The 93,618-nt window shown below is 69.8% G+C and carries 87 protein-coding genes, 6 tRNA genes and 1 other RNA gene; 52 read left to right on the forward strand and 42 right to left on the reverse strand.

Annotated elements, in window-relative coordinates:
- Positions 1–21: 21 nt before the first annotated feature.
- The 3 genes from E1161_RS14225 to E1161_RS14235 all read right to left on the reverse strand — a co-directional run bounded on the left by E1161_RS14225 (position 22) and on the right by E1161_RS14235 (position 2,006).
- Positions 22–669, reverse strand: coding sequence for a dihydrofolate reductase family protein (locus E1161_RS14225; RefSeq protein ID WP_132623520.1), 648 nt, complete (start codon positions 667–669; stop codon positions 22–24).
- Between the two features lie 145 nt (positions 670–814).
- Positions 815–1,420, reverse strand: coding sequence for a hypothetical protein (locus E1161_RS14230; RefSeq protein WP_132623522.1), 606 nt, complete (start codon positions 1,418–1,420; stop codon positions 815–817).
- 151 nt (positions 1,421–1,571) lie between these two features.
- Positions 1,572–2,006, reverse strand: a complete 435-nt coding sequence (locus E1161_RS14235) for a hypothetical protein (RefSeq protein ID WP_132623524.1) — start codon at positions 2,004–2,006, stop codon at positions 1,572–1,574.
- Between the two features lie 120 nt (positions 2,007–2,126).
- Here E1161_RS14235 and E1161_RS14240 point away from each other — a divergent pair, with 120 nt between their 5' ends.
- Complete coding sequence (locus E1161_RS14240; protein WP_132623526.1) at positions 2,127–2,807, forward strand: TetR/AcrR family transcriptional regulator; 681 nt, start codon at positions 2,127–2,129, stop codon at positions 2,805–2,807.
- 44 nt (positions 2,808–2,851) lie between these two features.
- Here E1161_RS14240 and E1161_RS14245 read toward each other — a convergent pair whose 3' ends face one another.
- The 3 genes from E1161_RS14245 to E1161_RS14255 all read right to left on the reverse strand — a co-directional run bounded on the left by E1161_RS14245 (position 2,852) and on the right by E1161_RS14255 (position 4,279).
- A complete protein-coding gene (locus E1161_RS14245) occupies positions 2,852–3,040 on the reverse strand; it encodes a hypothetical protein (protein WP_132623528.1) in 189 nt (62 codons plus the stop codon).
- 81 nt (positions 3,041–3,121) lie between these two features.
- Positions 3,122–3,340 (reverse strand): helix-turn-helix domain-containing protein, encoded by a 219-nt coding sequence (locus E1161_RS14250; protein ID WP_132623530.1) that lies wholly within the window; start codon positions 3,338–3,340, stop codon positions 3,122–3,124.
- Between the two features lie 51 nt (positions 3,341–3,391).
- Positions 3,392–4,279 carry an LLM class F420-dependent oxidoreductase gene (locus E1161_RS14255; RefSeq protein WP_132623532.1) on the reverse strand — a complete coding sequence of 296 codons (888 nt, stop codon included), beginning with the start codon at positions 4,277–4,279 and terminating at the stop codon, positions 3,392–3,394.
- Positions 4,280–4,384: 105 nt separating this feature from the next.
- On the opposite strand from E1161_RS14255, the gene E1161_RS14260 reads away from it, so the two are divergent.
- A complete protein-coding gene (locus E1161_RS14260; protein WP_132623534.1) occupies positions 4,385–5,158 on the forward strand; it encodes a sporulation protein in 774 nt (257 codons plus the stop codon).
- A gap of 236 nt (positions 5,159–5,394) precedes the next feature.
- Here the strand turns inward: E1161_RS14260 and E1161_RS14265 are convergent, their stop codons facing one another.
- From E1161_RS14265 to E1161_RS14280, 3 genes are all read right to left on the reverse strand, one after another.
- Complete coding sequence (locus tag E1161_RS14265) at positions 5,395–6,651, reverse strand: MFS transporter (protein ID WP_235875021.1); 1,257 nt, start codon at positions 6,649–6,651, stop codon at positions 5,395–5,397.
- A 354-nt stretch (positions 6,652–7,005) separates the two neighbouring features.
- A tRNA-Ser gene (locus E1161_RS14275) sits at positions 7,006–7,090 on the reverse strand.
- A gap of 50 nt (positions 7,091–7,140) precedes the next feature.
- Complete coding sequence (locus E1161_RS14280; RefSeq protein WP_132623684.1) at positions 7,141–7,569, reverse strand: MarR family winged helix-turn-helix transcriptional regulator; 429 nt, start codon at positions 7,567–7,569, stop codon at positions 7,141–7,143.
- Positions 7,570–7,737: 168 nt separating this feature from the next.
- Between E1161_RS14280 and E1161_RS14285 the strand changes: the two genes are divergently transcribed.
- The 4 genes from E1161_RS14285 to E1161_RS14300 all read left to right on the forward strand — a co-directional run bounded on the left by E1161_RS14285 (position 7,738) and on the right by E1161_RS14300 (position 11,066).
- Complete coding sequence (locus E1161_RS14285) at positions 7,738–8,709, forward strand: ABC transporter ATP-binding protein (RefSeq protein ID WP_132623540.1); 972 nt, start codon at positions 7,738–7,740, stop codon at positions 8,707–8,709.
- Positions 8,706–9,476, forward strand: a complete 771-nt coding sequence (locus tag E1161_RS14290; protein ID WP_132623542.1) for an ABC transporter permease — start codon at positions 8,706–8,708, stop codon at positions 9,474–9,476. The genes E1161_RS14285 and E1161_RS14290 overlap by 4 nt, the downstream gene beginning before the upstream one ends.
- Positions 9,477–9,825: 349 nt before the next feature.
- Positions 9,826–10,635 carry a L,D-transpeptidase family protein gene (locus E1161_RS14295; protein WP_207920248.1) on the forward strand — a complete coding sequence of 270 codons (810 nt, stop codon included), beginning with the start codon at positions 9,826–9,828 and terminating at the stop codon, positions 10,633–10,635.
- A 50-nt stretch (positions 10,636–10,685) separates the two neighbouring features.
- Positions 10,686–11,066 carry a hypothetical protein gene (locus E1161_RS14300; RefSeq protein WP_132623544.1) on the forward strand — a complete coding sequence of 127 codons (381 nt, stop codon included), beginning with the start codon at positions 10,686–10,688 and terminating at the stop codon, positions 11,064–11,066.
- Between the two features lie 231 nt (positions 11,067–11,297).
- On the opposite strand, the gene hisC is transcribed toward E1161_RS14300, so the two are convergent.
- Positions 11,298–12,350, reverse strand: a complete 1,053-nt coding sequence (hisC, locus tag E1161_RS14305; protein ID WP_132623546.1) for a histidinol-phosphate transaminase — start codon at positions 12,348–12,350, stop codon at positions 11,298–11,300.
- A 196-nt stretch (positions 12,351–12,546) separates the two neighbouring features.
- On the opposite strand from hisC, the gene E1161_RS14310 reads away from it, so the two are divergent.
- From E1161_RS14310 to E1161_RS14335, 6 genes are all read left to right on the forward strand, one after another.
- Entirely contained in the window at positions 12,547–13,233 is a 687-nt protein-coding gene (locus tag E1161_RS14310) for a dienelactone hydrolase family protein (RefSeq protein ID WP_132623548.1), read from the forward strand.
- 66 nt (positions 13,234–13,299) lie between these two features.
- On the forward strand, positions 13,300–15,276 hold the full coding sequence (locus tag E1161_RS14315) for an acetoacetate--CoA ligase (protein WP_132623550.1): 1,977 nt from the start codon (positions 13,300–13,302) through the stop codon (positions 15,274–15,276).
- 80 nt (positions 15,277–15,356) lie between these two features.
- Positions 15,357–15,446, forward strand: a tRNA-Ser gene (locus E1161_RS14320).
- A gap of 40 nt (positions 15,447–15,486) precedes the next feature.
- Positions 15,487–15,559, forward strand: a tRNA-Arg gene (locus tag E1161_RS14325).
- A gap of 600 nt (positions 15,560–16,159) precedes the next feature.
- Entirely contained in the window at positions 16,160–16,480 is a 321-nt protein-coding gene (locus E1161_RS14330; protein ID WP_132623552.1) for a chorismate mutase, read from the forward strand.
- A 582-nt stretch (positions 16,481–17,062) separates the two neighbouring features.
- On the forward strand, positions 17,063–17,581 hold the full coding sequence (locus E1161_RS14335) for a DUF3291 domain-containing protein (RefSeq protein ID WP_132623554.1): 519 nt from the start codon (positions 17,063–17,065) through the stop codon (positions 17,579–17,581).
- Positions 17,582–17,689: 108 nt separating this feature from the next.
- On the opposite strand, the gene E1161_RS14340 is transcribed toward E1161_RS14335, so the two are convergent.
- Positions 17,690–18,574: a LysR family transcriptional regulator gene (locus E1161_RS14340; RefSeq protein WP_132623556.1), complete on the reverse strand. Its 885-nt coding sequence runs from the start codon at positions 18,572–18,574 to the stop codon at positions 17,690–17,692.
- 83 nt (positions 18,575–18,657) lie between these two features.
- On the opposite strand from E1161_RS14340, the gene E1161_RS14345 reads away from it, so the two are divergent.
- A complete protein-coding gene (locus E1161_RS14345; protein ID WP_132623558.1) occupies positions 18,658–19,503 on the forward strand; it encodes a PhzF family phenazine biosynthesis isomerase in 846 nt (281 codons plus the stop codon).
- A gap of 77 nt (positions 19,504–19,580) precedes the next feature.
- Here E1161_RS14345 and E1161_RS14350 read toward each other — a convergent pair whose 3' ends face one another.
- Both E1161_RS14350 and E1161_RS14355 read right to left on the reverse strand, forming a co-directional pair.
- Positions 19,581–19,760, reverse strand: coding sequence for a hypothetical protein (locus tag E1161_RS14350; RefSeq protein WP_132623560.1), 180 nt, complete (start codon positions 19,758–19,760; stop codon positions 19,581–19,583).
- Positions 19,761–20,324: 564 nt separating this feature from the next.
- Positions 20,325–21,575 (reverse strand): MFS transporter, encoded by a 1,251-nt coding sequence (locus tag E1161_RS14355; RefSeq protein ID WP_132623562.1) that lies wholly within the window; start codon positions 21,573–21,575, stop codon positions 20,325–20,327.
- A 44-nt stretch (positions 21,576–21,619) separates the two neighbouring features.
- Between E1161_RS14355 and E1161_RS14360 the strand changes: the two genes are divergently transcribed.
- Positions 21,620–22,672, forward strand: coding sequence for a GlxA family transcriptional regulator (locus tag E1161_RS14360; protein ID WP_132623564.1), 1,053 nt, complete (start codon positions 21,620–21,622; stop codon positions 22,670–22,672).
- A gap of 772 nt (positions 22,673–23,444) precedes the next feature.
- Positions 23,445–23,642, forward strand: coding sequence for an antitoxin (locus E1161_RS14365; RefSeq protein ID WP_132623566.1), 198 nt, complete (start codon positions 23,445–23,447; stop codon positions 23,640–23,642).
- 146 nt (positions 23,643–23,788) lie between these two features.
- On the opposite strand, the gene E1161_RS14370 is transcribed toward E1161_RS14365, so the two are convergent.
- Positions 23,789–24,760 (reverse strand): prephenate dehydrogenase, encoded by a 972-nt coding sequence (locus E1161_RS14370; protein WP_132623568.1) that lies wholly within the window; start codon positions 24,758–24,760, stop codon positions 23,789–23,791.
- Between the two features lie 122 nt (positions 24,761–24,882).
- On the opposite strand from E1161_RS14370, the gene E1161_RS14375 reads away from it, so the two are divergent.
- From E1161_RS14375 to E1161_RS14385, 3 genes are all read left to right on the forward strand, one after another.
- Positions 24,883–25,371 carry a tRNA adenosine deaminase-associated protein gene (locus tag E1161_RS14375; RefSeq protein ID WP_132623570.1) on the forward strand — a complete coding sequence of 163 codons (489 nt, stop codon included), beginning with the start codon at positions 24,883–24,885 and terminating at the stop codon, positions 25,369–25,371.
- Entirely contained in the window at positions 25,368–25,862 is a 495-nt protein-coding gene (locus E1161_RS14380) for a nucleoside deaminase (protein WP_132623572.1), read from the forward strand. The genes E1161_RS14375 and E1161_RS14380 overlap by 4 nt, the downstream gene beginning before the upstream one ends.
- Before the next feature lie 161 nt (positions 25,863–26,023).
- A tRNA-Ser gene (locus E1161_RS14385) sits at positions 26,024–26,108 on the forward strand.
- Positions 26,109–26,255: 147 nt separating this feature from the next.
- On the opposite strand, the gene E1161_RS14390 is transcribed toward E1161_RS14385, so the two are convergent.
- Positions 26,256–27,617 (reverse strand): FAD-binding oxidoreductase, encoded by a 1,362-nt coding sequence (locus E1161_RS14390; protein WP_235875022.1) that lies wholly within the window; start codon positions 27,615–27,617, stop codon positions 26,256–26,258.
- Between the two features lie 385 nt (positions 27,618–28,002).
- Here E1161_RS14390 and E1161_RS14395 point away from each other — a divergent pair, with 385 nt between their 5' ends.
- Positions 28,003–29,262 carry a sensor domain-containing diguanylate cyclase gene (locus E1161_RS14395; RefSeq protein WP_132623688.1) on the forward strand — a complete coding sequence of 420 codons (1,260 nt, stop codon included), beginning with the start codon at positions 28,003–28,005 and terminating at the stop codon, positions 29,260–29,262.
- A gap of 92 nt (positions 29,263–29,354) precedes the next feature.
- Here the strand turns inward: E1161_RS14395 and E1161_RS14400 are convergent.
- Positions 29,355–29,440, reverse strand: a tRNA-Ser gene (locus E1161_RS14400).
- A gap of 122 nt (positions 29,441–29,562) precedes the next feature.
- Here E1161_RS14400 and ffs point away from each other — a divergent pair.
- Together ffs and E1161_RS14410 are read left to right on the forward strand one after the other, a co-directional pair.
- An RNA gene (ffs, locus tag E1161_RS14405) (signal recognition particle sRNA small type) lies at positions 29,563–29,657 on the forward strand.
- Between the two features lie 58 nt (positions 29,658–29,715).
- On the forward strand, positions 29,716–31,896 hold the full coding sequence (locus E1161_RS14410; protein WP_132623576.1) for a DNA polymerase III subunit gamma and tau: 2,181 nt from the start codon (positions 29,716–29,718) through the stop codon (positions 31,894–31,896).
- A gap of 8 nt (positions 31,897–31,904) precedes the next feature.
- Here the strand turns inward: E1161_RS14410 and E1161_RS14415 are convergent, their stop codons facing one another.
- Positions 31,905–33,707 (reverse strand): S9 family peptidase, encoded by a 1,803-nt coding sequence (locus E1161_RS14415; RefSeq protein WP_132623578.1) that lies wholly within the window; start codon positions 33,705–33,707, stop codon positions 31,905–31,907.
- A 240-nt stretch (positions 33,708–33,947) separates the two neighbouring features.
- On the opposite strand from E1161_RS14415, the gene E1161_RS14420 reads away from it, so the two are divergent.
- The 8 genes from E1161_RS14420 (at position 33,948) to E1161_RS27170 (ending at position 41,266) form a co-directional block, all read left to right on the forward strand.
- The gene (locus E1161_RS14420; RefSeq protein WP_235875033.1) at positions 33,948–34,268 is read left to right on the forward strand and encodes a YbaB/EbfC family nucleoid-associated protein; all 321 of its coding nucleotides are present in this window, start codon (positions 33,948–33,950) and stop codon (positions 34,266–34,268) included.
- 16 nt (positions 34,269–34,284) lie between these two features.
- Positions 34,285–34,881: a recombination mediator RecR gene (gene recR, locus E1161_RS14425; RefSeq protein WP_132623582.1), complete on the forward strand. Its 597-nt coding sequence runs from the start codon at positions 34,285–34,287 to the stop codon at positions 34,879–34,881.
- 326 nt (positions 34,882–35,207) lie between these two features.
- Positions 35,208–36,902: an ABC transporter substrate-binding protein gene (locus E1161_RS14430; protein WP_132623584.1), complete on the forward strand. Its 1,695-nt coding sequence runs from the start codon at positions 35,208–35,210 to the stop codon at positions 36,900–36,902.
- Between the two features lie 83 nt (positions 36,903–36,985).
- Positions 36,986–37,996, forward strand: a complete 1,011-nt coding sequence (locus tag E1161_RS14435; protein WP_132623586.1) for an ABC transporter permease — start codon at positions 36,986–36,988, stop codon at positions 37,994–37,996.
- Between the two features lie 6 nt (positions 37,997–38,002).
- A complete protein-coding gene (locus tag E1161_RS14440) occupies positions 38,003–38,935 on the forward strand; it encodes an ABC transporter permease (RefSeq protein ID WP_132623588.1) in 933 nt (310 codons plus the stop codon).
- Between the two features lie 12 nt (positions 38,936–38,947).
- On the forward strand, positions 38,948–39,946 hold the full coding sequence (locus tag E1161_RS14445) for an ABC transporter ATP-binding protein (RefSeq protein WP_132623590.1): 999 nt from the start codon (positions 38,948–38,950) through the stop codon (positions 39,944–39,946).
- Positions 39,947–39,963: 17 nt separating this feature from the next.
- Positions 39,964–41,010 carry an ABC transporter ATP-binding protein gene (locus tag E1161_RS14450; RefSeq protein WP_165939798.1) on the forward strand — a complete coding sequence of 349 codons (1,047 nt, stop codon included), beginning with the start codon at positions 39,964–39,966 and terminating at the stop codon, positions 41,008–41,010.
- Between the two features lie 79 nt (positions 41,011–41,089).
- Positions 41,090–41,266, forward strand: a complete 177-nt coding sequence (locus E1161_RS27170; protein ID WP_165939794.1) for a hypothetical protein — start codon at positions 41,090–41,092, stop codon at positions 41,264–41,266.
- A gap of 30 nt (positions 41,267–41,296) precedes the next feature.
- Here E1161_RS27170 and E1161_RS14455 read toward each other — a convergent pair whose 3' ends face one another.
- On the reverse strand, positions 41,297–42,196 hold the full coding sequence (locus tag E1161_RS14455; RefSeq protein WP_132623594.1) for an EamA family transporter: 900 nt from the start codon (positions 42,194–42,196) through the stop codon (positions 41,297–41,299).
- Positions 42,197–42,268: 72 nt separating this feature from the next.
- Between E1161_RS14455 and E1161_RS14460 the strand changes: the two genes are divergently transcribed.
- Complete coding sequence (locus E1161_RS14460; protein ID WP_132623596.1) at positions 42,269–43,180, forward strand: LysR family transcriptional regulator; 912 nt, start codon at positions 42,269–42,271, stop codon at positions 43,178–43,180.
- Here the strand turns inward: E1161_RS14460 and E1161_RS14465 are convergent.
- Both E1161_RS14465 and E1161_RS14470 read right to left on the reverse strand, forming a co-directional pair.
- On the reverse strand, positions 43,169–44,785 hold the full coding sequence (locus tag E1161_RS14465) for an alpha-amylase family protein (protein WP_132623598.1): 1,617 nt from the start codon (positions 44,783–44,785) through the stop codon (positions 43,169–43,171). The two genes, E1161_RS14460 and E1161_RS14465, sit on opposite strands and share 12 nt — an antisense overlap.
- Entirely contained in the window at positions 44,782–44,994 is a 213-nt protein-coding gene (locus tag E1161_RS14470; RefSeq protein WP_235875034.1) for a hypothetical protein, read from the reverse strand. The genes E1161_RS14465 and E1161_RS14470 overlap by 4 nt, the downstream gene beginning before the upstream one ends.
- A gap of 421 nt (positions 44,995–45,415) precedes the next feature.
- On the opposite strand from E1161_RS14470, the gene E1161_RS14475 reads away from it, so the two are divergent.
- On the forward strand, positions 45,416–46,048 hold the full coding sequence (locus E1161_RS14475; RefSeq protein ID WP_132623602.1) for a DedA family protein: 633 nt from the start codon (positions 45,416–45,418) through the stop codon (positions 46,046–46,048).
- 200 nt (positions 46,049–46,248) lie between these two features.
- Here E1161_RS14475 and leuA read toward each other — a convergent pair whose 3' ends face one another.
- Positions 46,249–48,042, reverse strand: a complete 1,794-nt coding sequence (leuA, locus tag E1161_RS14480; protein WP_132623604.1) for a 2-isopropylmalate synthase — start codon at positions 48,040–48,042, stop codon at positions 46,249–46,251.
- Positions 48,043–48,294: 252 nt separating this feature from the next.
- Here leuA and E1161_RS14485 point away from each other — a divergent pair, with 252 nt between their 5' ends.
- Together E1161_RS14485 and E1161_RS14490 are read left to right on the forward strand one after the other, a co-directional pair.
- Positions 48,295–48,645 carry a hypothetical protein gene (locus tag E1161_RS14485; RefSeq protein WP_132623606.1) on the forward strand — a complete coding sequence of 117 codons (351 nt, stop codon included), beginning with the start codon at positions 48,295–48,297 and terminating at the stop codon, positions 48,643–48,645.
- A gap of 114 nt (positions 48,646–48,759) precedes the next feature.
- Positions 48,760–50,598: an FUSC family protein gene (locus E1161_RS14490; protein WP_235875024.1), complete on the forward strand. Its 1,839-nt coding sequence runs from the start codon at positions 48,760–48,762 to the stop codon at positions 50,596–50,598.
- A 12-nt stretch (positions 50,599–50,610) separates the two neighbouring features.
- Here E1161_RS14490 and E1161_RS14495 read toward each other — a convergent pair whose 3' ends face one another.
- The 3 genes from E1161_RS14495 to E1161_RS14505 all read right to left on the reverse strand — a co-directional run bounded on the left by E1161_RS14495 (position 50,611) and on the right by E1161_RS14505 (position 52,875).
- Positions 50,611–51,702: an aminotransferase class V-fold PLP-dependent enzyme gene (locus E1161_RS14495; protein ID WP_235875025.1), complete on the reverse strand. Its 1,092-nt coding sequence runs from the start codon at positions 51,700–51,702 to the stop codon at positions 50,611–50,613.
- A 223-nt stretch (positions 51,703–51,925) separates the two neighbouring features.
- Complete coding sequence (locus E1161_RS14500; protein ID WP_132623610.1) at positions 51,926–52,549, reverse strand: permease prefix domain 1-containing protein; 624 nt, start codon at positions 52,547–52,549, stop codon at positions 51,926–51,928.
- Positions 52,546–52,875, reverse strand: a complete 330-nt coding sequence (locus E1161_RS14505; protein WP_132623612.1) for a PadR family transcriptional regulator — start codon at positions 52,873–52,875, stop codon at positions 52,546–52,548. The genes E1161_RS14500 and E1161_RS14505 overlap by 4 nt, the downstream gene beginning before the upstream one ends.
- Positions 52,876–52,956: 81 nt before the next feature.
- Between E1161_RS14505 and E1161_RS14510 the strand changes: the two genes are divergently transcribed.
- Together E1161_RS14510 and E1161_RS14515 are read left to right on the forward strand one after the other, a co-directional pair.
- Positions 52,957–53,382 (forward strand): DUF2269 family protein, encoded by a 426-nt coding sequence (locus tag E1161_RS14510; RefSeq protein ID WP_132623614.1) that lies wholly within the window; start codon positions 52,957–52,959, stop codon positions 53,380–53,382.
- Between the two features lie 2 nt (positions 53,383–53,384).
- The gene (locus E1161_RS14515) at positions 53,385–53,621 is read left to right on the forward strand and encodes a hypothetical protein (protein ID WP_235875026.1); all 237 of its coding nucleotides are present in this window, start codon (positions 53,385–53,387) and stop codon (positions 53,619–53,621) included.
- 35 nt (positions 53,622–53,656) lie between these two features.
- On the opposite strand, the gene E1161_RS14520 is transcribed toward E1161_RS14515, so the two are convergent.
- Both E1161_RS14520 and E1161_RS14525 read right to left on the reverse strand, forming a co-directional pair.
- On the reverse strand, positions 53,657–54,247 hold the full coding sequence (locus tag E1161_RS14520) for a nitroreductase family protein (protein ID WP_235875035.1): 591 nt from the start codon (positions 54,245–54,247) through the stop codon (positions 53,657–53,659).
- A 109-nt stretch (positions 54,248–54,356) separates the two neighbouring features.
- Positions 54,357–55,511, reverse strand: a complete 1,155-nt coding sequence (locus tag E1161_RS14525) for a glycosyltransferase family 39 protein (RefSeq protein WP_235875027.1) — start codon at positions 55,509–55,511, stop codon at positions 54,357–54,359.
- Positions 55,512–55,872: 361 nt separating this feature from the next.
- Here E1161_RS14525 and E1161_RS14530 point away from each other — a divergent pair, with 361 nt between their 5' ends.
- From E1161_RS14530 to E1161_RS14540, 3 genes are all read left to right on the forward strand, one after another.
- A complete protein-coding gene (locus E1161_RS14530; protein ID WP_132623620.1) occupies positions 55,873–57,138 on the forward strand; it encodes an aspartate kinase in 1,266 nt (421 codons plus the stop codon).
- Positions 57,138–58,205 carry an aspartate-semialdehyde dehydrogenase gene (locus E1161_RS14535; RefSeq protein WP_132623622.1) on the forward strand — a complete coding sequence of 356 codons (1,068 nt, stop codon included), beginning with the start codon at positions 57,138–57,140 and terminating at the stop codon, positions 58,203–58,205. The genes E1161_RS14530 and E1161_RS14535 overlap by 1 nt, the downstream gene beginning before the upstream one ends.
- A 338-nt stretch (positions 58,206–58,543) precedes the next feature.
- Positions 58,544–60,016 carry a gluconokinase gene (locus E1161_RS14540; RefSeq protein WP_132623624.1) on the forward strand — a complete coding sequence of 491 codons (1,473 nt, stop codon included), beginning with the start codon at positions 58,544–58,546 and terminating at the stop codon, positions 60,014–60,016.
- 34 nt (positions 60,017–60,050) lie between these two features.
- Here E1161_RS14540 and E1161_RS14545 read toward each other — a convergent pair whose 3' ends face one another.
- From E1161_RS14545 to E1161_RS14555, 3 genes are all read right to left on the reverse strand, one after another.
- The gene (locus E1161_RS14545; RefSeq protein ID WP_165939796.1) at positions 60,051–62,192 is read right to left on the reverse strand and encodes a dynamin family protein; all 2,142 of its coding nucleotides are present in this window, start codon (positions 62,190–62,192) and stop codon (positions 60,051–60,053) included.
- The gene (locus E1161_RS14550) at positions 62,189–64,000 is read right to left on the reverse strand and encodes a dynamin family protein (protein ID WP_132623626.1); all 1,812 of its coding nucleotides are present in this window, start codon (positions 63,998–64,000) and stop codon (positions 62,189–62,191) included. Before E1161_RS14550 ends, E1161_RS14545 begins: the two co-directional genes overlap by 4 nt.
- 174 nt (positions 64,001–64,174) lie before the next feature.
- The gene (locus E1161_RS14555) at positions 64,175–66,010 is read right to left on the reverse strand and encodes an IniB N-terminal domain-containing protein (RefSeq protein WP_235875028.1); all 1,836 of its coding nucleotides are present in this window, start codon (positions 66,008–66,010) and stop codon (positions 64,175–64,177) included.
- A gap of 299 nt (positions 66,011–66,309) precedes the next feature.
- Between E1161_RS14555 and E1161_RS14560 the strand changes: the two genes are divergently transcribed.
- Together E1161_RS14560 and E1161_RS14565 are read left to right on the forward strand one after the other, a co-directional pair.
- Complete coding sequence (locus E1161_RS14560) at positions 66,310–67,665, forward strand: Hsp70 family protein (protein ID WP_132623628.1); 1,356 nt, start codon at positions 66,310–66,312, stop codon at positions 67,663–67,665.
- Between the two features lie 121 nt (positions 67,666–67,786).
- Entirely contained in the window at positions 67,787–70,246 is a 2,460-nt protein-coding gene (locus E1161_RS14565) for a helix-turn-helix transcriptional regulator (RefSeq protein WP_235875029.1), read from the forward strand.
- Between the two features lie 45 nt (positions 70,247–70,291).
- Here the strand turns inward: E1161_RS14565 and E1161_RS14570 are convergent, their stop codons facing one another.
- The gene (locus E1161_RS14570; RefSeq protein WP_132623630.1) at positions 70,292–71,359 is read right to left on the reverse strand and encodes an alpha/beta hydrolase; all 1,068 of its coding nucleotides are present in this window, start codon (positions 71,357–71,359) and stop codon (positions 70,292–70,294) included.
- 171 nt (positions 71,360–71,530) lie between these two features.
- Between E1161_RS14570 and E1161_RS14575 the strand changes: the two genes are divergently transcribed.
- Both E1161_RS14575 and E1161_RS14580 read left to right on the forward strand, forming a co-directional pair.
- Positions 71,531–72,088: an NADPH-dependent FMN reductase gene (locus tag E1161_RS14575; protein WP_132623632.1), complete on the forward strand. Its 558-nt coding sequence runs from the start codon at positions 71,531–71,533 to the stop codon at positions 72,086–72,088.
- A gap of 81 nt (positions 72,089–72,169) precedes the next feature.
- The gene (locus E1161_RS14580; RefSeq protein WP_132623634.1) at positions 72,170–72,709 is read left to right on the forward strand and encodes a Dps family protein; all 540 of its coding nucleotides are present in this window, start codon (positions 72,170–72,172) and stop codon (positions 72,707–72,709) included.
- Between the two features lie 44 nt (positions 72,710–72,753).
- On the opposite strand, the gene E1161_RS14585 is transcribed toward E1161_RS14580, so the two are convergent.
- The 3 genes from E1161_RS14585 to E1161_RS14595 form a co-directional block, all read right to left on the reverse strand.
- Entirely contained in the window at positions 72,754–73,821 is a 1,068-nt protein-coding gene (locus E1161_RS14585) for an NADH:flavin oxidoreductase/NADH oxidase (RefSeq protein ID WP_132623696.1), read from the reverse strand.
- A 113-nt stretch (positions 73,822–73,934) separates the two neighbouring features.
- A complete protein-coding gene (locus E1161_RS14590; protein WP_132623636.1) occupies positions 73,935–75,770 on the reverse strand; it encodes a prolyl oligopeptidase family serine peptidase in 1,836 nt (611 codons plus the stop codon).
- A gap of 83 nt (positions 75,771–75,853) precedes the next feature.
- Positions 75,854–76,390, reverse strand: a complete 537-nt coding sequence (locus E1161_RS14595; protein ID WP_132623638.1) for a CGNR zinc finger domain-containing protein — start codon at positions 76,388–76,390, stop codon at positions 75,854–75,856.
- Positions 76,391–76,428: 38 nt separating this feature from the next.
- On the opposite strand from E1161_RS14595, the gene E1161_RS14600 reads away from it, so the two are divergent.
- Positions 76,429–77,376 carry an EamA family transporter gene (locus E1161_RS14600; RefSeq protein ID WP_132623640.1) on the forward strand — a complete coding sequence of 316 codons (948 nt, stop codon included), beginning with the start codon at positions 76,429–76,431 and terminating at the stop codon, positions 77,374–77,376.
- Here E1161_RS14600 and E1161_RS14605 read toward each other — a convergent pair whose 3' ends face one another.
- Positions 77,377–77,856, reverse strand: a complete 480-nt coding sequence (locus tag E1161_RS14605; RefSeq protein WP_132623642.1) for a DUF1203 domain-containing protein — start codon at positions 77,854–77,856, stop codon at positions 77,377–77,379.
- 59 nt (positions 77,857–77,915) lie between these two features.
- A complete protein-coding gene (locus tag E1161_RS14610; RefSeq protein WP_132623644.1) occupies positions 77,916–78,374 on the reverse strand; it encodes a TspO/MBR family protein in 459 nt (152 codons plus the stop codon).
- A gap of 317 nt (positions 78,375–78,691) precedes the next feature.
- On the opposite strand from E1161_RS14610, the gene E1161_RS14615 reads away from it, so the two are divergent.
- Positions 78,692–79,297 carry a hypothetical protein gene (locus E1161_RS14615; protein ID WP_132623646.1) on the forward strand — a complete coding sequence of 202 codons (606 nt, stop codon included), beginning with the start codon at positions 78,692–78,694 and terminating at the stop codon, positions 79,295–79,297.
- Between the two features lie 236 nt (positions 79,298–79,533).
- On the opposite strand, the gene E1161_RS14620 is transcribed toward E1161_RS14615, so the two are convergent.
- Both E1161_RS14620 and E1161_RS14625 read right to left on the reverse strand, forming a co-directional pair.
- Positions 79,534–79,607: transfer RNA gene (locus E1161_RS14620), tRNA-Pro, on the reverse strand.
- A gap of 50 nt (positions 79,608–79,657) precedes the next feature.
- Positions 79,658–80,620 carry a metallophosphoesterase gene (locus E1161_RS14625; protein ID WP_132623648.1) on the reverse strand — a complete coding sequence of 321 codons (963 nt, stop codon included), beginning with the start codon at positions 80,618–80,620 and terminating at the stop codon, positions 79,658–79,660.
- A gap of 69 nt (positions 80,621–80,689) precedes the next feature.
- On the opposite strand from E1161_RS14625, the gene E1161_RS14630 reads away from it, so the two are divergent.
- Complete coding sequence (locus tag E1161_RS14630) at positions 80,690–81,160, forward strand: GatB/YqeY domain-containing protein (RefSeq protein ID WP_132623650.1); 471 nt, start codon at positions 80,690–80,692, stop codon at positions 81,158–81,160.
- Between the two features lie 9 nt (positions 81,161–81,169).
- On the opposite strand, the gene E1161_RS14635 is transcribed toward E1161_RS14630, so the two are convergent.
- Together E1161_RS14635 and E1161_RS14640 are read right to left on the reverse strand one after the other, a co-directional pair.
- Positions 81,170–81,955, reverse strand: coding sequence for a siderophore-interacting protein (locus E1161_RS14635; protein WP_132623652.1), 786 nt, complete (start codon positions 81,953–81,955; stop codon positions 81,170–81,172).
- A gap of 33 nt (positions 81,956–81,988) precedes the next feature.
- Positions 81,989–84,412, reverse strand: a complete 2,424-nt coding sequence (locus E1161_RS14640) for a penicillin-binding protein (RefSeq protein WP_165939797.1) — start codon at positions 84,410–84,412, stop codon at positions 81,989–81,991.
- 253 nt (positions 84,413–84,665) lie between these two features.
- Between E1161_RS14640 and E1161_RS14645 the strand changes: the two genes are divergently transcribed.
- Complete coding sequence (locus tag E1161_RS14645) at positions 84,666–84,965, forward strand: WhiB family transcriptional regulator (RefSeq protein WP_132623656.1); 300 nt, start codon at positions 84,666–84,668, stop codon at positions 84,963–84,965.
- A gap of 66 nt (positions 84,966–85,031) precedes the next feature.
- On the opposite strand, the gene E1161_RS14650 is transcribed toward E1161_RS14645, so the two are convergent.
- Together E1161_RS14650 and E1161_RS14655 are read right to left on the reverse strand one after the other, a co-directional pair.
- Positions 85,032–86,171, reverse strand: coding sequence for an ArsA family ATPase (locus E1161_RS14650; protein ID WP_132623658.1), 1,140 nt, complete (start codon positions 86,169–86,171; stop codon positions 85,032–85,034).
- Positions 86,168–87,169 carry an ArsA-related P-loop ATPase gene (locus E1161_RS14655; protein WP_132623660.1) on the reverse strand — a complete coding sequence of 334 codons (1,002 nt, stop codon included), beginning with the start codon at positions 87,167–87,169 and terminating at the stop codon, positions 86,168–86,170. Before E1161_RS14655 ends, E1161_RS14650 begins: the two co-directional genes overlap by 4 nt.
- Before the next feature lie 340 nt (positions 87,170–87,509).
- On the opposite strand from E1161_RS14655, the gene E1161_RS14660 reads away from it, so the two are divergent.
- The 6 genes from E1161_RS14660 to E1161_RS14685 all read left to right on the forward strand — a co-directional run bounded on the left by E1161_RS14660 (position 87,510) and on the right by E1161_RS14685 (position 91,821).
- Complete coding sequence (locus E1161_RS14660) at positions 87,510–87,668, forward strand: DUF4177 domain-containing protein (RefSeq protein WP_132623662.1); 159 nt, start codon at positions 87,510–87,512, stop codon at positions 87,666–87,668.
- A 1-nt stretch (position 87,669) separates the two neighbouring features.
- Complete coding sequence (locus tag E1161_RS14665; protein WP_132623664.1) at positions 87,670–88,128, forward strand: RidA family protein; 459 nt, start codon at positions 87,670–87,672, stop codon at positions 88,126–88,128.
- A gap of 344 nt (positions 88,129–88,472) precedes the next feature.
- The gene (locus E1161_RS14670; protein WP_132623666.1) at positions 88,473–89,087 is read left to right on the forward strand and encodes a hypothetical protein; all 615 of its coding nucleotides are present in this window, start codon (positions 88,473–88,475) and stop codon (positions 89,085–89,087) included.
- Positions 89,088–89,113: 26 nt separating this feature from the next.
- The gene (locus E1161_RS14675) at positions 89,114–90,169 is read left to right on the forward strand and encodes a hypothetical protein (RefSeq protein ID WP_235875030.1); all 1,056 of its coding nucleotides are present in this window, start codon (positions 89,114–89,116) and stop codon (positions 90,167–90,169) included.
- A 48-nt stretch (positions 90,170–90,217) separates the two neighbouring features.
- A complete protein-coding gene (locus E1161_RS14680; protein WP_132623668.1) occupies positions 90,218–91,030 on the forward strand; it encodes an NUDIX hydrolase in 813 nt (270 codons plus the stop codon).
- Complete coding sequence (locus tag E1161_RS14685) at positions 91,030–91,821, forward strand: MBL fold metallo-hydrolase (protein WP_132623670.1); 792 nt, start codon at positions 91,030–91,032, stop codon at positions 91,819–91,821. Before E1161_RS14680 ends, E1161_RS14685 begins: the two co-directional genes overlap by 1 nt.
- Positions 91,822–91,980: 159 nt before the next feature.
- On the opposite strand, the gene E1161_RS14690 is transcribed toward E1161_RS14685, so the two are convergent.
- On the reverse strand, positions 91,981–93,210 hold the full coding sequence (locus tag E1161_RS14690; protein WP_235875031.1) for an MFS transporter: 1,230 nt from the start codon (positions 93,208–93,210) through the stop codon (positions 91,981–91,983).
- Positions 93,211–93,618 lie beyond the last annotated feature (408 nt).

Raw genomic sequence — 93,618 nt, forward strand, 5'->3', positions numbered from 1 at the left:
GCGGTCGTTCCCGCGCCCCGCTCAGCGCTTCCAGAAGAAGTGGTGCTCGACGCCGCTCGGAGCGGTGATGCGCTCCAGGTGGTAGCGGTCGGTGAGCTCGTCGGGGGTCTGCCAGAGCCGGACCCCGTCACCGAGCTCGACCGGGACGACGGCGATGTGCATCTCGTCGATGAGGTCGGCGTCGATGAACTCGCGCAGCGTGGTGATGCCACCGCCGATGCGCACGTCCTCGTCGCCCGCCGCGGCCTTCGCCTTCTCGACGGCCTCCTGCGGGGTCGCGTCGAGGAAGTGGAACGTTGTGTCGGCGAGCGTGAACGAGGGCCGCTCGTGGTGGGTGAGGACGAAGACCGGGGTGTGGAACGGCGGTTCACCACCCCACCAGCCCTGCCACTCGTGGTCCTGCCAGGAGCCGCGCAGCGGGCCGAACTTGTTGCGCCCCATGATCTCAGCGCCGATGTTGCGGGTGAAATCACGCGTGATGTGGTCCTCGAACCCCCGGGTGCCACCCGCGTCCGCGCGGTTCGGCCAGCTGGCGGTGGCACCGGCCCAGGCGAACATCGCCTCCGGGTTCGCGGCCGTGCCGAACGGTCGCTCGAAGCTCTGGTCGTGACCTGCTCCGATCCCGTCCCGGGAGACGCTCATGCAGTGAACGCGGACGCGCTGGGTCATGTGGGGAGTCCTTCCTGCGATTGTTCGACCCGTTGAACCTAGGACGCCCCACCGATGACGTCTTCTCCTATCTTGCGCAACTCCCCTGCGCGCGTCGGTGATGCGACGAGCGGGGCGCGGTCGTCGCCGCGCCCCGCCCGCGGGGTCAGGAGATGGTCACCTCCGCCGGGAGTTGCAGCGTGCCGCTGAGCGTCGCGCTGGTCGCGCCGTCGCAGAGCAGGCCGCTCTCGCTGATCGGGAACGAGGACGTGGAGTTGGCGGTCAGCTGGTGGGTCCCGTTGTCCCAGCCGTTGGCCGGGACGGCGGCGTTGTCGACGGTGATCGTGCACGTTCCGCTGATGGTCACCGTCGCGCTGGCCTGGCTGATGTCCACGCTGCCGGTGCTGGTCGCGGTGGCCAGCCACTGGCCGGACGGGGTGACGGTGGTGGTCGCCGACGGTGCGAGCGTGTTGGTGCAGTCGGTGATGGTCGGTGCGGCCGGAGCGCCGGAGGAATCCACGGTTCCGGCGACGGCCGGGTTGCCGGCGACGGGTGCTTGGACGTTGCCGTTCACCACGTCGCACCTGACCTCGACCCCGGTATTGGCCGTCATGACCAGCTGCGTTCCGCTCACCAGGGTGATGGGTTCGACGGTGTTCTGCGGGTTCCACTGCACGGCCTGGGCGGTGGCGGCCTGGGCCGCCGCGGCGCCGCTGAGGGAGAACGCGGCGATCATCGCCACGGCTGCGGTCCTGCGTCGTCCTGTGCGCATCATGACCTCCTGTCGTGGGGCATGCCTCGCAGCTCCGACGGCACGTCGTTTCGTGTCGCGGATGACGTGGAGTTGGTGGTGGATTCGAGGCTGCGCCTTGAGGAAAATGTATAGAAACACGCACGTTTCTAAACCGCAATGACAGGGTTGATCACGGGTGATCGCTGCAGTTCTGGTTCGTCGGGAGCAACGGGGCGAATTGGGTGAGGCGGTGGGCCAATCGGGTGTGGTCGAGTGCTCCCCTGCGTAATTCCTCGCGAACGAGGTGGCGGAGCGCCCCGATGACGAATTCGATCTTCGTCTTGTTCTCCGGGTGGTTGTGCGCAACGTTCAACTCGACGAGTGACCTGGTCAGATCGTTCGCGGCGGAACGGACATAAGTCGATAGCCAGGGATGTTCGGTTTCATCGCAGTCACCGAAGTACAGTCGAGCGGCGTCCGGGTTGTCCGCCAACCAGGTGATCAGCGCGGTGACGACCGCGCCGTATCGATCAAGGCAGTTCCGATTCTCCAGGCACGCTTGCTTGCAGGCCGCGTGCCACGCCTCCACCGCATTGGCGAACGACTCAGGCGAATTCGAGATCACGTGCTCACCTTCATTCCCCCCGAAATGTTTACGCGGGCACGTTAGCGGGCCGGTACGCTTGATTTGAAGATCTTGCTTCCGGCGAACTGATCCATCGACCACGAGCGAGGTAGCAGGCAGGTGGGCGCCAGGATTTCCCGCGATCAGCGGAAGCTGCCGCCTGGACGGCACGGAATACCGGCGGATCAGGTGGCCGACGACCAGCGCGGGCGCATCCTCGACGCCGTGGTGACCGCCGTCGGTCGGCGCGGCTACGCGGACGCGACGGTCGAGGACTTCGTCAGCGGGGCCAGCGTCTCACGCAAGACCTTCTACCAGCACTTCGCCAACAAGCAGGTCGCGTTCCTCGCCGCGTTCGACGACGTCGCGGATCGCCTGGTCACGGCCGTGCACACCGCCTACTCGGCGCACGAGGACTACGTCTCCAGCGCTCGAGAGGCGCTGGAGAGCACGCTGCGCGAGCTCGCGGCGGATCCGGACGCGGCGGTGCTGGGCATCGTCGAGGTCTTCGCCGCGGGGCCTGAGGCGCTGCGCCGCCGTGGCGAGATCATCCGAAGCCTCACCGAGGTGATCACCGAGCAGACGCGGAACTTCCCGCAAACCGCGCTGGGGGCGAGCTTCACCGCCGAGACCATCGTCGGGGCGGTCCTCGAAGTCCTCTACAACCGCGTGCGGCGCGGTGAGGCCGAGCAGCTGCCCGAACTGCTGCCCGATCTGCTGTTCTGCGTCGTCGCCCCGTTCATCGGTGAGGACCGGGCCGCCGAGGAACGCGCCAAGGCGCAGCGCATCGCGACGAGCTAGCTCCGCTGGACGGAGTGCGCTCGCCGCTACCGGTGGTGGGGCGGTCAGGCGCCGACGACCTCGGCGCCTGACCGCTCCCCTGCCAGCAACGCCACCCTGTAGTGCGCCAGCGACTTGTTGAGGCGGTCGCGGGCGAGCTTCGCCTGTTCGTCGTCGACCCCGATTCCGAGGTGCGCGCACACGACGGCGCCGGTGGGCTTGGGCCGGGCCTTCACGTCTTGCGTCTCATCCACGACCCCCATGCTCGCAGCACGGGGTAGACCACGTTCCCCGAGCCCTCCGTCGAGAAGCTGAACCCTCGATGACGAGCGGGTTCAGGACTGCACCACCACGCCCATCACTTCGAGGAAGTGAAGCGCCAGCGGCTTGGCCGGGACGATCTCGTGCGCCTCGAAGCGCGCCACGTCGGACTCGGGTATTCCGGCCGACGCGGCGAGCTTCTCCTGGTCCCAGCCCAGCTCCTGGCGGGTGAGGAGCACCAGGCGGACCAGGTCCTCGGTGTCGTGGGGGTGTTCTTGCTCGGTTCCACTCACGCGCCGACCCTATCGGCGCAAGATCACTGGTCCGTCACCCTGACGCAAGGCTCACAGATCGAGTGCGGGTGCGATCTCGCGCAGCGCGGGCACCGGGTCCGCGGACGGGTCGTCTCCGAGGACCTGGATGACCACGTGATCGGCCCCCGCGTCCAGGTGGCGCTGCACGTGCTCGGCGATCGCCTTGGCGTCGCCGATCGCCACCAGGTGCTCGGCGAGCTCGTCGGACCCGCCGACGACGAGATCGGACTCGTCGAAGCCCTGCCGCAGCCAGGAGTTCCTGTAGTTCGGCAGCTGCGAGTACATGTGCAGGTGCTCGTGGGCGCGGCGCAGACCGACCTCGCGATCGGTGGTCAGCGCGACGGCCTGCTCGCTGACGACCCACTTGTCGGGGCCGAGCAGTTCGCGCGTGCTCGCGGTCTGCTCCGGGGTGATCAGGTAGGGGTGCGCGCCGTCGCCGGCCGTGCCGGACAGCTCGATCATCTTCGGGCCGAGCGCGGCCAGCAGCCGGGCAGGTCGCGCGGCACCCGGTTCGACCTCGTCCGAGAGCTCGTCCATGCGCTCGAGGTAGGTGCGCATGGTCGCCAGCGGCTTGGCGTAGGTCCCGGCGTTGCCCTCGACGAGGGGAGCGTGGCTGACGCCGAGTCCGAGCACGAACCGCCCGGGGTGCAGGGCGGAGAGGGTGCGGGAGCCGGCTTCGGCGGCCGTGGCGTCGCGGGCGTGGATGTTGGCGATGCCGGTGCCGATGACGAGCCGCTCGGTCGCTCCGAGCAGCGCCCCAGCCTGCGTCAACGACTCCTTGCCGAACGCCTCGCCGTAGAACAGGGAACCGTAGCCGAGCCCTTCCACCTCCTTCGCGCGAGAGCGCACGTCCCGGATGCTCCAGGAATCGCTGGTCCACCACACGCCGACGCGGCTCTGGAAATCGATCTGAGTCATGCTTCGACGCTATACCCGCGCGGTCGTTGTCGTGGCTTGCTGAGAAGTGCCTGAACAATGGGGAATGCGGGCCCGCGCAACGTGTGCGCCGGGAAGACTGGGGGCATGTTCAAGAGGTTGATGGCGGCGGTCGGCGTCGGCGGCGCCGACGTGGAGACCGAGCTGCACACCCCGGGTGTGCAGCCGGGAGGTCAGGTCCACGGCGTCGTGCGGTTGCGCGGCGGCGAGGTCCCGCAGCAGCTGGACGGTGTGTCGGTCGAGTTCGTGACCCGCGTGGAACGCGAGGTCGACGACGACGAGGTCGAATCGGTGCGCGGCTTCGGCCGGCAGCGGGTCGGGGAGGGCGTTGCCCTGCAGCCGGGCCAGGTCGTGGAGCTGCCGTTCCAGGTGACGGCCCCGATGGAATCCCCGATCACGTTCTACGACGGCCGGCACCTGCCGGGCGGTGAGGTCGCGATCCGCACGAGGCTGGAGATCAGCGGCGCGGTCGACGCCACCGACACCGACCCGGTCGGAGTCGGCGCGCTGCCCGCTCAGCACGTCCTGCTGGAGGCGGTGGAGCGCCTCGGCTTCCGCTTGCACCGGGTCGACTGCGAGGCGGGCCACCTGCGCGGAACTCGTCAGACGTTGCCGTTCTACCAGGAGATCGAGTTCTACGGCTCCCCGAACTACCCGCGCCTGAAGCAACTCGAAGTCACCTTCATCGCGGGTCACGACGGCCTCGACATGATCATCGAAGGGGACAAGAAGGCGGGTCTGCTCTCCAGCGGCCGAGACCTCACCAACGTCCTCAACATCGACTACCAGGCGATTCCCCAGGTCGACTGGACGGCCGAACTCCACAACCACCTCGCCCGCATGGGCAGCGGCTGGCTGTGACCTCGAGCGGCCGCGGTCCGGCGGGTCGCGGCCGCCACGAACCGCTCTCGGGCCTCTCGGCTGCGGTCCGGGAGCGGTTCACGTTGCAGGCACGGGCTTTCGTCGTTCCGACGAGAGGGTGACGAGCGTGTCGACCGCTGCCCGAAGGCCGCTGACCGAAGATGTGGTCGCCCCGGGCAGTTCTGGTCCGAACCGTCCATGATCGACGTCGGTCCTAACCCGTCGGCGTGGTGACCTCACGGACGCGCAGGGGAGGCCTGGTCCAACGGGAGATCTCGGACCTGACCGAGGGGTGAGCTCAGCAGCCAAGCCGACGACAGCAGAACCCCCGCGCCGGTGATCCACAAGGTGGGCCGCATTCCCAGCTGCGTGGCGCTCACGCCTCCCAGCAGCGCCCCGAACGGCGCCGTTGCGCGGAACATGAACCGAATCGTGGCGTTCATCCTGCTCATCATGTGGTCCGGGCACAGCGCCTGGCGGGAGCTGACCTCCGCGATGTTCAACGCGACCAGGCTGAACCCGCTGATCAGGCCGCCGACGGCGAACCAAGTGAGGTGCCGGCCGGGTCCGGTCAGCGGTACCAGCAGCATCCCGGCTCCGATGCCGATGATCGCCATCCGCACCAGACGCGCTTGCCCGATCCGCCGCGCGATGGCGCCCGTGGTCAGCGCGGCCGCCACCGCTCCGAGCGGGCCGACGCTGGTGAGCGCCCCGACCTCCCCGGGCGTCAGTCCGATGTCGACGGTCAGGAAGGTGACTGTGATCGCGACGCTCCCGGCCTGGAAGAACACGACGCTGGCCCCGCTGCACGCGATCGCGCGGAGGAGCCTGTGGGTGAAGACGAACCGAAGTCCCTCCTGGATCTCGCTGATCAACCGGCGGTCGGTTCGGCGCTCCCGCCGGGGTTCGGTGCGCTTGATCGAGCGCAGCCACGCGGCTGACCACACGAAGCTCAGGGCGTCGACGACGATCGCGAGGGGAGCGGTCAGCCACTGGACGAGCAGCCCGCCGGCGGCAGGCCCCGAGACCTCGGCGATCGAGATGTTCATCTGGAGCTTGGAGTTCCCCTCGACCAGGTGCGCGCGCTCCACCAGCCGCGGCAGGTAGGTCTGGTGCGCGACGTCGAAGAAGACGGTCAAGACGCCGGTGACGGCCACTGCCGCGTACAGGTGCCCGAGCGTGAGCGCCCCGAAGGCCGCCGCGACCGGCAGCGAACCCAACGCCACCGCCCGTCCCACATCGGCGATCAGCAGCACGGGGCGGTTGCGCCAGCCGTCGCACCACGCGCCCACCGGCAGCCCCAGCACCAGGAAGGCGGCCGTCTCCAGCACCACCAGCACCGACACCTGGAACGCCGAGGCGTTCAGCTCGGTGAGTGCCAGCAGTGGAAGTGCGACGAAGCTGATCCTCGTGCCGATCTGGCTGAGCCCGTCGGCGACCCACAGGTGTCGGAAATCGCGGTCACCCCACAGCGAATTCCGACGAATCCTCACCGAGCCCTCCGCGCGATCACTCCTGGATGCTGCCGGTCCGGGACGCGCAGGGGAACCGCCGTGGAACGAGATCACAAGCCGCGAAGGAGGACTCTCGTGGATCGCGTGCTCCACCATCGCGCGGTGCGTGCCTCACACACGACCTCGATCAGCTGGCTGACGTCGCCGAACGGCTCGTCGTCGATGATGGGCCGGAGCGGCTCACCGCGCGCACGGCTCTTCCGCTGCCAGAGGCGTGCCCGAACCGTCGCGGACGGACTGACGGGGCGCGACTGTTACCAAAACTGCTACCACGACCAAAAGGACCCGGTGGGGGAGATCCCCGCCGGGTCCTGTTTATGCTGGTCAGCTGAGCGGAAGCGGCGGGATTCGAACCCGCGGTCGGTCTCCCGACGCTCGCTTTCAAGGCGAGTGCATTCGGCCGCTCTGCCACGCTTCCACGCCGCAGCGTAGCCAACTCCGGGTGGTGGGCCTACAACCGGTCCGGGGTCATTCGAAGCCGCGGAGGTGGTCGGTGAGGCGGCTGAAGACTGCCGCGAGGGTTTTCTGCTCGTCGGGGTCGAGCAGGTCGATCATGTGGTCACGGACGCCTTGGACGTGGGACGGGGCGGCTTCGCGCAGCTTGGCCAAGCCCTCCGCGGTGAGGACCGCGAGCACGCCTCGCCCGTCCTGCGGGCACTCCTGTCGGCGGACCAGCCCCTCGCTCTCCATCCTGCGGATCTGGTGGGACATGCGGCTCTTGGAATGTGCGACGCCGTTCGCAAGCTCGCTCATCCGCATCTGCATGTCCGGAGCCTCCGACAGCGAGACGAGGATCTCGTAGTCAGCGATCGACAGGCCGTGCGCGACCTGCAGTTCTCGGTTCAGCCGGTGCTCAAGCAACGCGCTGCCCACGATGTAGGCGCGCCAGGCCGTCATCTCCGTGTCGCCCAGCCAGGGGGCAATCTGCTCGGTCGCCTCACTCACCCGGTCAGGTTACCGAGGTCTGCGGTGCCGCGTGTCCAGGTCGGGGAACCTTCGGTCGAAAACGGATTGCCTGACCTCCGGTTCCCGCGACTAGCATCGAGTGCGGAACAGGGGGTCGATGTGTCGGTCGCGGTCGAGGTCAGCGAGCTGGTCAAGCGCTACCCCAAGAGTCGCGCCAACGCGGTCGACGGGCTGTCCTTCCAGGTGCGGGCGGGCGAGGTCTTCGGACTGCTCGGGCCCAACGGTGCGGGCAAGACCACCACCGTCGGCATCCTCACCACGAGGGTGGAGCTGACCAGCGGACGAGCGATGGTCGCCGGGGTGGACGTGGCCGCGAACCCGGTGGCCGCGCGAAGCAAGGTCGCCGTCGTGCCGCAGCGGGTGAACCTGGACCGCTCGCTCAACTCGCGGCAGAACCTGATCTGGCACGCCACCTACCACGGTGTTCCGCGCACCGAACGGCATCGGCTGGCCGACGAGCTGCTGGACCGGATGGGCCTGACCGACAAGGCCAAGGCCCGCGTCGACGACCTCTCCGGCGGTCAGGCGCAGCGGCTGATGATCGCCCGAGCGCTGATCCACGAGCCCGAGGTGCTGTTCCTCGACGAACCTTCCACCGGGCTGGACCCGCAGGCCCGGTTGTTCGTCCACGACCGGATCAACGACCTGCGCGACCAGGGCGTCACGGTGGTGCTCACCACGCACGACATGGACGAGGCCGAGAAGCTCTCCGACCGCGTCGGAGTCGTCGACCACGGCCAGTTGCTGACCCTGGACGCCCCAGGAGCCCTGATCCGCTCGCTGCCCGGCAGCGGAACCCTCGACGCCACGGTGCTGACCGACGGCCACCACCCGGACAAGATCATCGACCTCCTCGCCGAGGTCCGCGGCGTGCACCGGGTCGAGCGGATCAGTACCGACGATGCCGCCGAGCTGCGGCTCCGGCTCTACGTCGGCGCCGAGCCGGCCGCGCTGCTCGGCCCGATCGCGCAGACCCTGCACGAGCAGCGCATTCCGGTCAGCGACCTGTCGCTGGGCTCGGCGACGCTGGAGGACGTCTTCATCGAGCTGACCGGACGGGAGTTGCGATGAGTTCCGCTCGTGCTTTCCTCGCCGTGCTCGGGCGGGACGTCTTCGTCACCGGCCGGGAGTTGCCGAGCTTCCTCGCGCAGGTGCTGGTGCAGCCGGTGGCGCTGCTGTTCATCTTCGGCAAGGTCCTCGGCGAGCTCGGCTACACCCAGCCCGGGTACGCGCAGGTTCTGCTCCCCGGGATGATCGCGCTCAACGCGTTCCTGGTGGCGCTGCAGAACACCTCGTTCCCGCTGGTCCTGGACTTCTCGTACTCGCGGGAGATCGAGGACCGGCTGCTGGCGCCGCTGCCGATCAGCTGGGTGGCGGTGGAGAAGATGCTCTTCGGCGCGCTGCGCGGGTTGTTCGCGGCGGTGCTGATGGTGCCGATGGGCGTGTGGATGCTCGGCCGGATCGACTGGGACCTGGGCGGTCTTCCGTTCGCGCTGCTGTGCATGGTGCTGGGGTCGGCGGCGGGCGCCGCGGTCGGGCTGACGGTGGGTGCGGCGGTGCCGCCGAGGCGCATCAACATCATGTTCGCGGTGATCCTGGCGCCGCTGATGTTCACCGGTGCGACCCAGTTCCCGTGGGCGCAGCTGGAGCACCTGCGCTGGTTCCAGGTGCTGTGCGCGATCAACCCGCTGACCTACGTCAGCGAGGGCATGCGCGGCGCGCTGCTGCCGGAGATCCCGCACATGGCTCCGTGGGTGTGCGTGCTGGCGCTGCTGTTCGCGACGGCGCTCTTCGGCGCGCTCGGGATCAAGTTCTTCCTGCGCCGCGCTCTCGACTAGAGCTGTTGAGGGGTGGGCTCGCTCGGCGGTGCACGCTGAGCACCACACCCGACCATCCGATGCCGCCGCGTTCTCAAACGCTCCTAGCAGCCGCTCGAACGAGTTAAAAGATCTACACCATCAGGTGATCACTGCTCAGTAACGAGCTTCCGGCGACTCGTCGGGAAGCCTGTTTTAGCTGATCAGAGGCCAAGTTCTCCTCGCGGCCAATGCGCGGGCCGATGTGGTGGTGTCGGAACGCCCGGATAACTTCTCGTCGGCATGTGATCTCCGATCAGCTGCCCACCTCCGGGCCCCACAAGGCGTTTCGGCCCGGAGGGCCGCAGCGCCAACGGGCCGGGAGCCGATGATGAGCCTACGTCGCACAGCCGGAGGCACCGCACGCGTGGTGCGGTCGCTGACGGCCGCCGCGCTGGGCTTGGCGTGCCTCGCGCCGACCGGTTGCGCGGCGGCGGTCATCGCGCCGGTCGAACGACCTCCGTACGCGATGGCCAAGGCCGACCTGGGCATGCAGGCCGACGCCACCACGTTCACCGAATTCCCCACCGCCCCGGACGATCCCGCCCCCGGTGGGCTGACGGAGGGGGTTGTGCTGCGGGTGCACGCCGATGTGGCCGTGCACCAGTCGCCCGGCGGGCCGGTGTTCGCGAAGCTGCCCGCCAAGCAGCTGAACAACCCCACGTGGGTGCCGGTGATCGCCGAACACGGCCGGTGGGCCCAGGTCCTGCTGCCCTCCCGGCCCAACGGCGCCACCGGCTGGGTGCTGGAAGACGACCAGGTCGAACGCGCCCGCACGCCCTACGTGGTCGACGTCGAGATCGACGCTCGGCGGCTGACGGTGCGCCGGGCCGGTGCCGTCATCGGCGAGTGGGTGGTCGGCGTCGGGGCGACGGAATCCCCCACGCCGCGCGGCCGGACGTACATCATGGCCGCGATCGAGGAAACCGTCACGAAGTTCAGCCCGATCATCCTGCCGCTGGGCATCCACTCCAACACCTTCAGCACGTACGGAGGCGGGCCGGGCACGGTCGCGCTGCACGGCTGGCCCGACCCTTCGGTCTTCGGCCAGGCCGACAGCGACGGCTGCGTACGCGTCCCCGACGACGCGCTGCGCCTGCTGGCAACACTGCCACTGGGCACGCTCGTCCACCTGCGGTGACTCCGCCATGGGTGAAATTCCACACCAGGAAAAGGTAAAGGAAGCGATCTATGCGCAAGACTGCTTACTTGGCGGGCTCGCTGGCCGTGGGCACCGCGAGCATGGTCCTCGGCGGCGCTCAGGCCTTCGCCGACAGCACCGACAACGACGGCGTCAACGTCGGTAACGACAACAACATGAGCGTGCTGCCGATTCAGCTGTGCGGCAACAACATCGCCATCCTCGGCGCGGTCGTGCCGGTCGCGTCCCCGCAGAACGTGGTGTGCGCGGCGAACGCTCCGATCGTGGAGGACTCGAGCGTGCAGCTGGACGAGGAGCCCACCGAACCGCCCGCCGTGCAGCAGCAGCTCGAGGTCTCGTCCGGCGAGGAGCGGCTGCCCGAGGCCCCGGCGCCCGTCGCGGTGCAAGGCCACCACGCGGTGACCGGCTAAGTCCACCTGGATGGATGGGCTAGCCACCTGAACGGGTGGACCCCTGTCGCTTATGTAGCGGCTGGCCCGGCCCGCCACTACATTCCGGTGCTGCGTAGATCGCTACGCGTAGAGAGTGCGGTCGTTTCGGCTCGAACGACCGCATCCGCAGTGGTGGTGGTCGGCGAAGTACTCCCCCTCTCTTCGCCGGCCACCACCGTTGCTCTTCTCCTGCGGGAGAGCGGGTTTCCGTCAGCCGCCGAAGGTTTTCGCGGCGGCCAGGAACGCGTCGTTCTCGTGCGTCTGGCCGATGGTCACCCGGGCGCCTTCGCCGACGAACGCCCGCACCACGACCCGGTTCTCCAGGCAGTGCTCGTTCATCGCGGTGGTGCGCTCACCGAGCGGCAGCCACACGAAGTTGGCCTGCGTCTCCGGGAGCTCGTAGCCCATCGCGACGAGCTCGCGGTGCACCCGGCCGCGCTCGGCGATCACGTCAGCGCAGCGCCTGCGGAGCTCGTCCTGGGCTTGCAGGGAAGCGATGGCGGCGGTCTGGGCGAGAGCGTTGACGCTGAAGGGGATCGTGACCTTGCGCAGGGCCTCGGCGACCTTCGCTGGAGCGATCGCGTAACCGGCGCGCAGCCCGGCCAAGCCGTAGGCCTTCGAGAAGGTCCGCATCGACACGACGTTGTCGCGAACCCGGGTGATCTCCACGCCGTCCGGCGCTTCCGGGTCGTCGACGAACTCGAAGTACGCCTCGTCGAGCACCACCAGGACGTCGCCGGGCACGCGGTCGAGGAAGGCGTTCAGCTCGGCCTCGCGCACCAGGGTGCCGGTCGGGTTGTTCGGCGTGCACACGAACACCAGCCGCGTCGCCGTGGTGATCGCCGCCAGCATCGCTTCGAGGTCCAGGGCGTGCTCGCCGGTCAGCGGCACCTTCACCTGCCTCGCCCCGACCACCTGCGTGATGATCGGGTACGCCTCGAACGACCGCCACGGGAAGATGACCTCGTCCTCGGCGGTGCAGGTCGCCTGCACCAGCTGCTCGCACAGCGCGACGGAGCCGCAGCCGACCGCGATCTGCTCGGGCGCGACGTCGTAGTGCGCGGCCAGGGCCTCGGTCAGCGCGCTCACCCCCATGTCGGGGTAGCGGTGGACTTCGGTCGCGGCCTGGTTGATCGCGGTCACCGCGCTGGGCAGCGGTCCCTCGGAGACCTCGTTGCTGGCCAGCTTGATCGAACCGGGCACGGTCCGGCCCGCCACGTAGGGCGGCAACTGCTCCAGGTCGGCACGGGTGCGCACGCTCATCGACATCTCCTACCTCGATCCGTCAAACAGGACGTTAGTACGACGTCCCCCGCTCCCACACCACCACTGTCCGCTTCCCGCCCCCGGGGAGCGGACAGTCGATCCCGATCACGATGAGGTGCTCTTCGGCCGAGTGTTGGTCCGTATGGATGACCGTGTTGCTCGATGTTTACCTACCTGTGGTTACCTGCCGGACATGATCCAAACCCGTACCGAGACGATCGCGCTCACCGACGGAACGGGCTTGCGGCTGACCGTCGCCGAGCCCGACAACGTGGTGCGCGGAGGCCTGGTCTTCCTCCACGAGGCGCGCGGGATCACGGAGCGGGTGCGCAAGCTCTGCAGCCTCCTGGCCCAGGAGGGCTGGCTCACGGTGGCCCCGCACCTGTACCACCGCGACGGCACCGACGAGCTCGCAGAGGACCAGAGCGAGCAGGAGCAGGTGCGCAAGCTCTCGGGCGAGTCGATCCTGGCCGACACCGACGCCGCGTTCCTCTGGCTGTCCGACCAGGGCGTTCCCGCAGACCGGCAGGGGATCGTGGGCTTCGACATCGGTGGTTCGGCGGCTCTCGTGGTCGCCTCCAGCCGTTCGCTCGGCGCTGCGGTGAGCGTCGGCGGCAGCGGCATCATCGAACCGCTGTCGGCGGAGCTGCCGCCGCTGGTGGACGTCGCCGGTGAGCTGGCGTGCCCGTGGCTGGGTCTCTACGGCGACGACGTCGAGGCCGGCGAGGTCGACAAGCTCCGCGAGATCACCGACGCCGCCGAGGTCGTCGCCGACGTCGTCCGCTACCCGGGTGCAGGTCACCGCTTCGACCTCGACGCGGACGCCGCCGCTGAGGCGCTGCGCCGCGCACGCAACTGGTTCGACCTGCACCTCCGCTGAAGCGGCGCGCTGCGGGGTGATGTTCGCCCTGGCAGGGAGGGCGTCCCGTGGGTTAGGAAGTAGCCCATGACGACCGCACCGGAACTGCTGTGGGAACCGAGTCCGGAACGAGTGGCCGCCAGCCGGATGGCCGCCTTCCGCGCTTGGCTGCGCGATGAGCGCGGACTCGACGTGTCGGACTACCGCGCCTTGTGGGAGTGGTCGGTGGCCGACCTGACCGGCTTCTGGGCGGCGATCGCGGAGTTCTTCGACGTCATCTTCCACGAGCGCGCCGACGAGGTGCTGGCCGAGGAGGTCATGCCCGGCGGCCGCTGGTTCCCGGGTGCGACGCTGAACTACGCCGAGCACGCGCTCCGCGACGGCGAGGGCAAGGGCGATGAGGACCTCGCGGTGGTCTTCGTGCGCGAGGACGGCCGCAGCGAGGAGATCAGCTACGGCGAGCTGCGCAACCGGGTCGCCGCGGCCCGCTCCGCGCTCGCCGAGCTGGGCGTCGGTGCGGGCGACCGGGTCGCCGCGCTGGCGCCGAACAGCCCGGAGACGCTGGTTGCGTTCCTGGCCTGCGCGAGCCTGGGAGCGACGTGGTCGTCGTGCTCGCCGGACTTCGGCCCCCGCGCCGTGGCCGACCGCTTCGTGCAGATCGAGCCGAAGGTCCTCATCGCAGTCGACGGCTACTGCTACGGCGGTCGCCGCTTCGACGTCCGCGAGACCGTCGACCAGCTGCGCGCGGAGATGCCCGGCTTGGCCGCGACCGTCCTGATCGACTACCTCGGCGAGGAGCACCGGCTGCCGGGCGCGCTGGACTGGTCGGAGCTGCTGGCCGACCACCGGGGCGCGGCGCTGGAGTTCACGCCTGTGCCGTTCGACCACCCGCTGTGGATCTTGTACTCGTCGGGGACGACGGGTTTGCCGAAGGGCATCGTGCACGGGCACGGCGGCATGGTGCTGGAGCACCTCAAGGCCATCGGACTGCACTGCGACCTCGGACCGGGGGACCGGTTCTTCTGGTTCACCACCACCGGCTGGATGATGTGGAACTTCTTGATCGGCGGCCTGCTGACCGGGACCACGCTGGTGCTCTTCGACGGCAGCCCGGGGTATCCGTCGCTGTCGGCGCTGTGGGAGCTGGCGGCCCGCTACCGGGTGAACTTCTTCGGCACGTCGGCCCCGTACATCCAGAGCTGCCTGAAGCGCGAGCTGCGCCCGAAGGACGCGTTCGACCTCTCGGCGCTGCGCGCGGTCGGTTCGACCGGTTCTCCGCTGACCACCGACGGTTTCCGCTGGGTGGCGGACGCGGTGGGCGCGGACGTGCAGATCGCCAGCATGTCCGGTGGCACGGACCTGTGCACGGCGTTCGTCGGCGCTAGCCCGGACGTCCCGGTGTGGCTGGGCGAGATCTCCTGCCCGCTGCTGGGCGCGGCGGCGGCCTCCTACGACGAGTACGGCGAGGAGCTGCACGAGGAGGTCGGCGAGCTGGTGCTGACCAAGCCGATGCCGACGATGCCGGTGTTCTTCTGGAACGACCCGGACGGGAGCCGGCTTCGCGAGTCCTACTTCGACGCGTTCCCGGGCGTGTGGCGGCACGGCGACTGGGTCCGGATGACCGACCGTGGCTCGCTGGTGATCTACGGCCGGAGTGATTCGACCCTCAACCGCGGCGGCATCCGGATGGGCACCGCCGAGTTCTACCGCGTGGCCGAGGGCTTCGAGCAGATCGCCGACTCCCTGGTGATCGACACCTCCGGTGCGGGCGAAACCGACGGCGAACTCCTGTGCTTCCTGGTCATGGCCGAGGGAGCGGAGCTCGAGGACGTCATCGGCGAGCTGAAGGCCGCGCTGCGCACCGAGCTGTCGCCGCGCCACGTGCCGAACCGCTTCATCGTCGTCGACGAGGTGCCGCGCACCTTGAACGGCAAGAAGCTGGAGGTTCCGGTGAAGAAGATCCTCGCCGGCACCCCGCCGGAGCGGGCCGTGAGCCGCGACGCCCTCCAGAACCCGGCGTCGCTGGAGCCGTTCGTGCAGCTCAGCAACACTGCGAGGAAGTGAACGGGGGAGTGGGGGACCCCCCTGTTCGACGGAGCTGAGGGGGTGTGTAAAGTTTTCTCCGGTGGCCGCGAAGGACGCCGGGAGGCTTCGCCTAGTCTGGTCTATGGCGCCGCACTGCTAATGCGGTTGGGGGTTACGCCCCCTCCCGGGTTCAAATCCCGGAGCCTCCGCAAGGGCCCTACCTCAGGGTGGGACCCGACAATTGAACAAGCGCCCGTAGCTCAACGGATAGAGCATCTGACTACGGATCAGAAGGTTTGGGGTTCGAATCCCTACGGGCGCACGTCTGGTCGAGACAGCAGAAACCCCCAGTTACCTGGGGGTTTCTTGCTCTTGCGCCTCGCTCCCAGCGTCGCCGCTGGCGACCGCGGGAGGGCGGTTCGCCGATCTAGACGGTGAGCAGAACGGGTCGATCCGAGAAGGAGCGTTGCTGCCCACGCAGGCAATGCCAGCGTGGTTCCACCAGCGGACCACTAGGTCGTACGCGATAGTCGAATGCGCGTTCCGGATCTTCACCGCGTGGATCACTGCTGCACCGCTCTCTTGCCGTGCTGCCCCCGTCAATCCACGGCCACCGCAGCTTCGCGGATCTGGTCCGCGGCTCTCGTGTGAGGTGCGCAAGTCGCAGAGCAGCGCCGCCAGGGAAGGGACCGACCTACCGCACCAGCCCCGAGCTGCGGGGACGTGCTGCTGAACTGATTGCCTGCTCGTGGTCCGTTCTCCCTGCTTTCGCTTCACCTCCACCAACGACCACCTCGATCGGAACCGCGCGTTCAGTTGCCGGCCTGGAACTAGGCAGGGACGAGGACGAGTCCCACCAGAGATCAACTCGGTGCGCGGATGCGGTTCCGGCCCGAACGATCAACCCGCCACGGAGGAGATCATGACCGACTTCGACGACCTCGAACCCGACAGCCTTGAGCAGGTCAGGGCTGACATCGACGCGATTGATCGCGAGCTCGTCGACCTCCTCGCGGCCCGAGGTCGGTGTGTCCAGCGAGCAGCCGGCTTCAAGCGGAACGGAGCAGAAGTTCGGGGGCCTCAGTCGCGCATCGACCACATCATCACTCGCGCACGCACGGCCGCGATGGAGACCGGCGCAAACCCCGACGTCGTGGAAGCAACCTTCCGCGCCATGATCAGCGCGTTCATCGAAGCCGAGCTGACCATCCACGCCACGCTCGACAGCGACGAGCGCAAGTAGCTCGATCGAGGACGAACCCGAACTGGCGATCATTCGCACGCGTGTTCTAGCCTCGGGGTGTCGGGCTGGAGGATGGGGAAGGTCCAGAAAGCTCGGCGCGGGTCGGTCGCTGCACCTCTCTGGCCGACCCGACCAAACTTCACGTCGGAGCGGGCACCAGGTGGCGAACGAGGGCGGGGATGGGCTGGCAGGGCACACGGCGACGGCCGGACACCCCGAGCCCATCTGGGTCCGCCTGGCGCAGGTGCTCCCGCCACAACGGGGCATCGGTTGCGGCAACACCCCGCTCCGCGTTCGAGCGGGTGGCATCAACGTCGCCGCGACGGTTCCCGGCGTCCTGATTGCTTGGCATCAGGCGTCGGTGACTGGTGGGCGCTCGCGACGTTCGAGCTGACCAACCGATCGGGCAAGCCCGCAGTCGTCGTGACGCAGTTGGTGCCGACCGCAGCCATCTGTCCCCGCTAGCAGCGGTCTTCCGAACGAAGTAGCAGGTCATCGAACCCTCTTCGCAGATCGGTGCAGCGTTGCACCAGAGGTGCTACGAGGCGTGACAAGCATGGTGCTCCTTGTCAGGATTCGGCCATGCCCCACGAACTCGCCCAGGTCAACATCGCTCGTCTCGCAGCCCCACTAGACGATCCCCAGCTCGTAGATTTCGTAGCAGCGCTCGATCCGGTGAACGCTGCCGCCGAGGCCGCACCAGGCTTCGTATGGCGCCTGCAGACCGAGGACGGCGACGCCACAGCGATCCGCGCTTTCCATTGGGACGTGGGCGACAGCTCCGGCGTCATCGTCAACATGTCCGTTTGGCGAGATGTCGATTCCCTCGCAGCCTTCGTCCACGGCGAGCTGCACCGCCGGGTCCTCAAGCGCCGCCGCGAATGGTTCCAGCGCATGAGCGAGGCCTACACGGCCTGCTGGTGGATCCCCGCCGGACACCGCCCGGCCACCGAGGAGGCAGAAGAACGCCTTCTCCACCTGCGCAGCCACGGACCTGCCCCGTACGCCTTCACGCTGCGCACGAGCTACCCATCGCCCGACACTGGTGCAACGCCGCAGGAACCCGTTCGCGGTGCCGACGACTGGCTCTGCCCTGCATGACGCCTCATTCGCTGCCGGGCTGATCGGCGATCTCGTTCCAGACCGTGAAGTCGAATCCCTACGGGCGCACGTCTGTAGAAACACCGCGATCGATTCCTGAACTGGTGCTCACCGGTCGGTGTGGAAGGACTCGGCGATGGTCCGGGTGATCGCCTCGACGGTCGGGGATCGCCACCTCCGCTCGTCGAGCACGAACGCCAGCGGTGCGTCGGGACGTGGCGGGTGGGGAAGGGTTCGCAGGCGGTGGTTCTGGAGCGCGTCGGCGCACGCGACCTCGGGCAGGACCGAGAGGCCGAGGCCGGCTTCGGCGCACGAGCGAGCGGCTTCGATGCTGCCGAAACGCGTGATTCGCGGACGGATCGGGCTGTGCCGTTCGAGTTCTCGCACGAACTCGTCGCTGTAGCCGCACCCCTCTTCGAGCAGGAAGTAGGAGTGCTCGGCCAGTTCCGGCCAGGTCATCTCCTCGCGGGTGCTCGGATGGACCGGGGCGGCGACCAGCTCGATCGGCTCGGTCCCGATGGGCAGCAGGCTGAGCGGCCTCGGAGCCGCCGCGCGGTCGAGGATCAGCCCGAGTTCGAAGCGTCCTTCCAACACCCCCTGGAACGTCTCGCGGGTTCCGGCGGGGATCAGGTGGACCGTGATCCCGGGGTGCTGCTGCCGCAGCGCCGCGACGGCCCTCGGCAGGCGGTAGGCGCAGACCGACTCGGGTGCGCCGATGACGACCTCGCCGGCAGGCTCCGTGGAGGCCGTGTCCTCGATCAGCCTGTGCTCGGCGTCGAGGAGGGTGCGGGCGTGGTCGACGGCGCGCTGACCGGCGTCGGTGAGCCGGGCGCCGTCGGGTAGGCGATCGAGCAGGCGGGCGCCGAGCGCCTTCTCCAGCGCTTTGACCCTGCTGGTCACCGTCGACTGGACCAGGTTCAGCTCCGCCGCGGCGGCCGTGAAGCTCTCGCGACGCCCCACGGCGAGGAACGTGCGCAGCAGATCGGTTTCCACAGCCCAAGGCTATCGGGAAGTTCGATCGATGCGATCGAAATCCATCGTTTGAACGAATGGAAGAGCTGGTGGACAGTGGACGCATGGCTGAAATCCACCGCTACGCCGCGTTCACCTCGACCCCCACCGGCGGCAACCCTGCCGGTGTCGTGCTGGATGCGAGGGGCCTGGACGAGACCCGGATGCAGCAGATCGCCGCCGAAGTCGGCTACTCCGAAACCGCGTTCGCCTTCCCCACCGGGCCGCGGCGCTTCGACCTCCGCTTCTTCAGCCCGCTCGCCGAGGTCGCCTTCTGCGGGCACGCCACCGTCGCCACCGCGGTCGCACTCGCCGAGCGCACCACGACCGGCGACCTCCACTTCAACACCCCGGCGGGGGAGATCGCGATCAGCACGAGCGCCGACTCATCCGGCGCCGTCCGAGCGGGCCTGCGCAGCGTCGCCACGACGAGCCGCGCCGCCACCGAGGTCGAGGTCCGGGAAGCCCTGAAGGCGCTGCGGTGGAACGACGAAGACCTCGACAGCGCCTTACCGCCGCACGTCGCCTTCGGGGGCAACGAGCACCTGGTCCTCGCCGTGCGCACCCGGGGGCGTCTGGCAGACCTGGACTACGACTTCGACGGGCTCAAGTCCTTGATGCTGGAACGGAACTGGACCACGCTCCAGCTGGTGTGGCAGCAGGACGACGAGGTCTTCCACTCCCGCAACCCCTTCCCGGTCGGCGGTGTGGTGGAGGACGCGGCCACCGGTGCCGCTGCCGCAGCCCTCGGCGGCTACCTGCGAAGCCTCGGCCGCGTGACCGAACCCCGCCGCTTGACGGTCATCCAGGGCGAGGACATGGGACGCCCGAGCCGCATCACCGTGGACGTCGGCCCCGCCTCCCCCCGCGTGACCGTGACCGGCGGAGCCGTCGCGATTCCGCTGGACTGAGCCGGGCGCCCGGGCCACCGCGCGGGCGCGAACGGCGCGGAGACCTCCGAGTTCCAGAGGTCTCCGCGTCAGCGCGATCAGTTGTCGCCGTCCTCCTGCTCTTGGCCGCCGTCTTCCTGCTGCTGCTGGTCGCCGTCCTGCTGCTCCTGCTGGTCCTCCTGCTGCGGGGGCTGGGCGAAGTCGCAGCCAGCGGTCGCACCGAGTGCGAAGACAGCGCCGGCGATGGCAGTGACGATTCGAATCTTCGAGTTCCGCATAACTGGACGATACGGGCGACCCCGACGATTCGTCATGCCACGCGCGGAACCGAGGTCTCGGCGGAGCTGACCGTCATGGGCCAGCGGCCGGGTCTGCGGAACCGCGAAGTGGTGGTCGTGGAGCTGCACATGCGTGGAGACGGTCTGCGTGGTCACCGGCGGTAGCAAGGGGTCGAACTCGCGACCGCTTCCGTGCTGGCGGCAAAGGGGCGCACGTGGTGAGAGCCCGGAACCCACGTAGCAGTGGGAGCAGCTGTGCGCCGAGCGCTCGGTGACGTTCGTCCCGGTCGATCTCGCGCCGGGCGGACCCGCCGAGCTGATCGACGTCGCGCTCGGCCGGAAGTCCGCGGTGATGTCGTGGGAGGACCACGTCTGGAGTCATGATCGGCGGCGAGCGGCGGGAGTTCTTCGTGCTGTTGAAGGTCTGGGTCCTGCTACGTGCACGTGGTCGAAGAAGAGCTGCCGGGGACCTACCGGGGACGACCCACGCGGCTCCTGCGACTACGTCGTGCACCAGACGTACGAGCCCGTCCTGCCGCGCGTGGCACCCCGAGGCTCTGGGTCTCAGCGTGCGCAGGTCGCTTGATCGGCGGTGACGGGGGCTTCGGCGGGGCGGGGGATGCTGGTGGCGAGCAGTGCTGCGGTCAGGCACAAGGCGCCGGTGGTTGGCCAGAGGAGGGCGTAGGTGCCGGTGAGTTCTCGGGCGAGGCCGCCGAGGAGAGCCAGGGTTCCGGCGCCGAGCTGGTGGGCGACGCTGATCCAGCCGAAGGCGATCGGGCCGTCGGCGCCGTGGAGCTCCCGGCACAGCGCGATGGTCGGCGGGACCGTGGCCACGTCGAGCAGGCCGAACACCACCACGAACGCGAGCATCCCGGGCTGCACGGACGGCCCGAACAGGCCGGGCAGCAGCATCAGCGAGACGCCGCGGAGGGCGTAGCAGGCGGTCAACAGCAGACGCGGGTTCGTGCGGTCGGTGAGCCAGCCGGAGCCGACCGTGCCCAGCACGTTGACCACACCGATGATCGCCAGCAGCGAGGCCGCGACGCCGGTCGGCATCCCGTGGTCGTGGGCGGCCGGGGTGAAGTGGGTCCACATGATGCCGTTGGTGGACGCACCGCAGACGGCGAAAGTGCCTGCGAGAAACCAGAACGGGCCGCTCCGCAACGGGAGGGCGCGCACCGCGCGGGTCACCGACGCGGGCGCGGACCGCGGTTCCGGCTGCGTCGCGCCGTAGGGGAGCAGACCGATGTCGGCGGGACGGTCCCGCAGCACCGCCCAGGCCAGCGGGGTGACCAGCAGCGCGATGGCGACCAGCGTGCCGGTCGCCGCGTGCCAGTCGAAGTCGACCAGCAGCGAGAACACCGGCAGCAGCGCGAACTGCCCGAACACCGTGGCCGCCGTGAGGATCCCCGCGACCAGCCCGCGCCGGGCGGCGAACCAGCGGTCGGCCACCAGCGCGGCGAAGGTCGTGGCCAGCGCGCCGCAGCCGGTGCCGACGAGCAGGCCCCAGCCCAGCACGAATTGCCAGGGCGCGGCCATCAGCGTCGTGAGGGCCGCGCCGGAGGCGATCAGCAGCAGGGCAGCGGTGACCATCCGGCGCATGCCGAAGCGGTCCATCGCGGCGGCGCCGAAGGGCGCGGTCAGCCCGTACAGCACGAGGTTCACCGAGGCGGCTGCGCTGATCGTGCCGTGCGGCCAGCCGAACTCGTGGTGCAGCGGCGTCACCAGCAGGCCGGCGGTCGTGGCGCAGGCGCCGGCTCCGATGATCACCAGGGCGGTCACCGCGGCGACCCACCAGGCTCGATGAACGAACATGACCCCCACTCTGCGATCCGGTGGGGTTCGCGACGATTGGCCTGATGGCCAACATGTGGAAGGATCGGGCCATGTCCACTCGGGTGGCGGTGCTGGTCCGCGACGGCGTGATGCCGATGGAGCTCGGCCTGGTCCACCAGCTGTTCGGCAGCGCCCGCTCGCCGTCCGGCGAACCGCTGTACGAGGTCGTGACCTGCGCGGTCGTGCCGGGTGTGATCCGCACCGACGCGGACTTCCCGATCCACGTCGAGCGCGGCCCAGAGGCGCTCGACGGCGCGCGCACCGTGGTCCTGCCCGCCAGCCACGAGCCGGACGAGACCGAGACGGAGGGGCGGCTGCCGTCCGAGCTGGCCGCCGCGCTCGCCCGGATCCCGGACGGTGCTCGGATCGCGTCGATCTGCACCGGAGCGTTCGTGCTGGCCGCGGCCGGCTTGCTCGACGGCAGGCGCGCGACCACGCACTGGAAGTCCTGCGATCACTTCCGCCGACTGTTCCCGCAGGTCGAACTGGAGCCGGACGTGCTCTACACCGACGACGGGGACGTGCTGACCTCGGCGGGGGAGGCGTCCGGCATCGACCTGTGCCTGCACCTGATCCGCCGTGATTACGGGGCTGCGGTGGCCAACGAGGTCGCGCGCACCACCGTCGTCCCGCCGCACCGGGAGGGAGGTCAGGCGCAGTACGTCCGCCGCCCGGTTCCGGAAGCGCGGATCTCGACGACCGCGCGAGCGCGCGCGTGGGCGCTTGAGCACCTCGACCGGCCGCTCACGTTGCGAGAACTCGCCGCGCAGGACTCGTTGAGCGTGCGCACCTTCACCCGACGATTCCGCGATGAGGTGGGTTTGTCGCCATTGCGATGGCTGACCAGGCAGCGAGTGGAACGCGCCTGTCAGCTGTTGGAGGAGACGGACCTCTCAATCGATGAGATCGCCGCTGAATCAGGATTCGGAACTGCTGCTTCTCTGCGCCAGCACCTGCAAACCGAGCTCGGAGTGTCCCCCAGTTCGTATCGAGCAACTTTTCGGGGGTGCTCCAGTGCGGGACGCGGTGAGGTCCCGCCGGGTGTGGCCGGCGGGACCTCAGTCTCGGGAGGTTAGCCCGCGATCCCGCATTTCAGGCTGGTCATGGAGTCGTCTTCCGCCTACACGGTCGTGTTCGTGGTCCGATGAGACCTGGCAGGAGGAGCCGCAGATCTCAGTTGCCTCCTCAGCGGCTGCGAGGCCGGCTCCGGCGAAGGCGAGGGGCAGCGAGAGGGCGCCGATGACAATGGTGCGAGACAGCGAACTCTCAGAGTGATCGTTGAACCCTGGAAAGGAAATGATCGAACCCGGATCAGGCAATTCAATTCCTACCCGCTGCCTTCGAGGTCTGCAGATTCTTCGCCGGGACGTCACCGGAAAGTGTTCGCGACGTGAATGGTGGCTTGCTGCAATCGATCTCGACTGGTGAATGGAGCATATCAGTGCCTGTCACGAAGCGTGCCGAAAGCAAGTCCGAATGGGTGATCTGGACCAATTCGATGCGGCGGTCGGCGGGTCGTCGGCACGCACGAGGCGTGGGGGTATCCCTGATGGTGTAGTTCAGGACCAGGCGACCTCGGCCGCCAGCCCGCCGGTGGTGCGCAGCAGCTCGTCGAAGCGGGAACATCGCGAGCTTGCTGCCCGCGCCCGCCCCGTCATGCGCTACCTCTCGCGACTCGTTGACCAGAATTGCGAACTCGGTGATCAGGGCGCCCGCGGGTAGGTGCCCGAGCGGGCGCAAGGCGTCCCCTGAACGAGCCAACGCCGTGCGTCGCAACCAGCGGGAACGGGCGATCGAGCTTAGCTTCGCCGGGGGTACGAACAAGCACGAGGCACGGGAAGGCGCACCATGGGCTTCGGAGACTTCAAGGGCACGCTGGAGGACGTCGGCCAGGAGCACGGCGACAAGGTCGAGCAGGGCGTGGACAGGGCCGGTGACGCGGCCAAGCAGGAGTTCGGCCACGAGCAGCAGGTCGACCAGGCTGTGCAGAAGGGCAAGGTCTTCGTCGCCGGAGATCAGGAAGAGCCTCCGCCTGCCGGTCAGTAGGACAACGCGAAGCTACGGCGCTCCAGCCGAGGCTGGCGGCGGGGCAAGGCGAAAGCCGTCCCGACCAGTGGTCGGAGCGCACCACAGAAGAGGTCGCCCCAACGCACAGGGCGACCTCTTCTTCGTCTGCTCTCGGGCGCCGCTCGTCAGCCGACCGGGACTTGGGTCGTTGCCCGGTCTTCCCCGATGGCGGTCACCCTGCCGCCGAGTTCCCCGAGATCTCGCAGGCGGGACAGGGCTTCCGGGCGGAGCTGGACCGTCGAGGTCGTCGTGGCGTCGCCGGTGGCCAGGTCGTCCAGGCGCTTCCGGGCCTCGTGGCCCGAGTCCAGAGTGGATTTGAGGCCGCCGGTCGAGGCGAGGGAGCCGCGTGCCGCACCCAGCCGACCGAGTGCGTCGTCCACCGCGTCGAGGAGGGCCGCCTTGTTGCCCTCCGTCATCGCCCGGACGAGCTCCGGTGAGCTGCCCGCGACCCGGGTCCCGTCCCGGAACGACCCCGCCGCCAACGACAGCGCGAGCGGACCTCCGTCAGCGCCGACCGTGGCGAGGATCGCCGCGAACAGGTGCGGCAGGTGGGAGATGCGGGCGACCGAGTCGTCATGCGCGGCGGCGCCGGTGGGGACCACGTGGGCGCCGCAGTCCAGCGCCAGCTGAGCGGCCTCGCGCCACGCCTCGATCGTGGTGGCCTCCTCGATGGTCACCGCCCAGGCGGCGCCCTGGAACAGTTCCGCCGACCCGGCTGCGAAGCCAGAGGCCGAAGTGCCCGCCATCGGGTGACCGCCGGCGTAGCGAGCGTTCGGCACGAGCTTGCGGACCTCGAAGTCGACCGGGTCCTTCACGCTGACCACGTCGGTGAGCCAGGCGCCAGGGTGGACCTCGGCGATGCTGCGCAGCACCTCGCGCAGCGCCGTCAGCGGCACCGCGACCACCACCAGCGCGTCCTCCTGCTTGGCCCGGCGCAACGCGGCATCGGTTCCGAGCACCTCGAAACCATCGTCGCGGGCTGCTGCGGCATCCGCCTCCGACGCGGTGGCACCCCACGCGGGGCGCCCGGCGCCGGACGCGGCCCGCAGCACGGATCCACCGATGAGTCCCAGTCCGATCACGCACACGGCACGCATCCGTCCATCCTGCCCGACGAGGCCGCTCCGCACGCACCCGGTTGAGCGCTTTCCGTCCCCTGATGGATACGACAATCGCAATAGTGCTTTCGGGTGGCCTTCGTACGCTTTACGGTGTCTCCATGACGGTGCAGGAGCCGGTCGCAGGCTTCGCCGTCGCCGTGGTCCGAGAAGACGGGCGGTGGCGGTGCAGCGCGATGGACAACTCGGTGCTGACCGGCCTGGACGCTTCGATCACGGCGTTGCGCGAGCTGCGTTCCACCGGCGCGGTGTTCGGAATGTGCAATGTGGACGACGAGTTCTTCGTGCTGATCCGGCCGGTCCCGGGGGGTGTGGACCTGCTGCTGTCCGATGCCGCTGCGGCGCTGGACTACGACATCGCCGGGGACGTGCTCGACCTGCTGCGCGTGGATGCTCCTGATGAGGACGACGAGGAGGTCTGGCCTGAGGGCAACCTCGCGGTGCTGTCCGACCTCGGGCTCCCCGAGGGCGAGCTGCTGGTCATCATCGAGGAGGTCGACCTCTACCCGGACGAGCAGCTGGAGATGATCGCCCAGCGCTGCGGGTTCGGCGACGACTTCTCGAAGCTGTTGGAGACCATGTACCGGTGAACACCACCGAAGCCCGCACCGGCGACGTCGAGCTGGTGCGGGCAGCGTTGCGGGTGGCCGCCGACGCGCCGTCCACGGGCGACGTGCCCATCGGCGCCGTCGTCGCCGATGCCCGAGGCCGGGTGCTGGCCGAGGCCTGCAACCGGCGCGAAGCCCACGGCGACCCCACCGCGCACGCCGAGGTCCTCGCCCTGCGCGCCGCCGCCCACGCCCACGGCGATGGCTGGCGGCTGGAGGGCTGCACCCTCGCGGTCACCGTCGAACCGTGCACCATGTGCGCTGGAGCGCTGGTCCTGTCCCGCGTGGCCAGGGTCGTCTTCGGCGTCTGGGAACCACGCACCGGAGCCGTCGGTTCGCTCTGGGACGTCGTCCGCGACAACCGCCTCAACCACCGCCCGGAGGTCGTCGGCGGCGTCCTCGCCGACGAGTCGGCGGCCCTCCTGGAATCCTTCTTCGCCACCCACCGCTCCCACGAACCTCCCGCCCCCTGACCCCGTGCCTCACCAAGGGCGGTTTTCGGTCCGGGCTGACCGGGCGGAACGGCCGTTGACCACGAACGGTTCGGCCCAGGGCCGTCCGGTGCCGTCGGGCGCGCACCGGGTGGCGGACCCCCTCTGCAGGCTTCGAGGAGGCGGCCGGTAGCCTTATCGGCGGTAGCGTGTCCGAGCGGCCTAAGGAGCGCGCCTCGAAAGCGCGTGTGGTGAGAGCCACCGTGGGTTCGAATCCCACCGCTACCGCTGGCAAAGGGCCGGTCCCCTCGAGGACCGGCCCTTTTTGCGCGTGCTGTGGATCTTGGCGAGTCGGCCCGCTGGACGGACGGAACCGCCGTCGCCACCGGTGATGGATGGTCGCCGCTGACGAGACGCTGCAGCGCTTCACACGGGTCAGGGCGCGATGTTCTGGTTCAGCCGGAAGAGGTTGTGCGGGTCGTAGTGGCGTTTGGTCTCCGCCAGGCGGTCGTAGTTCTCGCGGTAGTTCGCCTCGATCCGTCCCTGGTCGTCGGCGGCCATGAAGTTGACGTAGCCACCCTCTTCGGAGTGCGGAGCGGTCGCGGCGTAGTAGTCGCGCACCCAGCTGATGTTCGCCTCGTTGTCAGCGGGATCCGGCCACATGCCCGCGATGACGGTCGCGAAGTTCGCATCCCGGTAGGCGAAGGCCGTGTCGCCGGGTGCGACGCGGTGGCAGGCGCCGTTGATCGGGTAGATGTGCACCGTCGAGTTCACCACCGGAACCCGCGGTCCGTGCTCGACGTGCGCGGCGATCATCTCGTCGCTGAGCTCGGTGGCGAAGTTGGCCTTCCAGTAGTGCTGCAAGCCTGGTGGGACCAGTGCGTCGAAAGCCGCGTTGAGCGCCGGGTAGGGCATCGGGCCGACGTGTTCGGCGACCACCGGCGCCAGGTCGCGCAGCGCGGCCACAGCCGCCGGTCCTTCCTCGACCGGCCCTGCCCAGCACGTCACCAACGCGATGTGCGGGACGCCGTGCCGCTCCTCGGGGATGAACGGCAGCGGCGGGGCGATCTGGAAGGCCGGGAACGCTCCGAGCTCCTCTGGAGCGTCGGCGATCACGTCGCGGAAACCGCGCAGCACGTCGGTCGCGTGCTCCAGGTCGAAGAAGATCGGGCCGCCGTAGATCTCGCTCACCGGGCTGAGCCGGTACTCGAACGACGTCACCGCGCCGAAGTTGCCGCCTCCGCCGCGAAGCGCCCACAGCAGGTCGGTGTTGTGCTGCTCGTCGGCCACCACCACTTCGCCGGAGGCCAGCACGACATCGGCGGAGATGAGGTTGTCGCAGGACAGGCCTAGCCCCCGGGCCAGGTACCCGATCCCGCCGCCGAGGGTGAGCCCGCCAATCCCGGTGGTGGAGACGATGCCGCCGGTGGTCGCCAGCCCGTAGGCGTGCGTGGCCGCGTTGAAGTCCCCCCAGGTCGCGCCGCCCTCAGCGCGCGCGGTTCGGCGCTCGCCGTCGACCCGCACGCCGCGCATCCCGGACAGGTCGGCGACCACGCCTCCTTCGCAGGTGCCGAAACCGGGAACGCTGTGCCCGCCGCCGCGCACCGCCACGTCGACGGCGTTCTCCCGCGCGAAGGCGACCGCGGCCCGCACGTCTCCGGCGTTGGCGCAGCGCACCACGGCGACCGGGTGCAGGTCGATCATCGCGTTGTGGACCCGCCGCGCCGCCTCGTAGCCGGCATCCGGTGGTGTGATCACCGGACCGCGCACCTGCTCCCGCAGTTGTTCGATCGTCATGCCCACGACAGCCGCCCCCGCTCCATTCCTGTGCGTTGCCCTCGATCGCACCGTGCGACACCCGCGGTTCGCTGCACAGAGACGTTCGGCCCGGGATGGGGAGAAAGGAGAAGAGCCCCGGACCAGCTGCGAGCGAGGGGAGCGACTTTCGGGTCCCCCTCGTTGCGCGCCGGCGACGAGCACCCGTTGCACGTCAACGGTCGACATCCGTCTCGAGCGACTTGGCAAGCAGGCCGGGATTGAAAGCCTGCCGGGTCGGCGGCCGTTGGTACTCGCGGTAGCCCTCCAGCGGGTGGCCCTGAGCCACATCGATGAACTCGACCCGGCCGGTCTCCGTGCGCGCTCGGAAGGTGTGCGTTGCGTTTGGGCAGCTAGCATCGGTGCCATGGGAGTCGGGGCGCGAAGCACACGCGGTACCGCGTTGTGGGATGCGCTGTGGAGTCAGGTCTCCGGCCCTATTGCGCTGCTCGACCTGCAGGGGCGGCACGTGGATGTCAACCCGGCCATGTGCCGTCTGCTCGGCTATGACCGCGAGACGCTGCTCGAACTGCTGCCCGCAGACGTCACCCACATGGATGATTACGTCCTGACGGAAACAGCAGTCCAAAACATAGTGCGGGAGCAGATCGAGAGCTTCTCGGCGGAGAAGCGGCTCCTGCGCTCCGACGGCAGTGTGATCCTGGTGCTCGTCAACAGTTCGCTGATCAGAGCGCAGGACGGCAGCCCGGAGCTGATCGTCTCCCAGTTCCATGACATCACCGCTCGCCATGAATCCGAGCTGCTCTGGCGCCAGACACTGATCAACGCCCCCATCGGCATAGCCCTGACGAGTCTGGACGGACGCTGCACCGAGGCCAACGTCAGGCTGTGCGAGCTGGTCGGTTACCGCCGCGAGCAATTGGTGGGCCAACGGTGCACCGATCTGATCTACAACGGTGACAAGGAACCGGTGGATGCGTTGTACGCCGAATTCCGGGATGGGTGCACCGATTCGGCCAGCCTGGAGATCTGCATGCGGCACCGGGACGGCCACCCGTTCTGGATCTTGGCCCGCCTCGGTCTGATTCGAGGGCTGGATGACCGGCCAGCCTACGTGGTCGGCCAGTACGAGCCGCTCGGCGACGATGCGCAGGTGGAGGAGGGGCGCCTGGCCGAGCTGACCCGCATGGCGTTGCACGATCCGCTGACCGGTGTGGCCAACCGCGCCCTGCTCATCGACCGATACCAGCAGGAGATCGCGAAGTTCCCGGTGCAGGAAGGTGTACTCGCCCTGCTCCTGGTCGACCTGGACGGGTTCAAGGAGATCAACGACCGCTACGGACACGTCGCAGGTGACGAGATCTTGCAGGCCGCCGCACGCGAGCTGCTAGGGGCCGTGCGCACCGCCGACACCGTGGCTCGCGTCGGTGGTGACGAGTTCGTCGTGCTCGCCAGCGTGGCCGACCAGGCCCAGGCCGAGGAGCTGCGCACCCGAGTCGACCGCAGGCTGAACACCGAGCCCACCGCACCCGATCTAGGCATCAGGTCGGGCGCCAGCGTGGGAATGGCCTTCACGCGAAGCCCCTCGACCCCCTACCGAGTCCTGCTGGACAGCGCCGACCAAGACATGTACGCACGCAAGAACCGATCCAGTGAGAGGGCGTGATCTGGGTCAGTTGACGGGTTCCATCGAGACGACGATTGAGACTGGACATGCAAGAGGCCCGGAAGCGAGATCGCTTCCGGGCCTCTGAACTGCGGAGGATACGGGATTCGAACCCGTGAGGGCTATTAACCCAACACGATTTCCAATCGTGCGCCTTAGGCCGCTCGGCCAATCCTCCGTGCGGAAGCCTAACAGGGCGTTTCGGCGGAGCGGATAGGGGGTCTGAGCTGCGGTGACCACTGGTGACCCGAGTCGTGGGCCCCGGTTCTACGAGCGCGGACCGCGTCTGGGTACACTGTCCGTGGACCTCGTGCGGCGTCCATCCTGTGAACTCCCCCAGGGCCGGAAGGCAGCAAGGGTAAGCGGGCTCTGACGGGTGCACGGGGTCCCCTTACTTTTCAGGGAAGCTCACCCTGGTCCGAGTTGTCAGCCCGACCGCGTAGGGTTCCGACCGTGGCGCTCGCCCTCTACCGCAAGTACCGTCCGGCGACCTTCGCTGAGGTCGCCGGGCAGGAACACGTCACCGAGCCGTTGCGGACCGCGCTGTCCGCCGGGCGGATCAACCACGCATACCTGTTCTCCGGCCCGCGCGGCTGCGGCAAGACCTCCAGCGCGCGCATCCTGGCGCGGTCGCTGAACTGCGCCCAGGGCCCGACGGCGGACCCGTGCGGTGAGTGCGACTCCTGCGTGTCGCTCGCGCCCGAGGGTGGCGGCAGCGTCGACGTCGTCGAGCTCGACGCGGCCAGCCACGGTGGTGTCGACGACACCCGCGAGCTGCGGGACCGCGCGTTCTTCGCGCCCGCCCAGTCGCGGTACCGGATCTTCATCATCGACGAGGCCCACATGGTCACCACGCAGGGCTTCAACGCCCTGCTGAAGATCGTCGAGGAGCCGCCGGAACACCTGATCTTCGTCTTCGCCACCACCGAACCGGACAAGGTGCTGACCACCATCCGGTCCCGGACCCACCACTACCCGTTCCGGCTGATGCCGCCGGGTGTGATGCGCGAGCTGGTGGAGCGGATCTGCGCCGACGAGGGCGTCAAGGTCGAACCGGCAGTGTTCCCGCTGGTCATCCGTGCTGGTGGTGGTTCGGCGCGAGACACCTTGAGCGTGCTCGACCAGCTGCTGGCCGGTGCCGGTGACGAGGGCGTCACCTACGAGCGGGCCGTCGCGCTGCTCGGGGTCACCGACGTCGCGCTGATCGACGACATGGTCGACGCGCTCGCGGCCGGCGACGCCGCCTCCGTCTACGGCACGGTCGAGCGGCTGGTGGAGGCCGGGCACGACCCGCGCCGGTTCGGCTCCGACCTGCTGGACCGGCTGCGCGACCTGGTGCTGCTCAGCTCGGTTCCGGACGCGGGCGAGCGGGGTCTGGTGGAGACCACCGGGGACGAGCTCACCCGCATGCAGCAGCAGGCCGAGCAGCTGGGCGTGGCGACGCTGTCGAGGTTCGCCGAGATCGTCCACACCGGACTGTCCGAGATGCGCGGAGCCACGGCGCCGCGCCTGCTGCTGGAACTGCTGTGCGCGCGGATGCTGCTGCCGGCCGTGTCGGACTCGGAAACCGCGCTGCTGCAACGACTCGAACGCGTCGAGCGCCGGATGACCATCGCGCCGGGCGAGGCCCCGGCCGCGGAACCCGCTGCTGCGGCGCCGGTTTCGAACGACGGCGACAAGCCGAAGCGGGTCTTCCAGCGACCGCACGAGCGCGCCGCCGCCGAGACCGCCCAAGAGGCGCCCGCCGCGCCGAAACCGGCGCAAACCCCTGTCGCGCAGGAAAGGCCCGCACCCGCTCCGGCGCCTGAACCGGCACCGCAGCCGCCCGCCGCGCAGGCCGAAGAGCCTGCCGCAGCACCGCTGCCGCAGCGTCCCGCCGAACCGCCGCGCCCGCCGGAGCCGGCCCCGGACCAGCCCGCCGCGTCCGCGCCGAACGGGTTCGACGCCGCAGCCGTGCGCCGGGTGTGGACCGACGTGCTGCAGGGCGTCGCCAAGCGCAACCGTCCGACGCAGGCGCTGCTGCTCAACGCCACCGTGCAGGACCTCAACGACAGCGTGCTGGTGCTGTCGATGCCGACGTCCGGGCTGGTCAAGCAGCTCGCGCAGCAGCGGCGGCTGGACTTCGTCCGGGAGTCGCTGCGCGAGGTCGTCGGCGGCGAGTGGGACATCCAGTGCGTCGAAGCCGGGGCGGCCCCGCCCGCCCGGCCTGCCGCGCCGAAGCAGCCCCCGCAACCACCGCAGCGCCCGTCGCAGCAGCAGGACGCCGCCCGGCAGCAGCCCACGGAGCAGCGCCCGCCGGAGCCGAAGCCGTCCCGAGGCAACGGGCAAGGCCCCAACGGTGCTGCTCAGCAGCGCGAACCCGGTGGTGCGCGCGGTGGTTCGGTCCCGCGCCCACCGGAACCCGATGACATCCCGCCGCCACCGGAGCCCCCGGACGAGGAACCCCCGCCGGACGACATCCCGCCGCCACCGGAGCCGCAGCGCCCCGCGGCGCCGCCGGACGAGGAGGACCCGGAGTCGATGCTCGCCGAGTCCTCACCGATGGAGGCCGGAACGCGCGTCGGTCGCGATGCCGACTCGGCGGCCGTCGAGCTCTTCGAACGAGAGCTGGGCGCCCGCCGCATCGAGGGCTGACGCTGCCGTCAGCCGAGGTGCCGGGCGAGGAAGGCGAGGGCCTTCGGGTAGGCGTCGAGGCGGTTGGAGCGCTTGGCGAGACCGTGGCCCTCGTCGGGGTACACGTGGAACTCGCACGCTACGTCGTTGCCGCGCACCGCTTCCACGATCTGCTCGGCCTCGCTCAGCGGCACGCGCGGATCGTTGGCGCCGTGGAGGACGAACAGCGGTGCGGCGATGGAGGAGGCTCGGGTGAGCGGGGACGCCTCGCGGAGGAAGTCGGCGTCGGTGGCGAGGCTGCCGTACTCGCGTTCCCGGTGGGCCCGACGGTAGGGCGCGGTGTTCTCCAAGAACGTGACCAGCGAGGAGATGCCGACGATGTCCACGCCCGCCGCCCACAGCTCGGGCTGGAAGGCCAGTCCGGCGAGCACCATGTAGCCGCCGTAGGACCCGCCCCACAGCGCCGCGCGGGATGGGTCGACGCCCGCCGCGGGCAACCACTGGTGCAGGTCGGCGAGGTCTTCGACGGATTCGAGCCGGTTGCGGGCGTCGTCGGCTGAGTACCAGGTCTTGCCGTAGCCGGTGGAGCCCCGGACGTTGGGCACCAGCACCGTGTGGCCGCGGGCGACCATCGCCTGCACCAACGGGTGGAACGCGCGCACCGACTCGCTCTCCGGTCCGCCGTGGATGAGCAGCACGGCCGAACCGTCCGGCTCGGCAGGGGAGTAGCGGAAGCACGGGATCTGCTGGCCGTCGCGAGCGGGAACCCGGTGCACGCTCGGCTCGGCGAGGGCTTCTCCGGCCAACTGCGCAGCTGAAACGGTCAGCGGTGCGCAGCTGCGGGCGGTGATGTCGACGAGCAGCACGTCACCGGGTGAGGTGGGGGAGCTGAAGGTGAGCGCCGCGAACCGGGAGTCCGGTGACCAGACCGGCTCGGGCAGCGGGAACCCGCACCAGCCCTCGGTCGGCAGCGCGATGTCCAGCAGGTGCTCACCGGTCTCGGCGTCGTGCAGGGCGGGCCGGTGCGCGCCGTCGACGGCGGTCAGCACGAGCAGGGTGCGCCCGTCCGGCGACAACCGGCCGGTGAGGTCGTGCGAAGGGGAGGTCACCAGCCACCGGTGCTCACCGGTGCGCGGGTCCAGCCGAGCGATGCCGGTGTGCTCGCGCCCGGCATCGCTGGTCACGACCAGCCCTCCGGCCTGCCACCCGGGGTTCAGGTGGCGTGCGGCGACGTCGCGGCCGATGAGCTCGCGCAGCCGGTCGGACCCGGTCCCGGGCATGATCTCGGCCAGCAGCACCTGGTCGGACAGGGGTCTCGCGGCGGGCACGGTGATCGCCGCCCAGCGGGAGCCGGGGTCGATCGAGACCTCGGCGACCATCCCGCCGCCGTCGTAGAGGACGTGCTCCTCGCCGGTGACGGCGCTGCGGATCACCACGTCGAAGTCGACGCCGTTGCGGCGGTTGGTGGCGTAGACGATGCGGCCGGGCAGCACGTCGAGCAGCCGGTGCACGTGCTCGGGGTCGCGGACCAGCGGCTCCAAGTCGGACAGCTGAGCCGGTCGCCGCCGGCGGTCGTCGAGGCGCAGCAGCGACAGCTGGCCGCGTTCGTTGCCGTCGCTGTCGTGCTGCACCACCACGGCGCGCTCGCCGGGCAGGTAGCGGCCGGTGACGGCGCCGGTCAGCGCGGTCAGCTCGGTGCGCTTGTCGTCGGCGAGCTCCACCAGCTGCACCGACCCTGACTCGTCACAGCCCGCGAGCACCCGTCCGTCGTCGGTCACGTCGAACGCGCGCCAGGTGGTCAGTTCCAGCAGCCGTGTGATGTCCAGCGTCACGTGAGCACCTTGTCACGTCGTGTGATGACGACCAAGGATGGGAGCTTGCCCCGTTCGTCGTGCGAGGGGCGTGGCCACGAGGCGTGAAGGCCACCTCGCGGCTGGCCCCGCCACCCGCAACGCTGAGCAAGGTGAGTTCAGAGCTGGGACGGCAGAACCTCTACGCTGGTCTTGTGCCCCGTGCGGGGGTACTCACCCGGGCGATGAGGAGTAACGGTGCAGCCAGGTGGCCAGCCGAACATGCAGCAGATCATGGAACAGGCGCAGAAGATGCAGGAGCAGCTGATGTCTGCGCAGCAGGAGCTCGCCGATGCGGAGGTCACCGGGAGCGCCGGTGGCGAGCTGGTGACCGCGACCGTCACCGGTGCCGGGGAGCTCAAGGGACTGGTGATCGACCCGAAGGCGGCCGATCCGGAGGACACCGAGACGCTGGCGGACCTGGTCGTGGCGGCCGTCCGCGACGCCAACCGGGCCGCGCAGGAGTTGCAGGCGCAGAAGATGGGCCCGCTGACGGGCGGTCTGGGCGGCGGCCTGGGCGAGCTCGGCCTGCCGGGTCTGTGATCCGGGGCGAGTCGACGTGTACGAGGGTCCGGTACAGGATTTGATCGATGAGCTGGGGCGCCTTCCCGGCATCGGTCCGAAGGGCGCGCAGCGCATCGCCTTCCACCTGTTGGCCGCGGAGCCGGCGGACGTGACCCGGCTGCAGGAGGTCCTGCAGCAGGTCAAGGAGGGCGTGGTGTTCTGCGACGTCTGTGGCAACGTCTCCGAGGAGACGACCTGCCGCATCTGCCGGGACGCCCGGCGGGACAAGACGCTGGTCTGCGTGGTGGAGGAGCCCAAGGACGTGCTCGCGGTGGAGCGCACCCGCGAGTTCAAGGGCCGCTACCACGTGCTCGGTGGTGCGCTCGACCCGTTGTCGGGCGTCGGACCGGATCAGCTCCGGGTCCGGGAGCTGCTGGCGCGGATCGGGACCGACGAGATCAGCGAGGTGATCATCGCGACGGACCCGAACACCGAGGGCGAGGCGACCGCGACGTATTTGGTGCGGATGTTGCGCGACTTCCCGGGTCTGAACGTCACGCGGCTCGCTTCCGGACTTCCGATGGGTGGCGACCTCGAGTTCGCCGATGAATTGACGCTCGGCCGGGCTCTGTCCGGTCGTCGTTCGATGTAGTAAGCGAGAACGGTCAAGCGCGAACAAATCAATAGCGGGAACGGCGGCGCCTTTCTTCTCGGGAATCACGGGAGGTCAGGCGCCGTCTTCGTGTTCGCGAGGAAACAAGTCGCCAGGTCCTTGACTAGGACGATTCCTTCCTCTATTCGCCCGCGTTAGCGTAGAACTCGCAGTTCTTGCAAGGCCCTCCTCCTGCTCGGTCGCCCCGATCTCCAAGGGCCGCCTAAGTAGCGCGATCGTAACCTTGATTGTTCCATTCCACTCCTTTCGAGGGTTACTCTCACGGAACTCTGCTGCCTATGGACACAAACGGGTGGGTAAATCCAATGAGTAGAGCTCCATCGGTGCGGCGAAGCGGAACCCGCTCTCTGCGTCGGGTCATCACGGTCGGCATCGCTTTCGCAACCGCTGCGTCCCTGGCGGGCTGCGCGCAATCCGAGCGCGGGGCCGGTGGCGGAGAGGGCGGCACCTTCACCTTCGGTGCGGCCGGTGCTCCGGACCTGTTCGATCCCTTCTACGCCTCCGACGGGGAGACCTTCCGCGTCACCCGGCAGCTGATGGAGGGCCTGGTCAACTTCAAGCCGGGCTCGGTCGAGGTCGAACCGTCCCTGGCCGAGAGCTGGGAGCAGACGCCGGACGGCAAGACCTGGACGTTCAAGCTGCGCAGCGGTGTGAAGTTCCACGACGGCACGGACTTCAACTCCGACGCGGTCTGCAAGAACTTCCAGCGCTGGTACAACCAGACCGGAGCCGGGCAGAACAACGCGCTGTCCTACTACTGGATCGAGAACTTCGGCGGCTTCGCCGACGGCAAGGCGCCCTCGCTGTTCCGGGACTGCGAGAACCCGGACCCGACCACCGCGGTCGTGCACCTGACCCGCGCGACCTCGAAGTTCCCCGACCTGCTGGGACTTCCGTCGTTCAGCATGCAGTCGCCGACGGCGATGGAGCAGTACAAGGCCAACGACGTGAAGGCGCAGGGCGACAGCTTCGTCTACCCCGAGTACGCCAAGGCCCACCCGACCGGCACGGGGCCGTTCGAGTTCGACTCCTACGACCAGTCCAACGGCACGATCAAGCTGGTCCGCAACGACCAGTACTGGGGCGACAAGACCAAGGTCAACGAGCTGATCTTCCGGATCATCCCGGACGAGACCGTCCGCAAGCAGGAGCTGGAGTCGGGCGCGATCGACGGCTACGACTTCCCCAACGCGGCCGACCTGAAGGCGCTGCGCGACGCGGGCCACGACGTCCAGGTCCGCGACCCGTTCAACATCATGTACCTGGGGATCACCCAGAAGAACAACCCGGCGCTGCAGAACCTCAAGGTCCGGCAGGCCCTGGCCCACGCGGTGGACCGGGAAACGCTGGTCAAGGCCAACCTGCCGGAAGGCGCCTCGGTGGCCAGCCAGTTCTACCCGGAGAACGTCGACGGCTACGCCCCCGACGTGCAGCAGTACCCGCACGATCCGGCCAAGGCCAAGCAACTGCTCGCCGAGGCGGGCGCGTCGAACCTGACGGTGAACTTCTACTGGCCGACCGAGGTCACCCGGCCCTACATGCCGGACCCGCAGGGCATCTACAACGCCCTCGCCGAAGACCTGCGCGAAGCCGGCATCACCGTCAACCCGGTGAGCAAGCCGTGGAACGGCGGCTACATCGACGACGTCGACAACGCCAAGGCCGACATCTTCCTGCTCGGCTGGACCGGTGACTACAACACGCCGGACAACTTCATCGGCACGTTCTTCGGCACGCCGACCAACCGCTTCCACACCGCGGGAGCACCGTGGGGTGAGGACCTGGCGGGGCAGCTGCGGGCGGCCGATTCCGAGCCGGACGCAGCCAAGCGCACCTCGATGTACCAGGACATCAACCGCAAGCTGCTGTCCGAGTACCTGCCCGCGATCCCGCTGTCGCACTCGCCGCCGGCGATCGTGACGAGCTCCCGAGTCCAGGGTCTGGTGACCTCACCGCTGACCGCCGAGGAGTTCGCTTCGGTGAGCGTCTCGGAGCAGTGATCCCGAGGTGCTGCGCGCGGGGCCGGTGCGAACCGGTTCCGCGCGCAGCACCCGGTTCGCTGACTTGAACACGGGGGTTTCGCGTGCTCCGCTTCACTGTTCGACGACTGGGACAGCTGGTGCTGGTCGTCTTCGTCCTGTCGATGCTGCTGTTCGGCTGGCTGCGCATGCTGCCGGGCGGACCGGTCTCTGCACTGCTGGGCGACCGCGCCACACCGGCCGCGCGGGAGCAGCTCGAGAAGGCTCTCGGGCTCGACCAGCCGATCTTCGTGCAGTACTTCAAGTTCCTCGGCCGGGCGATCACCGGCGACTTCGGCACCTCGACCGGGGTGCAGCGCGGTGATTCCGCGCTGGAGGTGTTCATCACCCGCTTCCCGGCGACGCTGGAGCTGTCCATCCTGGCGCTGGTCCTGGCCGTGGTGGTCGGCATCCCGCTGGGGTACCTGGCCGCCCGCAAGCGCGGTGGATGGCTGGACAACCTGAGCATCACGTGGTCGCTGGTGGGCGTCGCCGTGCCGGTGTTCTTCCTGGCGTTCCTGCTGAAGTTCGTCTTCGCCATCGAGCTCGGCGCGCTGCCCGCCTCCGGGCGGCAGGACTCGGCGATCAACGCCACCCGGGTCACCGGCTTCTACGTCCTCGACGGGTTGCTGACCCGCGAGTGGGACGCCTCCTGGAACGCGTTGGTGCACCTCATCCTGCCCGCCATCGCGCTGTCGACCATCCCGTTCGCGGTGATCTTCCGGATCACCCGGGCCGCGGTGCTCGACGTGATGGACGAGGACTACGTGCGCACCGCGCGCGCGAAGGGCTTGGGGCAGATGGTGATCCGGCGCAGGCACATCCTGCACAACGCGATGCTGCCGGTGGTCACCACCATCGGTCTGCAGACCGGTGCGCTGCTGGCGGGCGCGGTGCTGACCGAGCGGGTGTTCAACATCGCCGGTATCGGGCAGGCCGTCGCGATCGGCTTCGAACGCAAGGACTTCCCGGTGCTGCAGGTGGTCATCCTGGCATCCGCGATGGTCTACGTGCTGGTCAACCTCGTCGTCGACCTCTCGTACGCGTTGATCGACCCACGACTGCGGACACGGTGAGGGACGATGGTGCTCAACACGCAGCGCAAGGACGGGCTCGACGCGCTGGCGGAATCGGCCTCCGACGCCGGTGTCAGCCTCGCCGCGTCGGCCTGGCGGAGGTTGCGCCGCAACCCGGTCTTCATCGTCGGTGCACTGGTCATCGTGGCGTTCGTGCTGCTGGCACTGCTGGCGCCGCTGCTGGCACCGCACGACCCGGCGCAACGCCTGCTGGAATCGCAGGTCTCCCGCGCGGAGAACACGATTCCGCCGTCGCAGCCCGGATTCCCGCTGGGTGGCGACCAGTACGGCCGTGACCTGCTTTCCCGGCTGCTGCTGGGCTCCCAGCAGACGCTGCTGGTGGCGGTCCTGGCCACCGTGATCGGCCTCGGCGGCGGTCTGGTGCTCGGCTTGCTCGCCGGTGCCTTCGGCGGCTGGGTGGACTCGTTGGTCATGCGCATCGCCGACGTGATGCTGTCGGTGCCGTCGCTGCTGCTGGCGGTGTCGATCGGCGCGCTGTTCGCCGAGCAGACCCAGTTCACCGTGATCCTCGCGGTGGCGATCGTGCAGGTGCCGATCTTCGGACGGCTGCTGCGCGGCACGATGCTGGCGCAACGCAGCAGCGATCACGTGCTGGCGGCGCGGGCCCTCGGCGTCAAGGAGAGCGCGATCGTGTTCCGGCACATGCTGCCCAACGCGTTGGGGCCGGTGATCGTGCAGGCCACGCTGGTGCTGGCGGTGGCGATCATCGACGCGGCGGCGCTGTCCTTCCTGGGTCTGGGCGCGGCCGACGACTCGGTGCCGGAATGGGGCCAGATGCTCGGCGGCGCGCAGGACATCATCGACTCGCATCCGCAGCTGGCGTTCTGGCCCGCCGGTTGCATCATCCTGGTCGCCTTCGGGTTCACGCTGGTCGGCGAGTCGCTGCGCGACGCGTTGGACCCCAAGCGACGCCGGTAAGGGGAGTTGGCAATGGCACTGCTGGAAGTTCGCGACCTCTCCGTTGTCTTCGCCCGCAAGGGCGAGCCGCCGGTGACCGCGGTGGACGGGATCTCCTTCGACGTCGAACCGGGCAAGACCGTCGGCCTGGTCGGCGAGTCCGGCTGCGGCAAGTCGGTGACCTCGCTGGCGATCATGGGCTTGCTGCCGCCGCGCGGAGCGGAGGTGTCGGGCTCGGTGTCCTTCGACGGCACCGACCTGCTGACGCTGCCGAAGAGGGAGCTCGACGCCCGGCGCGGCAAGGACCTGAGCATGGTGTTCCAGGACCCGCTGACCTCGTTGAACCCGGTGGTGCCCATCGGGTTGCAGGTCTCCGAGGTCATCGAGCGGCACCGCGGTCTGCCCCGCAAGCAGGCGATGCCCGGGGCCGAGGAGCTGCTGCGCAAGGTGGGCATCCCGGACCCGAACCGGCGGCTCAAGGAGTACCCGCACCAGCTCTCCGGCGGGATGCGGCAGCGGGCCCTGATCGCGATGGCGCTGGCCTGCAAGCCCCGGTTGCTCATCGCGGACGAGCCGACTACGGCGCTCGACGTGACGATCCAGGCGCAGATCCTCAAGCTGCTCTCGGAGCTGGTCGCCGAAACCGACACCGCGCTGATCATGATCACCCACGATCTCGGCGTGGTGGCGGGGTTGTGCGACGAGGTGAACGTGCTCTACGCGGGTCGCGTGGTCGAACGCGCTGCGCGGCACGAGCTGTTCGCCCGGCCGAAGCACCCCTACACCGCGGGCTTGCTGGCCTCGATCCCGCGACTGGATTCGCCCCGCGGGCAACGCCTGTCGCCGATTTCGGGTTCGGTGGCCGACAACATCCCGTGGGACACCGGTTGCGCGTTCTGCCCGCGCTGCCCGAACGCCAGCGATGTGTGCGAGCGCGAGACCCCCGAGGTCAGCATCGACGCGGGAGCGCGGTTGCTGCGCTGCCACAACCCGGTTCGCGGAACGATCTCGAACAGCGCGGAGGCGTCATGAGCGAAACCAGTGGCGTCATGAGCGAGGACGTGCTCGTCGAGCTGCGCGACGTGAAGGTGCACTTCCCGATCAAGAAGGGCGTGGTGCTGGACCGGACCGTCGGCCACGTCTACGCCGTGGACGGGGTGTCGCTGAGCATCCAGCGCGGTGAGACCTACGGTCTCGTCGGGGAGTCCGGTTGCGGCAAATCGACCCTGGGCCGCGCGGTGTTGCGGTTGGAGAAGCCGACCGGCGGCGAGGTCGTCTTCGACGGCACCGACCTGTCCGGCATGAAGGGCGAGGAGCTGCGCAAGATGCGGCAGCGGATGCAGATGGTCTTCCAGGACCCGCTGTCCTCGCTCGACCCGCGCCAGTCGGTGGAATCGCTGTTGGTGGAGGGCATGCGTGCGCACGGCCTGGCTGACGACAAGGCGTCCACCGACAAGCGGCTGCGCGAACTGCTCGATGCCGTCGGATTGCCGCCGACCGCGCTGCGCAAGTACCCGCACGAGTTCTCCGGCGGTCAGCGCCAGCGCGTTGGCATCGCCCGCGCGCTGTCGGTCGGCCCGGAGCTCGTGGTGGCCGACGAACCGGTGTCGGCGCTGGACGTCTCGGTGCAGGCGCAGGTGCTCAACCTGCTGGAGGACCTGCAGGAGGAGTTCGGCCTGACCTACCTGGTGATCGCGCACGACCTCGCCGTGGTGCGGCACATCGCCGACCGGGTGGGCGTGATGTACCTGGGCGGCATCGTCGAGGAGTCCACATCGGACGATCTTTACGGACAGCCGCTGCACCCCTACTCCAAGGCGCTGCTGTCGGCGGTCCCTGTGCCGGACCCGCAGGTCGAGGACGGTCGCGAGCAGATCCTGCTCACCGGCGACCTGCCCTCACCGGCGAACCCGCCGTCGGGTTGCCGGTTCCACACCCGCTGCCCGTGGCGGCAGGAGGAGCGCTGCGACACCGAACGCCCGGCCCTGCGGGAGATCGGGGCGGGGCACCGGGTCGCCTGCCACTTCGCCGAGGAGATCCGAGACGGTGAGCTCCAGCCCCGCTCGACGCCGGAAGCGGCAGCCCCGACGGCGTGATCCTGGCGGTTTCTCGCGAGCCCGTTCCCTCGCGGCCGACGTCCACATAGGATCTTCGGCTGGGGAAGGGAGGTCGCGCTTGAAGTACAGCAGCGCGCTCCGGTGCTCGGCCTGCGAGCACCGGGCTGTTCTGGACCGAACCGTCGCTGCCCGGCTCGTCGCCGAGACCAACCAGTCGCTGGTGCTCTACGACTGCCCGGTGGGCAACGGCGTGCACGTCAGGAATCCGGATTTCGAGAAGGGCCCGATCGCGTAGAGCGTGGTCGCAGATCGGGCCCTCTGGCCGTCACACCGGTGTCGGCTCCAGCGCTGGCTGACGCCGGGCGATCCGCATGCTGCCCAGCAGCACCCCGCCGACGACCACCGCCCCGGCGGCGAGTTCGAACGGGTGCGGCTGCTCGCCGAGGATCAGCCAGGCCGTGCTGAACCCGACGATCGGTACCAGCAGCGAGAACGGAGCCACCGTGCTCGCCGGGTACCTGGCGAGCAGTGTCGTCCACAGGCCGGACCCGACCACGGTGGCCAGCAGCGACGTGTAGGCCAGACCGGCCAGCGCGGCAGTCCCGGTCGGGGAGTCCAGCACCGTGGTGACCGCTGCCCAACCGGTCGTCGGCCCCTCGAACAGCGCGGACGCCGCGAACATCGGCAGCGGTGGGACGATGGCGATCCACAGCGAGAGGTGCAGCGGTTTCGGCGCTTCGGCCTTGCGGCTGCACAGGTTGCCCAACGCCCAGGAGAACGCGCCGCACAACGTGATCAGCATCGGCAGCAGCGTCGCGGTCTGCGCGCGGTGCCAACCGATGGCGACCATGCCCAGCACCGCCGTGGTGATGCCCAGCACCTGGACCGGGGTGAGCTTCTCGCGCAGCAGCAACGCGCCCAGCAGCACGGTGAACGGCGCAGACCCCTGCTGCACCAGCGAGGCCAGCCCGGTCGGCATGCCGATCTCCATCGCGACGAACAGGAACGCGAACTGCGAGGTCCCGAAGAGGAGGCCGTAGCCGAGCAGCCAGCGCCACTTCACCCGCGGGAACGGCACGAAGAACAGGATCGGCAGCAGCACGGCGAAGCGCAGTCCGGCGAAGAAGAACGGCGGGAAGTGCCCCAACCCCTGGTCCAACGCGATGAAGTTGCCGCCCCAGAGCACTGCGACGACCACCGCCAGCAGGCGATCTCTCGTGGTCATACCGCTCAGCCTGCGTCGACCGTCTGTGAAGCACAAGCGATACTATCTGCAAGTACTATGTAGGATTCCTCTATGGACGTTCGCAGGTTGAGGCTCCTGCGCGAGCTGGCCGATCGGGGCACGGTCACCGCGGTCGCCAACGCCCTGTCCTACACGCCTTCTTCGGTGTCGCAGCAGATCCGGGCCCTGCAGGCCGAGGTCGGGGTGCGGCTGACCGAACCGGCCGGTCGTGGCCTGCGCCTCACCGACGCCGGCTGGGCGCTGGCCACCCGCGCCGACGAGGTGCTGGCCGCGCTGGACCGGGCCGAGGCCGAGCTCGACACCTACCGCTCGTCGCCGCGCGGCGTGGTCCGCGTCGCGATGTTCCCCTCCGGTGCGTTCCTGCTGCTCCCGGGTGTGCTGCGGCGCATCGCCGAGCACCCGCAGGTCCGCCTGGAGGCTCGCGACGTCGACATGGTGCCGTCGGAGGTCCCGCGCCTCACGGCCGACTTCGACCTGGTCGTCACGCACCGGGACGACCAGGCTCCGCCGCACGACGGCGACCGGGTCGCGGTCACCCCGCTGCTGCGCGAGCCGCTGGACGTGGCGATGCCGCTCGGGCACCCGCTGGCCGGCCGCGAACGCGTCGAGCTCACCGAGCTGGTCGGCGAACCCTGGCTGAGCGTCGACATCGGTTTCCCCGTCGACGACGTGCTGCGCTCGCTGGCGGTGCGCACCGGTGTGCGGCCGATCGTCGTCCAGCGCATCAACGACTTCCGGGTCACCGAAGCGCTCGTCGCCGCAGGTCACGGCATCGCGCTGCTGCCCAGGTACACGGTGAACAGCTCACAGCTCGTGATGCGCCCGCTCGCCGGGGTCCGCGCGGGCCGCAACATCGAGGTCGTCTCCCGCAAGGGCGCCACCGAACGCCCGGCCGTGCAGGTCGCCCTCGACGCCCTCACCGCCGAAGCCCGCGCCCGGACGGAGGCCAACTCACCGGGGTGAGTTGGCGGCCGCCCAGCGGCAGATCGCGGCGAGTTCGTCGCCGTGCTCTTCGAGCGTGTCATCCACGACGCCCACGACGGGCAGGTGGCCTTCGCGCACCACGTCCGGCGGCCTCGGGATGTAGCCCTTCTCGTGCACGCCCGTGCTGCCCGGGCCCGGGGTGCCCTCGGCGAGGTGTCCGGTGGTGCGGGCGTAGCGCGACAGGACCCTGGGTTCGCGCAGGTCGCGGTCGGTGCCGAACCACTGCTGGCTCAACGGGAACAACGCGCTGAGCGCGTCCCACCAGCCCTCGGCGGCCAGCACCAGCCCGGGATGCCGCAGGTGCAGCTCCTCGACCAGCAGCCGGTACCCGGCGAACACGTCGTGGCGGGGGTCGTCGAAGTAGTAGCCCACGGTGTCCAGGAACGCCGCGTCCACGCCGAACTCGTCGACCAGCGCGGAGATCGACTCCACCAGGTGCGCGCGGAACCCGGGCTCGGCGGGGTTGAGGAAGACCTGATCGCCCTCGCCGGAGCGGTCGGAGTCCCAGTCGGGGCGGTTGAGCAGCTCCACGTAGCGGTCGGTGTCGTTGCGCATCACCGCCCGTTCCCAGTCCGGGTACTGCGCCACGTTGGCGCCGTGCCCGCCGAACATCGGCATCAACCGGAACCCGAGCTCGTGCGCGGTGCGGACGAGCTCGGCGAACCCCTCGTCGCCGCCGAGATCAGCACCGGGCCGGTAGCGCGGGTAGGCGTAGTAGTAGCGGCCCTCCCAGCCGGGCAGGTAGGCGAGCACGCGATGCGGGTCGATGTGCTGCGCGACGAAGCGGAGGGCCTCGCTCATCTGCGAGAACGTGTTGAACACGTAGCCGGTCCAGTGCTGGCCGTGCAGCGTCACGACGAGCGCGGTGTCGCGCAGCCAGCCGGGCACGTCCGGCCGGGACTCCCACGGCCGCAGGCCGTGCGCGTTCTCGACGAATCGCAGGTGCTCGTCCAGGTCCGGGTCCGGTGACGAGGCGTCCTGGCGCAGCCGGATCTCCGGGACCCGGCACGTCGTCCCGCGCGCCGACGCGGCAGGCACGTGCAGCAGCTCCGCGATCGGCTCGGGCGAGTGGGCGGGTGTGTTGACGTGCAGCACGTGCCTGCGCACCGACGGGTCCCGGACGCTCAGCAGCGAGCAGTCGGACTCCGAGCCGACGGCCACCCACGGCGTCGCCCAGTCCGGGCTCGGGTACTCCAGCTGGAAGCGCTCGTGGTGGCTGTGCGAGCGGCCGGTGTTCGGCGCCCACCAACCCGCGCTCAGCTGCCGCTGCGGCAGACCGCGCAGCAGCAGCTTGACGGCCTTGATCGGCTCGGTGTGCTCCGCGGTGATCGACCAGGTCAGCACGCCGTCCCGGAGCGCGACGTCGACTCCGACGACACCGGCGTCGACGGTTCGCTGCTGCCCGAGCGCGGCGTAGCCGGTGCGCACCTGCACGCGACCGGCGTCGACGAGCGGTTCCGCGGGTCGCAGGCCGTAGCCGTTGGTCGTGGTGAACACCTGCACCGACCAGCTCAGCGGACCGCCTGGCACGGGGAAGCGCGGATCGCGGGGATCGAAGCTCAGGTCGGTGTCGATCAGGCTCATCTCGGCACCGATGCGTAGCCGATCGCCTCCTCCACCAGGTAGGCCAGGCTGTCGGCCTCCTCAGCGGTGAAGATCAAGGTGTCTCCGGGAGGTAGCACGAGTCCGACGCGGTCACCCATGACCAGCACGGTCACGTTCCCGCAGCCGTTCGTCGTGGCGCACTCGATGCGCCACCGCAGCTGCTCCGTCGGATCTTCGGTCGGCCACATAGCCACATCACTGAACCGTGCGAACTCTCGAACATCAAGTTCCATGAACCGTTCGAGTGATGGCCTGGGCGGGGAGCAGAGGAGTAGGTGCGGCTATGCCCCGACGTCACCCCGTGTGAGCCGCTTCGACTAGTTCTCCCCCCAGGGGCGCCGCTTCGACATCCCTGCGACGCGAGTCCATATGCCCGTTCGCGCGCCGGGCAATACCGACTTCAGTCGAGTCCGTTCCCGATCTAGCGTGGGGGTCGTCCTCGGCCGATGGGCTGTGCGGGCTCATGGATCCCCGGGTCCGGTCCGCTCTGCCCTGTTACCGGAGTTGTGCCCGTGACCGGCGATTTCCCGCCACCCGGTGCCCGGTGGCGGTCGAGCGGCAGTCCGTACCCTTGCAGGAGCCGAACTGCGCTGCCCCCGACCAGAACGGATGTCCATGATCGAGTGGCTGAACACGATCCCGGCCGGGGTGATCTACCTGGTGGTTGGGGGGATCATCGGGCTGGAGAGCGTGGGAATCCCACTGCCCGGCGAGATCTTGCTGGTCAGCGCCGGTGTCGCGGCCTCGCACGGGGTGATCAACCCGATCTTGCTCGCCACCTTCGCCTCGATCGGGGCGATCGTCGGCGACTCGATCGGGTACGCCATCGGCAAGCGCTTCGGCCGCAAGCTGCTGACCTGGCTGGGCACCAAGCTGCCGAAGCACTTCGGGCCCAAGCCGCTGGCCCAGGCGGAGAAGCTCTTCGAGCGCTGGGGCGCCTGGACGGTGTTCGGCGGCCGGTTCGTGGCGCTGCTGCGCATCCTCGCCGGGCCGCTCGCGGGCAGCCTCGGCATGCCGTACCGCAAGTTCCTGCTGGCCAACGCGACCGGCGGCATCGCATGGGCGGGCCTGGTGACCGCCATGTCCTACGGGTTCGGCCTGGTCGCGGGCCAGTGGTTCCACCGCTTCTCGTGGATCGGCCTGGTCATCGCCGTCGCCTTCGCCTGGTGGAGCACCCGCATCATCCAGAAGCGCGTGGAACGAGCCGAAGCCGAAGAACCAGAACCAGCCCGATCCACCTGACCGCCCCCTCGGGAAGCACACCCCGCCCAACCCGGCACGGAGGCGACCCGAACACGGTGGTATTCGATCCCACGATCGCGGCGGCGAACCGGGTGATGACCGGAATGCCGCCGTGATCAGGACCCGGAATACCGCCGTGATCGGATACCTGACCACGGCGGTGATCGGGTTGCCTGAGCCCGGGGACTGGCTGGGTTCGGTCAGCGAGAAGCCCGGTTGGCCGCCGAGACGACTGCGCGGAGCATGGCCGTGATGGTGGAGGTGTCCACGCCGACGCCCCAGAAGACGTCGTCGCCGACGGCGCACTCCAGGTAGGCCGCCGCACGCGCGTCGTCGCCCGAGGTGAGCGCGTGCTGGTGGTAGTCCAGGACGCGGATGTCGTAGCCCACGGTGGTCAAGGCGTCGACGAACGCCGACACCGGCCCGTTGCCGCGACCGGTGATCTCGCGCTGCTCGCCGTCCACGACCACCGACGCGGTGATCGTCTCGTCGCCGGACTCCCCAGACGAGCTCTGCCGGACCAGCCTCAGCGGAGCGTCGGCCTCCAGGTACTCGGCGGAGAACGCCGTCCACATGTCGGCCGGGCTGACCTCGCCGCCCTCGCCGTCGGTGTGGGCCTGCACGGCCTTGGAGAACTCGATCTGCAGCTTGCGCGGCAGCTCGAGCTGGTGCTCGGTCTTCATCACGTACGCCACGCCGCCCTTGCCGGACTGCGAGTTGACCCTGATGACGGCCTCGTAGCTGCGGCCCACGTCCTTGGGGTCGATGGGCAGGTACGGGACTTCCCACGGGTGCTCGTCGACGGACCTGCCCGCCTTCTCGGCTTCGACGCCCAGCGCGTCCAGGCCCTTGTTGATGGCGTCCTGGTGGCTGCCGGAGAACGCCGTGTAGACGAGCTCGCCGCCCCACGGGTGTCGCTCGGCGACCGGCAGCTGGTTGCAGTGCTCGACGGTGCGCTTGACGTAGTCGATGTCGGAGAAGTCGATCTGCGGGTCGATGCCCTGGCTGAACAGGTTCATGCCCAGCGCGACGAGGTCGACGTTGCCGGTCCGCTCGCCGTTGCCGAACAGGCAGCCTTCGATGCGGTCGCCGCCGGCCTGGTAGCCCAGCTCGGCGGCGGCGATGCCGGTGCCGCGGTCGTTGTGCGGGTGCAGCGACAGGATCACCGAGTCGCGGCGGGCCAGGTTGCGGTGCATCCACTCGATGGAGTCCGCGTAGACGTTCGGGGTGGCCATCTCGACGGTGGCGGGCAGGTTCAGGATGACCGGCCGCTCCGGGGTGGGTTGCCAGATCTCGGTGACCGCGTCGCACACCTCGACGGCGTAGGACAGCTCGGTGCCGGTGTAGGACTCCGGCGAGTACTGGAACCGGAAGTCGGTGTCCGGGTACTTGCCCGCCAGCTCCAAGGCCAGTTCGGCGCCCATCTTGGCGATCTTCTTGATGCCTTCGCGCTCCTCGCGGAACACCACGCGGCGCTGCAGGATCGACGTCGAGTTGTAGATGTGCACGATGGCCTTCGCCGTGCCCTCCAGGGCCTGGAAGGTGCGCTCGATCAGCTCCGGCCGGCACTGGGTCAGCACCTGGATGCGCACGTCCTCGGGGATGGCGCCGTCCTCGATGATCTCGCGGACGAAGTCGAAGTCGGTTTGGCTGGCCGCCGGGAACCCGACCTCGATCTCCTTGTAGCCCATCTGCACCAGCAGCTCGAACATGCGGCGCTTGCGGGCGGGCGACATCGGGTCGATCAGGGCCTGGTTGCCGTCGCGCAGGTCGACGGCGCACCACAGCGGGGCCCGCGTGATCCGCTTGTCCGGCCAGGTGCGGTCGGGCAGCGAAACGTCCTCGACGAGCTCGTGGAACGGTTTGTACCGGTGGAAGGGCATCGAGCTGCCCTGCTGCGGGTTCCACGACGGCTGACCGGCGGGCGCGGGCTTGGACGGCTTGCGCACACGGCCGATGAACGGGGCCTGCGCGTCGGGGGTGTTGCTGCTCATGAGAGGCGTTCTCCTGGTCGCTTACCGGTTCTCGGACTGCATGGGAGACCGGCGCGTTCGTACCCCGCGACGAGGGGCCGGTCTAGGAGACCCCGTCGCGGCGGCGAAGCAGGAGAACGCGAGCCACGGAGCAAGGCTAACCGCAACAAGGGCCTGCAACGCAAGCGGCCCTTCCAGATCGTGGGACCCAGCTGGCCGGTAGCGGTCGAACGAGCTTGCCAATCCCGCCGCTTCTCGTGCAACACTGTGATCGTGACCGAGGAAGTTCGTACCGGCGCCCGCGGGAGCGGCGTGCGACGCGCTGACCTGCGGCGCGGGTGGGGCCGTTTCGTCGACGTGCTGATCCTGGTGGTGCGCTGGGCGGGGCTTGTGTGCGCCTCGCTGCTGGCGACCCATGTGATCCTCACCATCGGCAGCGCGAATCCGGACAACGGGATCACCCAGTTCGTGGCCTCCGTCGCCGATCCGCTCGCCCTCGGTTTCCAGGACCTGTTCACCCCGGCCGACCCGCAGCTGGCGGTCCTGCTCAACTACGGCATCGCGGCCCTCTTCTGGCTGTTCATCACCTCCATCGCCAGGCGGATCCTCGCCGCGCTGCGCTGACCGCGTTCCTGGCCCAGCGCGGTTGTGACGCACACCGTCGTGTGATCCCGTCTTCGCGGACACCGTCGCGGCAGCTCGGCTTGGCAGGATCGAGGTGACCCCCGGTCGCTCGGCGTGGAGCGCAGGCCCGGCGACCCGAAGGGATTGCGGTTGACCAGCGGCGGGCTCCCTGGACTCGAAGCACCTCAGTGGCTGCGGCGGATGCTGCGCCCGATCGCCATCCCGACGGATTGGACCCGCGTCGTCGCGGCCGCCGTCGGCGTGGGGGTCCCACAGGTGGTCGGTCTGCTCACCGGACGCACCGACGAAGCCGTGCTGGCCTCGGTCGGCGCGCTCTGCGCGAGCTTCTCCGACGTCACCGGCTCCTACCGGTTCCGGCTGCGGCGCCTGGCGATCGCCGTGCTGCTCGGTGCGATCGGCTTCGCCGCGGGCGCTCTCGCCCCCGGTCCGCTGTGGGCGGCGGTCGCCGTGCTGGTGGTGTCGGTCCCGTCGGTGCTGGCCAGCAGGTTGGGGGAGCTGTGGTCCTCCGGCGGCGCGCACATGCTGACCTTCTGCGTGGTGGCGACCGGCCAGCGCTCCCAGGTGCTCGCGCTGCCCGACCAGGTCGCCTGGTTCCTGGCCGGTGAAGTGCTGGTCCTGGCGCTGGCGGCGGCGAGTTGGCCGCTGCGCGCAACGGCCCCGGCCAGGGACGCGGTCGCGGAGATCTTCACCGCGATACTGCGGATGTTCGGTCCCGGCGAGGCGGTCACCGCCCGGCAGCGGCTGACCAAGGCGCTCGACACCGCGCACGACGTGCTCATCGGTGGCGCGTCGATGTCGCGCAGCCGGGTCCGCGACCGGCTGCACCTGATCTACCTGCGCGCGACCCCGGTGGTGGAGGCGGCGGTGTCGGTCTCGCACGCCGGGATCACCCCGCCGCTGCGCACCCGCGAGGCGCTGGCAGGACTGGCCCACTGCGTCCGCACCGGTGAGCTCCCGCCCCGCTTCCAGCCGGGGACGACCGAATCCGCGTTGGTCAGGGCTCTGGACGAGGGGATCGCCGAGCTCGTCGACGCGTTCCGCGACGCCAAGCGCTCCCCAGCCCCGGGCAGGCAGCGCGAGCGGCTGAGCATCGGTGCCACGACCTGGTGGCAGGTGCTGCGGATGCTGCTGTGCCTGGCTCTGGCCGAGGGGTTCGCCCTGCTCGCGGGCCTGGAGCAGGGCTACTGGATCGCGCTGACGGTCGCGCTGGTGCTGCGTCCCAACTCGGGTTCGGTGTTCGCCCGGACCGTGCTGCGCGCGCTCGGCACGATCCTCGGCGTGCTGGTGGCGTGGGCGCTGCTGGCGCTGCTCCCGCCCGGTTGGTGGCTGGTGCCGTTCATCGTCGCCTTGGCCGGGAAGCTGCCGGTCGCGCTGAGCAGGCACTACGGGTTGTTCAGCGCAGTGGTGACGGCGCTGGTGCTGCTGCAGATGAGCCAGCAGGCGCAGTTCTACCCCGCGGCCCGGCTGGTGGACACGTTCGTCGGCTGCGCGATCGTGCTGGTGGTCGGGTTCCTGCTGCGCGGCGTGCGGGGAGGACCGTCGTTGCGGGACGGTGTCGGCGACGCGGTCGAGTCGGTGGCCGACTACCTCTCCCGTTCGCTGGCGGGTGCCGAGCACGGTCGTCCCGCGCTGCGCCGCCGCACCTACCGGCAGCTCGCCGACCTGCGCTCTCGCCTGCAGCAGCTGCTGATGAGCCCGGACCGCCACGCCGAGGCCGAGGCGTGGTGGCCGACGATCGCGGTGCTGGAGCGGGTCGTCGACGCGGCCACCGAGCAGGCCGTCCGAGCAGGCGACACCGATCTCCAGCAGGCGCAGCGCCTGGTCTCCGCGATGCGCACCGTCAACCGCCGCCTGCGCGCTGATCCCGAGGTCCGCCCGGACTCCCTGCACGCCGAACTCGATGCGATCTACCAGCACCTGACCACGAGGTGAAGGGATGCCGAGTCAGGTGATCTCGTGGAGGGTGGCGTGCAGGCGTTCCGCGGCTTGCCAGACGTCGAGGTAGGAGAGCCAGGCCGGGGCGAAGTTGAAGCGGATCAGGTCGGACTCGGCGAACTCCACCAGCACGCTGCGGTCCAACAGCAGATCGGCGATGCGCTGCGCTTGCTCGTGCCGCAGGCAGACCTGCGCGCTTCGCGGGGAGCCGGCGGTGCGCACCTCGATCGCCGCCTCCGGGCAGAACGCGCCGATGCGCTCCAGGAACAGCTCCACCAGGCCCGACGTCTTCGCCGCGAGCGCTCCGACCGGGACACCGTCGAGGTTGGCCAGCACGTCCCGGAGTTCGGCCGCCGCGAGGGTCGCGGCCGGTCCGGCGAAGCCCTCGGCGAGCGGGTGGCGCAGGCCGCCGGTCGGGGAGGACGCCATGTGCCGTTCGGCCACGAAGCCGAAGGACGGCGCGGTCGTGCTCCCGCCCAGGAACTTGTGCCCGCATCCGATCGCGAAGTCCGCGCCCCACCCGTGCAGGTCGACGTCCAGCGCTCCGGCCGAGTGGCTGAGGTCCCACAGCGTCAGCGCCCCGCCACCGTGGATCCGGGCGGTGATCGGTTCAGCGTCGCGCACGGCGCCCGTGCGCAGGTCCACGTGCGAGAGCGCGACCACCGCGATCTGGTCCAGCGGCAGCGAGGCGAGGTCGTCGGCGCCGTCGATCAGCTGCAACCGGCCGCCGATGTGGTCGGCGGCGGACTGGGCGAGGCAGCGGTCGATGCCGAAGCAGTCGCGTCCGACGGCGAGCACCGGCCGTCCGGGGCGGAGCTCGGCAGCCGCGACCAGGGCCTTGAACAGGTTGATCGAGGTCGATTCGGCGACGGTGAGCTCAACGGCGGCAGAGCCGACCAGCGGGGCCAGGGCGTCTGCCGCGAGCCGCGCCTCGCGGCGCCACTCCGCGCCGGAGGTGCGGCCGCTGCGTGGTTCCCAGCGGTGCTGGACGAACCGGCGCAATCGCGCGGGCGAGGTGCGCGGCATCGGACCACCGCTGTGGCCGTCGAGGCGGATGACTCCGGGGACGAGGTCGTAGCGCAGGCGCAGTCCAGCGAGCACGTCGGCGTCATCAAGCGCTTCCGCGGTCGTTCTGATACTCGTCCACACGAGTGAAGTCATACCGCATCGGAGAACCACATGTAACCGAAGTGGTGATCATCTGCCGAAGATTGGAAGGGGTCGTCATGCGACCGGACCATTGTTCTGGTCCGTTCAGCTCCGGTGAGGTGCAGATGGGGATGTTCCCGTTGAACTCGCGCCATCGCGGTGATCCGCCACCGGTTCAGCGCGGTTGCTCCGCGCACTCCCGGCACGTCTTCGCCGAGTTCGCCAGCGCCGAATGCGCGGCCGCGGTGCCCGCGGCGATGATCAGCAGCAGCGGCCAGTTGTCGGCCAGCGGTAGTGCGGTGGCCAGGGCGATCGTGGTCAGCGGCATCGCGATGCTGGCGGTGGTGCCGGTCCAGGCCATGATCAGCGGCAGCCGGTCCGGCACCGACAGGCGCCGGGTGATCAGCAGCGCGGCGCAGCCGACGACCGCGGCGGTGCCGGCGATGGTGGCCAGCAGTTGCGCGGTCTGCGACGGCGGGACGCCCTGATCGCGGCCGATCGTCCACGCCAGGTGCCAACAACCGAGCAGCACCGGCACGGTCGACAGCAGCGCGAACGCGGTGTGCCGGGTCTGGGCGACGGTGAGCTCCTGCTGGCAGCTGGGCGCGACCTCGGCGGGCGTGCCGAACTCGCGCACCGCGTCCCGCACGGCCTGCTCGGGAGGCAACCCGGCTTCGACGCGCGCGGCCGCGGTGTCGGACAGGCCGTCGCGGATCTCCCGCACCATGCGCGCCTTGGCGCGCGCGGGCCCGCGCAGTTCGGCGGCGAGCTCGTCGGCGTAGCTCTCGATCGCGTTCACGCGTTGCTCCCGGGGTTGAGCACGGCGCCGATCGCGGCGGTGAACTGCCGCCAGTCGGCGCGTTCCCCGGCCAGGCTGCGCCTGCCTTCGTCGGTGAGCCGGTAGCAACGCCGACGTCGTTCGCCGATCGATTCCCAGCTGCTGGTCAGCAGGCCGAGTCGTTCGAGGCGCTTGAGGGCGGGGTAGATGGTCCCGGTGCGCAGTTCGAGCGCACCGCCGCTGCGGTTCATGACCGCGGTGATGATCGCGTAACCGTGCAGCGGTCCGGGTTCGAGCACGGCGAGCAGCAGGCCGTCCAGGTGTCCTCGCACCGCGTCCGCCTTCATGCGTCTCATTATATCGGGTGAAGGTAGGCAGGGTATATATTGCCTGCCAACCTATTGCTGAAAGCACACGGAGGTCCTGCGATGACCGCGCTGCTGCTGTCCGTGCACGTCCTGGCGGCGATCGTGCTGATCGGCCCGATCGCCGTCGCCGCCTCGCTGTTCCCGCGCCACGCCCGCACCGATCCGAACTCCGGCGTCCCCCGGCTGCTGCACCGGATCTGCCGCGGCTACGCGCTGGCCGGCATCGCTGTCCCGGTGTTCGGCCTGGCAACCGGCCTGCAGATGGGCGTCCTGGGCGACCCGTGGCTGCTGATCTCGATCGTCCTGACGGTGATCGCGGCGGTGCTGCTGGCGCTGGTGATCCTGCCCGCGCAGGCCGCGATGCTCACCGAACCGGTCGCGGCCGCGGCCAAGCGGCTGACCATGACCACCGGCGTCTTCAACCTGCTGTGGGCGGCCGTGGTCGTGCTCATGATCGTCCGTCCCGGCTCGTCGACGGGAGCCTGACGGTGCGCGCGCTCAAGATCGCCGCAGCGGTGGAAGCCCTGACCCTCGTGCTCCTGCTGGGCAACCTGGTCACGGTCCACGTGCCGGAGCTCAGCTCCTCGCTCGGCCCCGTGCACGGCGCGGCCTACCTGATCACCATCGCAGCAGCCCCCGCCGCGATCCCCACCCGAGCGCGCTGGCTGGTCCTCATCCCGGGAATCGGCGGCCTCCTGGCCCTCTCGCGCTCCTCAGCCGGGTGAGGGCTGCAGATCTGCGCGCGGAATCCGATAGGGGATCAGAAGCGGGGCGTGCCCCACGATTCGGTGAAGACGAGGTCGGTGAGCGGCTTCCGGACTCGGGGGCGGAGTTCTTTCTCAACGAGGCGTTCCGGCATGTCGTCCAGGTTGCCGACGTCGCCGATCGCGATCGCCACCATCGGCTCGAAGTCGTTCGGGACCGAGAACGCCACGCGGGCCGCGTCGCGGTCGAAACCTGCCATCTGGTGCGCGTGCAAGCCCTCCGCCACGGCCTGCAGGACCAGGTTCTGGGCGGCCAGCGCGAGCCCGTACTCCCCGTAGGGCATCGGTTCGCCGTCGGAGTTGACCGATTGCGCGACGCCGATCGCCAGCGCGGCCGCGTCGCCGGCCCAGCCCTTGTTCCCGCGCGAGAGCGTGCCGTGGATGCGGTCGAAGGTCGACTCGCCTCGGCGGGCGGCGATGAAGCGCGCGGGCTGCGTGTTGCCCCACGACGGAGCCCACCGGGCGGCCTCGAACAGCGCGGCGAACTGCGCGTCGTCGATCGTCGCCGCCGGGTTCAGCGCGCGCGGGCTCCAGCGCTTCGCCAGCAGCGGGTGCAGCGGAACCGAGGTGTCCGCGGTCTTCTCCAGTTCGGTCACCGAAACCTCCCGGCAGCAGAGTTCGTCCATGGAACCGCGAGGACCACCCTCGCAGCTCGGCCGCTGAGGTTCCACCACTCGCGCCGCCAGGAAAGACGAGTCAGATGGCGTAGTCCCAGGCCGTCAGCGAGTAGGCGCCGAGCCAGGAGCCGAAGAACACGAGCAGCACCGCTGTGGTGACGGCCGTGGCCGGAGTCCTCTTGCTCAGTCCGATCGCGACCGGGATGAGCAGCGGGAACGCGGGCAACATCAACCGCACCTTGGAGTACATCAGCCCGTCCGAGCCCAGGTCCAGCACCAGCACGGCGGCGGCGAACAGGACCAGCGGCCACGGCAGCCGGTGCCAGACGCACAGCGCCAGCAGCACGATCGCCGCCAGCACCACCCAGACCGTGAAGGTCTCGAAGACCGACTTGTCCTCGGTCAGCGCCTCGACAACGAATTGCGCGGTCTTCGCACCGCCGTCGAAGGCCGAGGACCAGCCGCGGGCCTGCAACTCGAAGTAACCGTTGAGCTTGCCTGTCTGCAGCCCCACCCAGCCGATGTAGGCGATCACGCCCAGCGGTGCGAGCAGCACGGCCAGCCACGGTCGCCAGGAGTCCCGGCGCTGGACGATCGCGATCACGGCGGCCAGCCCGATCACCCCGACCAGGGCGGCGGCGGTCGGCCGGATCAGCCCGGCGGCCGCGCAGCACAGCCCGGCCAGCGGCCAGTTGCGCTCGACCACGCCGATCAGCGCCCAGATCGACAGCGCGCAGAACAGCGCCTCCGAGTAGGCCATCGACAGCACCACCGACATGGGCGCCGCTGCGAACAGCACCACCAGCAGCAGACCGACCCGGCGGGTGCCGCCGAGCCGTTCGCCCAGCCGCGCCAGGCCGTACGCGGCGACGACTCCGCAGACCAGGCTCGCGGTGATCGCCGCGCCGATCGTGCTCACGCCCGGGATCAGCGCGATGGCCATGATCAGCAGCGGGTAGCCGGGGAAGAACGCCAGCGGGGTCTCCGGGTACCGGTGCCCGAAGCCGTCCACCATGCTCGGGTTCACGCCGCCGTAGCCGTGGGCGGCGATCTCGGTGTACCACTGCCCGTCCCAGGCGTTGAGGTTGTCCAGCAGGGATTCGTCGTTGACTGCGGAGAGCCAAGCTAGTACGAGCAGTCCCACCAGCCGAATTGCGAGGTAGACCACAGCCGGGGTCAGCGCGATGATCAACCGACGCCGTTGCGGTGCACCCGCTCGCGTGCCGACGCTCACTCGCGACGCCTGCCGTTTCCGCTGCGTAACCGCGGTGTTTCCGGTATCCCCCAGGGGTGGTTCCAGCGCGCCCTGCGTGGTGGACAACCCTACGCTCCGCTCTTGTCGACAATCGCGTCCCACAGGGTAGACGTGACGTTCGTGATTGGGGTTCACCCCCGGTGGTCGGTAGGCTAGTCCGGCAGCGGAGCGACCTGGTAAGAGGCCGTTTCGGTCGTGATCGACCGACGCTGTCTCCCGCCGGTCGCGGGGCGGAGGGCACATCCAACCCGGATGTCCCGCTGCTCTTCGTCCACCCGGTGTCAGCACGGGGACAACCCGTGCCCGGGACGGCCGCAGCGGTCGAGGAGGTTTGTTTCACGTGGCGCTCGTCGTCCAGAAGTACGGCGGTTCCTCGCTCGAGAGTGCTGATCGCATCAAACGGGTCGCCGAACGCATCGTCGAGACCCGCAAAGCGGGCAACGACGTCGTGGTCGTCTGCTCCGCGATGGGTGACGCCACTGACGAGCTGCTCGACCTCGCCAAACAGGTCAACCCGGCGCCGCCGGAGCGGGAACTCGACATGCTGCTGACCGCGGGGGAGCGGATCTCCAACGCGCTGGTCGCGATGGCCGTCGAGTCGCTCGGTGTGGAAGCCCAGTCGTTCACCGGCTCGCAGGCCGGCATGATCACCACCTCGGCGCACCAGAACGCGCGGATCGTCGACGTCACGCCGGGACGCGTCCAGGAGGCGCTGGCCGAGGGCCAGGTCGCGCTCGTCGCCGGGTTCCAGGGCGTTTCGCAGGACACCAAGGACATCACCACGCTCGGTCGTGGCGGCTCGGACACCACCGCGGTCGCGGTGGCGGCTGCCATGAACGCCGACGTGTGCGAGATCTACACCGACGTGGACGGGGTCTACACGGCCGATCCGCGCATCGTGTCCGACGCGAAGCACCTCGACCACATCACCTACGAGGAGATGCTGGAGATGGCGGCGACCGGCGCGAAGGTGCTGCACCTGCGCGCGGTGGAGTACGCCCGCCGCTACGGCGTGCCGCTGCACGTCCGCTCGTCTTACTCGCCCAAGCCCGGCACGACGGTGTCCGGTTCAGTGGAGGACCTTTCCGTGGAACAGGCGATGATCACCGGCGTCTCGCACGACCGGTCGGAGGCCAAGGTCACCGTGCGCGGTGTGCCGGACAACCCGGGCGTCGCGGGGCGCATCTTCCGCGTGGTCGCAGACGCCGAGATCGACATCGACATGGTGCTGCAGAACGTCTCCGGCATCGCGTCCGGCAAGACCGACATCACCTTCACGGTGGCCCGCAGCAACGGTGCGGTCGCCGTGGCGGAGCTCGAGAAGATCTCCGGTGAGGTCGGGTTCGAGGAGGTCGTCTACGACGACAAGGTCGGCAAGGTCTCGCTGGTCGGCGCGGGCATGCGTTCGCACCCGGGCGTGACGGCCACGTTCTGCGAGGCGCTGTCCAACACGGGCGTGAACATCGACATCATCAACACCTCGGAGATCCGCATCTCCGTGTTGATCCAGGACACCCAGCTCGACACCGCCGTGCAGGCCCTGCACGCGGCCTTCGGGCTCGGTGGCGACGAGGAAGCGGTCGTGTACGCGGGGAGTGGTCGCTGATGAGTTCTGCACGGGTGGCTCCCACCTTGGCCATCGTCGGTGCGACCGGTGCCGTCGGCACGGTCATGATCGACATCATCAACAACCGCGACTCGGTGCCGTGGGGTGAGATCCGGCTGATCGCCTCGCAGCGCTCGGCCGGCAAGAAGATCACCGTCCGCGGCGAGGACAACACCGTGGTCGCGCTGGCCCCCGAGGCGTTCGACGGCGTGGACATCGCGCTGTTCGACGTGCCGGACGAGATCTCCGCCGAGTGGGCCCCGGTGGCCGCCTCGCGCGGTGCCGTCGCGGTCGACAACTCCGGCGCCTTCCGGTTGGACCCCGAGGTGCCGCTGGTGGTGCCCGAGGTCAACCCGGAGAAGGTGCACGAGCGCCCCAAGGGCATCATCGCCAACCCGAACTGCACGACGCTGTCGATGATGGCCGCGCTGGGCGCGCTGCACCGCGAGTTCGGTCTGCGCGAACTGGTCGTCTCCTCCTACCAGGCTGCTTCCGGTGCTGGGCAGGACGGCATCGACCGGCTCTACGCGGAGCTGGAGGCGGTGGCGGGCAAGCAGCTCGGCGTCCGCGCCGGTGACGTCGCCGAGGCCCTGGCCGCGGCCGGTCTGCCCGCCGAGACCCCGTTCAACGCGCCGCTGGCGCTCAACGTGGTCCCGTGGGCGGGTTCCCGCAAGGACGACGGCTGGACCTCCGAGGAGCTCAAGGTCCGCAACGAGTCCCGCAAGATCCTGGGGATCCCGGAGCTGAAGGTCTCCGCGACCTGCGTCCGCGTCCCGGTGCTGACCACGCACTCGCTGGCGGTGCACGCCACCTTCGAGCGCGAGGTGTCGGTGGAGCAGGCGCACAAGCTCTTCTCCGACCAGCCGACGATCGTGCTGGACGACGACCACGACAACGGCGTGTTCCCGACCCCGGCGGCCGTCGTCGGCGGCGACCCGACCCACGTCGGCCGCGTCCGCCAGGCGCTGGACTTCCCGAACACGCTGGACTTCTTCGTCTGCGGCGACAACCTCCGCAAGGGTGCGGCCCTCAACACCTACGAGATCGCCGAAACACTCGCCAAGTGACCTGATCACCGGCACGACGAGGGCGCTCCCTCCTGGCCACAGGGGGTGGGCGCCCTCGTCCGCCCGGAGGAGCGCGTCGACGATCTTGCCCATGTGCCGGTGCGCGGAGGCGAGCGCTCCTGCGTACTTCGACGTCCCCCGAAGCCGTCGGCGACCGTTCTCGTCGACGGGTGGGTGCGCGGAGATCTCCAACGGCATGGGTTCGTCCATGGCAGAGCGGCCCTATGGGCCCGCGGACCGATCTCGACGCGCTGGAGGATCGGGTCGTCGAAGCGGGAGTGATCCTGGGCACCCCGCCTGGGCCGACCGGGTGCCATCCGGGCGGATAGGTTCGTGGCATGAGCTCTGTCCCGGTCGTTCTGGGTGTCGATCTCGGCACCACTGCCACCAAGGTCGTCGCCGCAGGCACCGATGCGCGGGTGCTGCACACCACCGAGCGCGGCTATCCGCTGCGCACCGACGAGTCGGGTGAGGCCACCCAGGACGCGTCGGAGGTGCTGCGGGCCGCGGTCGAGGCGCTTTCCGACTGCGTGATGTGGGCCCGGGAGCAGGGGCACGAGGTCGCCGGGCTGTCGTTCAGCAGCGCGATGCACACCCTTGTCGGGTTGGACTCCCGAGGCGTACCCGCCACGCGCGCGTTCAACTGGGCTGACACGCGGGCCGCCGACGTCGCCGCGCGGCTGCGCGCCGAGCCGGAGACGTCCTCGGCGCTGCACCGGGCGACCGGAACACCCGTGCACACCCAGTCGGTCATGGTGAAGCTGGCCTGGCTGACCTCGGCCGGAGCCGACATCGGCGAGGTCGAACGCTGGTGCGCGCTCAAGGACTTCGTGGTCACCGCCTTCACCGGCGAGTTCGTCACCGAGCACTCGCTGAGCTCCGGCAGCGGTCTGCAGGACATGCACTCGCTGACCTGGCACGAACCAGCGCTGGAGGTCGCGGGCATCCGCGCCGAGCAGCTGCCGGAACTCCGCGAGCCGACCGCCTCGGTCCCGCTCGCGCCGCAGGTCGCCGAGGCCGTCGGGCTCCCGGCCGGTTTACCGGTCGTGCTCGGCGGCGGTGACGGGCCACTGGCCAACCTCGGCGTGGGCGCGGTGACCCCCGGTGTGGCGGCGCTGTCGCTGGGCACCAGCGGCGCTCTGCGGGTGACCCGGGACAAGCCGGGCGTGGACGACCGCTGCCGCACCTTCAGCTACGCGATCGCCGACGGCTTGTGGGTGATCGGTGGCGCGGTGAGCAATGGCGGCGTTGCCGGCCAGTGGGCCGCGGAGGCGTTCGGCGTGGACGTCGCGGACCTGCTCGAGGAGGCCGCCCAGGTCTCGGCCGGGGCCGACGGCCTGATGGCCTTGCCGTACCTGCTCGGCGAGCGCGCACCCTGGTGGGAACCGGGCCTGACCGGCGCTTTCCTCGGCCTGCGCCGCTCGCACGGCCGCGCCGAGATGACCCGCGCCATCATCGAGGGTGTCGCCCAGCAGCTCGCCCTGGTCCGCGACGCGGTCACCGAATCCGGCGCGGAGGTCCGAGCGGTGCGCGCCACCGGCGGAGGTTTCCGCAGCCGCATCTGGGCCGAGACCATCGCCTCCGCCCTGAACATGGACCTCGACCTCGCCGAAGGCAGCGGAGGGTCGGGTCTGGGAGCGGTCCTGCTGGCCTGGCGAGCCCTGGGCGAGATCGACTCCCTGGCCCACGCCGCGGAACTGGTCGCCGTCGAATCCGAGATCGCCCCGGATCCGGCCGCAGCGGACCTCCTGGCCCGCCGCCGACCCCTCATCGACCAACTCCACCACACCCTCCGCGACCTGCCCCTCTGACCCCTGACCCGGCCGGGCTCCGAGGTTCGCGGGGTCAGCCTCGGGAGTGGCGGCCCGAGGGGGTCGGGTCGACGTAGTGGGAGGACTCCTCCTCGGGGTCCGGTTTGGCGTGGCTGCCGGTGGGCTGGTTGACCGCGGAACGGGTGTGGGACTCGCCCTGCTCCGGCTCGGCCCGGCGCCGGCGCCCCGTGCTGGTGCCCACCTCGCGGAGCGCTCGGCGCCCGGTCGGGTGGTCGCTCTGCTGCAGGAACTGGGTGGCCGGGGTCTTCCCGGGGGTGTGCGTGCCGCGTGCCGGGGTCGACCACTCGCCCTGGCGGGCCGGGGCAGCGGCCGGCTCCTGGCGGGCTCGTTCCGCCTCGGCAGCCTGGCGAGCCTGCTCAGCCTCCGCGGCGCGCCTGGCCTGCTCAGCCTCGGCGGCCTGGCGGGCTCGTTCCGCCTCCGCGGCCTGGCGAGCCTGCTCAGCCTCCGCGGCGCGCCTGGCCTGCTCAGCCTCGGCCGCTTGGCGGGCTCGTTCCGCCTCCGCGGCCTGGCGAGCCTGCTCAGCCTCCGCGGCGCGCCTGGCCTGCTCAGCCTCGGCCGCTTGGCGGGCCTGCTCAGCTTGGGCCTGGGCCTGGGCCTGGGCCTGGGCTTGGGCCTGGGCTTGGGCTTGGGCTTGGGCCTGGGCGGCACGGGCTTGTTGCTGGGCTTGGGCCTGGGCGGCCTGCTGCGGATTCCCCTGGTTCTGGATCTGGTGCAGGATCACGCGTTCCGCGCTGCGCAAGACGCAGCGGACGGCATCGCGGTGAGCGCGGTCGAGCATCGGGTTGACGGCCTGCTCGCGCCAGCGGGAGAGCGTGGCGGTGGCCTCGTCGGCGACCTCGGTGATCGCCGCCGTCTCGTCCAGGCCGAGCCGTGCGTGCGGTGAGTGCCCGGAAGCGCCGAGCAGCCGCTTGGCCTCGGCTTGCAACGGGCGGGCGAACCGGATCTGCCCGGAGTCCAACGCTGACAGGGTGCGCAGCTCGTTCCACTCGTGGGCGTTGGTGAGGACCCGCTCGAACTCGCCGAGCAGCTGCTGCACTCCGGGGCGCGGGTTGGCGCGGAGCACCATGTCCACCGCCAGCAGCGCGGACCGGGCGCGCAGCGCGTCCTGGCGCTCCACGAACTGCGAGCGCAGCGTCTCCTGCAGGGTCGCGAGCCCACTGGTCTCCAGCAGCTCCTGCTGCAGCTGCTCGGCAGTGCTGACCCCACCGCGCAGCAGGTCCAGCGAGCGCGCGATGCCGTAGTGGCCGTAGCGCTCCAGCAGCCGCTGCCGGATCTCCGACGGCACGGCCTCCAAGCCCGCCTTGACGAACCGCTCCGCCGACAGCAGCAGCGTGTCCCGGTCGGTGTCGGACAACCGCGCCAGGTAGGCGAGGATCTTGAAGTCGTCCTCGGTCATCGTCGACGACGCCTGCCCGAGCAGCCCCACGACCGGGATGAAGTGCTGGGCGAACGCGCTCAGCGTCGGGTCGGCGCGGTAGCGATCGGCGATTCGCCCGGCGGCGGCCAGCGCGTCGGTGCCGCCGTCGCCGGTCTCGTCGGCGCGGGAGAACGCGACGATGGTGTTGATCGGCACGCAGCGCGCGGTCTGCAGCTCGTTGACCGACTGCAGGAACTGCAGGTCGGTCTGGCGCGGGTAGCGGGTCAGGTACAGCACCGCGTCGGACTCGGAGAGGATCTGCGCGAGCGCGGAGCGGCCGGTCTCCTGCACGGCCGCGGAGGCCACGCCGGGCGTCTCGATCAGCGTGATGGCTTGCAGGCCCGGTGTCGGGGATTCGATGACCAGCCGGGAGACCTCGTCCGGACGCCAGTGCTGCAGGTCCCTGATCGTCGCCGAGTCCAATGTGGACACCGGAACGTTCTGCACCGCGCCGTGCGGGGTGTGCACCAGGATCTTCGGTTCCGGTCCGTACTGGTAGAACGTCGTGACCTGGGTGCGCTCCTCGGCGTCGGTGGGCGCCAGGTCGGTCCCGATCAACGCGTTGATCAGCGTCGACTTGCCCGACTTCACCCGCCCGCTGACCGCGATCCGCAGGGGTTGGTCGAGCCGTTCCAGGCGGTCGCGCAGCCACGTGGACGTGCGCGGATCGTCGCGGTAGAACGTCATCGTCCGCATCAGCAGGCCCTTGGCCCGCTCCAGCAGTGCTTCGGTGCTCATGCGGCGGTGATCCGGTTCTGCGTGAGCTGGGTGACCCGCCGGCGAAGCACGGTGATCTCCTCGAGCTTCTGCTTGATCTCCCGCGCCCGCTGGTCGCGGTCCACCGCGCTGCGCTCCGCGGAGCGCTTGATCGCCTGGATGGACTGGCTGATCTCCATCTGGGCGTCCTCGGTGATCCGGGTGAAGTGCTTGTGCAGCGCCTTGTGGATCGCGCGGATGGTGTCCTTCGAGTCCTTGTTGACCTGGAAGATCACCTGCTCGATGTGCCGCTGCACGTTGCTCTTGGCCTCGGTCTGGCGGCGGCGCAGCCGCATGTCCTTCTCTTCCTTGAGGCTCTTGGTGCCCAGCAGCACACCGGCCGAGATCGACACGACGTTCATCAGCGGCAGCCCGGCCATCGTGGTGATCAGGCCGAACATCAGCACGCCGCCGTAGGAGCCGCGCAGACCGGTGAGGACCTGGTCGAAGTTCTTGTAGTCGGCGCCGGTCGGCAGCTTCGGGCCGGGGACATCGTCGAGCGGGTCCGGCGCCAGCACCGGGTTCAGCTCGGGCGGGCGGCTCAGCTGCTGCGGCGGCAGCTGCTCGGCGACCATCTCGGCGAGGCGCTGCTGGCGCTGCTCCAGCCAGCCGAAGGTCTCGCTGATCGCATCGGTGAGCCGGGCCTGCATCCACCGGATGAAGTCGTCCCAGATCATCAGCGGGTCTGCGACCTCGAAGATCTCGTTGACCTCGTGCAGCACCGCCCAGGTGCGCTCCCGGAAGTCGTACTCGATGTCGGTGAACAGCTCGGAGATGCCGTCGTTGAGCGTCTTCTGCCAGTGCTGCGAGATGCGGCGCAGGTCCTCGGCCCGGCGCTGCGCGGTCTCCAGCTCGACCAGCGTTTCGGCGGCGGTGCGCGGGTTCTGCGCGGCGAGCTCCGCGCGCAGCGAGTCGTTGATCTGGGTCAGCGCCTCGGATACGTTGTGCGCCACCAGCCTTCGCGTGAACTGCTCGTGCTGGCCCGCGAGTTCGGTCTGCAGGAACTCCAGCAGCTGCGGGAATCCCGACTCCGCGTTGAGGTTGGTGTTGCGCGACTGCATGGCGCGCATCCGGATGTCGGCCGAGACCGGGAACAGCTTCGCCGAGACGCCCGCGTTGCTCAGGTGCTTCCGGTTGACCTCCAGGACCTTCCGCCAGTGCGGGGTCCGGTCGATCTTGGGCATCACGAGCGCGATGTTCGGGCACAGCGCGGTGGCCTGCTTGAGGAACGCGAGCTCGTTGGTGGTCAGTTCCTGTGTCGAATCGGACACCATCAGCAGCGCGTCGGCTTCGGCGACCACGGAGAGTGTCGTGCTGGTGAGGAAAGATGAGACGCTTCCCACACCGGGGGTGTCCATCAGCGCCAGACCGTTCTGCAGCACCGCTCGTGGGATGCCGATCTCACCTCGGGTCACCGGACGGCCGTTCGCGACGGCGCGTTCCATGTGCTCTTGGACCTGGTCGATCGGCACCGGTGTGCGGTCGAGCGCGACCGGTCCGCGCGCGGGTTCCTGCTCGATCAGCAGCGCGGTGGGCTCGTCGGCGTAGCGCACCAGTGTCGGCACGGTCGTGGTGACGTCGTCACCTGACGGGCACACGGGCGCGTTCACGATGGCGTTGACCAGCGCGGACTTTCCCTGCTTCGACTCTCCGACGACCAGCACGAGCTGGGTCGGGTCGAGGACTCTTGTTCTGATTTGGCGCAGGCGGCCATGCAGATCGGCGCGCTGCTGCTCGGCGCACTCGGCAGTAGCGCGATCGATCAGTTCCACCAACGCTGTCTCGATCACGGCGGCCATTGTGTCGTGCCGCGGCGGTTAGAGAAACCCAATCGGTTGAACTCACATCGCTAACGCGCACGCGCCGTGTTGGTGAGGCACGCGGAATTTACGGAATGTGAAAAATGCCGGGATCCACTCAGGGAGCGGATCCCGGCACCTTCAAAGCTCAGTCGCGGAGAGCGATCAGAGCAGGCCGTCCAGCGGCAGCGCGTCCGTGGCGGTGTTGGTCAGGTCCTCCACCGGCTCGCCGACGATCGGACCCGCGACCGGCAGGTCGCTCGGTGCCGGCAGGTGCGAGACCACGTCGCCGACCGGGGCCAGCGGAGCGGCGTCCAGCGGCAGCGCCGAGGTGACGTCCTCGACCGGCAGCGCGTCGGTGGGCAGCGCGGAGGTCAGGTCGTCGACCGGCAGCGCGGAGACGTCGCCACCGGCAACGGTGTCGGTCACGGAGCTGGCGAGGTCGCCGGCGACCGGGACGTTGGCAACGGCGTCGGTGACCGTGCCGGTGACGTCGCCGATGGCCTCCGGGCCGACCGGGACGTTGTTGACCAGGCTGCCGCTAACGGCGGCACCGCCGGCCACGTCGCCCACGACCGGGACGTTGCTCAGCGCGCCGGTGGCGGTGTCGGCGACCTCGCCGGCGACCGGAACGTTGGAGACGGCACCGGTGACGTCACCCGAGGTCACGTCGCCCAGGGCGTCGCCCACGACCGGCACGTTCGCGCCGGCGTCGGTCAGCGTGCCGGCCACACCGGTCACGTCGCCCGAGGTCACGTCGCCGACGACGTCACCCACGACCGGCACGGAGCCGACGGTGCTGGTGGCGGTGGAGGCGATGTCGCCCACGACCGGGACGCCGGCCACGACGCCCAGCGGGCCGCTCTCGGCGGCGCCCGTGACGGAACCGGCCAGGTCGCCCACGACCGGGACACCAGCGGCAGCGCCGGCCAGGTCGCCCACGACCGGCAGGCCGGCGGCGTTGTCGCTCAGGTTCCCGGCGATGCCGGTCACGTCGCCCGAGGTGACCGAGCCGACGACGTCGCCGACGACCGGGGCCTCGGAAACGGTGGAGGTCAGGTCACCGGCAACGCCGGTGATGTCGCCCGAGGTCACGTTGCCGACGACGTCGCCCACGACGGGGGCCTCGGAAACGGTGGAGGTCAGGTCACCGGCAACGCCGGTGATGTCGCCCGAGGTCACGTCGCCGACGACGTCGCCCACGACCGGGGCGTCGCCCACGACCTGGGTGGCGTTGGCGGCCACGTCGCCCACGACCGGGGCGTTGGTGACCACGTCGGTGACGTTGCCCGAGGCCACGTCGCCGACCACGTTGGTGACGTCGCCGTGCACCAGCGAACCGGTGACCGACGCGACGTCCAGCGAGCTGTCGAACATGTGGGTGGCGGTGCTGGTGACCGAACCGACGGTGGAGGACAGGTCGAGGTTGTCACCGATGTTGACGTCGTTGCCCGACAGGACCTGGTTGCCCGAGAGCACGTCGTGCACGTTGACGACGTTGTGCGAGTCGACGTCGGTGTGCTCGATGTCGATGTTGGTGTCGCCGTTCTGCGCCGGGGCGGGGGCAGGCATCTGGGCGTCGACGTCGCCGCCGGGGCCGAAGTCGTCAGAGGGGGTGTTCTGCAGCATGCTGAGTTCTTCCTGCTCGTGTGGATGTGCGGGATGCAGTTCGCTGATTACGACATGCTGGTTGCTCGCGGCGAACTTCTCGACGCTGCTCGAAAGCGAGCGGTCGTGCGCGTTGACCACCTCGACCGGCGCGTAGTCGAGGACCAGCGACGTGGCTTGAAGCACGTCTGTCGCGCTCATTTCCCCGAGTCCGACCTGATCCAACGTGGCTTGCGGATCAGCGTCGAAGGCCGACCGTGCGGCCGGATCGCTGACGAGGCGCGTGAGGAACTCGTGCAGCGTCGGTTCCGCGGACAGGCCGGAGTTGGAGTGCGTCCCGGGGTCGGAGGTGGGGGACTCGGCCTGACCAGAGGGGTGCTGAGGGTTCGCCATCGTCGGACCTCCCGATGCTCAGCGGTACTCGGCTAGGTGGACCGAGTGAGGTCGTGCCGTTCCCTCACTCCTGTGTTGATCACAGTAGGGGCGGCGAACCCCCCAGCCATCGGGTACGACTCCTAGTCATCGAGATCTCTATTAGGGGATTGATTAGGTAGGCCGTTGGGGGGTGGCTAGGGGAGTCCCGAACCGCTCCGTAATCGAATGCCGCTAAATTGTGGACACCCCGCCCGCGCGCAAGACCCTCGATCGGGGAACCTGGCAGGACACGCGAGTCGGTGACACGAAGGGATTGCATGCCTTACGTCCTGGGCGTTCACCTGGGCGCGACGGTGACGACCGCCGCAACGGCCAGGCGCGACGGTGGCCGCTGGACGGCGACCGTTCCCGTGCCCTTGGCGACCAACGGCCCGGTGGTGCCGACGGTGCTGTGCAAGGTCCAGGACGGATCTTTCGTGGCCGGGGAGGCCGCCGCCCGCCAGGAGATCAGCCACCACGAGTGGGTCGCGCGCGGCTTCACCAGCAGGCTCGGCGACGACCTGCCGCTGGTGGTCGGCAGCGAGTTCGTCCCGGCGCAGCGCCTGGTCGCCGCGATGATCGAGTGGGTCTCCGACGTGGTCACCCAGCGGCAGGGGTACCCGCCCGAGCACATCGCCGTGGCCCACAGCTCCAGCTGGGGCCCGCACCGGGTGCACCTGGTGCAGCAGGCGCTGTCCCAGCTCGGGATCACCGAGGTCACCTTGGTCCCCGAGCCGATCGCCGTCGCCCTCGACTACGCGAGCAAGCAGCGAGTGCAGGAACAGCATCCGCTCGTGGTCGCCAACGTCGGCGGCAGCGGCTTCGACGCCACCGTGCTGCGCCGCCGCCACCCCTCCTTCGAGGTCGTCGGCTCGCCGTTGAGCACTGAACACCCCTCGGGGCAAGACCTCGACGACGCGCTGTTCGAGCTGATCGGCGAGCAGTTCCCGGCGCAGATCGGCGAGCTCGACACCTCCGACGTCAACCACCGGGCGGCGCTGGCCAAGCTGCGCGGCGAGTGCGTGCGGGCCAGGGAGGCGCTGTCGCACCAGGCCGGTGTGTCGATGTGGGTCGACCTGCCCGGCGTGCGGACCGAGTTCGGCATCTCCCGCGCCCGCTACGAGCAGCTGGCGCGCCCGCACCTGGAGCGGGTGCCCGAGCTGATCTCGCAGGCCGTGCAGTCGGCGTCGTTGCGCCCGGACGACGTCGAGACGGTGGTGCTGGCGGGCGGGATCGCGCGCACCCCGATGCTCAAACAACTGGTCTCCGAGCGGTTGCAGACCCCGCCGCTGGTCGACGTGGCCCCCGAGCTCACCGCCGCCAGCGGTGCCGCGCTGGCCGCGCAGCAGGTGCTGTCCACCAGCACCGACCGCGGTTCGATCGCCGAGACCAGCGTGCTGATGCGCGTTGACGGCTTCGACACCGACGACGACGTCGACAACGAGCCCGAACCCGTCGAACGCCCACCGATCGACGTCGAGCCGATGCCCATCGAGCCCCCCGACGAAGCGCGGGCGAAACGCATGAAGATCATCAAGCTGGTGGTGGCGGCGCTGCTGATCACCGTGGGCATCGTGATCACCTTCATGACCAAGGACCACTCCATCACCGGCGTGATGGACCTCTTCAAGTAGCTCGGTGATCGCGATTTCGTTAACGGAACGGCATACCGCGCAACTGGATCCGCACCCACCACCGTCAGCCAACTGATCAAGACCGCTAGACCCAGGTGACCGGACGACAAGGAAGGCAGGCGTGAATCACCCGACGACATCCCGCCCCGCCCTGGTCCCGGACGGGCACGCGGCCGGGTTGCGGTCGGCCATCGAGGCCTCCCCGGGCTCGCCGATCGTGGCCGGCATCCAGGGCGCAGGTGGGTTCGGCAAGACCACGCTGCTCGAGGCCATCGCCGCCGCCTACCGCGAGGCGGACGTGCCGGTGCTCGGTGTCCAGGAGCTCGACCGCGCCGAGCACGGTGCGCTGCTGGTCGACGACGCGCACCGGCTCGACGACGAACTGCTGCTGCGGCTCAGCGAGATCGCCCGCCGCCCGGGGACCCGACTGCTGGTCGCCTACCGGCCCGGCCCGCGCAGCGCAGCGCTCGGCGAGCTGATCGGCGAACTCGGCGCTCCCGTGCTGCTCGCTGCCCTCGGGCTGGACGAGATCGCCGAGCGGGCCGAGGGCAGCGCGCTGGACTGGGTCGGTTGGGTGCAGACCCAGACCGGCGGTGTCCCGCGCTACGTCTCCCGGCTGCTGGCCGAGGCCGTGCCCGGACGCGCCGAGCTGCCCGCCCGCGCGCTCGACCACTTCCAGCACGACCTGGACCAGCTCGGCGAGATCGGCTGGGGATGCGCGACGGCGATGGCCATCGGCGCCACCCCGCACCCCGACCTGCTCGCCGTCGTCGTCGGCACCGACAGCTCGTCGGTCGGCGCCGTGCTGGCGGCCATGCGATCCGGAGCGATGCTCGGCGCCGAGGACGTGCTGCTGCCGATCGTGCGCGCCGCGGTCCTGAGGTTGACGTCGTGGGAACTCCGGTTGCGCCTCACGCGAAAACTCGTGGAACTCCAGCTCTCCCGGGGCGGCCCGGTGCTGCCGCTGGTCGCGCCGCTGCTGGAGGCGCCGATGGCGCTGCTGCCGGAAGCGACGCTTGCCAAGGCCTTCGAGCGCGCCGGTGAAGAGGCCGTGCAGGTCGCCCCGCACCTGGCCGGGAGGATGCTCGCCGCCGCGGTGTCGGCCGGTGTGCCCGCAGGCTCGGTGGTCGCGCGCCAGGCCCGAGCGGCTGCCGTGGCCGGGAACCTCGACGAGGCGCTGCGGCTGGCCGAACGGGTGATCGTCGAGGAGGACGCGCCGGACCGTGAACTGGGGGTCCAGGTCGCGGCGGGCGTGCTGGCGCACCGCGGGCTGCTGGAGCGCTCAGCGGAGCTGTGCCGCTGGTCGGCGGTGAAGCTGCGCTGGCCGGGCGACAGGGCGTTCGCGGCCGTCGGTCTGATCGGCGCAGGTCGGCTGGCCGATGCCGAGGAGCTGCTCAAGACCAGCGACGACGCGGGACCGCCGACTTCGATGACCGGTGCGGCGGCCCAGATGGCCGTCGGCGTGCGCGAATCCGTCGTCGGATCGGCCACGACCGCGCTGTCCACGCTGGTGCGCGCGGCATCGCTGTCCGAACCGCTGGGGCGCGGTGTGTTCGTGCCCGACACCCCTGCGGCGGTGGCCGCGCTGGTCGCGCTGCACTGCGGTGAGCTCGACGTCGCGCAGTCCACGCTGGACCGCGCGGTGGAGGCCGGAGCGGGCGGTGCCCTGCTGCACAACCGGCACCGACTGCTCGCGGCCTGGTTGCCGCTGGTCAAGGGCGACACCGTCACCGCGCGCGCGAAGTTGCCCGAAGCGAGCGAGATGGCGGCCCGCGACCGGCTGATGGCCACCGCGATCGAGGCCGGGATCGCCAGCAGGGACAACGACATGACCGCCCTGGCCACCGCTCGCGCGCAGGCCAGGCAGGTCGCCGCGGAGCACTCGGTGGACCTGTTCTCGCTGCTGCCGCTGGGCGAGCTGGTGGTGGCCGCGGCCCGGTTGCGCGACCAGGAGTGGATCACCCCGTACCTGCACGAGGCCGAAACGCTGCTGGAGCGGCTCGGCAACCCTCCGCTGTGGACGTCGATGCTGCTGTGGAAGCGGTTGCAGGCAGCCATCGTCCTGGAGGAGAGCCACTCCGCGGGCCGCTTCGCCGACCAGCTCGACGCCCTCGCGCACCACAACGCGCTGGCCGCCGCGATGGCCGAGGCCGCCCGGATGTGGCTGCGGGTCCTCGGTGGCGAGGTCGATCAGGACGAGGTCGAACGCATCGCTCGGGGCCTCCACGGCGCCGGTCTGGCCTGGGACGGCGCCCGCCTCGCCGGGCAGGCCGCCATCCGCACCCACGACCGCCGCGCGATGCTCGCTCTCCTGGAGTGCGCCCGCGCCCTGCAGGGCAAGCCGCCGCGTCCCCGGGCCGTGAACGCCGGCGGCGCCGATTCGGAACTGCTCTCCGAGCGGGAGAAGGAAGTGGCCGAACTGGTGGTCGCGGGCTTGACCTACAAGCAGGTGGGCAAGCGCCTGTTCATCTCGGCGAAGACGGTCGAGCACCACATCAGCCGGATCAAGCAGCGGCTCGGCTCGGCGAACCGCGAAGAACTCCTCACCCGCCTCCGAGAACTCCTCACCGGCTCGGAGTGACCCGCTCAGGGCTTCCGGCGGGTGGAGCGACGAGGCGCTCCCAGATCAAACCTTGCGGAGGTCCAGGGCCGCTCTGACCGTGCCGACGATCTCGAAGAGCGCTTCTTCGAAGCGGTGACCCACCGGGCGGATGTTGGCGAACCCGTGGATGAGGTCCGGGAAGCGCCGCGCCACCACCGGCACGCCCGCGTCGGACAGCGCCGTGGCGTACGCCTCGCCCTCATCGCGCAGCGGGTCGAACCCCGAGGTCACGACGTAGGCCGTGGGCAGCTCGGTGAGGTCGTCGGCGAGCAGGACCGACAGCCTCGGATCGCCGCGCTCGGACTCGACGGGCGAGTACTGGTCCATGAACCAGGTCATGTCGTGGTCGGTGAGCAGGAACCCGGTGCCGAACAGCTCCCGCGAGCGGCGGCGCCGGGTCGCGTCCACCGCCGGGTACAGCAGCAGTTGCAGCACCGGCTTCTGCTCTCCCGATCGGGTTGTCTGCAGGGCGACCGCGGCGGCGAGGTTGCCGCCTGCCGAGTCGCCGCCGACGGCGATCGCGTCGCTGGAGGAGCCGAGGTCCGCGGCGTTGTCCACGGCGTAGGAGTAGGCCGCCAGCGCGTCGTCCAGCGCTGCGGGGAACGGGTACTCCGGGGCCAGCCGGTAGTCCACCGACAGCACCCGGATCCCGACGTGCTTGGCGAGGAACCGGCACAGGTCGTCGTGGCTGTCGAGGTCGCCGATCACCCAGCCGCCGCCGTGGTAGTAGACCAGCAGTGGACCCGTTTCGTTGAGGTCCTGGGGGCGGTAGAGCCGTGCGGGCAGATCGCCGTTGTCGGTCGGGATGGTCCGTTCGGCGACGACCACGCCGCCCAGCGGAGCCACCGAGGTGATCTTCGTCGCGTGCGCCATGCCGGCGCGCGCCTTCTCCGCCGTCGAGGCGGCGAGCCCGGTCTGGCCGGTCAGCCTCTGCAGCTTCAACAGCAGCTGCGCGTCGAGCGCGAGCTCCTGGCCGTCGATCCGGATCGGCGCGCCCGCGATGAGGCGGCGGAGGGGCTGGGGCAGTGCGAAAACGGCGCGCATCGCGACGCCTTCGAGCGTCGGTCGCAGCGCTTCGATGACGTTGGGCATGGGCGTGACCTTCCCGCGAAGGTGGTGGACGACTAGTAGGTTACCCGGAAGTAGCCAATTTCTCGGCGGCAGATCGCCGATCTTGACCTCCAGCGGACTGGAGGTTCTAGCGTGGCCCGCACAGGCACATCGGGGGCGACAGTTCCCAGGTTCGGGTGAAAGGATCGGCACATGACGGTGACCGTGGTGGGGATCGGTGGCTCGGTCCGCCCCGACTCGCAGTCCGAGCGCGTGCTGCACGCCGCGCTGGAGGGCGCCAGGGAGTCGGGGGCGAAGGTCCGGGCGATCACCGGTGCCGACCTGGCCCTGCCGTTCTACGACCCGCACATGACCGACCGCTCGACGCTGGCCACCGAATTCGTCGAAGCGCTGCGAGGCGCCGACGGAGTGCTGATCTCCTCGCCCGGCTACCACGGAACCGTGTCCGGCCTGGTCAAGAACGCCCTCGACTACGTCGAGGACCTGCGTGGCGACTCCCGCCCCTACTTCGACGGGCGCGCTGTCGGCTGCATCGGCGTCGCCTACGGCTGGCAGGCCACCGTCACCACGCTGCAGGCGCTGCGCTCGGTCGTGCACGCGTTGCGCGGCTGGCCGACGCCGCTCGGTGGCGCCGTGAACTCGGCCGAGACCCGTTTCGGCCCGGGCGGCGCGTGCGAGGACGAGAAGATCGGTGCCACGTTGCGCACCATCGGGCGACAAGTGGTGGAGTTCGCCGAGCAGCGGGTGTAGTCACCCGAAGTGCGCGGGTACGCCCTGGGAAGCACCCTGATTCCGGTCTGCACGTTCTCGTCGAGGAGGTTGTGCGAACCCATGGCCCAGAAGAGCGCACCCAAGGCAGCTGCGAAGAGGAGCGCGCCGAAGAAGAGCTCCGGGAAGAACGCGGCGCCGATCACCAGTCCGCTCAGCAGTTCCGACCGCGACATCACCGGGCGGGTGCTGCAGGACACCCTGCTGGACCTGATCGACCTGCACCTGGTCGCCAAGCAGGCTCACTGGAACGTCGTCGGCAAGTTCTTCCGCGACGTGCACCTCCAGCTCGACGAGCTGGTCACCTCGGCGCGGGGGTTCGCCGACGACGTCGCCGAGCGCACGGTGACCATCGGCGTCTCCCCGGACGGTCGCGCCTCGACCGTCGCCAAGGGCTCCGGACTGCCGGACTTCCCCGCCGACTGGTGCAGCGACGAACAGGTCGTCGAAGCGATCGTGGACACCCTGGGCGAGGTCGTGGCTCGCCTGCGCAAGCGCATCGACGAAACCGACAAGACCGACCTGGTCACCCAGGACCTGCTGATCGCCATCTCCAGCGACCTCGAGAAGTCGCACTGGATGTGGCAAGCCCAGCTCGCCTAGACGAGCGGGTGGGGAAGTTCGGCCGAGCTTCCCCACCCGTTGCGTCAGCGGGCGCGTTCGTACTGGACGGGCCAGATGTTGTCGGCGCGCAGCCGGTCCGCCGCGTGCAGCGGCCAGTGCGGGTCGCGCAGCAGCTCGCGACCGAGCAGCACCGCGTCGGCCGAACCCGAGACGACGATCTCCTCCGCCTGCTCCGGCGCGGTGATCAGGCCGACCGAGGCGGTCGGGACCTCGGCGTCCAGCTTGATCTGCCGGGCGAACGGCACCTGGTAGCCGGAGCGCACCGGGATCTTCGCGTCCGGGATCGCACCACCGGTCGAGGCGTCGATCAGGTCGACCCCGCGCTCGGCCAGCAGCTTGGAAAGGCGCACCGAGTCGTCGCCGGTCCAGCCGCCCTCGGCCCAGTCGGTCGCGGACAAGCGGGCGAACAGCGGCTTGCCCTCCGGCCAGGCGGCGCGGACCGCGTCGGTGATCTCCAGCAGCACCCGGACCCGGTTCTGGAACTCACCGCCGTAGGCGTCGGTGCGGTCGTTGACCAGCGGCGAGTAGAACTGGTGCGCCAGGTAGCCGTGCGCGAAGTGCAGCTCCACGACGTCGAAGTCGGCCTCGTCGGCGCGACGTGCGGCCGCGGCGAACTTCTCGGGCAGCTCGGCGACCTCCTCCGCGGTCAGGGCTCGCGGAGCGGCCAGGTCGCCGAAGGCGTTGCCGGTGGAGCTGACCGTCTGCCAGCCGCCCTCGGACTCGTCGACGGTGGCGCCTCCGGCCCACGGCTGAGCGGTGGACGCCTTGCGGCCCGCGTGCGCGAGCTGGATGCCGGTGGCGGCGCCCTGGGCGTGCACGAAGTCGTTGATCCGGCGCCACGCCGCGACCTGCTCGTCGCTGTAGATGCCGGTGTCGTGCGGGGTGATGCGGCCTTCCGGCGTGACGCCCGAGGCTTCGGCGATGACCAGACCGGCGCCGCCGATGGCGAACTGGCCCAGGTGGACCAGGTGCCAGTCGTTGGGCACGCCGTCGGTGGCGGAGTACTGGCACATGGGCGAGACCCACACGCGGTTGCGGACGGTCAGGTCACGCAGTTTGATCGGTTCGAACAGATGGCTCACACCGAGCATGACGACCGCGCGGAACAAGATATTCCGGCCCGGCGAGGGGCCTTCCTCACAACCCGGCGCGCCTGGGCGTGGTGGTGTCGAACCTCGCGCGAGGTTCGACACCACGTGGGGCCTCAGGCGAGTCCGACCGCCCGCTGGGCGAAGTGGATCTCGGTCGCTACCTGGCGCAACGTCTCCGCGACGACCAGCGAGCCGTGGCCCGCGTCGTAGCGGTAGAACTCGAACGGGATCTCCCGCTCGCCCAGCCGGTCCAGGTAGTTGAGGATCTGCTGGATCGGGCAGCGCGGGTCGTTGTCGCCGGCCAGCACCAGGACCGGCGCGCGCACCTGGTCGACGTAGGTGATCGGCGAGGCCGTCTCGTAGACCTCCGGGATCTCCTCCGGGGAACCGCCGAACAGGGCTCGGTCGTAGGCGCGCAGCGGTTCCATCTCGTCGGCGAACGCCGAGACGTAGTCGGCCACCGGCACGCCCGCGACACCGCCCGCCCAGCGCTCCGGCTGGGTGCCCAGGGCCAACAGCGTCAGGTAGCCGCCCCACGACGCGCCCGCGACGACGCTCAGCGCCGGGGTGGTCAGCCCGGACTTGATCGCCCAGTCGTGCACCAGCGCCACGTCTTCGAGCTCGGTCGTGCCCGGCCTGCCCTCGATGGCATCCCGCCAGGCCGAGCCGTAGCCGGTGGAGCCCCGGTAGTTGATCTCCACGACGGCGAACCCGGCGTCCAGCCAGGCCGCGCGGTAGGCGGAGAACCGGTCCTCGTCCGCCGCGTGCGGGCCGCCGTGCAGGCTGAACACCGTGGGGATCGGGCCGTCCCCGGAGCCTTCCGGCCGCGCGACCAGCGCGTGAACCGAGTCGTTCGGGCCGTGGGCGACCTCGACGAACACGTCGGTCACGGGTGTCGTGCCCGGCGGCCGCTCGCCGGGCGGGGTCAGCAGCACCCGGTCGTCGCCGGTGGCCGACACCGTGCGCACCAGCGACGGGGTCGCCGCCGAGGACCACACGTACTCCACGGCGTGGTCCGGCCGCACCGAAGCACCCGCGACGGTGCCGGGAGGGGTGGCGAGCTCGGTGAGCTCACCGGAGCCCAGGTCGTAGCGGTGCATGGTGGTGCGCGCGTGCTGGGTGTGGGCGATCAGCAGCGCTTTGCCGTCCGGGTACCAGTCGGCGGAGACCTCGCCGGGCAGGTCCAGTTCGATCCCGGTCTCGGTGTCACTGACGACGTCCCAGATCAGCAACTCCTCCTTGCCGCGGCGCTCGTGCAGCACCAGCAGCCTCGGGTCGCCGGTGACCGGCGCGAACTCCAGCGCGTCAAGCGACTTGCCGGGTCCGTCCCACTTCTCGGCGACCTCGGAGCCGTCGGTGCGCAGCACCCGCAGCGCGGGGTGCCGGGAGTCGCCGTGCTCCGAGTGCGAGATGACGAGCATGGTCTCGTCCCAGGACATCGCCGACAGCCCGCCGTCCTGCTCGTGCTCGTAGAGCACCTCGGGAGTGCCGCCGTCACGCACCACCCACACGGTGACGCCGTCGTCGGTGGACATGCCGAGCCCGATCACCGAGCTGCCCAGCTCCAGTCCGGCAGGGTAGCCGGGGTGGGTTCCGGGAACGGCGGGCTCGGGGTCGCCGGCATCGAACGGCTGGACCTTCCAGCTGCCGAACTCGTCGCCGTCGGTGTCGTCGAACCACCAGATCTTGTCGCCGTCGACCGACAGCGTCCCGTGGAAGGTCCCTTGTGGACGGTCGGTGACCTGCCGGTGCTCGTCGGAGTCGCGGTCCCAGGCGTAGATCTCCCAGGTGCCGCTGGAGTTCGACACGTACAGGCTGCGCTGTGGCGCGTCCCGGGCCCAGTCGGGCAGGGACACGCGCGGGGCGGTGAACCGCGTACGCCACCGGCTCTCGCGCTCCGGGTCGTCGAACAGCGCGCTGGGGATCTTCGCCTCGGGATAGGTGCTCACGTCCCCGATACTGCCCGATCGGCCCGCCGGGTGCGTGCACCCGGTCTCAGCGGTTCTTGCTGCGGGCCCGGTAGGCCGCGACCTCAGCGGTTCTTGCTGCGGGCCCGGTAGGCCGCGACGGCGTTGCGGTTGGCGCAGGCGGTGGTGCAGAAGCGGCGGGAGCGGTTGCGGGTGAGGTCGATGACCACGCCCCGGCAGTTCTCGTCGGCGCACAGCGACAGCCGGGACATCTCGTCGAGCCGCACGACGTCGACCATCGCCATCGCGGCCTCCACGATCACCCGGCGGGCCAGCGGGGCGTCGCTGTCGATCGCGTGCAGGTGCCAGTCCTCGCCGCCGTGCCGCACGAGCTGGGGGAGCGCTCCCGCTTCGGTGAGCATGGTGTTGACCAGCTCCGCCGCCCGGTCGCGGTCGGTGGTGAGCAGGTCGCGCAGGACCGGCCGCAGGGCGCGGAGCTCGTCGAGCTCGGTCTCGTCGCGGTCGTGGCGTCCGGTGTAGCGGTGTTCGGCGAACCAGGCGTCGACGGCTTGCACGGTGGTCAGCGAGTCGGGGTCCTCGGCGCTGTTGACCAGTGCCACCGCAGCCTGCAGCGCCGCCTCCGTGTCATGGCCAAAAATCATGTTGACATATTACACCCCCATTCATAGCGTCATCTGCCATGACCCGGTTAGCAAATGACAGAGCTGATGCGCGCGCTACTTCGAGGCTCGGCAGCGGACTGCTGCTCGCGCTGCTGTCGGCGGCCTCGTTCGGGATGGCGGGTGCGCTGGCGCGCGGTCTGCTCGAATCCGGGTGGAGTCCGGGTGCGGTGGTGCTGGTGCGGCTGAGCGTCGGTGCGCTGGCGCTGGCCCCGTTCGCGGTGCGCGCGCTGCGCGGCAGGTGGTGGCTGCTCCGCGCGCAGACCCGCCCGGTGCTGGTCTACGGCGCGCTCGGCATGGCGGGCACGCAGTTCTGCTACTTCTCCGCGGTGAGCACGATGGACGTGGCCGCCGCGCTGCTCATCGAATTCACGGCACCGGTGGCGATCGTGGGCTGGTTGTGGCTGCGGCGAGGTCAGCGGCCGCGACCGCTGACGGTCCTGGGAGCGTGCTCGGCCATCGCAGGACTGGTGTTCGCGCTGGACCTGGCATCGGGTGCGGACATCGCGTGGACGGGCGCGGCGTGGGCGTTCGCAGCGATGATCGGCAACGCAGCGTACTTCCTGGTCTCGGGTGAGACCGACGGCGTCCTCCCGCCGATCACCCTGGCCGGCGCGGGCCTGCTCCTCTCCGCGATCATCCTCGCCGTACTAGGTGCGGTCGGAATCCTGCCCATGCACGCGAATTTCGCGCCTGCCGTCTACGCGATCGGCGGAACCCCCTGGTGGACACCGCTCGTGGCGCTCGGCGTGATCGCCGCCGCCATCGCCTACACGACGGGCACGGCGGCCACCCGGCGCCTCGGCTCCCGCCTGGCCTCCTTCGTCGCCCTCATCGAGGTCGTCGCCAGCGCCCTGTTCGCCTGGCTGCTACTCGACCAGCAGCCGGGCCCGGCGGTGATCGTCGGCGGCCTGCTGATCATCACCGGAGTCGTCCTCGTCCGCCTCGGAGAACGGGACGTGGCCTGATCACCGCCGCACCTCGAACAGGAAGCACCCGAACTCCACCGCGCGGACGTGCGCGAGCGCCACGGCCGGATCCATCAGCAGGTCAGAAGCGGTCCGCTCGGAAAGCCCGGTTCTGCCGTCGAGCAGGCAGCCACCGAGGATCCGCCCCCCGGCGGAGTAGGCGCGCAGAACTCGCCGCGTCCCGCGGATCTCCTCCGGCCAGCCGGGATCGTCCGGTCCGGTGCAGGTGTCCGCGTGGATGAACACCGGCCCGACCTCGTCGTATGCCCCGGGCGCGACCCCGCTCTCAGCGGCCCACCGCCGCAGCGGCGCGTAGCTCACGAGGGCCACCCGTTCGCCGGCGCGCACCCGCCGCAGGCAGCACCTCAGCGGCGCGCCTCCGGCCTCATCGACGAACGGCTCGATCTCATGACCGGCGTCGTCGACGTCCTGCAGCTGCGCCAGGACTCCCTCGGCGATCGGCAGCACTCGAAGATCCATGCCCCGATCGTCGTCGCCGCAGGCACCCGGATCCGGCGGGAATCGGCCATCGCACCGGGTCAGGGATTGCGGCGGGCGATCGCCGTCGACAGCGCGGTGGCGAAGGCGCACCACGCCACGTAAGGCGCCAGGGCGGCTCCGGCTCGCGCATCGGCCCGCGCCGCCCGTGCGAGCAGGTCGACCGAGCTCGCGGTCAGCGCAGCGGCCTCCACCGCCGCCCACGAGGGACGTCGCGCGCCCCAGAACACCCAGGTCCACCCGGCGTTGAGCAGCAGGTTCCCGGTGAGGGCTGGCGCGAAACCAGAACGCCGGGGGAGCTTGGACAACGCGACCGCCGAGGACACGGCGATGTCGGCGTACAGCGCGGTCCACACCGGACCGAACACCTGCGGAGGCGGCTGCCACCGCGGCTTGCGCAACTCACGGAACCACGCCCCATCGGCATCCACCGCACGCGCCCCGACGACCGCAGTCGCCAAGACAGCAACCCCGCTCCCGACCAGCGCACGCCACCGCATCCAGCGAGTGTCACCCAACAACCACCAACCCGCCGCGCGCACGACCAGCCACCGGCCACCGAGAAGGATCCCGGATCCGAAGGTCGTTGCTGGCGTCGCCGCATGCCACCCGCTGTCATCGCCGCTCACGACCCGGCCTGGCCAGTTCGGGCGCAGCAGACCCCCTAGCAATCCAGTAGCCCTGCTCGGTGGGGCGGCAGTAGCCACCACTCGCGGGGCGTAGCGGTTCGTCCATGAAGTGCCTGGACCCAGCGGTGGGCTGCGCTTGCGGTCAGAGGGTGCCAGGGTTGCTCTTGCAGGCAAGGGGGTGCCTGACTATGACCGGCCTCGTCCACTCGTTCGCCGCTGAGAAGGCGGCGGAACCGGGTCTCTGGCGCGTCGTGCCGACAGCTCTGGGGCTGGCGTTCGCTGGTTCTGCGATCGTTGTCGGGCTGGTAGCGATCCGCTTCTACACCCGGGAGGAGAATCGGCCCAGTCGCCGCAGCCAAGTTCTGACGCTGCCGAAGGGTTGGGACTTCAAGGAGTACTGGGCAAGCAACTTGACCTTGGTGACGGCGGTGTTCACGGGTCTGTTCACAGACAAGCTGGAGATACTGACCACCAACACAACCGTGCTCCCCGTGGTCATGGTCACCAACGGGGTCGCCGTTGGGCTGCTTGGCGCAGCGCCGCTAGTGCTCACGATCGCCCGGACCCCGGAGGGTGAGACGCGGATCGCTGGGTGGCTGGTGGCCTCCATCCTTGCCCTCGGCGCCGCGGGGACCCAGCTCGGCGTCCTTGTGTGGTGTGCCGACCGCCATCTCGACCTCGGCGACGCACAGTGGATCTTGCGCCCGTTGGGAGCGTTGGCAGTGGTGCTGCTCGTCGCGTATGGCTTCTCTTCGGTGTGGCGCCCATTGGTGGCGCCACGCAATGCCGGCTGAACCGCGGGCTCTCGGCCATGTCCTCCTGGCCAGGCTTGTGCTCCCCGCTTCGGAGCAGTGGCCCCGGCTACTTCCTCAGAGTCCTTCCAGAGGCTGAGCCAAAGCTCGGGGCGCTGGAGCCCAACGTGTTGCTTCGAGTGCTACCCGAGCAGTGTTCTCCCAGCGGCGCATCCAGGCATAGGGAAAGGGCCTGGTCGGAACTCCTCGCGGGAGTCCTGACCAGGCCCTTTGCCTTGTCGGGGTGGCGGGATTTGAACCCACGACCTCTTCGACCCGAACGAAGCGCGCTCCCAAGCTGCGCCACACCCCGATCTCCAGCTCTGAGGCATCTCGGGTGCTCGCCTCAGCGCTGGACATAGCTTAGCGGATGCCCTCGCTCGCTCCGTACGGGGTCCTGCTTTCGGTGTCCTTCCTGGTCGCGGCCGGGTTTTCGGTCCGAGGCAGCAAGGTCAGCAGCGTCGCCTCCGGCGGGCATGCGAAGCGGACCGGCGCGTACGGCGAGGTTCCCAAGCCGGCCGAGACGTGCAGGTGCATCCGCTCGCCCCACGTGGAGGCGCCGCGGGCGCGGGTCCGGTCGATGTCGCAGTTGGTCGTCAGGGCGCCGTAGCCCGGCACGCGCAGCTGGCCGCCGTGGGTGTGCCCGGCCATCACCAGGTCGTAGCCGTCCTCGGCGAAGCTGTCCAGCACCCGGGGCTCGGGCGAGTGGGTGATGCCGAGCTTGAGCCCCGCATCCGCCGGGGGCTGGCCCGCGATCTCCTCGTAGCGGTCCAAGTGCAGGTGCGGGTCGTCCAGACCGGCGACGTGGATCTTCGTGCCGTTGACGTCGATGTCGTGGCGGCAGTGGGTGGCGTCGAGCCAGCCGTGCTCGGTCATCGCCGCGCGCAGGTCCCGCCACGGCAGCGGCTCACCGTGGATGCGCTTGGTCTTCGCCGACGGCAGCAAGTAGCGGGCCGGGTTCTTCGGCTTCGGGCCGTAGTAGTCGTTGCTGCCGAAGATGAACACACCGGGCTTGGACAGCAGCGGCCCCATCGCGCGCAGCGCCGCCGGGACCGCCTGCGGATGCGCCAGGTTGTCGCCGGTGTTGACCACGAAGTCGGGGTCGAGGTCGGCGAGCTCGGCTACCCAGCGCTGCTTCGACCGCTGGTTCGGCGTCATGTGCAGGTCAGAGATGTGCAGCACCCGCAGCGGGGGTGTGCCCTCGGCCAAGACCGGAACCGTCGCCTGGCGCAACGTCCAGTGCCGTCGTTCGATGGCCGCCGAGTAGGTGAGCGTCGCGGCGCCGACCGCGCCCGCGCTGAGCAGAATCCGCCCGAACTTGTTCACCCTCACAAGCCTACGTCTCGACAGGGGTCGGCGGCCCGCCGCCCACGCGCCTGGCGCGATAATCGGCGCATGGCAGAGCTCAAGGAAAAGCTGCGCGCGGACCTGTCCGCCGCGATGAAGCAACGCGACACCGCCGTCACCGGAGTCCTGCGCATGGCGCTGGCCGCCGTGGGCAAGGAGGAGGTGTCCGGCAAGCAGCAGCGGGAGCTCTCCGACGACGAGGTGCTCAAGGTGCTGTCGAAGGAGGCCAAGAAGCGTGACGAGGCGTCGGAGGCGTTCCGCTCGGCCGGTCGTGACGAGCAGGCCGATTCCGAAGCCTCCGAGGCCGAGGTCCTGCGCCGCTACCTTCCCCAGCAGCTCTCCGACGACGAGCTGTCCTCACTGGTCACCGAGGCCATCGCCGAGGTCGAGGCCGAGTCGGGCGAGCGTCCGGGCATGAAGCAGATGGGCCAGGTCATGAAAGCGGCCAACGCCAAGGCCGCGGGCCGCGCCGAAGGCGGCAAGGTCGCCGGGATCGTCAAGGCCCAGCTCCAGGGCTGAGCCACCGGCTCAGTCGCCGGCGGTGTTCCGGCGCCAGTAGGCGAGGGCGTAGAGGTGGCGGCGGTCCAGTCCGAGCTCGCGCTGGCAGTGCTCGCGCAGCTGGTGGACCGCCTCGGCCTCCGCGCCGATCCACACGTAGGGGTCCGGGCCCAGGTCGGTGTCGCGGACGGCGTCGAGCAGCAGGTCGCCCTGGCCCGCCGGGGTGCCGTTGCGGTGGAGCCAGCGCCAGGTGACCTCAGCCGCCGAGTTGATCCGCTGCTGCTCGAATTCGTCGGCGACCTCGGCGAGAACTCGCGCTCGGGCCCCGGCGGGCAGCTCTTCGAGGATCGCGGCGATCGCCGGCAGCGCCGTCTCGTCCCCGATCAGCACCAGCGGATCCGCATCGGGATTCGGTTGGTAGGCCGGGCTGGGGCCGACCGTGACGATCTGATCGCCCGGCTCGGCCTCCGACGCCCACTTGCTTCCCGGGCCGTCGTGGTCGTGGATCACGAAGTCGATCGCCAGCTCCCGCCGCTCGGCGTCGAAGCCGCGGACCGTGTAGGTGCGCTGCCGGGGCTGCTCGTCTCGGGGGAGGGCGAAGACCTCCTCGCGGGTGCGGCCCAGCGGCATCGGCTTGCCCGGCTGCGGCAGGCAGAGCTTGATCCGCTGGTCGCTGCCGTTGCTGACGAAGTCGGCCAGCTCGTCCCCGCCGAGGACCAGCCGCACCACGCGCGGTGTGATCCGCTCGGTCGACCGCACCTCGACCAGGCGGTAGCGGGACCGGGCACGTCGGGTGCTCGCCTGTGCTCTCGTCACGCGGGCGAGTTTACGAGGACCCGATTCGCCCGGTCACCGGCCTGGCGGTGAACCCGGTGGGCCGCCCGGCTGCTGCCCCGGCGGGAGCACCGGTGGTCCCGGTGGCTGACCCGCGACCGGAGGCGGTGGGGTCTCCGAGGGCGTCGGCCGCTCCGTCGACGGCGGAGGCACGTAACCGGTGCTCACCGACACCGTCACCGTCTCGCCCGGCAGCGCGAAGCCGCGCGGCGTCTGACTGGTCACCGTGCCCTTCTTGCGCTGGCTGTTCACCGAGCGCTCGGAGACCTTGTAACCGGCCTTCTCCAGGGTTTCCTTGGCGCGCTCGTCGGTCAGGCCGACCACGTTGGGCACGTGGAACTCGTCGCCGCCGTTCTCGTAGCGGTCGGTGGTCGGCGGTAGCGGAGCCACCGGCAGTCCCTCGTGGATCACGTTCATCGCCTCGAACCAGGTCCGCGCGGGAACCTTGCCGCCGTAGATGTTGCCGCCGTTGGCACCGCAGAGCTGTGGCGGATCGCTGTCGCAGATGCCTTGCGGCGAAGTGCCGTCGCTGAAGGTCAGCACGGAACCGGCGTACTGCGGTGTCGCGCCGAGGAACCCGGCCGACTGGTGAGCCTCGGTGGTACCGGTCTTGGACGCCACCGGACGGCTCCACCCCGCGCCGCTGGCCGCTGCGGCGGCCGTGCCGCCGCCGGTGTCGTCCTTGCTCATGCCGACGGCAAGCGCGTTGGCCAGCTTCTCGTCAACGGCCTGCTCGCACGGGTCCTCGGTGATCGAAACCGGGTTGCCGTTGCGGTCCTGGATCTGCTCGATCGGCGTCGGCGGGCACCAGGTGCCGCCGCTCATGATCGTCGCGCCGACGTTGCTCAGCTCCAGCGGACTCGTCGGGGCGAACCCGAGCGTGAACGCGCCGATGTTCTTCTGCTTGACGTCCTCCGCCTGCGACAGACCGCCGGAGCCGTTGGGAGTGACCGGATTTCCCGCGGAGGTGTTGTGCAGCAGCGTCTGACGCATGCCCAACCGGACCGCCATGTCCACCGTGGTATCCAGCCCGACCCGCTCCTGCAGCGCGACGAACGCGGTGTTCGGCGAGGTCGCCAGAGCCATCTGCAACGTGCGCGGGCCCGGCGCGACGCCTTCGGCGTTGCCGACCGTGTAGGGCCGGGAGCCGTTGCGGTAGACCTGCGAGGTGTAGGACCCGGGCGACTGGATGGTGTTGTAGATCCCCATCCCCTTCTCCAACGCCGCCGCGGCGCTGAACACCTTGTAGATCGACCCGGCACCGAACTTCGCCACACCGCTGGGCAGCGCGTAGGAGGTCTGGCCCTTCGACGCGTCGATGCCGAAGTCGCGGTTGGCGACCAGCGCGCGCACCTTGTGCTTGTCCTTGCCGGGCTCGACGACGCTCATCACGTTCGCGATGCCCTTGGTCGTCTTCGGCACGCCGCGCTCGGCGGCGGCTTTGGCGGCGTCGGTGGCGTGCTTGTCCATCGACGTGTGGATCGTGTAGCCGCCGGTCTTGAGCTGTTCCTCGGTGAACCCGGCACGTTCGAGGTAGTCGATGACGTAGCGGCAGAAGAACCCGTCGGACGGGCCGGCTCCGACGCAGCCGTTGGGTATGTTCTGCAGCGGCGTGACCAGGCCGAGCGGCGCGTTCCGGGCCTCGTTGGCAGCTTCCGGGGTGATCCGGCGCTGGTCCTCCATCGCCTTGATCACCAGGTTGCGCCGGTTGAGCGCCTCGTCGGGGTTGCTCTCCGGGTTCAGCGCGCTGGGGCTGTTGACCATGCCCGCCAGCAGCGCCGACTGGGCGATGGTCAGCTTGTCCGGGGTGGTGCCGAAGTAGGTGCGTGCGGCGGCGGCGATCCCGTGCGCCTGGTTGCCGTAGGGCACCACGTTGAGGTAGCGGGCGAGGATCTGCTCCTTGCTGATCTGCTTCTCCACCTGCAGCGCGATGCGGATCTCCCGCAGCTTGCGGCCGGGGGTCTGCTCGATCGCCTTGGCCTGCTTGACCGGGTCGTCGGCGGCCACCACGTGCACCAGGTAGTTCTTCACGTACTGCTGGGTGAGGGTGGAACCGCCCTGCGCGATCTCGCCGGACATCTGGTTGGTCACGGCGGCCCGCGCGGTGCCTGCCCAGTCCACCCCGTGGTGGTCGAAGAACCGCCGGTCCTCGATGGCCACGATCGCCGCCTTCATGGTGTCGGCGATCTGGTCCGGAGCGGCCGGCGTCCGATCTTGGTTGAACAGGTAGGCGATCGGCCTCCGATCCTTGTCTGTGATCGTCGTCACAAGTGGCGGTTCCTTGGTCATCATGTCCGTGGAAATGCTGTTCACGGCGTCTCCAGCGCGGTTGGAGACCACTCCGAGTGACCCCGCAGCCGGGAAGAGCAACCCCGCGACCAGCACGCCAGCCAGCACACACAGACCGAATAGCTTCAACAAGCCGTCTCGGGCACGCACGCAACCAGCGTAGATCGCACACGCGCCGTGACGGAGCGTTACACCCCAAATCCAGCCGATGTGGTGAGTCTGGAAGATAACGGGACGACAACCGTCGGTTGGTTGTGGAACCGCTGGGCTCTACAGTCCGTCTACGTCCAGCGACAGCACTGTTGTGGTTCGGCTCCCGACTTCCGAACCGCGGCATCCGGTGCCGGGGGGCTCCGGACGAAATACAGTCGCCGACGATCCAGTGAGGAGCTGGGGGAACTCTATGTTTGAGCAGGGGGACTGGCGGGTTAACGCCGCATGTCGAGACCAGAACCCGGATCAATTGTTCGTCCGCGGGGCTGAGCAGCGCAAAGCACGAATGGTTTGTTTTGGCTGCCCAGTGCGGACGGAGTGCCTCAGCGAGGCGCTAGACGGCAAGATCGAATTCGGTGTGTGGGGTGGAATGACCGAACGCGAACGCCGGGCGCTGCTGCGCCGTCGACCGGATGTTCGTAACTGGCGCGAATTGCTCGAGGCAGCGCGTCAGGATTACTCCGATATCGCCGAGTTCCAGGTGAGCTGAGCCTGAAGAAAGATCAGGCCGGGCGTGAACGCTGAAAAACGTTAATGCCCGGCCTGACTTTTTGGATTATTCCCCGGCGAGCCGCAACCCTATTTCCCGCAAACCGGCCAGATCGTGCACATCGGACGGCAAGGCAGGGACGCCAACGAGTGGCACCTCCGGGTGCGCACGGGTGAACCGTGCGAGCATCCGCTTCTCCCGGTCGGCGATCGCCACGCGGTCGGCGTGCACCCGCAGCACCGCTGCGGCCAGCGGAGCCGAACCGGCTGCCTCGATCTCGTCTGCCACCGCCGTGGCGCGGTTGGCCGCCAGCTCGGCGACCACCGGGTGGGTCCGGTTGGCGACCATGCCGACCAGCGGCATCGATTCCCCGGCCAGCCGCTCCACGAAGTAGGACGCCTCCCGCAGCGCGTCCGGTTCGGGAGCGGCGACCACCAGGAACGCCGTTCCCGGCGAGCGCAGCAGCCGGTAGGTCTGCTCGGCGCGCTGCCGGAACCCGCCGAAGGTCGAGTCGAAGGCCTGCACGAAGTTCGCGGCGTCGTTGAGCAGCTGCCCGCCGATGATCGTCGACACGGCCTTGGCGAACACGCCGAACGAGGCCCCGACGATCTTGCGCAGCCCGCGCCCGCCCGCGCGCGCCGGACTGGACAGCATCTTGATGAGCCGGCCGTCCAGCACCGTCGACAGCCGCTGCGGGGCATCCAGGAAGTCCAGCGCGGAGCGGCTGGGCGGGGTGTCGACGATGATCAGGTCCCATTCGCCGGAGGCGGCGAGCTGACCGAGCTTCTCCATCGCCATGTACTCCTGCGTTCCGGAGAACGAGGTCGAAATGGTTTGGTAGAAGGGGTTGTTCAGGATCTGCTCGGCTCGTTCGGGGCCGGCGTGCATCTGCACCATGTCGTCGAAGGTGCGGCGCATGTCGAGCATCATCGCGTTCAGGTCGCCCGCGGGTTCGAATCCCTCCAGCGACACCTGCTTGGGCGTGTTGCCGAGTTCCCGCAGGCCGAGCGCTTGGGCGAGTCGCCGGGCGGGGTCGATGGTGAGCACGACCGTCTTGCGCCCGCGCTCGGCGGCCCGCACCGCCAGCGCGGCCGCCGTGGTGGTCTTGCCGACGCCGCCGGAGCCGCAGCAGACGACGACGTGCGTGTCTGGGTCGTCCAGCAGCGCGTCGACGTCGACCCGGGCCGGCCGCAGCGGTTCGCTCATCGGTGGCTCCGGATGCCGTGTTCGGTGAATATCTCGGCGAGCTCGTAGAGCTCGGCGACGTCGATCCCAGCGGCGAGGTCGGGCAGCGAAACGGTGGGCAGGTCGGTGGCGGCGAGCTGGTCGCGCGCGGCGTCCTCGGCCCGGTGCCGGATGGCGTGCTCGATGGTCTCGTGGACGAGCCCGTCGAGGGTGTCGTCGTCGACCTCCAGCCCTGCGAATTCGAGTCCGGTGCGCACCCGGTCGGCGTTGACGCGGCCGTCGGCGGCGGCCGACACCGATCGCGCGGGCAGCCTGCCGGGCCGGACCCGGTTGAGCACGACCGCTCCGGGCCGCAGGTCGGCGGCGTCGAGCTCCTCGACGGCTTCTAGTGTTTCGCGCACAGGGAGCTCTTCGAGCAGCGTGACGACGTGGACCACGGTGTCGCTGGAGTGGACCAGGCGCACCACCCCGTCGCTGTGGTCGCGGATGGGCCCGACCTTGGCGAGGTCGGCCATGGCGCGGGCGACGTCGAGGAACTTCACCACCCGGCCGGTCGGCGGCGCGTCGACGACGACCGCGTCGTAGACGTAGCGGCCGCGCTGGTCGGTCCGGCCGACGCATTCCTTGATCTTGCCGGTGAACAGCACGTCCTGGAGCCCGGGCGCGAGGGTGGTGGCGAACTCGATCGCACCCATCCTGCGCAGCGTCCGGCCGGCGAAACCGAGGTTGTAGAACATCGACAGGTACTCGAGCAGCGCCGGTTCGGCGTCGATGGCCAGCGCCCGCAGCTCACCTCCACCGGGAGCCGCGGCGATCCACTCCTCGGAGTAGGGCAGCGGCGCGCTGTCGAAGAGCTGGGCGATGCCCTGCCGCCCTTCGACCTCGATGAGCAGCACCTTCTTGCCGCCGGTGGCCAGCGCCAGCGCGAGCGCGGCGGCGACCGTGGTCTTCCCGGTCCCGCCCTTCCCGCTGACCACGTGCAACCGCGCCCTTTCCAGCTCCCCGTCCCATGAGGTCACGCGGTCAGCGTAAGTCCCCGTTTCCCGAAATGTCTCCGCACGTGTGATCGCCGTCGTCCAACCCAACGACCGTCAGGCAAGCACCGGAAGTGTTCGTCAGTGCCCCACCCGAGCGACCGGCAACGCTGCGGGTCCTGAGCGGCGCGTGGCGAGCACGCCGCAACGCCGTGTACGGCACATGAGGAGTGCGAGCGGAGTCCGCAGGCGCCGCAAGTCCCCGCTTCTGGCGCCGCTGAGCCCGACGACCGCAGGGGCCGTGCCACGACGACGCAACCCACCGACCAGGCGGACACGACTGCCACCCAAGACGACCACCACCGCAGGAATTAGGCTCAACCCCATGCAGAAGTGGGAGTACGCCACCGTTCCGTTGTTGAGTCACGCAACCAAGCAGATCCTCGACCAGTGGGGCGAGGACGGCTGGGAGCTCGTCGCCGTGCTGCCGGGTCCGACCGGTGAGCAGATGGTGGCTTACCTGAAGCGGCCGAAGGAGGCCTGACATGGGTCGGTGGACGGATCGCCTGGCAGAGCTGGGCATTCCGCTGCCCGAGGTCGTCAAGCCCGTGGCGGCTTACGTGCCTGCGGTGCGGACGGGTTCGCTCGTGTTCACCGCGGGCCAGATCCCGATGGTGGCCGGATCGCCGGCGGGCCTGGGCAAGGTGGGTGCTGAGGTCAGCGCCGAGGAGGCCCAGCAGTACGCCCGGATCTGCGCGCTGAACGCGCTGGCGGCGGTCGATTCGCTGGTCGGACTGGATTCGATCGTCCGGGTGGTGAAGGTCGTCGGGTTCGTGGCCTCGGCTGATGGCTTCACGGGGCAGCCGGGTGTGGTCAACGGTGCTTCGGAGCTGCTGGGCGAAGTCTTCGGCGAGGCGGGGCAGCACGCTCGCTCGGCCGTGGGTGTCGCGGAGCTGCCGCTCGGCGTGCCGGTTGAGGTCGAGTTGGTCGTCGAGGTCGAGTGAAGTCGGCATTTCGGACCTGATGCGCGGCGTCGCCCTACCCGGGGTGACGCCGCGTTCTCGTTGCGTGAGGAGGGTGCGTTCGCCGGGAGCGGAGTCGTGATTTTTTCGAAGGCAGGGCTCCGGCGGGCGACTGCGACAAGTACGCTGCGATCATCCCCGATCTTCGTGCGCCAGATCAGGTGTAACCCAGATGGGGGATGTTGGTTCCAACACGTTGCATTTGGGTCGTTCAGGGGATTGTTCGACCCGGTCAGTAGCACCAAAGTTCACCTGGAAGGGTGCAGCTGCTTTTGGGGGAGCGGCGGCTGGATCCGGAACCGGAGTACTAAGCATGGAGGGGCGCCGTGGCAGTGCGTGAAACCGATCTGCTGTGCCACGAACTGTTGCTTCGGTTGGCCGGCAGGTTGCCTGACCGGCACCTGTGGCGATACCGCGACTGGCTGGCCGGGGGTGCCGCCGAGGTCGTGGCAAGGCTGCTGCCGGAGACGCTGGTCCGCGAGCGCATCGCACTCGACGACGACGAGCACCGGCTGCTCTCGGACGCGCTGCTTCCGCTGGGCGCCGACCCGGCGAAGGTCAACGCGATCCTGCCCGCGGTCGTGGACACCACGCCGCACTACTCGTTCACCACCGAACCTCCGGCCGAGAACATCGGCGACTCGGCGGTGCTGGTGCTCGGCGCGACGTTGCGCGGTCGCGCCGGTGTGCGCGAGGTGCGCAACACCTGGCGGCGCCGCGACTCGGGCGCCCCGAAGCTCGTCGTGCTGGTGTCCGCGTCGGACGACTGCGTCGAGCTCACCGGGGAGATCCAGCGGGTGCTGCGAGCGCTCGGTGACTCCGCGCCCTGCGTCGAGGTCGTGCCCAAGGACCTTGAACCGACCCCGTACCACCGGATGGCGATCGAGGAGTCGGCGCTGGTGTGCGTGGGAGCTGAAGAATTCGCCGGTCGCCGCGGCTGAGCGGGCGGCAGCTAAAGGAGGCATTCGTGGTGGACGTTGCAGAGGCCGCCGGACCAGTCGACCGGCTGCACAGCCTCTTGCTGGCCATGACCGGGCGCGTCGATGACGACGGCATCGACGGCGCTCGCGAGCTGCTGGGCGTGGGCTTGCCCGATGCCAGTGCGGAGTACCTCGCAGGGTGCCTGCTGGCCGGGCAGATCGAGGTGACGGCTGCGGAGCAGTACCACCTGCGTCGGGTCCTCGACGAGACGTGGTCCAACCGCCAGCTCGCCGACCGGCTCAAGGTGGTCGAGTCGCTGCTGCCGGAGAACCACAAGTTCAGCGCCCCCCACACCGACGACACCGACCTCGAACTGGCGCTCAAGCAGATCGGCGGGCGTCTCGCGGGGCTGCGGGGCATGTGGATCACCAGCCGGACCACGCCCGCGGGCACCAGCTACGGCGCGGTGCCGCAGGGCGTGCTGCTGGCCGAGGTCGGCCCCGACGGTACCGGTCCCGCTGTCGCCTTCCAGCTCGTCTCGGCCCTGCGCCGAGCCGGTCTGCGCTACGCGGTCGACGTCTTCGCGACCGGTGCCGACCTGCCCGAATACCACCGCGATGCGCTGTCGACGGCCCGGCGGGTGCGGTTAGAGGTAGCGCCCGTGGAGAGGGCGGCTCCCCCGGTGGCGTCGCGCACCGAACAGGTCGTCGAGCGCAGACAAGCCGAAGAGCCCCCGGCTCCACCGCCCGCGCAGCCGGCCCCGGTGGAAGAAACCCGGCCGGAGGGGGTGTCGCACGCTGTGGCCGAGCCGCAGCACGAGTTTCCCGGTGAGCCACCCGAGGACGCACACCCCGAGGCAGCGGCCGAGCAGACGGGTGTGATGATGCGCGTCCCCGCCGCGGTCGACGCGAAGTTGACCGACCGGGAGCGCAACCTGCTGCGCAAGCTGCACGAGGAGCTCGCGCACCGCGAGCAGGACGCGCCGCCCAAGCGCCAGCCCAAGGCCGAGGACGGCCGGACATCCACCATGCCCGGCGGTACCGGTGGGTTCCCCCCGATCTCGGCGAACCAGCAGGTGTACACCTCGCAGCAGCAGCGCTGATCCCTCAGACGGTGTTCGAGCGCCGGTCGCCGACATAGGGTGGCGGGCATGGATCGTTCGCTGCCAACGGGATTCGTGCCCGAGGACCGGCCGGACAAGCCCGTGCGCCCCAAGGACGCGGCAACCGTGGTGCTGCTGCGCGACGGCCCGTCGGGGCCTGAGGTGTTCCTGCAGCGCAGGGTGAGGGGAATGGCCTTCGCTGGTGGGATGACGGTGTTCCCCGGCGGCGGTGTCGACCAGCGCGACGCGGACGCCTCGATCTCTTGGAGCGGGCCGGCACCCGAGTGGTGGGCGCAGCGCTTCGGTTGCACGCCGGAGGTGGCTCGCGCGCTGGTGTGCGCGGCGGTCCGCGAGACGTTCGAGGAGTCGGGCGTGCTGCTGGCCGGGCCCGATCCGTCGACGGTCGTCGAGGACACCGGCGGCTACTCCGCAGCCCGGCAGGACCTGGTGACCAGGGATGTCTCGCTCGCCGGTTTCCTCGCCGAGGAAGGTCTGGTGCTGCGCGCCGATCTGCTGCGCCCGTGGGCGAACTGGTTGACCCCCGAGCAGGAGCCGCGCCGCTACGACACCAGGTTCTTCCTGGCCGCGATGCCGACCGGTCAGCGCGCGGACGCCATCACCACCGAGGCCGCCGAGGCGTACTGGGCGACGCCGCGGCAGGCGCTGACCGACTTCCGCGAAGGCCGCTGCCACCTGCTCCCGCCGACCGAGGTCACGCTCACCGAACTCGCCGAGGCCGACGACCTCGCGTCCGCACTGAGCTCCGAGCGGACGCTGACCAAGATCATGCCGAAGCTGGTCGAGCGGAACGGTCGCTGGCACGCGGTGCTGCCCGGCGAGCCCGGATTCGAGGAGGCGTGATGCAGCACCCCGCCTACGGCGAGCTCCGCCCGGTCACCTCCTACGCGTCGGTGCTGCTGGCCGACAACCCGAACCCGATGACGCTGGACGGCACGAACACCTGGGTGCTGCGCGATCCGGACTCGCGCGAGTGCGTGGTCATCGACCCGGGCCCGGACGACGCCGAACACCTGAGCCGGGTCGCCGGCCACGGGCCGGTGTCGCTGGTGCTGCTCACCCACCACCACGAGGACCACACCGCCGGCGTGGCGGAGTTCGTGCAGCGCACCGGGGCTCCCGTGCGCGCGCTCGACCCGGAGCTGTGCCACGACGCCGAGCCGATCACCGACGGGGAGCCGATCTACGCGGCAGGCCTGCAGCTGCGGGTGCTGACCACCGCGGGCCACACAGCCGACTCGGTCTGCTTCGTCGCCGAGCACGACGAAGCGGCGGTGTTCACCGGCGACAGCATCCTCGGCCGAGGCACCACGGTCGTCGCCCACCCCGACGGTCACCTGGGCTCATACCTCGATTCGCTGCGCAAGATCGCGTCCCTGCCACCAGGCGTCCGCGTGCTGCCGGGCCACGGCCCGGAACTCGACGACGCCCGCGCGGTGGCCGAGCACTACCTCGACCACCGCAGGCAACGCCTCGCCCAGGTCCGCCGAGCACTCGGCGACCTAGGTCCCGGAGCCACCCCGCGCCAGGTGGTCGAACTCGTCTACGCCGACGTCGACCCCGTCGTCTGGCCGGCTGCAGATCTCACGGTCCAAGCCCAACTCACCTACCTCCACGACCACGACCACCTCTGACGAGAGACGCCAGAGGTCACGTCGACCGAGCTCGGTTCACGCGGGTGTCAGAAGCGCTTGGGCATGAGTACGTGGTGGAGGTCGGGCTTCCGCCAGGTCGTGCGTCGACGTCGAGTTCCATGCGCGGGACCTAGCGACGTGCTCCGACAGCGGTGCCCGTCAGCTGCTGGCGAGGGTGAGGTCGGTCTGGCTGCGGAGGAGGGTGTTGCGGCGGAGGTGGAGGACCGCGGCGAGGGCGGCTCCTGCTGCTCCGGCGACCAGGAAGGCCGTCGGCGGCCCGGAGAGTTCGACGAGCTGACCGCTGGTGGACTGGCCGATGGCCGAGCCCAGCGTCACCGACGTGACCACCCAGCCGAACGCCTCCGCTGCGGTGCCGGGCGGGGCCGCGAACTCGACCGCGACCGAGTGGGCCGTCGACTGCGGGGTGATCAGGCAGCCCGCGACCAGCAGCATCAGCGCCAGGCCCAGCAGCGTCGTCGGGATCGCGAGCAGCGCGACCAGCCCCGCGAAGCCCAGCAGCAGCGCGGGCAGCCGCAGGTGCATCGGACGCGGCCAGGGGTGCACGCCGTAGACCACGCCGACCGCGACCGAGCTGACCGAGGCCAGGCTCATCAGCAGCCCGCCCATCGTCGGCTGACCCGCATCGACGGCGGCGGCCGGGACCGCAACCTCGATGAAGCCGATCACCACGCCGAAGCCCAGCGCGGCCAGCGCGACCGTGCGCATTGCCGGAGCTGCGATCGCTCCGAGCATGGCGCCCACGTGCTCGCTGGGATCCGGTCGCTGCGTGCGGGCCGCGCGCGTCGAGGCGAAGCCGACGCTGCCCAGCACCATGCAGGCCGAACCGACCACGACGCCCGTTCCCGCCCACGGCATCGCCACCAGCAGGCCCGCCAGGCCCGGTCCGAGGATGAAGAAGACCTCGAGGCTGATCGCCTCGTAGGAGAACGCGGCCTCGCGGACGCGCCCGGCCGGCAGCAGGTGGCCCCACAGGGCGCGCGAAGCCGACCCGATGTTGGGCTGGAGCAGGCCCATCGCGAACGCGCCCGCCACCACCAGCGATGTCGAGGCCTCCAGTTCGATCGCGGCCAGCGTCGCCACCACCGAGGCCGTGAACAGCACTGAGGTGATGTACAGCGGTTTCGACGGACCGACCCGGTCGACGATCCTGCCCTGCGCGACCGAGCCCATCGCAACGCCGATCAGCTCGGCGGCCGAGACCGCGCCCGCGATCGCGAACGACGAGCTCTCCCGCTGCACGTACAGCAGCAGGGCCATGCCGATCATCGCGATCGGCAGCCTGCCCAGCAGTGAGGTCACCACGGGGGTGCGGGCTCCGGGAGTGGTCAGGGCGGCGCGGTAGTCGGCCAGCGACGTGGATGTGGACACGCGTACCAGTATGCCGATTGTGGTACGCGGGTACCAACCAGTTATTCGCGAGCCAGGAGCGTGCTGAGTGACGTTCATTACTCAGAACGGGTGATGTGCGCAACCGTCCCCTCGGGCCACACGTCTTGGTTCGTGGAAGGGGGTTGCCGGACAGCACGGATTTCCAGCATCTTCATGGGGGAGACAACTCCACACAGACGCCTCCGGTGCCGAGGATTCGGGGCCGAAGCATCGGAGGACCGGGGAAGCGTGGTTAGTCGTCGGGGGACGAGCCGCGCGAATGTGAAGGGGCTGGAGCGCCACGTCGGGGGTGGCGCCCAGCCCCTTCACATGCATCGCTGGTCGGGCTGTGCGGAACAACCGGTCAGCAGCCTCCGCCGCCTCCGCCGTCGCCCCCTCCGGAGCCCC

The sequence above is a fragment of the Saccharopolyspora aridisoli genome (assembly GCF_004348445.1).
GTDB classification, from domain to species: domain Bacteria; phylum Actinomycetota; class Actinomycetes; order Mycobacteriales; family Pseudonocardiaceae; genus Saccharopolyspora; species Saccharopolyspora aridisoli.

Bases quoted from the DNA above. Each gene is read 5' to 3' on its own strand.
- E1161_RS14225 (WP_132623520.1), bottom strand. From the start codon at position 669: ATGACCCAGCGCGTCCGCGTTCACTGCATGAGCGTCTCCCGGGACGGG.
- E1161_RS14230 (WP_132623522.1), bottom strand. From the start codon at position 1,420: ATGCGCACAGGACGACGCAGGACCGCAGCCGTGGCGATGATCGCCGCG.
- E1161_RS14255 (WP_132623532.1), bottom strand. From the start codon at position 4,279: ATGACTCAGATCGATTTCCAGAGCCGCGTCGGCGTGTGGTGGACCAGC.
- E1161_RS14260 (WP_132623534.1), top strand. From the start codon at position 4,385: ATGTTCAAGAGGTTGATGGCGGCGGTCGGCGTCGGCGGCGCCGACGTG.
- E1161_RS14280 (WP_132623684.1), bottom strand. From the start codon at position 7,569: ATGACGGCCTGGCGCGCCTACATCGTGGGCAGCGCGTTGCTTGAGCAC.
- E1161_RS14290 (WP_132623542.1), top strand. From the start codon at position 8,706: ATGAGTTCCGCTCGTGCTTTCCTCGCCGTGCTCGGGCGGGACGTCTTC.
- E1161_RS14295 (WP_207920248.1), top strand. From the start codon at position 9,826: ATGAGCCTACGTCGCACAGCCGGAGGCACCGCACGCGTGGTGCGGTCG.
- E1161_RS14300 (WP_132623544.1), top strand. From the start codon at position 10,686: ATGCGCAAGACTGCTTACTTGGCGGGCTCGCTGGCCGTGGGCACCGCG.
- hisC (WP_132623546.1), bottom strand. From the start codon at position 12,350: ATGAGCGTGCGCACCCGTGCCGACCTGGAGCAGTTGCCGCCCTACGTG.
- E1161_RS14310 (WP_132623548.1), top strand. From the start codon at position 12,547: ATGATCCAAACCCGTACCGAGACGATCGCGCTCACCGACGGAACGGGC.
- E1161_RS14315 (WP_132623550.1), top strand. From the start codon at position 13,300: ATGACGACCGCACCGGAACTGCTGTGGGAACCGAGTCCGGAACGAGTG.
- E1161_RS14330 (WP_132623552.1), top strand. From the start codon at position 16,160: ATGACCGACTTCGACGACCTCGAACCCGACAGCCTTGAGCAGGTCAGG.
- E1161_RS14335 (WP_132623554.1), top strand. From the start codon at position 17,063: ATGCCCCACGAACTCGCCCAGGTCAACATCGCTCGTCTCGCAGCCCCA.
- E1161_RS14345 (WP_132623558.1), top strand. From the start codon at position 18,658: ATGGCTGAAATCCACCGCTACGCCGCGTTCACCTCGACCCCCACCGGC.
- E1161_RS14350 (WP_132623560.1), bottom strand. From the start codon at position 19,760: ATGCGGAACTCGAAGATTCGAATCGTCACTGCCATCGCCGGCGCTGTC.
- E1161_RS14355 (WP_132623562.1), bottom strand. From the start codon at position 21,575: ATGTTCGTTCATCGAGCCTGGTGGGTCGCCGCGGTGACCGCCCTGGTG.
- E1161_RS14360 (WP_132623564.1), top strand. From the start codon at position 21,620: ATGGCCAACATGTGGAAGGATCGGGCCATGTCCACTCGGGTGGCGGTG.
- E1161_RS14365 (WP_132623566.1), top strand. From the start codon at position 23,445: ATGGGCTTCGGAGACTTCAAGGGCACGCTGGAGGACGTCGGCCAGGAG.
- E1161_RS14370 (WP_132623568.1), bottom strand. From the start codon at position 24,760: ATGCGTGCCGTGTGCGTGATCGGACTGGGACTCATCGGTGGATCCGTG.
- E1161_RS14375 (WP_132623570.1), top strand. From the start codon at position 24,883: ATGACGGTGCAGGAGCCGGTCGCAGGCTTCGCCGTCGCCGTGGTCCGA.
- E1161_RS14390 (WP_235875022.1), bottom strand. From the start codon at position 27,617: ATGACGATCGAACAACTGCGGGAGCAGGTGCGCGGTCCGGTGATCACA.
- E1161_RS14395 (WP_132623688.1), top strand. From the start codon at position 28,003: ATGGGAGTCGGGGCGCGAAGCACACGCGGTACCGCGTTGTGGGATGCG.
- E1161_RS14420 (WP_235875033.1), top strand. From the start codon at position 33,948: ATGCAGCAGATCATGGAACAGGCGCAGAAGATGCAGGAGCAGCTGATG.
- E1161_RS14430 (WP_132623584.1), top strand. From the start codon at position 35,208: ATGAGTAGAGCTCCATCGGTGCGGCGAAGCGGAACCCGCTCTCTGCGT.
- E1161_RS14440 (WP_132623588.1), top strand. From the start codon at position 38,003: ATGGTGCTCAACACGCAGCGCAAGGACGGGCTCGACGCGCTGGCGGAA.
- E1161_RS14445 (WP_132623590.1), top strand. From the start codon at position 38,948: ATGGCACTGCTGGAAGTTCGCGACCTCTCCGTTGTCTTCGCCCGCAAG.
- E1161_RS14450 (WP_165939798.1), top strand. From the start codon at position 39,964: ATGAGCGAGGACGTGCTCGTCGAGCTGCGCGACGTGAAGGTGCACTTC.
- E1161_RS14455 (WP_132623594.1), bottom strand. From the start codon at position 42,196: ATGACCACGAGAGATCGCCTGCTGGCGGTGGTCGTCGCAGTGCTCTGG.
- E1161_RS14460 (WP_132623596.1), top strand. From the start codon at position 42,269: ATGGACGTTCGCAGGTTGAGGCTCCTGCGCGAGCTGGCCGATCGGGGC.
- E1161_RS14465 (WP_132623598.1), bottom strand. From the start codon at position 44,785: ATGAGCCTGATCGACACCGACCTGAGCTTCGATCCCCGCGATCCGCGC.
- E1161_RS14470 (WP_235875034.1), bottom strand. From the start codon at position 44,994: ATGTGGCCGACCGAAGATCCGACGGAGCAGCTGCGGTGGCGCATCGAG.
- E1161_RS14475 (WP_132623602.1), top strand. From the start codon at position 45,416: ATGTCCATGATCGAGTGGCTGAACACGATCCCGGCCGGGGTGATCTAC.
- leuA (WP_132623604.1), bottom strand. From the start codon at position 48,042: ATGAGCAGCAACACCCCCGACGCGCAGGCCCCGTTCATCGGCCGTGTG.
- E1161_RS14505 (WP_132623612.1), bottom strand. From the start codon at position 52,875: ATGAAGGCGGACGCGGTGCGAGGACACCTGGACGGCCTGCTGCTCGCC.
- E1161_RS14510 (WP_132623614.1), top strand. From the start codon at position 52,957: ATGACCGCGCTGCTGCTGTCCGTGCACGTCCTGGCGGCGATCGTGCTG.
- E1161_RS14535 (WP_132623622.1), top strand. From the start codon at position 57,138: ATGAGTTCTGCACGGGTGGCTCCCACCTTGGCCATCGTCGGTGCGACC.
- E1161_RS14540 (WP_132623624.1), top strand. From the start codon at position 58,544: ATGAGCTCTGTCCCGGTCGTTCTGGGTGTCGATCTCGGCACCACTGCC.
- E1161_RS14545 (WP_165939796.1), bottom strand. From the start codon at position 62,192: ATGAGCACCGAAGCACTGCTGGAGCGGGCCAAGGGCCTGCTGATGCGG.
- E1161_RS14555 (WP_235875028.1), bottom strand. From the start codon at position 66,010: ATGGCGAACCCTCAGCACCCCTCTGGTCAGGCCGAGTCCCCCACCTCC.
- E1161_RS14560 (WP_132623628.1), top strand. From the start codon at position 66,310: ATGCCTTACGTCCTGGGCGTTCACCTGGGCGCGACGGTGACGACCGCC.
- E1161_RS14570 (WP_132623630.1), bottom strand. From the start codon at position 71,359: ATGCCCAACGTCATCGAAGCGCTGCGACCGACGCTCGAAGGCGTCGCG.
- E1161_RS14575 (WP_132623632.1), top strand. From the start codon at position 71,531: ATGACGGTGACCGTGGTGGGGATCGGTGGCTCGGTCCGCCCCGACTCG.
- E1161_RS14580 (WP_132623634.1), top strand. From the start codon at position 72,170: ATGGCCCAGAAGAGCGCACCCAAGGCAGCTGCGAAGAGGAGCGCGCCG.
- E1161_RS14585 (WP_132623696.1), bottom strand. From the start codon at position 73,821: ATGCTCGGTGTGAGCCATCTGTTCGAACCGATCAAACTGCGTGACCTG.
- E1161_RS14595 (WP_132623638.1), bottom strand. From the start codon at position 76,390: ATGATTTTTGGCCATGACACGGAGGCGGCGCTGCAGGCTGCGGTGGCA.
- E1161_RS14600 (WP_132623640.1), top strand. From the start codon at position 76,429: ATGACCCGGTTAGCAAATGACAGAGCTGATGCGCGCGCTACTTCGAGG.
- E1161_RS14605 (WP_132623642.1), bottom strand. From the start codon at position 77,856: ATGGATCTTCGAGTGCTGCCGATCGCCGAGGGAGTCCTGGCGCAGCTG.
- E1161_RS14610 (WP_132623644.1), bottom strand. From the start codon at position 78,374: ATGCGGTGGCGTGCGCTGGTCGGGAGCGGGGTTGCTGTCTTGGCGACT.
- E1161_RS14615 (WP_132623646.1), top strand. From the start codon at position 78,692: ATGACCGGCCTCGTCCACTCGTTCGCCGCTGAGAAGGCGGCGGAACCG.
- E1161_RS14630 (WP_132623650.1), top strand. From the start codon at position 80,690: ATGGCAGAGCTCAAGGAAAAGCTGCGCGCGGACCTGTCCGCCGCGATG.
- E1161_RS14645 (WP_132623656.1), top strand. From the start codon at position 84,666: ATGTTTGAGCAGGGGGACTGGCGGGTTAACGCCGCATGTCGAGACCAG.
- E1161_RS14650 (WP_132623658.1), bottom strand. From the start codon at position 86,171: ATGAGCGAACCGCTGCGGCCGGCCCGGGTCGACGTCGACGCGCTGCTG.
- E1161_RS14660 (WP_132623662.1), top strand. From the start codon at position 87,510: ATGCAGAAGTGGGAGTACGCCACCGTTCCGTTGTTGAGTCACGCAACC.
- E1161_RS14665 (WP_132623664.1), top strand. From the start codon at position 87,670: ATGGGTCGGTGGACGGATCGCCTGGCAGAGCTGGGCATTCCGCTGCCC.
- E1161_RS14680 (WP_132623668.1), top strand. From the start codon at position 90,218: ATGGATCGTTCGCTGCCAACGGGATTCGTGCCCGAGGACCGGCCGGAC.
- E1161_RS14685 (WP_132623670.1), top strand. From the start codon at position 91,030: ATGCAGCACCCCGCCTACGGCGAGCTCCGCCCGGTCACCTCCTACGCG.